The 111,840-nt window shown below is 63.2% G+C and carries 117 protein-coding genes and 1 pseudogene (1 of these 118 only partly in view); 60 read left to right on the top strand and 58 right to left on the bottom strand.

Annotation, left to right across the window (positions count from 1 at the left end):
- Positions 1–478, bottom strand: the 5' portion of a protein-coding gene (locus GH663_RS15640; RefSeq protein WP_153132630.1) for a fumarylacetoacetate hydrolase family protein. 224 nt of this gene lie to the left of the window's left edge; 478 of the gene's 702 nt are visible here — the first part of the coding sequence; it begins with the start codon at positions 476–478; its stop codon lies off the left edge, out of view.
- A gap of 120 nt (positions 479–598) precedes the next feature.
- Between GH663_RS15640 and GH663_RS15635 the strand changes: the two genes are divergently transcribed.
- Positions 599–2,368 (top strand): type IV pilus assembly protein FimV, encoded by a 1,770-nt coding sequence (locus GH663_RS15635; RefSeq protein ID WP_153132629.1) that lies wholly within the window; start codon positions 599–601, stop codon positions 2,366–2,368.
- Here GH663_RS15635 and GH663_RS15630 read toward each other — a convergent pair.
- Positions 2,365–3,111 (bottom strand): Nif3-like dinuclear metal center hexameric protein, encoded by a 747-nt coding sequence (locus GH663_RS15630; protein WP_153132628.1) that lies wholly within the window; start codon positions 3,109–3,111, stop codon positions 2,365–2,367. The genes GH663_RS15635 and GH663_RS15630 overlap by 4 nt on opposite strands.
- A 14-nt stretch (positions 3,112–3,125) precedes the next feature.
- Here GH663_RS15630 and GH663_RS15625 point away from each other — a divergent pair, with 14 nt between their 5' ends.
- Complete coding sequence (locus tag GH663_RS15625) at positions 3,126–4,280, top strand: Do family serine endopeptidase (RefSeq protein ID WP_153132627.1); 1,155 nt, start codon at positions 3,126–3,128, stop codon at positions 4,278–4,280.
- Between the two features lie 61 nt (positions 4,281–4,341).
- Positions 4,342–5,148 (top strand): class II glutamine amidotransferase, encoded by an 807-nt coding sequence (locus tag GH663_RS15620; RefSeq protein WP_153132626.1) that lies wholly within the window; start codon positions 4,342–4,344, stop codon positions 5,146–5,148.
- Here GH663_RS15620 and tatC read toward each other — a convergent pair whose 3' ends face one another.
- Genes tatC through hisB form a run of 10 tightly spaced genes read right to left on the bottom strand, consistent with a single transcriptional unit; the run spans position 5,149 to position 10,461 of the window.
- Positions 5,149–5,961 (bottom strand): twin-arginine translocase subunit TatC, encoded by an 813-nt coding sequence (gene tatC, locus GH663_RS15615; protein WP_153132625.1) that lies wholly within the window; start codon positions 5,959–5,961, stop codon positions 5,149–5,151.
- Entirely contained in the window at positions 5,958–6,326 is a 369-nt protein-coding gene (tatB, locus tag GH663_RS15610) for a Sec-independent protein translocase protein TatB (protein WP_153132624.1), read from the bottom strand. Before tatB ends, tatC begins: the two co-directional genes overlap by 4 nt.
- A 42-nt stretch (positions 6,327–6,368) precedes the next feature.
- Positions 6,369–6,605, bottom strand: a complete 237-nt coding sequence (gene tatA / locus GH663_RS15605) for a Sec-independent protein translocase subunit TatA (protein ID WP_066882083.1) — start codon at positions 6,603–6,605, stop codon at positions 6,369–6,371.
- A gap of 9 nt (positions 6,606–6,614) precedes the next feature.
- The gene (locus GH663_RS15600; RefSeq protein WP_153132623.1) at positions 6,615–6,965 is read right to left on the bottom strand and encodes a histidine triad nucleotide-binding protein; all 351 of its coding nucleotides are present in this window, start codon (positions 6,963–6,965) and stop codon (positions 6,615–6,617) included.
- On the bottom strand, positions 6,962–7,288 hold the full coding sequence (locus tag GH663_RS15595) for a phosphoribosyl-ATP diphosphatase (protein WP_066882078.1): 327 nt from the start codon (positions 7,286–7,288) through the stop codon (positions 6,962–6,964). The genes GH663_RS15600 and GH663_RS15595 overlap by 4 nt, the downstream gene beginning before the upstream one ends.
- Positions 7,285–7,683: a phosphoribosyl-AMP cyclohydrolase gene (gene hisI / locus GH663_RS15590; protein ID WP_153132622.1), complete on the bottom strand. Its 399-nt coding sequence runs from the start codon at positions 7,681–7,683 to the stop codon at positions 7,285–7,287. The genes GH663_RS15595 and hisI overlap by 4 nt, the downstream gene beginning before the upstream one ends.
- Positions 7,680–8,438, bottom strand: a complete 759-nt coding sequence (gene hisF / locus GH663_RS15585; protein WP_153132621.1) for an imidazole glycerol phosphate synthase subunit HisF — start codon at positions 8,436–8,438, stop codon at positions 7,680–7,682. The genes hisI and hisF overlap by 4 nt, the downstream gene beginning before the upstream one ends.
- Complete coding sequence (hisA, locus tag GH663_RS15580) at positions 8,438–9,190, bottom strand: 1-(5-phosphoribosyl)-5-[(5-phosphoribosylamino)methylideneamino]imidazole-4-carboxamide isomerase (RefSeq protein WP_153132620.1); 753 nt, start codon at positions 9,188–9,190, stop codon at positions 8,438–8,440. Before hisA ends, hisF begins: the two co-directional genes overlap by 1 nt.
- Positions 9,191–9,229: 39 nt before the next feature.
- Positions 9,230–9,877 carry an imidazole glycerol phosphate synthase subunit HisH gene (gene hisH, locus GH663_RS15575; RefSeq protein ID WP_153132619.1) on the bottom strand — a complete coding sequence of 216 codons (648 nt, stop codon included), beginning with the start codon at positions 9,875–9,877 and terminating at the stop codon, positions 9,230–9,232.
- Positions 9,874–10,461, bottom strand: a complete 588-nt coding sequence (gene hisB / locus GH663_RS15570; protein ID WP_153132618.1) for an imidazoleglycerol-phosphate dehydratase HisB — start codon at positions 10,459–10,461, stop codon at positions 9,874–9,876. Before hisB ends, hisH begins: the two co-directional genes overlap by 4 nt.
- A gap of 81 nt (positions 10,462–10,542) precedes the next feature.
- Here hisB and hisC point away from each other — a divergent pair, with 81 nt between their 5' ends.
- Both hisC and GH663_RS15560 read left to right on the top strand, forming a co-directional pair.
- Positions 10,543–11,613, top strand: a complete 1,071-nt coding sequence (gene hisC / locus GH663_RS15565; RefSeq protein WP_153132617.1) for a histidinol-phosphate transaminase — start codon at positions 10,543–10,545, stop codon at positions 11,611–11,613.
- An 11-nt stretch (positions 11,614–11,624) separates the two neighbouring features.
- Entirely contained in the window at positions 11,625–11,984 is a 360-nt protein-coding gene (locus tag GH663_RS15560; protein WP_170291438.1) for a CZB domain-containing protein, read from the top strand.
- Between the two features lie 3 nt (positions 11,985–11,987).
- Here GH663_RS15560 and GH663_RS15555 read toward each other — a convergent pair whose 3' ends face one another.
- The 15 genes and pseudogenes from GH663_RS15555 to GH663_RS15485 form a co-directional block, all read right to left on the bottom strand.
- Positions 11,988–12,509 (bottom strand): chromate transporter, encoded by a 522-nt coding sequence (locus GH663_RS15555; protein WP_153132615.1) that lies wholly within the window; start codon positions 12,507–12,509, stop codon positions 11,988–11,990.
- Positions 12,506–13,015: a chromate transporter gene (locus tag GH663_RS15550; RefSeq protein ID WP_246181606.1), complete on the bottom strand. Its 510-nt coding sequence runs from the start codon at positions 13,013–13,015 to the stop codon at positions 12,506–12,508. Before GH663_RS15550 ends, GH663_RS15555 begins: the two co-directional genes overlap by 4 nt.
- A gap of 79 nt (positions 13,016–13,094) precedes the next feature.
- Positions 13,095–14,396: a histidinol dehydrogenase gene (hisD, locus tag GH663_RS15545; RefSeq protein ID WP_153132613.1), complete on the bottom strand. Its 1,302-nt coding sequence runs from the start codon at positions 14,394–14,396 to the stop codon at positions 13,095–13,097.
- Between the two features lie 4 nt (positions 14,397–14,400).
- Entirely contained in the window at positions 14,401–15,045 is a 645-nt protein-coding gene (hisG, locus tag GH663_RS15540) for an ATP phosphoribosyltransferase (protein ID WP_153132612.1), read from the bottom strand.
- 349 nt (positions 15,046–15,394) lie between these two features.
- Complete coding sequence (locus GH663_RS15535) at positions 15,395–15,601, bottom strand: cold-shock protein (protein ID WP_066882050.1); 207 nt, start codon at positions 15,599–15,601, stop codon at positions 15,395–15,397.
- Between the two features lie 325 nt (positions 15,602–15,926).
- Positions 15,927–17,180 (bottom strand): UDP-N-acetylglucosamine 1-carboxyvinyltransferase, encoded by a 1,254-nt coding sequence (gene murA / locus GH663_RS15530; protein WP_066882049.1) that lies wholly within the window; start codon positions 17,178–17,180, stop codon positions 15,927–15,929.
- Complete coding sequence (locus tag GH663_RS15525; RefSeq protein ID WP_205629851.1) at positions 17,173–17,418, bottom strand: BolA family protein; 246 nt, start codon at positions 17,416–17,418, stop codon at positions 17,173–17,175. The genes murA and GH663_RS15525 overlap by 8 nt, the downstream gene beginning before the upstream one ends.
- 2 nt (positions 17,419–17,420) lie before the next feature.
- Positions 17,421–18,173, bottom strand: coding sequence for an ABC transporter permease (locus tag GH663_RS15520; RefSeq protein WP_066882047.1), 753 nt, complete (start codon positions 18,171–18,173; stop codon positions 17,421–17,423).
- Between the two features lie 53 nt (positions 18,174–18,226).
- Positions 18,227–18,889 (bottom strand): annotated as a pseudogene (locus GH663_RS15515) (ABC transporter ATP-binding protein); the annotation flags it as partial.
- A 16-nt stretch (positions 18,890–18,905) separates the two neighbouring features.
- Positions 18,906–19,187, bottom strand: coding sequence for an STAS domain-containing protein (locus GH663_RS15510; protein WP_153132610.1), 282 nt, complete (start codon positions 19,185–19,187; stop codon positions 18,906–18,908).
- Positions 19,184–19,810, bottom strand: a complete 627-nt coding sequence (locus GH663_RS15505; RefSeq protein ID WP_153132656.1) for an MlaC/ttg2D family ABC transporter substrate-binding protein — start codon at positions 19,808–19,810, stop codon at positions 19,184–19,186. Before GH663_RS15505 ends, GH663_RS15510 begins: the two co-directional genes overlap by 4 nt.
- A gap of 14 nt (positions 19,811–19,824) precedes the next feature.
- A complete protein-coding gene (locus GH663_RS15500; RefSeq protein WP_066882043.1) occupies positions 19,825–20,550 on the bottom strand; it encodes an MlaA family lipoprotein in 726 nt (241 codons plus the stop codon).
- Entirely contained in the window at positions 20,547–21,017 is a 471-nt protein-coding gene (gene mlaD, locus GH663_RS15495) for an outer membrane lipid asymmetry maintenance protein MlaD (RefSeq protein WP_066882041.1), read from the bottom strand. Before mlaD ends, GH663_RS15500 begins: the two co-directional genes overlap by 4 nt.
- Complete coding sequence (mlaE, locus tag GH663_RS15490) at positions 21,014–21,808, bottom strand: lipid asymmetry maintenance ABC transporter permease subunit MlaE (protein ID WP_153132609.1); 795 nt, start codon at positions 21,806–21,808, stop codon at positions 21,014–21,016. The genes mlaD and mlaE overlap by 4 nt, the downstream gene beginning before the upstream one ends.
- On the bottom strand, positions 21,801–22,613 hold the full coding sequence (locus tag GH663_RS15485; RefSeq protein ID WP_153132608.1) for an ABC transporter ATP-binding protein: 813 nt from the start codon (positions 22,611–22,613) through the stop codon (positions 21,801–21,803). The genes mlaE and GH663_RS15485 overlap by 8 nt, the downstream gene beginning before the upstream one ends.
- 106 nt (positions 22,614–22,719) lie before the next feature.
- On the opposite strand from GH663_RS15485, the gene GH663_RS15480 reads away from it, so the two are divergent.
- The 12 genes from GH663_RS15480 to GH663_RS15425 all read left to right on the top strand — a co-directional run bounded on the left by GH663_RS15480 (position 22,720) and on the right by GH663_RS15425 (position 38,822).
- On the top strand, positions 22,720–24,147 hold the full coding sequence (locus tag GH663_RS15480) for a sigma-54-dependent transcriptional regulator (RefSeq protein WP_153132607.1): 1,428 nt from the start codon (positions 22,720–22,722) through the stop codon (positions 24,145–24,147).
- Positions 24,144–25,499, top strand: a complete 1,356-nt coding sequence (locus GH663_RS15475; RefSeq protein WP_153132606.1) for an ExeA family protein — start codon at positions 24,144–24,146, stop codon at positions 25,497–25,499. The genes GH663_RS15480 and GH663_RS15475 overlap by 4 nt, the downstream gene beginning before the upstream one ends.
- Positions 25,500–25,604: 105 nt before the next feature.
- On the top strand, positions 25,605–27,440 hold the full coding sequence (gene mshL, locus GH663_RS15470) for a pilus (MSHA type) biogenesis protein MshL (protein WP_153132605.1): 1,836 nt from the start codon (positions 25,605–25,607) through the stop codon (positions 27,438–27,440).
- A 9-nt stretch (positions 27,441–27,449) separates the two neighbouring features.
- On the top strand, positions 27,450–28,676 hold the full coding sequence (locus GH663_RS15465) for a tetratricopeptide repeat protein (RefSeq protein ID WP_153132604.1): 1,227 nt from the start codon (positions 27,450–27,452) through the stop codon (positions 28,674–28,676).
- A gap of 7 nt (positions 28,677–28,683) precedes the next feature.
- Positions 28,684–30,390, top strand: a complete 1,707-nt coding sequence (locus GH663_RS15460; RefSeq protein ID WP_153132603.1) for a GspE/PulE family protein — start codon at positions 28,684–28,686, stop codon at positions 30,388–30,390.
- Between the two features lie 2 nt (positions 30,391–30,392).
- Positions 30,393–31,592 (top strand): type II secretion system F family protein, encoded by a 1,200-nt coding sequence (locus tag GH663_RS15455; protein WP_153132602.1) that lies wholly within the window; start codon positions 30,393–30,395, stop codon positions 31,590–31,592.
- The gene (locus tag GH663_RS15450) at positions 31,589–33,103 is read left to right on the top strand and encodes a hypothetical protein (RefSeq protein WP_153132601.1); all 1,515 of its coding nucleotides are present in this window, start codon (positions 31,589–31,591) and stop codon (positions 33,101–33,103) included. The genes GH663_RS15455 and GH663_RS15450 overlap by 4 nt, the downstream gene beginning before the upstream one ends.
- Entirely contained in the window at positions 33,100–33,711 is a 612-nt protein-coding gene (locus GH663_RS15445; protein WP_153132600.1) for a hypothetical protein, read from the top strand. The genes GH663_RS15450 and GH663_RS15445 overlap by 4 nt, the downstream gene beginning before the upstream one ends.
- On the top strand, positions 33,708–34,088 hold the full coding sequence (locus GH663_RS15440) for a hypothetical protein (protein ID WP_153132599.1): 381 nt from the start codon (positions 33,708–33,710) through the stop codon (positions 34,086–34,088). Before GH663_RS15445 ends, GH663_RS15440 begins: the two co-directional genes overlap by 4 nt.
- On the top strand, positions 34,085–36,724 hold the full coding sequence (locus GH663_RS15435) for a hypothetical protein (RefSeq protein ID WP_153132598.1): 2,640 nt from the start codon (positions 34,085–34,087) through the stop codon (positions 36,722–36,724). The genes GH663_RS15440 and GH663_RS15435 overlap by 4 nt, the downstream gene beginning before the upstream one ends.
- A 10-nt stretch (positions 36,725–36,734) precedes the next feature.
- A complete protein-coding gene (locus GH663_RS15430; RefSeq protein WP_153132597.1) occupies positions 36,735–37,457 on the top strand; it encodes a prepilin-type N-terminal cleavage/methylation domain-containing protein in 723 nt (240 codons plus the stop codon).
- A 93-nt stretch (positions 37,458–37,550) separates the two neighbouring features.
- Positions 37,551–38,822: an adenylate/guanylate cyclase domain-containing protein gene (locus GH663_RS15425; RefSeq protein WP_153132596.1), complete on the top strand. Its 1,272-nt coding sequence runs from the start codon at positions 37,551–37,553 to the stop codon at positions 38,820–38,822.
- 11 nt (positions 38,823–38,833) lie between these two features.
- Here the strand turns inward: GH663_RS15425 and GH663_RS15420 are convergent, their stop codons facing one another.
- Positions 38,834–40,519: a histidine kinase gene (locus tag GH663_RS15420; protein ID WP_153132595.1), complete on the bottom strand. Its 1,686-nt coding sequence runs from the start codon at positions 40,517–40,519 to the stop codon at positions 38,834–38,836.
- Between the two features lie 131 nt (positions 40,520–40,650).
- Here GH663_RS15420 and GH663_RS15415 point away from each other — a divergent pair, with 131 nt between their 5' ends.
- The gene (locus GH663_RS15415; RefSeq protein WP_153132594.1) at positions 40,651–41,301 is read left to right on the top strand and encodes a prepilin-type N-terminal cleavage/methylation domain-containing protein; all 651 of its coding nucleotides are present in this window, start codon (positions 40,651–40,653) and stop codon (positions 41,299–41,301) included.
- A 35-nt stretch (positions 41,302–41,336) separates the two neighbouring features.
- Here the strand turns inward: GH663_RS15415 and GH663_RS15410 are convergent, their stop codons facing one another.
- Positions 41,337–43,295, bottom strand: a complete 1,959-nt coding sequence (locus GH663_RS15410; protein ID WP_153132593.1) for a monovalent cation:proton antiporter family protein — start codon at positions 43,293–43,295, stop codon at positions 41,337–41,339.
- 53 nt (positions 43,296–43,348) lie between these two features.
- On the opposite strand from GH663_RS15410, the gene GH663_RS15405 reads away from it, so the two are divergent.
- From GH663_RS15405 to GH663_RS15380, 6 genes are all read left to right on the top strand, one after another.
- Complete coding sequence (locus GH663_RS15405) at positions 43,349–44,347, top strand: KpsF/GutQ family sugar-phosphate isomerase (protein ID WP_153132592.1); 999 nt, start codon at positions 43,349–43,351, stop codon at positions 44,345–44,347.
- On the top strand, positions 44,347–44,874 hold the full coding sequence (locus GH663_RS15400; RefSeq protein ID WP_153132591.1) for a KdsC family phosphatase: 528 nt from the start codon (positions 44,347–44,349) through the stop codon (positions 44,872–44,874). The genes GH663_RS15405 and GH663_RS15400 overlap by 1 nt, the downstream gene beginning before the upstream one ends.
- Positions 44,871–45,452 (top strand): LPS export ABC transporter periplasmic protein LptC, encoded by a 582-nt coding sequence (gene lptC / locus GH663_RS15395; RefSeq protein WP_153132590.1) that lies wholly within the window; start codon positions 44,871–44,873, stop codon positions 45,450–45,452. The genes GH663_RS15400 and lptC overlap by 4 nt, the downstream gene beginning before the upstream one ends.
- Positions 45,449–46,051 carry a lipopolysaccharide transport periplasmic protein LptA gene (lptA, locus tag GH663_RS15390; RefSeq protein ID WP_153132589.1) on the top strand — a complete coding sequence of 201 codons (603 nt, stop codon included), beginning with the start codon at positions 45,449–45,451 and terminating at the stop codon, positions 46,049–46,051. Before lptC ends, lptA begins: the two co-directional genes overlap by 4 nt.
- 240 nt (positions 46,052–46,291) lie before the next feature.
- The gene (locus tag GH663_RS15385; protein WP_066882818.1) at positions 46,292–46,846 is read left to right on the top strand and encodes a phasin family protein; all 555 of its coding nucleotides are present in this window, start codon (positions 46,292–46,294) and stop codon (positions 46,844–46,846) included.
- A gap of 75 nt (positions 46,847–46,921) precedes the next feature.
- Entirely contained in the window at positions 46,922–47,488 is a 567-nt protein-coding gene (locus tag GH663_RS15380; protein WP_066882819.1) for a phasin family protein, read from the top strand.
- A 71-nt stretch (positions 47,489–47,559) separates the two neighbouring features.
- Here GH663_RS15380 and GH663_RS15375 read toward each other — a convergent pair whose 3' ends face one another.
- The 3 genes from GH663_RS15375 to hrpA are packed head-to-tail and all read right to left on the bottom strand — an operon-like array spanning position 47,560 to position 53,043.
- Positions 47,560–48,324, bottom strand: a complete 765-nt coding sequence (locus GH663_RS15375; protein WP_153132588.1) for a competence/damage-inducible protein A — start codon at positions 48,322–48,324, stop codon at positions 47,560–47,562.
- The gene (locus tag GH663_RS15370) at positions 48,321–49,055 is read right to left on the bottom strand and encodes an EI24 domain-containing protein (protein ID WP_153132587.1); all 735 of its coding nucleotides are present in this window, start codon (positions 49,053–49,055) and stop codon (positions 48,321–48,323) included. The genes GH663_RS15375 and GH663_RS15370 overlap by 4 nt, the downstream gene beginning before the upstream one ends.
- A complete protein-coding gene (hrpA, locus tag GH663_RS15365; protein ID WP_211371170.1) occupies positions 49,048–53,043 on the bottom strand; it encodes an ATP-dependent RNA helicase HrpA in 3,996 nt (1,331 codons plus the stop codon). The genes GH663_RS15370 and hrpA overlap by 8 nt, the downstream gene beginning before the upstream one ends.
- A 212-nt stretch (positions 53,044–53,255) precedes the next feature.
- Here hrpA and GH663_RS15360 point away from each other — a divergent pair, with 212 nt between their 5' ends.
- From GH663_RS15360 to GH663_RS15330, 7 genes are all read left to right on the top strand, one after another.
- On the top strand, positions 53,256–53,702 hold the full coding sequence (locus GH663_RS15360) for a hemerythrin domain-containing protein (RefSeq protein WP_153132586.1): 447 nt from the start codon (positions 53,256–53,258) through the stop codon (positions 53,700–53,702).
- Between the two features lie 164 nt (positions 53,703–53,866).
- Complete coding sequence (locus tag GH663_RS15355; protein ID WP_066882823.1) at positions 53,867–54,232, top strand: hypothetical protein; 366 nt, start codon at positions 53,867–53,869, stop codon at positions 54,230–54,232.
- A gap of 71 nt (positions 54,233–54,303) precedes the next feature.
- Entirely contained in the window at positions 54,304–54,537 is a 234-nt protein-coding gene (locus GH663_RS15350) for a hypothetical protein (protein WP_153132585.1), read from the top strand.
- A 125-nt stretch (positions 54,538–54,662) separates the two neighbouring features.
- A complete protein-coding gene (gene trhA, locus GH663_RS15345; protein ID WP_153132584.1) occupies positions 54,663–55,280 on the top strand; it encodes a PAQR family membrane homeostasis protein TrhA in 618 nt (205 codons plus the stop codon).
- 48 nt (positions 55,281–55,328) lie between these two features.
- A complete protein-coding gene (locus GH663_RS15340; RefSeq protein ID WP_153132583.1) occupies positions 55,329–55,949 on the top strand; it encodes a DUF1294 domain-containing protein in 621 nt (206 codons plus the stop codon).
- A 95-nt stretch (positions 55,950–56,044) separates the two neighbouring features.
- A complete protein-coding gene (locus GH663_RS15335) occupies positions 56,045–56,905 on the top strand; it encodes an alpha/beta hydrolase (protein ID WP_211371169.1) in 861 nt (286 codons plus the stop codon).
- Between the two features lie 100 nt (positions 56,906–57,005).
- Entirely contained in the window at positions 57,006–57,272 is a 267-nt protein-coding gene (locus GH663_RS15330; RefSeq protein WP_066882826.1) for a hypothetical protein, read from the top strand.
- Between the two features lie 49 nt (positions 57,273–57,321).
- Here the strand turns inward: GH663_RS15330 and GH663_RS15325 are convergent, their stop codons facing one another.
- Positions 57,322–57,609, bottom strand: coding sequence for an RSP_7527 family protein (locus tag GH663_RS15325; protein WP_153132581.1), 288 nt, complete (start codon positions 57,607–57,609; stop codon positions 57,322–57,324).
- Between the two features lie 115 nt (positions 57,610–57,724).
- Between GH663_RS15325 and GH663_RS15320 the strand changes: the two genes are divergently transcribed.
- Positions 57,725–58,633 (top strand): LysR family transcriptional regulator, encoded by a 909-nt coding sequence (locus GH663_RS15320; protein WP_066882828.1) that lies wholly within the window; start codon positions 57,725–57,727, stop codon positions 58,631–58,633.
- Between the two features lie 24 nt (positions 58,634–58,657).
- On the opposite strand, the gene GH663_RS15315 is transcribed toward GH663_RS15320, so the two are convergent.
- Positions 58,658–59,419 (bottom strand): dinitrogenase iron-molybdenum cofactor biosynthesis protein, encoded by a 762-nt coding sequence (locus GH663_RS15315; RefSeq protein ID WP_153132580.1) that lies wholly within the window; start codon positions 59,417–59,419, stop codon positions 58,658–58,660.
- 135 nt (positions 59,420–59,554) lie between these two features.
- On the opposite strand from GH663_RS15315, the gene GH663_RS15310 reads away from it, so the two are divergent.
- Positions 59,555–61,276: a nitroreductase family protein gene (locus GH663_RS15310; protein WP_153132579.1), complete on the top strand. Its 1,722-nt coding sequence runs from the start codon at positions 59,555–59,557 to the stop codon at positions 61,274–61,276.
- Positions 61,273–61,713 (top strand): ankyrin repeat domain-containing protein, encoded by a 441-nt coding sequence (locus GH663_RS15305; RefSeq protein ID WP_153132578.1) that lies wholly within the window; start codon positions 61,273–61,275, stop codon positions 61,711–61,713. Before GH663_RS15310 ends, GH663_RS15305 begins: the two co-directional genes overlap by 4 nt.
- A gap of 61 nt (positions 61,714–61,774) precedes the next feature.
- On the opposite strand, the gene GH663_RS15300 is transcribed toward GH663_RS15305, so the two are convergent.
- Both GH663_RS15300 and crcB read right to left on the bottom strand, forming a co-directional pair.
- The gene (locus tag GH663_RS15300; RefSeq protein ID WP_153132577.1) at positions 61,775–62,014 is read right to left on the bottom strand and encodes a hypothetical protein; all 240 of its coding nucleotides are present in this window, start codon (positions 62,012–62,014) and stop codon (positions 61,775–61,777) included.
- A 70-nt stretch (positions 62,015–62,084) separates the two neighbouring features.
- Complete coding sequence (crcB, locus tag GH663_RS15295) at positions 62,085–62,492, bottom strand: fluoride efflux transporter CrcB (RefSeq protein ID WP_066882833.1); 408 nt, start codon at positions 62,490–62,492, stop codon at positions 62,085–62,087.
- A gap of 68 nt (positions 62,493–62,560) precedes the next feature.
- Between crcB and GH663_RS15290 the strand changes: the two genes are divergently transcribed.
- From GH663_RS15290 to GH663_RS15260, 7 genes are all read left to right on the top strand, one after another.
- Positions 62,561–64,360, top strand: a complete 1,800-nt coding sequence (locus tag GH663_RS15290) for a glutamine--tRNA ligase/YqeY domain fusion protein (RefSeq protein WP_153132576.1) — start codon at positions 62,561–62,563, stop codon at positions 64,358–64,360.
- Positions 64,360–64,944 carry a DUF924 family protein gene (locus GH663_RS15285; RefSeq protein WP_153132575.1) on the top strand — a complete coding sequence of 195 codons (585 nt, stop codon included), beginning with the start codon at positions 64,360–64,362 and terminating at the stop codon, positions 64,942–64,944. Before GH663_RS15290 ends, GH663_RS15285 begins: the two co-directional genes overlap by 1 nt.
- A 67-nt stretch (positions 64,945–65,011) precedes the next feature.
- Positions 65,012–66,133 carry an Eco57I restriction-modification methylase domain-containing protein gene (locus tag GH663_RS15280; protein ID WP_211371174.1) on the top strand — a complete coding sequence of 374 codons (1,122 nt, stop codon included), beginning with the start codon at positions 65,012–65,014 and terminating at the stop codon, positions 66,131–66,133.
- Positions 66,130–66,942, top strand: a complete 813-nt coding sequence (gene pyrF, locus GH663_RS15275) for an orotidine-5'-phosphate decarboxylase (protein WP_153132573.1) — start codon at positions 66,130–66,132, stop codon at positions 66,940–66,942. Before GH663_RS15280 ends, pyrF begins: the two co-directional genes overlap by 4 nt.
- Positions 66,943–66,953: 11 nt before the next feature.
- Positions 66,954–67,811, top strand: coding sequence for a KPN_02809 family neutral zinc metallopeptidase (gene ypfJ / locus GH663_RS15270; RefSeq protein WP_066882838.1), 858 nt, complete (start codon positions 66,954–66,956; stop codon positions 67,809–67,811).
- 6 nt (positions 67,812–67,817) lie between these two features.
- A complete protein-coding gene (locus GH663_RS15265) occupies positions 67,818–68,378 on the top strand; it encodes a protein disulfide oxidoreductase (protein WP_153132572.1) in 561 nt (186 codons plus the stop codon).
- A complete protein-coding gene (locus GH663_RS15260; RefSeq protein ID WP_153132571.1) occupies positions 68,375–69,193 on the top strand; it encodes a peptidoglycan DD-metalloendopeptidase family protein in 819 nt (272 codons plus the stop codon). The genes GH663_RS15265 and GH663_RS15260 overlap by 4 nt, the downstream gene beginning before the upstream one ends.
- Positions 69,194–69,240: 47 nt before the next feature.
- Here the strand turns inward: GH663_RS15260 and GH663_RS21385 are convergent, their stop codons facing one another.
- On the bottom strand, positions 69,241–69,366 hold the full coding sequence (locus tag GH663_RS21385; protein WP_276203676.1) for a hypothetical protein: 126 nt from the start codon (positions 69,364–69,366) through the stop codon (positions 69,241–69,243).
- Positions 69,367–69,432: 66 nt separating this feature from the next.
- Here GH663_RS21385 and GH663_RS15255 point away from each other — a divergent pair, with 66 nt between their 5' ends.
- Entirely contained in the window at positions 69,433–69,756 is a 324-nt protein-coding gene (locus GH663_RS15255; protein ID WP_153132570.1) for a hypothetical protein, read from the top strand.
- Here the strand turns inward: GH663_RS15255 and GH663_RS15250 are convergent.
- The 5 genes from GH663_RS15250 to GH663_RS15230 all read right to left on the bottom strand — a co-directional run bounded on the left by GH663_RS15250 (position 69,753) and on the right by GH663_RS15230 (position 76,326).
- Complete coding sequence (locus tag GH663_RS15250) at positions 69,753–70,100, bottom strand: RidA family protein (protein ID WP_153132569.1); 348 nt, start codon at positions 70,098–70,100, stop codon at positions 69,753–69,755. The two genes, GH663_RS15255 and GH663_RS15250, sit on opposite strands and share 4 nt — an antisense overlap.
- A 261-nt stretch (positions 70,101–70,361) precedes the next feature.
- Positions 70,362–70,775, bottom strand: coding sequence for a type 2 periplasmic-binding domain-containing protein (locus GH663_RS15245; RefSeq protein WP_153132568.1), 414 nt, complete (start codon positions 70,773–70,775; stop codon positions 70,362–70,364).
- Between the two features lie 10 nt (positions 70,776–70,785).
- Positions 70,786–72,048 carry a hypothetical protein gene (locus GH663_RS15240; RefSeq protein ID WP_153132567.1) on the bottom strand — a complete coding sequence of 421 codons (1,263 nt, stop codon included), beginning with the start codon at positions 72,046–72,048 and terminating at the stop codon, positions 70,786–70,788.
- Positions 72,049–72,079: 31 nt separating this feature from the next.
- Positions 72,080–73,168 carry an HD-GYP domain-containing protein gene (locus tag GH663_RS15235; protein WP_153132566.1) on the bottom strand — a complete coding sequence of 363 codons (1,089 nt, stop codon included), beginning with the start codon at positions 73,166–73,168 and terminating at the stop codon, positions 72,080–72,082.
- Positions 73,165–76,326: a hybrid sensor histidine kinase/response regulator gene (locus tag GH663_RS15230; protein WP_153132565.1), complete on the bottom strand. Its 3,162-nt coding sequence runs from the start codon at positions 76,324–76,326 to the stop codon at positions 73,165–73,167. Before GH663_RS15230 ends, GH663_RS15235 begins: the two co-directional genes overlap by 4 nt.
- Before the next feature lie 206 nt (positions 76,327–76,532).
- Here GH663_RS15230 and GH663_RS15225 point away from each other — a divergent pair, with 206 nt between their 5' ends.
- The 6 genes from GH663_RS15225 to GH663_RS15200 are packed head-to-tail and all read left to right on the top strand — an operon-like array spanning position 76,533 to position 81,873.
- Positions 76,533–77,120 (top strand): hypothetical protein, encoded by a 588-nt coding sequence (locus GH663_RS15225; protein WP_066882847.1) that lies wholly within the window; start codon positions 76,533–76,535, stop codon positions 77,118–77,120.
- 8 nt (positions 77,121–77,128) lie between these two features.
- Entirely contained in the window at positions 77,129–78,277 is a 1,149-nt protein-coding gene (locus GH663_RS15220; RefSeq protein WP_153132564.1) for an efflux RND transporter periplasmic adaptor subunit, read from the top strand.
- 4 nt (positions 78,278–78,281) lie between these two features.
- Positions 78,282–78,971, top strand: a complete 690-nt coding sequence (locus tag GH663_RS15215) for an ABC transporter ATP-binding protein (protein ID WP_153132563.1) — start codon at positions 78,282–78,284, stop codon at positions 78,969–78,971.
- Between the two features lie 3 nt (positions 78,972–78,974).
- The gene (locus tag GH663_RS15210; RefSeq protein WP_153132562.1) at positions 78,975–80,183 is read left to right on the top strand and encodes an ABC transporter permease; all 1,209 of its coding nucleotides are present in this window, start codon (positions 78,975–78,977) and stop codon (positions 80,181–80,183) included.
- Position 80,184: 1 nt separating this feature from the next.
- Positions 80,185–81,384 carry an ABC transporter permease gene (locus GH663_RS15205; protein WP_153132561.1) on the top strand — a complete coding sequence of 400 codons (1,200 nt, stop codon included), beginning with the start codon at positions 80,185–80,187 and terminating at the stop codon, positions 81,382–81,384.
- 51 nt (positions 81,385–81,435) lie between these two features.
- Positions 81,436–81,873, top strand: a complete 438-nt coding sequence (locus GH663_RS15200; protein WP_153132560.1) for a MaoC family dehydratase — start codon at positions 81,436–81,438, stop codon at positions 81,871–81,873.
- Positions 81,874–81,990: 117 nt separating this feature from the next.
- On the opposite strand, the gene GH663_RS15195 is transcribed toward GH663_RS15200, so the two are convergent.
- Both GH663_RS15195 and GH663_RS15190 read right to left on the bottom strand, forming a co-directional pair.
- Positions 81,991–83,118 carry a pseudouridine synthase gene (locus GH663_RS15195; protein WP_153132559.1) on the bottom strand — a complete coding sequence of 376 codons (1,128 nt, stop codon included), beginning with the start codon at positions 83,116–83,118 and terminating at the stop codon, positions 81,991–81,993.
- The gene (locus GH663_RS15190) at positions 83,115–83,459 is read right to left on the bottom strand and encodes an FKBP-type peptidyl-prolyl cis-trans isomerase (RefSeq protein ID WP_153132558.1); all 345 of its coding nucleotides are present in this window, start codon (positions 83,457–83,459) and stop codon (positions 83,115–83,117) included. The genes GH663_RS15195 and GH663_RS15190 overlap by 4 nt, the downstream gene beginning before the upstream one ends.
- Positions 83,460–83,656: 197 nt before the next feature.
- On the opposite strand from GH663_RS15190, the gene rplU reads away from it, so the two are divergent.
- The 4 genes from rplU to proB all read left to right on the top strand — a co-directional run bounded on the left by rplU (position 83,657) and on the right by proB (position 86,581).
- Complete coding sequence (rplU, locus tag GH663_RS15185) at positions 83,657–83,968, top strand: 50S ribosomal protein L21 (RefSeq protein ID WP_066882854.1); 312 nt, start codon at positions 83,657–83,659, stop codon at positions 83,966–83,968.
- Between the two features lie 22 nt (positions 83,969–83,990).
- Positions 83,991–84,254 (top strand): 50S ribosomal protein L27, encoded by a 264-nt coding sequence (rpmA, locus tag GH663_RS15180; RefSeq protein ID WP_066882855.1) that lies wholly within the window; start codon positions 83,991–83,993, stop codon positions 84,252–84,254.
- Between the two features lie 132 nt (positions 84,255–84,386).
- Complete coding sequence (gene cgtA / locus GH663_RS15175) at positions 84,387–85,463, top strand: Obg family GTPase CgtA (protein WP_153132557.1); 1,077 nt, start codon at positions 84,387–84,389, stop codon at positions 85,461–85,463.
- A complete protein-coding gene (gene proB, locus GH663_RS15170) occupies positions 85,460–86,581 on the top strand; it encodes a glutamate 5-kinase (RefSeq protein ID WP_153132556.1) in 1,122 nt (373 codons plus the stop codon). The genes cgtA and proB overlap by 4 nt, the downstream gene beginning before the upstream one ends.
- Before the next feature lie 127 nt (positions 86,582–86,708).
- Here proB and GH663_RS15165 read toward each other — a convergent pair whose 3' ends face one another.
- From GH663_RS15165 to GH663_RS15150, 4 genes are all read right to left on the bottom strand, one after another.
- Positions 86,709–87,848 (bottom strand): porin, encoded by a 1,140-nt coding sequence (locus GH663_RS15165; RefSeq protein ID WP_153132555.1) that lies wholly within the window; start codon positions 87,846–87,848, stop codon positions 86,709–86,711.
- Between the two features lie 174 nt (positions 87,849–88,022).
- Positions 88,023–88,811 (bottom strand): indole-3-glycerol phosphate synthase TrpC, encoded by a 789-nt coding sequence (trpC, locus tag GH663_RS15160; RefSeq protein ID WP_153132554.1) that lies wholly within the window; start codon positions 88,809–88,811, stop codon positions 88,023–88,025.
- A complete protein-coding gene (gene trpD, locus GH663_RS15155; RefSeq protein ID WP_153132553.1) occupies positions 88,808–89,836 on the bottom strand; it encodes an anthranilate phosphoribosyltransferase in 1,029 nt (342 codons plus the stop codon). The genes trpC and trpD overlap by 4 nt, the downstream gene beginning before the upstream one ends.
- Positions 89,833–90,405, bottom strand: a complete 573-nt coding sequence (locus GH663_RS15150; RefSeq protein WP_153132552.1) for an aminodeoxychorismate/anthranilate synthase component II — start codon at positions 90,403–90,405, stop codon at positions 89,833–89,835. Before GH663_RS15150 ends, trpD begins: the two co-directional genes overlap by 4 nt.
- A gap of 147 nt (positions 90,406–90,552) precedes the next feature.
- On the opposite strand from GH663_RS15150, the gene GH663_RS15145 reads away from it, so the two are divergent.
- The 8 genes from GH663_RS15145 to GH663_RS15110 all read left to right on the top strand — a co-directional run bounded on the left by GH663_RS15145 (position 90,553) and on the right by GH663_RS15110 (position 100,865).
- Positions 90,553–91,563 (top strand): glycosyltransferase family 2 protein, encoded by a 1,011-nt coding sequence (locus tag GH663_RS15145; RefSeq protein ID WP_153132551.1) that lies wholly within the window; start codon positions 90,553–90,555, stop codon positions 91,561–91,563.
- Positions 91,560–93,029, top strand: coding sequence for a glycosyltransferase family 39 protein (locus tag GH663_RS15140; RefSeq protein ID WP_170291437.1), 1,470 nt, complete (start codon positions 91,560–91,562; stop codon positions 93,027–93,029). Before GH663_RS15145 ends, GH663_RS15140 begins: the two co-directional genes overlap by 4 nt.
- Positions 93,010–93,711, top strand: a complete 702-nt coding sequence (locus tag GH663_RS15135) for a phosphatase PAP2 family protein (RefSeq protein ID WP_170291436.1) — start codon at positions 93,010–93,012, stop codon at positions 93,709–93,711. Before GH663_RS15140 ends, GH663_RS15135 begins: the two co-directional genes overlap by 20 nt.
- A gap of 323 nt (positions 93,712–94,034) precedes the next feature.
- Entirely contained in the window at positions 94,035–95,459 is a 1,425-nt protein-coding gene (aspA, locus tag GH663_RS15130) for an aspartate ammonia-lyase (RefSeq protein WP_153132548.1), read from the top strand.
- A 41-nt stretch (positions 95,460–95,500) separates the two neighbouring features.
- Entirely contained in the window at positions 95,501–96,805 is a 1,305-nt protein-coding gene (locus tag GH663_RS15125) for a dicarboxylate/amino acid:cation symporter (RefSeq protein WP_153132547.1), read from the top strand.
- 90 nt (positions 96,806–96,895) lie between these two features.
- Complete coding sequence (locus GH663_RS15120) at positions 96,896–97,651, top strand: sulfite exporter TauE/SafE family protein (protein WP_153132546.1); 756 nt, start codon at positions 96,896–96,898, stop codon at positions 97,649–97,651.
- Between the two features lie 12 nt (positions 97,652–97,663).
- Positions 97,664–99,532 carry a sensor histidine kinase gene (locus tag GH663_RS15115; RefSeq protein ID WP_153132545.1) on the top strand — a complete coding sequence of 623 codons (1,869 nt, stop codon included), beginning with the start codon at positions 97,664–97,666 and terminating at the stop codon, positions 99,530–99,532.
- A complete protein-coding gene (locus tag GH663_RS15110) occupies positions 99,525–100,865 on the top strand; it encodes a sigma-54-dependent transcriptional regulator (RefSeq protein WP_153132544.1) in 1,341 nt (446 codons plus the stop codon). The genes GH663_RS15115 and GH663_RS15110 overlap by 8 nt, the downstream gene beginning before the upstream one ends.
- A gap of 146 nt (positions 100,866–101,011) precedes the next feature.
- Here the strand turns inward: GH663_RS15110 and GH663_RS15105 are convergent, their stop codons facing one another.
- The 10 genes from GH663_RS15105 to GH663_RS15060 form a co-directional block, all read right to left on the bottom strand.
- Positions 101,012–102,334 (bottom strand): sigma-54-dependent transcriptional regulator, encoded by a 1,323-nt coding sequence (locus GH663_RS15105; protein ID WP_153132543.1) that lies wholly within the window; start codon positions 102,332–102,334, stop codon positions 101,012–101,014.
- The gene (locus GH663_RS15100) at positions 102,331–104,265 is read right to left on the bottom strand and encodes a sensor histidine kinase (protein WP_153132542.1); all 1,935 of its coding nucleotides are present in this window, start codon (positions 104,263–104,265) and stop codon (positions 102,331–102,333) included. The genes GH663_RS15105 and GH663_RS15100 overlap by 4 nt, the downstream gene beginning before the upstream one ends.
- A gap of 88 nt (positions 104,266–104,353) precedes the next feature.
- Positions 104,354–104,998: a MarC family NAAT transporter gene (locus GH663_RS15095; RefSeq protein ID WP_153132541.1), complete on the bottom strand. Its 645-nt coding sequence runs from the start codon at positions 104,996–104,998 to the stop codon at positions 104,354–104,356.
- Between the two features lie 13 nt (positions 104,999–105,011).
- Positions 105,012–106,652: a methyl-accepting chemotaxis protein gene (locus GH663_RS15090; protein WP_153132540.1), complete on the bottom strand. Its 1,641-nt coding sequence runs from the start codon at positions 106,650–106,652 to the stop codon at positions 105,012–105,014.
- Positions 106,653–106,804: 152 nt separating this feature from the next.
- Positions 106,805–108,118, bottom strand: coding sequence for a Glu/Leu/Phe/Val family dehydrogenase (locus GH663_RS15085; RefSeq protein WP_153132539.1), 1,314 nt, complete (start codon positions 108,116–108,118; stop codon positions 106,805–106,807).
- A gap of 28 nt (positions 108,119–108,146) precedes the next feature.
- On the bottom strand, positions 108,147–108,875 hold the full coding sequence (locus GH663_RS15080) for an amino acid ABC transporter ATP-binding protein (protein WP_153132538.1): 729 nt from the start codon (positions 108,873–108,875) through the stop codon (positions 108,147–108,149).
- Positions 108,876–108,899: 24 nt separating this feature from the next.
- The gene (gene gltK, locus GH663_RS15075) at positions 108,900–109,580 is read right to left on the bottom strand and encodes a glutamate/aspartate ABC transporter permease GltK (protein ID WP_153132537.1); all 681 of its coding nucleotides are present in this window, start codon (positions 109,578–109,580) and stop codon (positions 108,900–108,902) included.
- Position 109,581: 1 nt separating this feature from the next.
- On the bottom strand, positions 109,582–110,319 hold the full coding sequence (locus GH663_RS15070; RefSeq protein WP_153132536.1) for an amino acid ABC transporter permease: 738 nt from the start codon (positions 110,317–110,319) through the stop codon (positions 109,582–109,584).
- A 65-nt stretch (positions 110,320–110,384) separates the two neighbouring features.
- A complete protein-coding gene (locus GH663_RS15065) occupies positions 110,385–111,449 on the bottom strand; it encodes an asparaginase (protein ID WP_153132535.1) in 1,065 nt (354 codons plus the stop codon).
- 61 nt (positions 111,450–111,510) lie between these two features.
- On the bottom strand, positions 111,511–111,840 hold a 330-nt coding region (locus GH663_RS15060; protein WP_153132534.1), incomplete at its 5' end, for a transporter substrate-binding domain-containing protein.

The following is a 111,840-nucleotide window of genomic DNA, read 5'->3' as shown; positions in this document are numbered from 1 at the left end:
GGCCGTGATCCGGATGGCCGCAAACGGCCACCGGCTGAATGACGCTGACCACTGCCGACTGATCGAAGCCCTTGCCCATATCCCAGGGCTGCCCCTTTTCCTTGGCCCTGCCCTGGATGTCGCGCCGGGTCAGGTCCAGGCCGACCGCGTAGCCGAAAATCAGGCTTTTGGCCGCGTCGACCGCAAGATTCGCCCCGCCCGCCTGGAGAGCGACCACCATCTCGACTTCGTGATGCAGGTTTTTTGTCAGCGGCGGATAAGCAACGCTCAACTCGCCCTCGCCGCTGACCACGGCGTCGCCCGGCTTCATGAAGAAAAACGGCGGCTCCCGCCCATCCGCCTGATCGATCGCCCCCATCTCACGCGCATGATCCGCATAGTTGCGGCCGACGCAAAAAACACGACGCACGGGAAAACGATTCTCGGTACCTGCCACTGGCAAGGCGGCGTTTTGTGGCGGAGGAAATACGAAGCTCATCGGGCACTTTCCAGCAAGATTGATCGAAGGCAAAAGTGTGCAATATTTCCATGCCCGACGGACAGCCCGATGCTAAAGTAAATTCAACATAAATTACTAAATTGAAAAAGTTGAGGGCGTATGAACTCCAACTTGATACGCTTCAGTGCGCTGGGGGCCACGATCTTTTCCGGCTACGCCAGCGCCATAGGGTTTGGCGAAATCACCCTGCACTCCCGGATTGGCGAAGCGGTCCGTGCCGAAGTGCCGGTGCTTGCCGCCAGCGGTGAAGCGCTCGACACCGCCTGCTTCACCCTCGCCGCACTCGGCGGCACCGACCTGCCGGTCATCACCGGGGCGCGCGTTCGTCTGATCCGCAACCAGAACGGCTATCGCCTGCTGATTACCGGTCACAAGCCAGTCACTGAACCCATCTTCATGATCGGCTTACGCGCCCATTGTGGCGTCGACCTGCAGCGCGACTATGTCCTGATGCCGGAAGCACCGCCCTCCCTGAGCGATGTGCCAGTGCCGCCCGCCAGCCTCGCCGCGCCCAGCCAACCGGCCAGAGCGCGCACCTGGCGCGCCAGCGAAGGCGAAACACTGGAAAGCATCGCTGCCGAACTGGCCGGCGGCGACGCCGGCCAGCAACAAAGGACCCTGGCGACCCTTCGCCGCGCCAACCCCGGCCTGAGCGCCGAGGAAGTACTTGCCGAAGGCACCAGCATCCGCCTGACCGCACCCAAACGACGTCCACCACCGCCCGATGCCGAGATTGACGATGCGAGACGGCGCGAAGCGCGTAGTTACGCCCGGGCCGAACTACCCGCCCCACCCCCAAAAAAAGAAGCCCCGCCCATCATCGAGCCGTCCCGGCGCAGCCCTGAAACGGCGCGTGACCGCCTGGTGCTCGGCGCCCCGCCGGCCGACCTCAAGCCGAGCGACAAAGCCGCCCCGCAGCGCCCCAATCTCAGCGAAATGGAAGAGCGGATGCTCAAGCTGGAGACCACGCTGCACAGCCTCAATCAGGAAGTCGACAAGCTCAACCACGCCCTGAGCTTGACGACCGAAGCTCTGGTCGCCCAAAACCAGCTCCAACTGGCCCAGAGCACCCAGCCACCGAGCGTGGCCACTACCGTCGCAACGCCGCCGGTACCGGCCAACACGGCAAAAGGCAACTGGCTTGAACTGCTGCTCAGCGCCCTGGCAGGCGGCAGCGTGGCCGTCGGCCTGGCCGGCTGGCTGGGCCGGCGCCGCGAAGGGAACCGCGACACTGAGATGCCGCTGGCACTATCCGGCTACCGCCCAGAGATACTCGCCAAACCGGCAAAACCGGAAATTCAGACGCCGCTTGCCGCCGCAACGCCGCTCCACACCCCGATACCGGCGGTCGACATCCCGCTCGAGCACATTTCTGCGCTGCCGTCCGACGCTACGGGCACCGACATCGACCTCGACGAATCGGACTCGGCGCTTGAACTAGCCGAGATCATGCTGTCCTTCGGGCGCATCCGTAGCGCCGCCGAAACGCTAGCCCAACATGTCGAGGAAGCCTCACCGGACAACATCCAGTTGTGGAGCATGCTGCTCGACCTCTACCGGCGCGGCGACATGCGCAACGAATACGAAACCCTGCTCCCGAAAATCCGCAAAAAATTCAATGTACACGTCGCCGGCTGGGACGACTCCAGCACGCCGGTTTCCGGACTCAAGGCACTGGAGGACTACGCCCATATCGCCCGGCGCATCGTCAATAGCTGGGGCGAACAGGATTGCATGGACTATCTTTGCGAACTCGCCCATGACAATCGTGCCGGCCAGCGCAGCGGCTTCCCGCTCGAAGTGGTCGAGGAAATCGCCTTGCTGATGCGCGTGCTCGAAACCGGCTACAGCCTGAAACGGCCCAACTAAACCGGATTGTCGATATCGACGAACTCGCAGGCCAGCCCACACTGCTCGGTCAGGTGCCGGGCCAGCGCCTGGACGCCATAGCGCTCGCTGGCATGATGGCCGCAGGCAAGATAGGCGACACCGCTTTCGCGGGCGAGATGCACCGTCTGCTCGGAAATCTCGCCGGAAACATAGGCATCGACGCCCAGGGCGATGGCCTGCTCGAAATACCCCTGAGCCCCGCCGGAACACCAGCCGATGCGCTTTATTGCGCGATTCGGCTCGCCGATCAGCAGCGGAACCCGGCCCAGCGTCCGCTCGATCTGTACGGCCAGCTCCGCCGCACTGCACGGCGCCGCCAGCCGCCCCAGCCAAGCAATGTTCTGCTCGCCGAAATTGCCCTCCGCCAGCCAGCCCAGCCGACTGGCCAACTGGGCGTTGTTGCCGAACTCAGGATGCGCATCGAGCGGCAAATGGTAGGCCAACAAGTTGATGCCATGGGTCAGCAAGGTCCCCAGCCGCTGCCGGCGGATTCCGGTGATGCGGCCATCCTCGCCTTTCCAGAAATAACCGTGGTGCACCAGAATGGCATCGGCCCCGCGTTCGACAGCGGCATCGAGCAGCGCCTGGCTCGCCGTAACGCCGGCGACCAGCCGGCGAACCTCGGCCCGTCCTTCCACTTGCAGGCCATTTGGGCAATAATCCCGAAACTTTCCGGGCTCCAGCAGCCGGTCCAGATATTCCACCAGTTCTTGACGGTTCATTGATACGGTCTTTCATGCAGAGGTTGTGGCTGATTTTTGCACAAACGGTAACCGTTGCGGTTGCGATTCTGTTCGTGCTGACGACGCTGAAACCGGAATGGCTGCCGGCCCGCCCGGCCGTCATCGCCCTCAACGAAGCACCGGCCAATCCCGATGACGACAAGGCCAGCCCGGCTGGCTCCTACCGCGATGCCGCCCGTGCCGCCCTGCCCTCGGTCGTCCATATCTATACGACGCAGGAAATCAAGGCGCAGCGCCACCCGCTGTTCGACGACCCGATTTTCCGCCACTTCTTTGGCGACCGCCCGGAAGGCCAGACGCAACGCAACTCAGGCCTCGGCTCCGGCGTCATCGTCAGTCCGAACGGCTACATCCTGACCAATTTCCACGTCATTGAAGCGGCCGACGACATCCAGGTCTCGCTCAACGACGGCCACACCTATAAAGCCAAGATCATCGGCAGCGACCCGGAATCCGATCTCGCCATCCTGCAGATCAAGGCCGAAAAACTGCCGGCCGTCACTTTCGGCCAGGCCGAAAGCCTGCGCGTCGGCGATGTCGTGCTCGCCATCGGCAACCCCTTCGGCGTCGGCCAGACGGTCACCATGGGCATCGTCTCCGCTCTCGGCCGCTCGCATCTCGGCATTAACACCTTCGAAAACTTCATCCAGACCGACGCCGCGATCAACCCCGGCAATTCCGGCGGCGCGCTGGTCGATATCAACGGCAACCTGGTCGGCATCAACACAGCCATCTATTCGCGGACCGGCGGCTCGCACGGCATCGGCTTCGCGATCCCGGTCTCCAGCGCCCGCAACATCATGGAACAGATCATCCAGAGCGGCGCCGTGACACGCGGCTGGATCGGCGTCGAAGCCCAGGAAATCACCGCCGAACTCGCCGAGTCCTTCGGCCTGCCCGATACCGAAGGCGCCCTGATCGCCGGCGTCGTGCGCGGCAGCCCGGCCGACCTGGCCGGCATTCGCCCCGGCGACGTGCTGCTCGCCGTCAGCGGCAAGGCCGTCAAGGACCCGCAGGTCATGCTCGACCTGATCGCCGCCCTGAAGCCGGATGCCAACGCCGGATTCCGCCTGCGCCGCGACAAGACCATCGTTGAACTGCAGGTCAAGATCGGCAAGCGACCAACGATGCGCGCCGAAAAGGAATAAGCCATGCCCCCGCCGGTCGCCATGACGGCCCCGGCCTTCTGCAGGCCAAGGAGTACGTAAAATGTGCCAACTTCTCGGCATGAACTGCAATGTGCCGACCGACATCTGCTTTTCCTTCACCGGTTTCCAGGCCCGTGGCGGGGCAACCGACGTCCATTCTGATGGCTGGGGCATCGCCTTTTTCGAAGGCAAGGGCACCCGGATCTTTCTTGACCCGCAGCCCTCCTGCTCGTCACCGGTGGCCGAACTGGTCCGTGCCTACCCGATCCGCTCGAAGAACGTCATTGCCCATATTCGCAAGGCGACCCAGGGTGCAATCGGCCTGGAGAACACGCACCCGTTCATGCGCGAGTTGTGGGGGCGTTACTGGATCTTTGCCCATAACGGCAACCTGCTCAACTTCGCCCCGGAACTCGACGGCAGCTTTGTCCCGGTCGGCCTGACCGACAGCGAGCGGGCCTTCTGCTGGCTGCTGCAGCAACTGCGCCAGCGCTTCGGCAGCAACAGCCCGGCCCGCAGTGAACTGTTCGCTGCGCTGCATGCGCTGACGGTGGAAATCGCATCCTACGGCGAGTTCAATTTCCTGCTTTCCAACGGTGATTGCCTGTTCGCTCACGCCTCGACCCAGCTGACCTACATCGTGCGTCAGGCGCCCTTCACCCAGGCTCACCTGAACGATCAGGACGTCACCGTCGACTTCAGTTCGCTGACCAGTCCCGACGACCGGGTGGCGGTGATCGCCACGCAGCCGCTGACCGACAACGAAGCCTGGTTGTCGATGCCACGCGGCACGCTGTGGTGGTTCGAGGAAGGGGAAGTGGTGCAGTCGCTCGCGACCCGGCCCGGGCCCGAGCGCAAAGCCGGCTGATTACTTGCCGGAGAGCTTGCGGAACTCGTCTTCCGCCTGATCCATCGCCGCGTCCATTTTTGCCTCGGCGGCAGCGTCGACCGCTGGGGTTGGCTTCGAAATGAAGCGTGAAGCCAGAATGCCCAACTCGTAGAGCAGACACATCGGAATGGCCAGTGCCAGTTGCGAAACCACATCCGGCGGCGTCACCACTGCAGCCACGACAAAGGCGCCCACAATGAAGTAGGAGCGCCACTCAACCAGTTTTTCAACCGTCACCACGCCGAGCTTGACCAGTACCACCAGCGCCACCGGCACCTCGAAGGCGATACCGAAGGCCAGGAACATGGTCATCACGAAGGACAGGTAAGCTTCGATATCCGGCGCCGGCGTAATGCTCTTCGGCGCAAAGCTGTTTATGAAGTGAAAGACCTGGCCGAACACGAAGAAGTAGCAGAAGGACATGCCCAGCACGAACAGCAGGGTGCTGGAAATGATCAGCGGAATGCCGAGGCGCTTCTCGTGGGCATAGAGCCCCGGCGCAATGAAGGCCCAGGCCTGAAAAAGAATGAAGGGCAAGGCGATGATGAAAGCGACCATCGCCGTCACCTTCAGCGGAACCATGAAGGGCGTAATGACGCCAATCGCCACCATCTTGGTGCCTTCCGGCAGTGCGCTGGTCAGCGGCGCGGCCAGGATGTCGTAAATTACCCCCGGCCCGGGATAGAGACAGAGCCCCCCGAGCACGACGGCCACGGCGATCAGGCTACGCAGCAAACGGTCGCGCAACTCGACCAGGTGCGAAATGAAAGAGTCTTCCTGGGTATCGCTCATGCAGCCGGCTTGTTCAATGTTTCAGTCAACGCGGGCGCACTCTCGGCAACTTGTTTGGTGGCGGCTTCCAGACCAGCGACCGCCTCCTGGGCCGGGGCCTCGACCACGCTGCGCGCCGTTTCGTATTCTTTACGCACGGAATCCTCAAGCGCCCGTGCCGAATCGGTCACCTGCGTTTGCAATTTCTTCAACTCGTCGAGCTGAATTTCGCGATTGATGTCGGATTTGACGTCGTTAACGTAACGCTGCGCCCGGCCGAGCAAATGCCCGAGCGTACGCGCGACCTTCGGCAGTCGCTCCGGCCCGATGACGAGCAGGGCGACGACGCCGATAACCATGAGTTCGGAAAAGCCGATATCAAACATGTTTTAAAGCTTTGGCAACGAACGGGCGAGGCCCGCTCGCCATCAAGACTTGGTCTTTTCCTTGACTTCGACGTCGATGGTTTGTCCACCCACCTGCTGGGTGGGCTGGGTGGGCTGAGCGTCGGCCGGCTTGTCGGCATTCGCTTCCTTCATGCCGTCCTTGAAGCCCTTGACGGCGCCGCCCAGATCCTGACCGACATTGCGCAATTTCTTGGTACCGAAAACCAGCATGACGATGACCAGTACGATCAGCCAGTGCCAAATGGAAAAACTGCCCATGATTGTCTCCTAGATGCGTTTGAGCATGGGGCCGACCGGGTCCGGTCCGCCCACGATATGCGCGTGCAGATGCTGGACTTCCTGCTGCCCCACACGGCCTGTGTTGATGATGACGCGAAAGCCGTCCGGGCTGCCTTGAGCCACCGCAATTTCATTGGCCTTGGCCAGGATTTTGCCAAGCACGACCGTATCGTCGGCGCCAGCCGTCGCCAGCGACGTGATGTGCTTTTTCGGAATGACCAGCACATGGACCGGACGGACCGGGTTGATATCGTTGAAGGCGAGAATATCCTCGTCCTCGAAGACTTTCGTGGCCGGGATCTTGCCTTCGACGATCTTGCAGAAAATGCAGTCGCTCACTTGCTACCCCGCGCCGCCTTTTCGTCGATGCCGGAAATGCCTTCGCGGCGGCGCATTTCCTGCGAAACGTCCTCGATGCTCAAGCCGTAGAAGGCAAGCAGAACCAGCACGTGATAGATCACATCAGTCGATTCCCAGACGATGTTCAGCTTTTTGCCATCCTTGGCGGCCATGATCAGCTCGGCGCACTCCTCGCCGATCTTCTTCAGGATCGAATCCGGACCTTCGGAGAACAGCTTGGCGGTGTAAGACTTTTCCGGATCGGCATTACGACGGGAAGCCAGCGTGTCGGAGAGACGGTGCAGGATGTCATGCGTGCTCATTTATAGATTTCCTTCGGGTCTTTCAAAACCGGATCAGCGGGCAGCCAGCGCTCCCCCTGCAATTCATTGAAAAAACAGCTTTCACGTCCCGTATGACAGGCAATGCCGCCCACCTGTTCAATCGCCAGCAGCAATACGTCGCCGTCGCAATCGGTGCGGATAGCCTTCACTTTCTGGAAGTGGCCCGATTCCTCACCCTTGCGCCACAAGCGCTTTCGCGAACGCGACCAGTATACCGCGTTGCCGGAGGCGACCGTTTCCTGCAGCGATTCGCGATTCATGTAGGCGAACATGACGACCCGCCCGTTTTCGTCCTGGGCGATAGCCGGGATCATGCCTTCGGCGTCCCATTTCAATGCCGCCAGCCAGTCCAGGGAGTTGTCGAGATCGCTCACAAGCGGACTTCGATACCGCGCGACGCCATGTATTCCTTGGCTTGGCGCACGGTGTACTCACCGAAATGGAAAATTGACGCAGCCAGCACCGCATCGGCGCGGCCTTCGGTGACGCCGTCGGCCAGATGCTGCAGATTGCCGACCCCGCCGGAAGCGATCACCGGAATTTTCACCGCGTCGGAGACGGCGCGGGTCAGCGCCAGATCGAAGCCGTTCTTGGTGCCGTCGCGGTCCATGCTGGTCAACAGGATTTCACCGGCACCGAGCATTTCGACCTTTTTTGCCCAGTCGACCGCAGCCAAGCCGGTATCGTTGCGGCCGCCGTGCGTGAACACGTGCCACTGGCCCGGCGCAACCTGCTTGGCGTCGATGGCGACGACAATGCACTGCGAACCAACCTTGCTCGAGGCATCGAAGACCAGATCCGGGTTCTGCACCGCCGCCGTGTTCATCGACACCTTGTCGGCCCCGGCATTGAGCAGCCGGCGAACATCCTCGACCTTGCGCACGCCACCGCCCACCGTCAGGGGAATGAAAACCTGCTCGGCGCAGGCTTCGACGATGTGCAGGATGATGTCGCGCTGATCGCTGGACGCCGTGATGTCGAGGAAAGTGACTTCGTCGGCGCCCTGCTCGTCGTAGCGGCGGGCAATCTCGATCGGGTCGCCGGCATCGCGCAGGTCGACGAAGTTGGTCCCCTTGACGACGCGGCCAGCCGTGACGTCAAGACAAGGGATGATGCGTTTGGCGAGCATCAGGCGCCCGCTTTGACCATGAGTTCGTCGGCCATCTTCTGCGCCGCAGCAAAATCCAGCGAGCCGTCGTAGACGGCACGGCCAGCAATGGTGCCGACGACGCCTTCGCCCTCCACCGCGCACAAGGCCTTGATGTCGTCGAAATTGGAGAGGCCGCCGGAAGCGATGACCGGAATGGTCAGCGCCTGGGCGAGGCGTACCGTCGCATCGATATTGAGGCCGGAAAGCATGCCGTCGCGGCCGATGTCGGTATAAATGATCGACTCGACGCCGTAATCCTCGTATTTCTTGGCCAGATCGACCACGTCGTGGCCAGTCAGTTTGGACCAGCCATCGGTCGCCACCTTGCCGTCCTTGGCATCGAGGCCGACGATGATGTGACCGGGGAAGGCGACGCAGGCATCGTGCAGGAAGCCGGGGTTCTTGACCGCGGCAGTGCCGATGATGACGTAGGACAGACCGCCGTCGAGGCAGGCCTCGATGGTGTCGAGATCGCGGATGCCGCCACCGAGCTGAACCGGGATGTCATCCCCGACAACGTCGAGGATGGCGCGGATTGCCGCGGCATTTTTCGGCTTGCCGGCAAAGGCGCCGTTCAGGTCGACCAGATGCAGGCGACGGGCGCCTTGCGCGACCCAATGGCGGGCCATGTCGGCCGGGCTATCGGAGAAAACGGTGGCCTGTTCCATCAGGCCCTGCTTCAGACGAACGCACTGGCCGTCCTTCAAATCAATGGCGGGAATAATCAGCATGTGGGGGTATCAGAAAAGTAGAAACTCGACGGATGCGTATCAGGGACGCCACTCAACAAAATTCTTCAGGAGTTGCAGACCATCGCGAGCGCTTTTCTCGGGGTGGAATTGAACCGCGAAGATATTATCCCGGCCTACTGCACAGGTAAAGGGGATGCCGTACTCGCAGACGCCGGTGGTCAGCGCCGGATCGGCCGGCTGCACGCAGTAGCTATGCACGAAATAGAAGCGGGCGCCGTCTGCAATGCCGGCCCACATGGCATGCGGTTTCTGCTCCACCTCGTTCCAGCCCATGTGCGGCACTTTCAGGCGCAGGCCGTCGGCGCCCAGCATCTTGTCCTCGGGGAAGCGCTTGACCTCACCCGGAAAGATACCCAGGCCCGGCACGTTGCCTTCGTCGCTATGCGCGAACAGCATTTGCTGGCCGATGCAGATGCCGAGAAAGGGCTTGTCCTTGGCTGCCTGCAGCACGGCGGCGCGCAGGCCGCGGGCATCCAGTTCGCGCATGCAGTCGGGCATCGCGCCCTGACCGGGAAAGACGACGCGCTCTGCCGCCGCGACGACGGCCGGATCGGCGGTGACGATGACCTGCTTGTCGCCGGCCACATGCTCCAGCGCCTTCGACACCGAGCGCAGGTTCCCCATGCCGTAGTCGATGACGGCAATCGTCTTGCCTGCCGCCGTCACAGCGAGCCCTTCGTCGAGGGCATGACGCCGGCCATGCGCGCATCGGGCGTCACCGCCATGCGCAGCGCGCGGCCGAAGGCCTTGAAGATGGTTTCCGCCTGGTGATGGGCGTTCTTGCCGCGCAGGTTGTCGATATGCAGGGTCATGCCGGCGTGGTTGACCAGGCCGTGGAAGAATTCGCTGAACAGATCGACATCGAAGCTGCCGATCGCGGCGCGCGTGAAATCGACATGCATTTCCAGCCCCGGGCGACCGGAGAGGTCGATGACAACGCGCGACAGCGCCTCGTCGAGCGGTACGTAGCTGTGACCGTAGCGGGTCAGGCCCTTCTTGTCGCCCCAGGCCTTGGCCAGCGCCTGACCGAAGGTGATGCCGATGTCCTCGACCGTATGGTGGGCATCGATGTGCAGATCGCCGTTGGCCTGGATATCGAGATCAATCAGGCCGTGCCGGGCAATCTGGTCGAGCATGTGATCGAGAAAGGGCACGCCGGTGGCGAACTTGCCCTGACCGGTACCGTCGAGATCGAGACGCACGGTAATCTGCGTCTCCAGCGTGTTGCGAGTAATTTCGGCTTGCCGCATGGATAAAGGCTGCAAAAGGCGTTTGAACGGAGGGCCATGATACCATTTCGGCCTACTTTTAAGCTTTCCGTGAAAACCCCCATGAGTCGCTTCTGGAGCCAGGTCGTCCGCGACCTAACCCCCTACGTGCCGGGCGAGCAGCCCAAGCTCGCCAACCTGATCAAGCTCAACACCAACGAGAACCCTTTTCCGCCGTCGCCCAAGGTGCTGGCGGCGATTCAGGGCGAGTTGGGCGACGATGCGGCGCGCCTGCGCCTTTACCCCGATCCGAATGCCGACCTGCTGAAGAGTGCCATCGCCAAGACACATGGCGTCACTGCCCAGCAGATTTTCGTCGGCAACGGCTCCGACGAGGTGCTGGCCCATGTTTTCATGGCCCTGCTCAAGCACGATCAACCGATCCTCTTCCCGGACATCACCTACAGTTTTTATCCTGTTTATTGCGGGCTGTATGGCGTCGCTCACGAAAGCGTGCCGCTGGCCGATGATTTCACGATCAATCCGGCCGATTACCGCGGTCGACCGAACGGCGGCATCATTTTCCCCAACCCGAATGCGCCAACCGGCCGCCTGCTGGCGCTCGATGCCATCGAGCAGATCCTCCAGGGCAATCCGGATTCGGTGGTCGTCGTCGATGAGGCCTATGTCGATTTCGGCGGCGACAGCGCCATTTCGCTGGTCGATCGTTACGACAACCTGCTGGTCATCCACACCATGTCCAAGTCCCGCTCGCTGGCCGGGTTGCGCGTCGGTTTCGCGATCGGCCACCCGGCGCTGATCGAGGCACTGGAACGGGTCAAGAACAGCTTCAACTCCTACCCACTGGATCGCCTCGCCATCGTCGGCGCTGTCGCCGCAATGGAAGACGCAGATTATTTCCAGCAATGCAGCCGCGCGGTTATTGCCACTCGCGACACGTTGACCGCCGGACTGCAAGCACTCGGCTTCGAAGTCCTGCCCTCGGCCGCCAACTTCATCTTCGCCCGCCATCCACAGCGCGACGCCGCGCAACTGGCGCAGGCGCTGCGCGAAAAGAGCATCATCGTCCGCCACTTCAAGCTGCCGCGCATCGATCAGTTCATGCGGATCACGGTCGGCACGGACGCCGAATGCCAGGCACTGACCGACGCCCTGACCGGCATCCTGAACTAGGGGAACACGCGATGCAGAATATCAACTTTGACGAAGCCATCCGCCTGCACAACACCTGGCGTAGGCAGTTCATGACTGCCTTCGCGGCGGGCAGCTATGCCGACATGCCGCTTTCGGACCATCGCAGCTGCACCCTCGGCCAGGCCCTCGCCGCGGCGACCGGCGCCGGCGCCGAGCAGCCCGAGTTCCAGCGGCTGATCGCGGTGCATAAGCGCTTCCACGCCATCGCCAACGAAATCCTCGAACTCAGCGTGAACGGCATGGCAGACTCCGCCGACCTGATGCTGCCCGAACTGGCCGATCAGTCGCACCGCCTCGCCAACCTGCTCGACGAACTGCGCTCCCACCAGAGCGCTATCGGCCAGGCCTGAACACTAGACCCAGCCCAACAGTCCGATCAGCGCCCCGGCGCCGATCAGCCACAGCGGGTGCAGTTTCGTTCGCAAATTGACCGCGACGCTGACCGCGACCAGCCCCCACGCGGCAGGGCCAAAGCCGGCAGCCTGCGCGATCAGCGTCGCCCCGGAAAAAACGAGGCCAACCGCCAGCGGTGCCACCCCCAAGCTGATCGCCTTTTGCCAGCGCCGGCCAGCAAAACTCTCCCAGCGGTCGATCAACAAGTAAATCAATACGCTCATCGGCAGACACATGGCCAGCGTCGCGGCCAGCGCACCGAGCAGTCCGGCAATTTCCCAGCCGATCAGCGTCACGACCAGCACGTTCGGCCCCGGTGCCGCCTGGGCAATGGCATAGAGATGGGTAAAGGTGGTGTCATCGAGCCAGTGGTGGTTATCGACCACGACCCGGTGCATTTCCGGCAGCAGCGCCGTGGCGCCGCCGAAAGCAACGAAAGAAAGCAGCGCAAATTCGAGGAAGAGTTCGACGACAAGGGTCATCGCCGCCCCAACTTCCAGTAGGCAACCCCACCGGCCAGCAGCAGGCCGGCGATCATCACGGCTGGCATCGGCCAGCGCAGGCCGGCAATGGCTGCTGCGGTCAACGCTGTAAACGGCAGGAAAACGGGCTTGTCCTTGAGCGCCATGCCCATCCGCCAGGCCATCGCGAACAATAGGCCGCAACCGACGGCGGCAATGCCGCGCAGCATGGATTGGGCAAGCGGCAAGCTACCGTAGCGGTCGTAGAGCATTGCGAGCAGCAAGACAATGGCGAACGGCCCCGCCAGCAGGCCAAGCGGTGCCACGATGGCGCCGGCCACGCCCTGATAGCGCTTGCCGACGACGACGGCCAGGTTGATCACATTCGGCCCCGGCAGGAACTGGCAGAGACCGAGCTGGGCATTGAACTCCTCGGCTGTCATCCAGGCTTTTTGTTCGACCAGCATGCGGCGGGCGAAAGGCAGCACGCCACCGAAGCCAGACAGTCCGACGGCGGAAAAGCCCAAAAAAAGCGCCCGGAGGTCCGGGCGGCTTTGGCTTTCTGTGACCGCTGCGGTCAACGCCGTTTCCCGGCCAATTTCCGACTCAATCTTCCAGCCGGAACTCAGCCGACTTGGCGTGCGCCGGTAAACCTTCACCATGCGCCAGCGTCGAGGCGATCCGGCCTAGAGTCTGGGCGCCGGCTTTCGAAACCTTGATCAGGCTGGTCCGCTTCTGGAAATCGTAAACGCCGAGCGGCGACGAGAAGCGTGCGCTGCCGGAGGTCGGCAGTACGTGGTTCGGGCCGGCACAGTAGTCGCCGAGCGATTCCGAGGTGTAGTGGCCGATGAAGATGGCCCCGGCGTGGTGGATCTTACCCACCCACGGGTCCGGGTCAGCCAGCGCCAGTTCGAGGTGTTCCGGCGCGACGCGGTTGGCGATGGCGACCGCCTCCTCCATGTCACGAACCAAAATGAAGGCACCGCGATTGCGCAGCGAGGTTTCAATCACTTCGCGGCGCGGCATGGTCGGCAGCAGTTTTTCGATGCTGGCCTGAACGCGCTCGATATAGGCGGCATCGGTACAGATCAGGATTGATTGCGCCAGTTCGTCGTGCTCGGCCTGCGAGAAGAGGTCCATCGCCACCCAGTCGGGGTCGCCGGAACCGTCGGTCACGACGAGAATCTCGGAGGGGCCTGCCACCATGTCGATACCGACGATGCCGAAAACCCGGCGCTTGGCGCAGGCGACATAGGCATTGCCGGGGCCGACGATCTTGTCGACCTGCGGCACGGTTTGCGTGCCGTAAGCCAGCGCCCCCACCGCCTGCGCGCCGCCGATAGTGAACACACGGTCAACGCCGGCCAGACAGGCCGCCGCCAGGACCAGCGCGTTGTGCTCGCCGCCCGGGGTCGGAACGACCATGATCAGTTCCTTGACGCCGGCGACCTTGGCCGGAATCGCGTTCATCAGCACCGACGACGGATAGGCCGCCTTGCCGCCCGGCACGTAGAGGCCGACTCGGTCGAGGGGGGTGATCATCTGGCCAAGCATGGTGCCATCGGCCTCGGTGTAAGACCAGCCTTCCAGACGCTGCTTCTCGTGATAGACGCGAACGCGCTGGGCGGCCGCTTCCAGCGCCTGACGCTGTGCCGCCGGCAGACTGTCGAGAGCCTTCTGCATCTCGGCTTTCGACAACTCCAGATCGGCCATGCCGCCGGCCGTCAGACGGTCGAACTTGTTGCTGTATTCGACGACTGCCGCATCGCCGCGCGCCTTGACGTCGGCCAGGATGCCGATCACGGTGCGCTCGATACCTTCGTCCTGCGCCGCCTCGAAAGCGAGCAGCGCGTCCATTTTTGCCGTGAAATCGGCGTCTACCGTAGCAAGGCGTTTGATGGCGACCATGGGCTTACTTCTCCACCGCCTGGGCAAAGGCGTCGATAATCGGTTGCAGGGTTTCGCGCTTGACCTTGAGCGAGGCCTGATTGACGACCAGCCGCGAGGAAATCGGCATGATGTCCTCGACCGCGACCAGCTTGTTGGCCTTCAATGTGCCGCCGGTCGATACCAGGTCGACGATGGCGTCGGCCAGGCCGGCCAGTGGTGCCAGCTCCATCGAACCGTAGAGCTTGATCAAATCGACATGGACGCCCTTGCTGGCGAAATGCTCCCGCGCCGTCTTGATGTACTTGGAAGCCACCTTGAGGCGAGCGCCCTGGCGCACAGCGTTCTGGTAATCGAAACCTTCCGGCACGGCGACCATCATCCGACACTTGGCGATATTCAGGTCGAGCGGCGAATAGAGCCCCTCCCCCCCATGCTCGATCATCACGTCGCGGCCGGCGACGCCGAGGTCGGCCGCACCGTACTGGACGTAAGTCGGCACATCGGTGGCGCGCACGATGACGACGCGGACTTCGGGACGATTGGTCTCGATGATCAGCTTGCGCGATGTTTCCGGATTTTCGGTCGGGACGATCCCCGCCGCTGCGAGCAGCGGCAGGGTTTCGTCAAAAATGCGGCCCTTGGACAGGGCAATGGTGATGGTCGTCACGGGGGCTCTTGCTAAAAGGGCGAAAGCGCCATTTTAGCAGAGCCCTACAGATAGCCGAGGTGACGAGGCGAGCAAAGCGCGAAATCCGAGACAAAGGTGACCAACATCACCCCGGCCCGCCTCTTTCAGACTTAGCCAGAACGGCGGACGCGGCCCGGCAAGCCCGGGCCTGCAAGGCGCTGCCACCAGGACACAGGTGTGCCAAGGCGGCGACGATGAAAGTTCCTCGCTGCACTGCTGCCTCCTGATGAGCCGGCCCCAGCACACTAGGTACAACCTAAAACCGCGCCACGTAAACGCAAAAAAGCCCGGCGAACCGGGCTTCTTTCAGCTTGCGCTATCGCTTGGCTTATTCAACCGGGCGAATGTTGGCAGCTTGCTTGCCCTTCGGGCCGGTGACGATATCGAAGGTCACCTTTTGGTTCTCGGCCAGGGTCTTGAAACCATTGCCTTGAATTGCGGAGAAGTGAGCGAACAGGTCTTCGCCGCCTTCAGACGGGGAGATGAAGCCGAAGCCTTTAGCGTCGTTGAACCACTTAACGGTACCATTTGCCATTTTTAGCATCCTTGGTAAAAAATATACAGGTGGACAATAAATTGTCCGGGAAATACGAGATCAAGACCGAGGAGCTGGCAAACCGAAAAGCTGGCAGCTAGAAGCTACTAGCAGGGTACGGCGTAGGCACAAAACACTGCCTGGAAATCCCGAAGTTCAGAGTATGGACCTCGATTCCGATTAATGCAAAGTATTTTTTGGAATTACCACCACCCCACACCAAAAGGCGACCAAATCAACGAATAAACAACATTTATAAAACAACAACGGGGCCGGTCACCCAGCCCTAAGGCATGCCGCAGAAGCGACATGCCTGCGGCCAGGCTTAGTGCACGCGCTTGACGCTGGCCCCAAGTTTTGCCAATTTTTCCTCGATCCGCTCATAGCCGCGATCGAGATGATAAATGCGGTCTATCAGCGTTTCTCCCTGGGCAACTAGGGCGGCAATGACCAGCGAAGCAGAAGCACGCAGATCGGTCGCCATCACCGTCGCCCCTTCCAGCCGGTCCACACCACGGACGATGGCATTGTTGCCCTCGATCTGGATATTGGCCCCGAGACGCATCAACTCGTTAACATGCATGAAGCGGTTTTCGAAAATGGTTTCCCGGATGGTCGCCACGCCATCGGCCACACAGTTGATCGCCATGAACTGCGCCTGCATGTCGGTCGGAAAAGCAGGATACGGTGCAGTACGAAGACTGACTGCCTTCAGGCGCTGTGGCGCAACCAGACGGATTGCATCGCGTTCGACGGTAATTTCACAACCGGCATCCATCAACTTATCGACCACCGTATCGAGATAGGCGGCGGACGTCTTGACCAGACGAATATCGCCCCCGGTCGCCGCAGCGGCACACAAATAGGTCCCGGTCTCGATCCGGTCAGGCATGATCGAATGTGTCGCACCATGCAGTTTATCGACACCGTGGATACGAATGACATCGGTCCCCGCTCCCGAAATCCGGGCACCCATGCTGACCAGGCAGTTGGCCAGATCGACCACTTCCGGCTCGCGCGCAGCGTTTTCGATGATCGTCTCACCGTCGGCCAGACAAGCCGCCATCATCAGGTTTTCGGTACCGGTAACGGTCACCATGTCGGTACAGATGCGGGCGCCCTTCAGGCGCGCCGCCTTGGCATGAACATAACCCTGCTCGACCTTGACTTCGGCCCCCATCGCCTGCAAGCCCTTGATGTGCTGGTCGACCGGCCGAGCGCCAATCGCGCAACCGCCGGGCAGCGACACCCGTGCCTCGCCACAGCGCGCCAGCAGTGGCCCCAGCACGAGGATCGAGGCGCGCATGGTCTTGACCATCTCGTAAGAGGCGATCGGGTTGTTGAGCCCGCCGCCGTTCAAGACCAGGCCATCAACCCCGTCCATGGTCACGCCCACCCCCATTTCGGCCAACAGGCGGAGCATCGTCGAAATATCGTTGAGATGCGGCACATTGGTCAGATGCAATGGCTCAGTGGTCAGCAAGGAAGCGCAAAGGATCGGCAGCGCCGCATTCTTGGCACCGGAAATTGCCACTTCGCCGGAGAGGGCACTGCCGCCCTGAATCAATAATTTATCCACGCTGGGCGCTCCACTCTTCCGGGGTCAATGTTTTGAACGACAGGGCATGCAATTCACCGGAGTCAAATCTTGCCTTGAGGATTTTATTCACGTGCTGCTGACGCTGGACGCGGTTCTTGCCGACAAACTCCGCACTGACCACAAGGGCCTCGAAGTGCTGCCCGTCGCCATCCAGGGCGAGGTGTTCGCAGGTCATGCCGGCGAGTATGAGTTGCTTGATCTGGTCAGGGTGCATCATGTTTAAGCTCTTAGTTTCCAGCCCCGCTTGAGCAGACTCAGAGTCAGCGCAAAGACGACAGCGAAGCAGGCGACAACAACCGTCAGGCTGATCTCGGGTGCCACATCCGAGACACCGAAAAAGCCATAGCGGAAGCCATCAATCATGTAAAAAACGGGATTGTAATGCGACAGGCGCTGCCAAAATTCGGGCAGCGTGTAAATCGAATAGAAGACGCCAGAGAGCATAGTCAGCGGCATGATCAAAAAGTTCTGGAAAGCTGCCAACTGGTCGAATTTCTCTGACCAGATTCCGGCAATCATGCCCAGCGCCGCAAACAGTCCGCCACCGAACAATGCAAAGGCGAAAATCCAGAGCGGCGCAACAATTTTGAGCTCGGTAAACCAGACTGTCGCCAGCAACACACCAAGCCCCACCATCAAGCCGCGCGCTACTGCCGCCAAAACGTAGGCGGCAAAAAAGGCACTGTAGGGAATCGGCGGCAACAGCACGAAAATGATCGAGCCGGTAATCTTGGCCTGAATCAGGCTCGATGACGAATTGGCAAAGGCATTTTGCAAAACCTGCATCATCACCAGCCCCGGCACCAGAAAGGTCGTATAACGCACGCCGTGCACCTGCACGTGTTCGTCGAGCACGTGACCGAAAATCAGCAGGTAGAGCAGCGCTGTCAGCACCGGCGCGCCGACGGTCTGGAAGGCCACCTTCCAGAAACGCAGCAATTCCTTATAGAAGAGCGTCCAGAAACCGATCATTGGTTCATCGTCCGCACAAAGACATCTTCCAGCGTACCGCCGGGATGGGCGGCCATCAGGTTGGCCGTGGTATCAAGTGCGATGACGCGGCCCTGCTTCATCAGGGCGATCCGACCGCACAAGGCCTCGGCCTCCTCGAGATAATGCGTCGTCAAAATGATGGTATGCCCTTCACCGTTCAGGCGGCGGACAAACTGCCACAAGCCCTGTCGCAATTCGACATCGACGCCGGCCGTCGGCTCATCCAGCACGATCACCGGCGGCTTATGGACCAACGCCTGGGCAACCAGCACCCGTCGCTTCATCCCGCCGGACAGGCGACGCATATTGACCTCGGCCTTGCTGGTCAAGTCGAGGTTTTCGAGAATCTCGTCAATCCAGTCATCATTCTTGCGAATACCGAAATAGCCGGACTGAATGCGTAGCGTCTCCCGCACATTGAAGAAGGGATCAAAGACCAGTTCCTGCGGCACCACGCCGAGCAAACGGCGCGCCTCGCGAAAATCCTTGACGACATCGTGCCCCATGACTTTCAGGGAACCGGAATCCGGGCGCAGCAAGCCGGCCAGCGAGGAAATCAGCGTCGTCTTGCCAGCGCCATTCGGGCCGAGCAACCCGAAAAACCCCCCTTGCTCGATCTCCAGGGAAACACCGGCCAGTGCTTTCAGCGAACCGAAATGCTTGACGACATCAATAATGGAAACGGCAGCGACCATTGCGATGAATGGCACCTCAAGCGAGGGGCAGCAACTCCGAAACGCCGTACAACTCGGCCAGCGAACGCACGCCCGCCGGAATATGGGCAAATTTGACGGTCGACCGCGCGGCTTCGGCCGATCGCAACCAGCCGAGCATCACGGCAATGGCTGAAGAGTCAGCCTCGCTGACTTCGGAAAAATCAAAGACCTGCTCGCCTGCCATTAAAGCAGAACGGCCTGCTTCAAGCAGGCCGCGCGCATTGGCCATGACAAGGGGCACCTTGACAAGAAGGTGCCCGGCCACCTGTTCGATCATTTTTTTTCTGCCTTGGCGAGATTTGCTTCCAGCGACTTGTTCTTGGCGCTGATCGAGGCGATCAAACCATCAACCCCGCCGTTACGCACCTCCTGGCCAAACTGGTCGCGATAATTGGTAACCAAACTAATACCGGCCACCACGACGTCGTAAACCTTCCAGCCGCCATCCAGCTTTTCCAGACTGTAATCCAGTTGCACCGGCTTGCTCCCCGGTTGCAGCACTTCGGTCCGCACCAGCACATCGGTCTCGCCAGCATTCATCTTGAATGGCTTATAGACGATCTTCTGGTTCTTGTAGCCGGTCAAGGCATTGGCATAGGTACGAACCAGCAAGGTCTTGAACTCATGCGTCAAGGCTTGCTGCTGTGGCGGCGTCGCCTTTTTCCAGTCCTTACCCATGGCCAGCGCGGTCATGTGCGGAAAATTGAAATGCGGCAACACCTTCTTGTCGACCAGGTCGATCACCTTCTGCGTGCTGCCGCCCTGGATATCCTTGTCCTTGCGAACAATCTCCAGCACCTCCTCGGTCACCTGCTGCACCAAGGCATCCGGCGCTTCCTGTGCGTGCGCAGAAGCAATCAGCGAACCCGCAAAAACAACGGCAAAGAACTGTTTAATCATCATTTTCCCAACAATCAATCTTCAAGCCGCGGCGGGCGGCCATCAAAAATCTGGTTACGGCGACGCTGCAAGTAAGCATCGCGAATATAGGCATACTTGTCGAGCGCCGCTTCCTCGACCACCTTGTCGGCCGGCAACAGGCTGGCGCGAATATCGACGAAACGCAGAGCAACCATGCTGTTGCGCGTCGAAATTGGGCGCACGCGCCATACCGGATCGACATAGGAATCAATAGCCCAGCCAGCGGTATCGCGCGCGGTACGGGGACCGATTACCGGCCAGAACAGGTAGCCGCCATCACCGACGCCCCACACCGCCATGGTCTGGCCAAAATCCTCTTCATGCTTCTCCAGCCCCAATTCGCTGGCCACATCGAACAATCCGAAAATGCCCACTGTCGAATTGATCAACAAACGTCCGACATCGACTCCCGCATCAGCGAACTTACCCTGCAGTGCGCTATTTGCACCAATCCACAGATCGCCGACATTGCCAAAGAAGTTGCCAAACCCTGCCTTTACCGGCAGCGGAGCAACGTGGTCATAAACCTGGGCAACCGGCTTGGCGGCATATTTATCCACCACTTCGTTGACTGCGAACATGCTGCGATTGAAGCCCTCGTAAGGGTCACGCGGATTGCCCTCGGCCAAAACACTGCCCGCACACGCCAGCAACACGCCTCCTCCAACCAGCCATTTGCTGCATGCCCGCATCACCCAAGCCCCTTGCTTCAACGTCATTTTTTATCCTGTCCGTCCGCTGCCTTGCTGAAAAGAAACTGGCTGATCATTTTCTCGAGAACGACGGCAGATTGCGTCTTGGCAATCGTGTCGCCGGCCTTCAACATTTTTTCGTCGCCCCCAACGTCAAGGCCGACATATTGCTCACCAAGCAAGCCCGCCGTATAAATCGATGCGAAAGTATCTTTCGGGAACTGGTAACGACCGTCGACATTCAGGGTCACCACCGCCTCGTAGCTCACCGGGTCAAACTTGATCTCGGCAATCCGGCCGACCACGACACCAGCGCTCTTCACCGGACCGCGCACTTTTAACCCGCCGATGTTATCAAACTTGGCCTGCAGCACGTAAGTCTCAGACATGTGCGCAGACGAGAGGTTGCCCACCTTGAGTGCCAAAAACAACAAAGCTGCGATACCCAATGCGACAAAAAAGCCGACCCAGAGGTCGAGGACGGTACGGTTCATGAAGCTCCCCGAAACATGAAGGAAGTGAGAACGAAATCAAGTGCCAGTATAGTCAGCGCTGAAGTGACCACGGTGCGAGTAATCGCCCGCGACACACCTTCGGCGGTCGGCACGGAATCGTAACCTTCGAAAACAGCAATCAGCGAAACCGCGATGCCAAAGACAAAACTCTTGATGACGCCATTCCAGACGTCGTAACGCCAGTCGACGCCGGCCTGCATCTGCGACCAGAAGGCACCATCATCGACACCGATGAAGACAACGCCGATCAACCAGCCACCGAGCACTCCCATCGCCGAGAACATTGCGGCAAGCAGCGGCATCGCGACCACGCCGCCCCAGAAGCGCGGCGCCACGACCCGGGCAATCGGATTGACCGCCATCATGTCCATCGCCTTCAGTTGTTCGGTCGCCTTCATCAAACCGATTTCGGCCGTCACCGACGAACCGGCGCGCGAAGCAAAGAGCAGGGCTGCCACCACCGGCCCGAGTTCGCGGGTCAGCGACAGCGCCACCAGGACGCCGAGCGCCTCGGTCGAACCGTAGCGCTGCAGCGTCTCGAAACCTTGCAAGCCCAAGACCAAGCCGACGAACAAGCCGGAGACGAGAATGATCAGTAGCGACAGCACGCCACTGAAATAGATTTCCCGCAGGGTCAGCGGCAACCGACGAAATGAGGTGCCAGAAAGCCTCAGAATGGCAACGAAGAAACGGGCGGCGAAACCCAGTCGCCAGATACGTTCGACCGTTGCATGCCCCAACTTACGGATCAACGAGGCCGGGCTAAACACGCGTCACTCCGGCCAGCAACTCCTGCCGAATGGAGGGCGCGGGATAGTCGAAGTGCACCGGCCCTTCGACCTCGGCATAGACAAATTGATGCACGAAAGGATCTTTCGAGGCGCGAATTTCGTCAGGCGTTCCTTCCGCCACAACGCGGCCGCCATTGAGGAAATAGATGTAATCAACGATCAGCAAGGACTCGTGAATGTCGTGCGTCACCATGATCGAGGTCGCCCCGAGCGCGTCATTCAACTTGCGGATCAACTGGCCGATCACGCCCAGCGCGATCGGATCAAGGCCGGTAAACGGTTCGTCGTACATGACCAGCATCGGGTCAAGCGCCACCGCCCGCGCCAGGGCCACCCGCCGGGCCATGCCGCCGGAAAGTTCGCCCGGCATCAGCTTGCGCGCACCGCGCAGACCGACCGCCTCAAGTTTCATCATGACCAGGTCGCGGATCATTTCTTCCGACATGTCGGTATGTTCGCGCAGCGGGAAAGCGACGTTGTCGAAAACCGACATGTCGGTGAACAAGGCGCCAAACTGGAAGAGCATCCCCATCTTCCGGCGCAGGCGGTACAACTCAGCCTCCGACATTTCACAGACCTGATGCTTTTCCAGACGCACCCGCCCGCCGGTTGGCCTCAATTGCCCCCCGATGCAGCGCAGCAGGGTGGTCTTGCCACAGCCGGAACCACCCATGATGGCGACTACCTTGCCACGCGGAATCTTCATGTTGATTCCCTGCAGCACCGGCCGGCCGTCGTAATTGAATTGAAGGTCCTCGATATCGACCAAAATGTCGTCGGGCAAAGCGTTTCCTCGGAAAAAGTCGGCCGATTTTAACAGAACAGGGGCCCGTCGCCGGGAAGCGACGCGGCTATAATCGAGCAAATTTTTCACATGGAATAAATTGCCTGTGCCTGTTGCCAAGCCGCTGCTGCTGATTGTCGATGACGACTCGCTGATCAGCGAGTCGCTGAGCTTTGCGTTCGCACAGGAATTCGATGTCGTCACCAGCCACTCCAGGTCGCATTGTCGCAGCCTGCTCCGGCAACTCCGCCAGGCACCGCAACTGGCCCTGGTGGATCTCGGCCTGCCGCCGCTGCCGCACCGCCCCGACGAAGGCTTCGCCCTGATCGGCGAGTTGCTGGCCCTGTCGCCGGAAATGAAGATCATTGTCCTCTCCGGCCAAAACGACGACGACAACGCTCGCCATGCCCGCACACTGGGTGCCGTCGAGTTTGTCGGCAAACCGTGCGACCCAGCCAGACTGGCCACGCTGCTGCGCCAGTCGCTGTCCTTCTCGCCCCCCCAAAGCGCGGAGCCGCCCAGCGGCCTGGTCGGCGAAAGCCCGCCCATGCAAAGGCTGCAACTGCAGCTCGGGCAGTATGCCAACCTGGCTTTCCCGGTATTGATCGAGGGTGAATCGGGGAGTGGCAAAGATATCGTGGCCACTCACTACCTGCACCGGATGACCGAACGGCGGGAAAAGCCCTTTCTTGCCCTGAATTGCGCCGCCATCTCGCCAACCCTGCTCGAGCCGACACTGTTCGGCTATGCCCGCGGCGCCTTTACCGGCGCCACGGCAAGCAAGAGCGGCTATTTCGAGGATGCCGACAGCGGCACGCTGTTCCTCGACGAAATCGGCGAGTTGCCGCTCGACCTTCAGCCCAAGTTGCTGCGCGTGCTGGAAAACGGCGAGTATCAACGGGTTGGCGAAACGCAAAGCCGGATTTCGACAGCCCGCATCATCGCCGCCACCAACCGCGATCTCCGCCAGGAGGTCAGGGCCGGACGTTTTCGGGCCGACCTCTATCACCGGCTGTCGGTCTTTACGGTCAACGTGCCGCCATTGCGCGAAATGGGCGAGGATCGCCTCCTGCTACTGTCGCATTTTCGCAACATCTTCGCCCACCAGGCTCAGCGCCCGGCCTTTCAACTCGATCCAGCGGCTGAGGCACTTTGGCTGAATTACGCATTTCCCGGCAATGTCCGCGAGTTGCGCAACATCGTCATTCGCCTGACCGCCCGCCATGCCGGCCAGACCGTCAGCAAGGAGCAACTGCTGGCCGAGTTCGACCTTGGCGAACTGGCCGACGAAGGCAGCCCGGCACCGACCTCCGGAGTGATCGCCAACGATCTTGAGCAGACCCGGCAAGCCGCCCTCGACCACCTGAGCAAAAACGCCAGCCTCAGCCTCGATGCCACGCTCGAACTCTGGGAACGCAGTTACATCGAGGCTGCACTGGAGCTATCCAGTGGCAATATGAGCCAGGCGGCCCGCCGCCTCGGCATCAACCGCACCACACTCTACAACCGCATGCAAAGCTGGAATCGCCGATGAGCCTTTATCTGGAACATTTCGGGCTGCGTGAGCCGCCGTTCCGCATCACGCCGCACACCGACTTTTTCTTCACCGGCGCCAATCGCGGCCCGACGCTGGAAGCCTTGATCTACGCCATTACCCAGGATGAGGGCATCGTCAAGGTGACAGGAGAAGTCGGCAGTGGCAAGACCATGCTGTGCCGGATGTTGCTCGAACGGCTGCCGGAAAACGTCGAAACGCTTTATCTGGCCAACCCCTCGCTATCGCGCAGCGAAATCCTCGGCGCCATCGCCGACGAACTGGGCATCCCGACCGATGGCAAGGCGACGCATTCGCTGACCCGCGCCCTGCAAGACGCCCTGATCGAACGCTACGCCGCCGGGAAACGCGTCGTCATCCTGATCGACGAAGCGCACGCCATGCCGGCCGAGTCGCTGGAAGAAATCCGTCTGCTTTCCAACCTCGAATCGAAGGCCGCCAAGCTGCTGCAGATCGCCCTTTTCGCCCAGCCCGAACTGGATGAACGACTGGCCGCCACCGACATGCGTCAGTTGCGCGAACGCATTACCCAGCACTTCAACCTGGCCCCGCTCAAGGCCGCCGAAGTCGCCGGTTACATCGAATTCCGCCTGCGCACGGCCGGCTACCATGGACCGAACCCATTCACCGGCGCCGCCATCGAGTTGATTGCCAGGCTCTCCGAAGGCCTCTCCCGACGGATCAACATTCTCGCCGACAAGGCACTGCTCGCCGCCTACTCGGCCGGCCGGCATCAGGTCGACACCGGCGAGGTCAGCACGGCTGCGCAGGATGCACGCTTCTCGCCGCTACAGCCAAAGAAGGCGACCAACCTGAAGCCGCTGGCTTGGGGCCTGGCTGGTGCCGGGGCCGCGACTCTGACCGGACTACTGGTCGTCGGCCTGCTGATGCGTACCGAAACGCTGCCCCCAAGCCAGGCACATCCGCCCGTAATCGCACCAGCTGCCACGCCAGCCCCAGCCCTGCGGTCAACTCCTCAAAATGAGCAAAAACCAGCTGAAAACGTTCGCTTCGGCCCACTGACCCGCCAGCACTTTGCCCAATACGAGCGCTGGATTGCCGAAGCTCCGCGCAACCATTACTTCATCCAACTGCTGGCGACTGATGCGCAAAGCACCGGCGAGATCGAAGGCTTCCTCGCCCGGGCCGCCAAAGTCCTGGAGCCGGAGGCAATTCGCGCCTATCGCTCCAACCTCTCCGGACGCGACCGGGTTGGCATTATCTACGGCGATTTTCCGAGCCGCGAAGAAGCCGCGGCAGCGATGCAGGCCCTGCCTGAAAACATCCGGGCGGCCCAGCCATTCCCGCGCCAGGTCAGCAAACTTCACTAGCCATCGCGAGCTGCCACAAACCATGACGAGCTCGTAACTTACGTGCTAGGATCGTTCGAACATATTGAAAACAGTGAATATCTTGTTGAAAAAAGGCGACGTCCGATGAAAGTCGGCTTTATCAAGGCATCGTTTCTCTGCTTGCTGCTGGCAGCTTGCGCCGCCCCTGTCCCTCGCGAACCGCTGAAAGGGCACCTCAGTTCGGAAACGGCCGCTGCTCCTCGGAGCAACAGCGATATTCCAGCCCCCGTCCAGCAGTCGCTGGCCTTCCCCAAACCGCGCGCCACCCCAAAAGCCGAGACTTACAGCGTCGTCGTCAATAACGTTCAGGTCCGCGACCTGCTGTTTGCCCTCTCCCGCGACGCCAAGGTCAATGTCGATATCCATCCCGGCATCAGCGGCACCGTCACGCTGAATGCCATCGACCAGACGCTGCCGCAACTACTGACCCGGATCGCCAAGCAGGTCGATATGCGCTTCGAACTGGACGGCCCGAATCTGGCGGTAATGCCGGACTCCCCGTTCCTCAAGCACTACAAGGTCGACTACGTGAATATGTCGCGCAATGTCACCGGCACCGTGTCGACCAACACCCAGATCGCCACCGGCACCGGCGGTACTGGAACCGGCAGCGGCACCGCCGGTAGCACGACCGGCAGTGGCGCGGCCGGCAACATCTCGAACACCCGGATCGAAAACGCTTCCAAGAACCAGTTCTGGGAGTCGCTGGAAAAGAACATCAAGGACATCCTGCGCGAAACGGACAAGATCCTGCCGGAAGGCTCCAGCGAAACCGTCGTCGAACAAAGCTCGGCGCAAAACGCCACGGGCGCCGCCGCCCTGCCGCAAGGCACTGGCCTGCGGGCTGCCCAGGCCATCGCCAATGCGCTGCAGAGCAACCCGACGCCAGGTTCATCCAGCCAGGCAGTCGGCAACTCGATCGTCCGCCGCAACACTTTCCGCGAAGCGGCCTCGGTGATCATGAACGCCGAGAGCGGCGTCATCACCGTACGCGCCACGCAACGCCAGCACGACAAGATCCAGGAATTCCTCGATCGCGTCGTCCATGCCGCCCGGCGCCAGGTGCTGATCGAAGCGACCATCGTCGAAGTCGAACTCTCTGACGGCTACAAGCAAGGCATCGACTGGAGCCGCCTGAAGTCCGACGGCACCGGTTTTTCCGTTACCCGCCCGGCGAGCGGCAGCGTCATCGACACCGCCAATACCGCCTTCAATCTGGTCTTCCAGCAACTCGACAAACCGCTGAACCTGATTGCCGCGGTCGACGTCCTGCAATCCTTCGGCACCGCAAAAGTACTGTCCAGCCCGCGCCTATCCGTCCTCAACAACCAGACGGCGCTGCTCAAGGTGGTCGAGAACATCGTCTATTTCAACGTCAAGTCGGATACCACGACCTCGGCCAACGTCGGCACCACGACTGCCGTGACGACCACGCCGCAATCGGTATCGGTCGGTCTGGTGATGTCGGTGACCGCCCAGATCAGCGATACGCAAAACGTGATCCTGAATATCCGGCCGACCATTTCCAGCGTTTCCGACTGGAAGGAAGACCCCAACCCTTCCAACAAGGCGGCCGGCGTACAGAACTTCGTGCCGCAGATCCGGACCCGCGAAATCGAATCCGTCATGCGCGTCGCCAGCGGCGACATCGCCGTTCTCGGCGGCCTGATGGAAGACAGCGTCAATTACAACACCGGCCGGATCCCCATCCTCGGGCAAATCCCGCTGGCCGGCGAGTTGGTCACCAAGCGCGACAATGCGGCCAGGAAATCGGAACTGGTCATCTTCCTGCGCCCGGTGGTCATCAAGGACGCCAGCCTTGATGGCGACTACGCCAGCATGCGCGGCCTCTTGCCAAGCGATGGCTTCTTCCGGCAACCGAATGAAGCCCAGCCTTTCAATGTCGCCCCCAGTCGCTGAGCGCCGGCAATGAGTCTGCTGATGGATGCCCTGAAGCGGGCCGAGACAAGCAAGCAGGAAGCGGCACGCAGCCTGAGCGGCAAGGACCCGGCGGCAGCCGACCTGCTCGGCCTGGAACCGCTGGCACCACCGGCGCCCCGCGCCCAGAACAGCCCCTTGCCCGACCTGGCGGCCCACATCGACGCGGTCGATGCCGAACTGGCCAGCAGCGCCATCCGTCCCGGCCAAGCCCAACCCAAACCGGCGACCAGCCAGCAGAAAAGCGCCCAGGCCGACCGCGAAGCCGTGCGCAACGCCTTTGCCGCCAAGCAGGTCGATGCCCCCCCTTCGCGCCAGCCCCTGTGGATTGCCCTCGGCATCCTCGGCGTGGCCGGCCTCGGCATCGGCGGCTACGTGGCCTATCAGGTTCTGAACATCGGCAACAACAGCCTGCGACCAAGCGCCCCCTCCCCGGCCCCGAGCGTAGCGGTAAATCAGGGGGCGACCCCGGCCCCGGCCGTGCCCGTGGTTTTGCCCCCTTCAGTGCCGTCGACCGCAGCCATCGCCCCCGAAACCTCGCTGTTCACCTCACCGCCCCCGGCACCAGCCCGCCCCGCGCGGACGATGCCGACCAGCGAACCGGAGAGTCCGCCGGCCGAGACAATTCGCCTGACCCGCAGCCGCCCCGAGGTCGACAACAACCAGCTCCGCGGCTATGCCAACATTCAGCGCAACGAGCTTGAACTGGCCCGCCGCGATTACGAACAGGCCCTGCAGCGCGACCCGAACAATACCGACGCCCTGCTCGCCCTGGCCGCCATTGCCCAGCGCCAGGGCCGCCCCGGCGATGCCGAACGCCTCTATCAGCGCGCGCTGGTCGCCAATCCGAGCGACCCGGCCGTCCAGGCGGCTACCCTGAACGGCGCCAATGCCGGCGCCGACCCACAGAATACCGAGAGCCGCCTGAAGTCGCTGCTCGCCGCCCAGCCTGAATCTGCCCAGCTCAATTTCGCCCTGGGCAATCTCTACGCCCGCCAGCAACGCTGGGCCGAAGCACAGCAGGTCTATTTCAACGCCGTCGCGGCGGATGGCGACAACCCGGATTACCTGTTCAATCTGGCGATCAGCCTCGATCACATCCGCCAGGGCAAACTGGCCGCCCAGCATTACCGGCTGGCGCTGGAGGCCGCCGACAAGCGCCCGGCCGCCTTCGAGCGCGAGCCGGTGCGAAAACGGCTGAGCGAACTCCAGCCCTGAGCCGACCATGAGTACGTCAGCCATGCAGCACCGGCCGCTCGGCCAGATCCTGATCTCCGAAGGCATCCTCTCGGAAGACCAGTTGCGCATCGCACTGCTCGAGCAGATGAAGCTGAACCAGCCGATCGGCAAGCTGCTCGTCTCGCTCGGCTTCGTCTCGGAAGCGACCTTGCGCCAGGCGCTTTCCGAAAGCCTGGGCAAGCAGAGCATCGATCTGACGCACGCGGTGATCGACCCGCAAGCCCTCAAACTGGTGCCGCGCGACCTGGCCAAGCGCTATCACCTGCTGCCGCTCGACTACGACCGGCCGAGCCAGCGCCTGACCCTGGCCATCTCCGACATCAACGACATCGTCGGCCTCGACCGCGTCCGGACGCTGCTCGAGGAAGGCACCGAGATCGAGACGCTGCTCGCCGGCGAATCCGAGATCGACCGCGCCATCGACCAGTATTACGGTTATGAACTGTCGATCGACGGCATCCTGCACGAGATCGAAACCGGCGAAATCGACTGGAAGAGCCTGTCGGCCACCGATGACGAGTACAGCCAGCCGGTTGTCCGCCTGATCGACTCGATCCTGACCGATGCGGTCAAGCGCGAAGCCTCCGACATCCACTTCGAGCCGGAAGCCAACTTCCTGCGCATCCGCTACCGCATCGACGGCATGCTGCGCCAGATCCGCGCCCTGCATAAATCCTACTGGCCGGCGATGACGGTACGCATCAAGGTGCTGTCCGGCATGAACATCGCCGAGATGCGGGCGCCACAGGACGGCCGCATCGGCCTCAGCGTCTCCGGCCGCGCCATCGATTTCCGCGTCGCCAGCCAGCCGACCATCCACGGCGAGAACATCGTGCTGCGCATTCTCGACCGGCAAAAAGGCATCGTGCCGCTCGAAGGCCTCGGCCTGTCCGACGAACACCTGCAGCAACTGAAGCTGATGATCGCCCGGCCGGAAGGCATCATCCTGGTCACCGGCCCGACCGGCAGCGGCAAGACGACGACGCTGTATTCGGTGCTCAATCACATCAACAACGAGGGCATCCACATCATGACCCTCGAAGACCCGGTCGAATATCCGATGGCGATGGTTCGCCAGACCTCGGTCTCGGAAACGGCCAAGCTCGATTTCGCCAACGGCATCCGCTCAATGATGCGCCAGGACCCGGACGTCATCCTGGTCGGCGAGGTGCGCGATGCCGAAACCGCCGAAATGGCCTTCCGCGCGGCGATGACCGGCCACCAGGTGTACACCACGCTGCACACCAACTCGGCGATCGGCGCCATTCCCCGCCTGCTCGACATCGGCGTGCTGCCCGACATCATGGCCGGCAACATCATCGGCATCGTTGCCCAGCGCCTGATCCGTCGCCTGTGCGAACACTGCAAGTCGCCCTATCTGGCCGAGCCGCATGAAATCCGCCTGCTCGGCACCGGCCCGGACGCACCGCACCCCATCCTGTTCCGGCCAAGCGGCTGCGAGCTTTGCGACTTCCAGGGCTACCGCGGCCGGATCGCGATCATGGAACTGCTCCGCGTCGACAGCGGCATCGACGAGCTGATCGCCCGCCGTGCCACCACCCATGAAATCCGCAGCCGGGCCTTGCTCCAAGGCTTCACGACCCTGGCCGACGACGGCCTGCGCCGCGTCATGAACGGCACGACCTCGCTCGAGGAACTCGGCCGCGTCGTCGACCTGACCGACCGGATGTAGCCATGCTGTTCGACTACAAGGCAGTCAGCGCAGAAGGCCGTATGGTGTTCGGACGGCTCGACGCAATCAATGTCGTCGACCTCGAAATGCGCCTGAAACGGATGGAGCTCGATCTGGTCATCGGCAACCCGGTGCTGCAGCGCAAGCTGTTTGGCGGGCGCAGCATCCCCCGCCCGGAACTGATCAACTTCTGCTTCCATCTCGACCAGCTGACGCGGGCCGGCGTACCCATCCTGGAGAGCCTGACCGACCTGCGCGATTCGCTGGAACACCCGCGCTTCCGCGAAGTGATCGCCGGCCTGATCGAAAGCATCGAAGGCGGCCAGACGCTATCGCAGGCGATGAGCGCGCATCCCGACGTGTTCAGCCAGGTCTTCATCAACCTGATTCGCGCCGGCGAAGCCAGCGGCCAGTTGCCCGAGGTGCTGGCCAGCCTGACCGAATCGATGAAATGGGAAGACGAACTGGCTTCCAACACCAAGAAGCTGCTGATGTACCCGGCCTTCGTCGCCAGCATCGTGCTCGCCGCCACCTTTTTCCTGATGATCTACATGGTGCCGCAGCTCAAGCTGTTCGTCCGCAACATGGGGCAAACCTTGCCGACGCAGACCAAGGTGCTGTTTTTCGTCTCCGACCTGCTGGTCAACTACTGGTTTCTCTTTCTTGTCGCGCCGGTCATCGCCGTCGTCGCCGGACAACTGATCCTGCGCCGCAACCCCTTGGCCCGCCTCCGCATGGATGGCCTCAAGCTGCGCCTGCCGGTCGTTGGCCCGATTCTCAAGAAAATCATCCTGTCGCGCTTTGCCAGCACCTTCGCCATGCTCTACGCCTCCGGCATCCCGATCCTCGAGTCGATCCGGACGACGCAAAGCATCGTCGGCAATCGCGTCGTCCGCCAGGCCCTGCAACGGGTCGAGCAGTCGATCCGCGAAGGACGCAACGTTGCCGCCGCCTTTCATGATGTCGGTCTCTTCCCGCCGCTCGTCGTCCGCATGCTGCGGGTCGGCGAAAGCACCGGCGGCCTGGACAAGGCGCTGCTCAACGTCAGCTACTTCTACAACCGCGACGTCAAGGAATCGGTCGGCAAGGCGCAGGCGATGATCGAACCGATGCTGACGCTGTTTATGGGCGCCATGCTGGGCTGGATTATGCTGTCGGTTCTCGGCCCCATTTACGATGTCATCAGCAAGATCAAAACGTGATCGCCCGCCGCCTCCTCTACCTCAACACGCACCGCCTCTCGGCCTTTGCCTGGCAGCAGGGGCAACTGTTGCCGGAAGGCAGCTTCGAGGCCGACCAGGGCGGGCTGGACCGTTTTGCCGAATACCTGGCCGAGCATGGCCGCAGCCATTTCCACCTGCTCGCCAACGTCGCCGAGGAAGGTCACGTTCTCGAAACGATTCCCTTCCTGCAGGGCAGCGACCGTCAGGCGTTGATCACCCGCAGGATCGGCCAGCATTTCCTCGGCACGCCATTGGCCGCCGCAATCTCGCTCGGTTACGAAAAGCGCAAGCGCAAGAACGAAAAGCTGCTGCTCTCGGCGCTGACCAATCCGGCCCATTTCGAGCCCTGGCTGCAACGCATCAAGGAAGCCGAAGCGCCGCTGGCCGGCGTCTACACCGTTGCCCAGCTCGGCGGTCAACTGCTGAAAAAGCTGGGGTTTGGGCAGGGGCGCTATCTGCTGCTCACCTTGCAGGACCACTCGATCCGCGAAACCTACCTGGTCAATGGCCAGCCGCTTTTTTCCCGGATGGCGCCGCTCGTCGACAGCAGCATTGCCGGCATCGCCAACAGTTTTGCTGCCGAAGCCGGCAAGCTGCAGCAATACCTGATCGGCCAACGCCTGGTCGGCCGTGAGGAAGTCCTGCCCGTTTTCATGATTGCCCATCCGCAGGCCATCCCGGCCATCATGAAGACCTGCCCCGATCACGGCCACCTCAACTTCACGATCATCGACAGCCACGATGCGGCCCGCCAACTGAAACTGAAGACGCTGCCCGGCGACAGCCGCAGCGATCTGCTCTTCCTGCATCTGCTGGCTACCGCCCCCCCCGCCCAGCAGTTCGCCGGCGAAACCTACCGCCATGACTTCCGGCTCTCCCAGATCCGCCAGGGGCTGATCGGCATCGGCGTCATCGCCCTGCTCGGTGGCGCCCTGTTCGCCGCCAAGGAAATCTACCGGACCCATACCCTGCGCCTTGAAACGCAACAATTGATCACCAGCGAGTCCGACCTCAACTGGCGCTATCAGGAAATCTCCGCCACCTTTCCGCAACTGGGCATCGATAACGACACCCTGCGCCGCCTGACCGACCGGCATCGCGACCTGCGCCAGCAGCAGCGCCAGCCCGGCCCGGCTTACCGCGCCCTTGGCCAGGCCTTGAACCGGATGCCGGCCATCGAACTGGAAGGGCTTGAATGGAAAATTGGCACTTCCGGGCCGTCGACCGCAGCAATCATCGCCGGCGACGAAGAAATCACCACGGTGCGCGCCGCCATCCACCTTGAACGAGGCGCCACCACCCGGCAGGTCCTGAACACCCTCGAAGAGTTCGTCGAACTGTTGCGGAGCGACCCGGCCGGCACAGTGACCGTGACGCAACAACCCTTTGAAATCGAATCCGGACGCACGCTGCGCGGCGGCGACAGTGAAGACGACAACGACCAGCCGCGCAAATTCACGCTGCAGATCAGCCGAAAGCTCGGCCCATGAAGTTCGCCGTCCACGACCTCGTCAAGATTCGCCTGCCGCTGCTGGCCGCCGTACTGCTGCTCGCCATCGCCGGCCTGATCGCCTGGTGGAGCATGGGCGAAGCCCAAAAGGCGGAACAGGAACGGAACAGCGCCGCCAACCGCAAGGGGCAGGTCGAACAACGCCTGCGCCAGGTCCGCATCGAGGAACAGGAACTGAAGGACAGGGCACAGACTTTCCAGCAATTGCAGGCTTCCGGTATCAGCGGTGAGGAAAAACGCCTGGAATGGATCGAAATGCTGCGCGCCACCCAGCAAGCCCTGCGCCTCCCCGGCATGAACTACGAATTCGGCGTTCAGGTGCCGCTGGAAAACGTGGACGGCGCCGCCTATGCTTGGTTTGCCAGCCCGATGCGGCTGCAGTTGCGCTTGCTGCACGAGGAGGATTTGTTGAATTTCCTGAGCCAGATCGAGAAGAATGCCAAAGCCCTGGTTCTGGTTCGGAATTGCAAGCTTGGGCGCATCGGCAACGCTGGCAATCCGGGCAGCACGCGCGAGACGCTGGCGCAATTGACTGCCGACTGCGAGATGCAATGGATCACCGTCCGCCGCGCCAGTGGAAAGAAATGAGCATGCCAGTCCGCGCCTTGCTGGCTCTCCTCGCCCTGCTCTCGGCCCTGCCCCCGGCCAGCGCCGAGGAAGCAACGCTCGGCCGCCTGTTCCTGACCCCGGGCCAGCGCAGCGCGCTCGATCGCCAGCGCCTGCTCAACCCCGGCCTGCAAGCCAATCCGCTGGACAGTGAAAGCAGCCTGACCGTCAATGGCGAGATCCGGCGCAGCGACGGCCGACGCACGCGCTGGATCAACGGCGAAGAAAACCAGGCCGCGGGACCGGCCGCGGCCGCCAATGTCCCGGTCGGCGACACCGTTTACCCCGGCACCGGCGAACGCGAAGGCCTGCTGCGTGGCGGCCGGATCATCATCAAGCCGGGCGGCACGGCGCGATGACTCGTCACGCCCCCTTCGCGTCACAACGGGGCGTCGCGCTGTGGATGCTGCTCGTTCTGCTGGCCATGGCCGGCAGCTACACCTGGTACCGGACCGCCAATAGCCAGGCCGGCCGCGCCCAACAAGACAGCCGGCTCGCCGCGACGCTGGCCCGCGCCAAGGAGGCCCTGCTGGCCCGCGCCGTCACCGACGACAACCGCCCGGGCAGCCTGCCCTGCCCGGACCTGATCACCAATAGCCCAGGCCTGAGCAATATTCCCGGCGATGGCAAGGCCGACATGTTTGCCATGACCCAATGCCCGAGCTATGTCGGCTGGCTGCCCTGGGTGACGCTGGACCTGCCCGAGCTGACCGACGATACCGGTACCCGTCTCTGGTATGTGCTGGCCCCGGCCCTGCGCGACGACGACAACGCGCAGCCGATCAACAGCGACACGCCCCCCGGCCTGACGGTCGATGGCAACAGCAGCGAGATCGTCGCCCTGATCATCGCCGCCCGCAGCCCGCTGACCGGCCAGAACCGGCCCTCGAACGCGCCGGGCGACTATCTCGACGGTGAAAACGGCAACGGCGACGACCACACCTACGTCACCCGCCCGGCCAGCGACAGCTTCAACGACAGTGTGCTGGTCATCACTCGCCAGGAACTGATGGCTGCCGTCGAGAAGCGCATCGCGAACGAAGTCAGAAGCTGTCTTGAGCAGCACGCCAGTTCCGCCGCCAATAGCGATCATCACTACCCGTGGCCGGCGCCGTTTTCCGCCAGCAATCGCGAAGGACGCGCCAACAGCCTGTTCGGCCGGGTCCCGACCACCCAGCCCGGCAGCGGCCCGGAAGCCGCCCTGCAGAACAGTATCGCCAAGCTGACGCTGGCCCAGACCACGCTCAGCACGGCGAGCGATGCCAACCAGCAACTGAGCGCTCTGCAAAGCATGGGTGCCGCCCTGCTAGAGGCACGCAACCTGTTCGACGCCATTTTCGGCACGGCCAACCAGCTCAAGCAGGCAGCCGATGCCGCGCACGGCCAACTGCAACTGATCAACGACAGCATCAACGATGCGACCGACGACCTGACCAAGCCACCAAGAATCAGCGTAAGCGATGGCGTCAAAATCCGTGCTAGTACCGACGGCACCGATCCCCTCTTCGACCCGCTCCCCGAACTGCTGGCCAAACTGGGCATCGATGTCATGCCCTGGGCGCTGTCCCGCCAAGCCACTTCGCTCGACAACGCGACCAATGCCAGCGAAAGGCTGCTCGCCAGCGATGCAGTGAAACAGTTACTCACCGCAACCGCCACCGCCCGTACCGACATCACGCCCTTCCTGGCCGCGGCCAGCATGGCGGCCAGCCTCGCCTATGACTATGCCGCCGGGGCGGTCATGTCGCCGAGCGACGCCGGTAAGCAGGCATTGGCACAAAGCGCTGCCGCCGCGCTGTCCTCCGCGCTGAAAGCCCTGCGCGACAGCATCGAGGCGAGCAGGGTCAGCGTCCTGAGCAGTACGGTCAGCCTCTGGATTGGGCCAATCAGCAGCCTGCAGACGACGCTGCAAGGCGAACAGAACACCGGCAACCTGAACGCCCTGAGCGCCCAACTGAGCAGCACCAAAGCGGCGGTTGACGCCATTCTGACCGGTGTGCCCAACGTCACCACCCGCCGCAACAATGCCAGCAGCGCCCTGGCCAGCGCCATCCTGGCCACTCAGGCCACGCCAGCCAACTACGGCCAAATCGACAGCGCCAGCACGACGGCCACCAGTGCACTTACGTCGCTGGCCACCGCCATCGCTGCCAACGAGCAGGTCGACAACAATGTCAGCCACACCAGCCTGAACGCCGTCTTGGTGACCTACGAAACGGCACGGACCAACTTCACGTTGCAGGACACCGCGACGCCACGCCCCCGCCAAGCCGACATCACGCCCTATGCCGACCTCCTGGGCAGTGCTGCGGTCAACGTCGATTTATGGGCAAAAATCATTGCCGACAATGCCGCGCTGATTGCTCCGCAAGCTAAGGCCAACACCGTCGCCGCCGGCACCGACCCAGCCAAGGCCAGCGTCCTCGACAGCTCGGCCTACAAGACGGCCAGTGACGCACTGAGCAGCATCACCGGCAAAAATGAGTCACTCCAGCTGCTGCAGGCCTACATCGACAACCAAACGGCCGCCAACCTGGCCAGCGCGACGACCGCGATCGGCGAAACCAGCGCCTTGATCAACATCCTGCTCGGCCAGGCCAGCCAGCTCGACACCCTGTTCTCCGGCACCACGGCCAGCGCCGCCCCCATCGTCTGGCTGACCAGTCGCTGCGACTTCCTGCTGCCCAATGTCGCCACCTGGTGGAAAGGCAACCAGTGGGCCAACACGCTGTTCTACCAGATCAGCCACCCGCTGCAGGCCATGCCCGGCAAATTGACCGTCAATGGCGCCGGCAGCCATCGTCTGGTTGCCATCGCGGCAGGCCGGGCGCTGCCCGCCGGCGCCCCAACGCAGAACCATGCCATCGCCAGCGTCGTCAATTTCCTCGAAGCCGGCAACGCCCACCTTTCGCGCGATGCCGACGCGACCGCCCCGGCCACCGCCTTTACGTCAGCCCCACCATCGGCTACCTTCAATGACCGACTGGCCTACTGACCCTTTGCAAATGCGACGCTCCCCGCCTACCGAACAAGGGTTTTCCCTCGTCGAACTGGCCGTCGTCCTGGTCATCGTCGCGCTGCTCTCGAGCGGCCTGATGCTCGGCTTGAGCGCCCAGCGCGACAGCGCCGCCAATCAGGAAGTCCAGCGCCAGCTCGACACTGCCCGCGAAGTACTGCTCGGCTTCGCGATGGCCAACGGCCGCCTGCCCTGCCCGGCCATCCCAACCCTGGCCACCGGCGCCGCCAATGCCGGCCTGGAAGACCGGGCCAATACCAACTCGGCCTGCAACCGCAGCCACGGCGTGCTGCCCTGGGCCACCCTCGGCCTGCCGGAAACCGACCCCTGGGGCCAGCGCCTGAGCTACTTCGTCAACAGCCGCTTTTCCGCCCCGCTGACCGCCGGCGCCCAAAGCAGTTTCACGCTGGCCAGCGGCGTCGCCCCCGATAACGCCGGCCTCGCCAACATCACCAACCTGACGGTCCACGGTTCGACCAACGTCGCCATCGAGATTTCTGCGGTGATCGTCAGCCATGGCAGTCGCAGCCAGGGCGCCTACCAGCCGAATGGAGGACAACTGGCCGGCGCCGTCGGCGACGAGGCGGAAAACGCCGATGCCGACCTGACCTTTGTCGCAGACACGCCGAGCACCGACTTCGACGACCTGCTGACCTGGATCAGCCCCAACCTGCTCAAATCGCGCCTGGTCGCTGCCGGCAAACTGCCCTGACCCGGCTGCGCTTGGTCGGCAGTGATTGACCGACCCACGGCAGGCTGCCACACTGAGCCATGCCGAGTCGATAAACCAAGCCACAGACCAGCCGTGAGCGAGCCAACTTTCCTGTTCTCCCTGCGCAATGCCGGCATCCACCCGGATGACGACGCCGAAACGCGGCTGAAGAAATCCCTGCTCATCTTCGCCACCGGCCTGGTCTGCCTCGGCTCGATGCTCTGGCTTTTTCTGTATGGCCAGATGGGCCCGCAATTCTCGGCGACGCCACCCTTCATTTTCCAGTTGCTGCTGGTCAGCAACCTGCTGCTTTACTTCTACAGCGGTAATTTCAGTTTTTTCCGCTATTCACAACTGGCCCTCTTCCTCTTCGCGCCCTTCGCGGTGCAGTGGAGTATCGGCAATTTCATCACCGCCAGCGGCGCCAGCCTCTGGGGCTTGCTGGCCCCGATCGGCGCCGTGCTCTTTTTCGGCGTCCGCGAATCGCTGGCCTGGTTCATCGCCTATATTTTCCTGACTGCGCTGTCCGGCTTCTTCGACTATTTCCTGGCCGACAGCGTGGCCGCGACGACGCCCAAGGTCTCGATCCGGACCAGCGTCTTTTTCTTCGCGCTCAATTTCGCCGCCATTTCCAGCATCGTTTATCTGCTGCTGCGTTACGCCGTGCAGGAAAAAGCCAATGCCCAGGCATCGCTGGAAGAAACCCACCGCCTGCTCCAGATCGAGCAGGACCGCTCCGAGCGCCTGCTGCTCAACATCCTGCCCGGGCCGGTCGCCGAACGCCTCAAGCATGACAACCAGACCATCGCCGATGGCTTTGCCGATGTCACGGTGATGTTCGTCGACATCGTCAATTTCACGAAAATCGCCGAGGGTCTGACCCCGCAGCAGGTCTTTTCGATGCTCAACCGCATCTTTTCCTCGTTTGACGAACTGGCCGAGCAATACGGCATGGAAAAGATCAAGACCATCGGCGACGCCTACATGGTCGCTGGCGGCCTGAACAACGAAGAAACCAATTACACCAAGTCGATCGCCGAACTGGCCATCGCCATGCGCGACCTCCTGCATCGCGACTTCAGCGTCAACGAAATGCATCTCGATGTCCGTATCGGCATCGGCACCGGACCGGTGGTCGCCGGCGTCGTCGGCAAAAAGAAATTCATCTACGACCTGTGGGGCGACACCGTCAACCTGGCGAGCCGGATCACCAGCGAAGGCGTGCCCGGCATGATCCAGGTCGACGAAATGACGCATCGTCGCCTGGCCGAGCATTTCGCCTTTCTCGAACCTCAAACCATCTATTTGAAGGGCAAGGGCAACACCCTCGTCTACCGCCTGCTTGGCGAGCGCGAGCGGCACTGAACCAGTGCCGGCTACTCGGTGGCGGGCGCCAATCTGAAACGCACGCAGCCATCGCGATTTTCCGCCAGCGCCAAGCGATAGCCCAAGCCCTCCGCCTGCCGCGCCGCATGGAACAGGCCGATGCCCAGACCATCCTCCGAAGCGACCGGCTCAGCTAACAGCGCGTTCGCCAGTTCGCCTGGAATGCACGGGCCATCGTCGCTCACCGCAAAGCCCGCATCGACAAAGCCAACACCAATCCGCAACCCCGGACTGCGCTGCCCCTTGGCCAGAACGTTCTGCAGCAGATTCTCCAGCACACTGTCGAACAAAGCGCCCGGCACCATTAAGCCGGCTGCCGGCTCGCCCTGCCAGGCGATCGCCAGATGGGCATAACGCTCTCGCACCGCCTGCCACCAGTCTGCGGCAGGCAATTGATCGACTCGCTCGGTACGCGGTGACTGCAGTTTTTCCAGGGTGACCTTCAAGCGCTCGGTGATCTGCGGCAACTGCCGCCCAAGCAAGGCCGCCACTTCAGCCGGATCGCCGGGCTGGGCGGCGGCATAGCAAAGTAGCTGCATCGACTGCAATAGGTTTTTGACATCGTGCGTCACGCGCGCCCCGGTTTCATAAACCGCCTGCAGATAGCCCATGCGCTGCAAATCATGGGTTTGCCGCTTGACCAGATAAAACTCGGCCGCCAGACGCAGCAGCCATTCAACATGCCAGCGCATCGCCGGCGAGGGCGGGTGGCGAAAAAACACCGACAGCGCCACGCCGTTCAGCCGCAAGCTATGCAGCAAAGCGGTTTCTTCGCCGAAGCGCTCAAGTGGCCCGACGGTTTGCCACGACGCCCCGGTCACCCAGGGCATACCGCGCAGTCGGTGCATTACCGCGCCCAGAAAACGCTCCGGATGCGCCTCCCGCTCGCTCTCTTCCGACAACTGGATCAACCATTGCTCGAGCGGCATGCCGACCGACAGCAGATAACGAGAAACCGCCGAACCGATGCCGGAAAAGCCGGCCCGCGGGTTCCACGCCCAGGCCACCACCAACAGCGCCGCAGCCAGGGTCAGCGAGGTTTTGAACAGCGATTCGACATAACCGATCTCACCGACCAACATGTAGGCCAGAGCGCCGAGGACAAAGACGGCCAGCACCAGGAACACCAGCATGCCGTAGAAAAGATCGAATGCATCCCCGGCCCTGCGCTGCAGGGGCTGGGCCGGGAAAACCAGTAATAGCGGCAACAGCAGTGGCATGAAACGGGCGAAAACGTCACGCGGCAGGGGATCGAGCACCACCGCCGGGGAAATCTCCGGAACCACGCCGAGCACCGTCAAACCAACCAGATAGCCAAACGCCAACAGATAACCTAGGCGCTCCCGCCGCGACTCGGTCCACAGCACTCGGCCACCGATGACCGCCGCCAGGGCGCCGCACCAGATCAGCAACAACCAGGGCCCAAGGAAAAGAACCGTCGCCAAGGCGATAGCGACCAGCAAGGCGCCTTGGCGCGGGCTGATCCGCCGCTCGCCGGCTACAAAGGGTTGCCAGATCAGGAAAAGACCAAGCGCGACCAGCCAGAGCAGGCGAACGGCCAGGATTTTCCAGCCGCCGAAGGCGAGCAGGTGGACGAGCAACAAGTGCGCCGCCAACAGCATGTGGGGCCGTCGCTCCAGCCAGAGGCCCAGGGAAAGACGAGGCCGAGCGTTCATTTCCAGACAACCTGTCGATTTTTGGACAGCGCAGACCGGCCAAACATCATCAAATTTGCCAGAACCGGATACTTTTCCATAGGCACAATATTTGCAGGTACTTTTTCAGAAAATACTAATCGGAGCATGCCATGAAAAAGCAACAAGGGGGCTTCACCCTCGTCGAAATTGCCATCGTGCTGGTCATTATCGGCTTGCTGCTGGGTGGCGTGCTGAAGGGGCAGGAATTGATCACCCAGGCAAAAATAAAGAACGTAGCCAACGACCTGAATGGGATGGCAGCAGCTATTTATGGCTACCAAGATCGCTACAAAGCTTTTCCTGGAGATGATGACAAAGCATCCAGCCGTTGGACCGGTGCAAGCAATGGCGACCACAACGGCAAGTTAAGCGGCGCGTTCAATTCCAAAACAGACACTGACGAAACACGGATGTTCTGGAATCACCTACGACTCGCCGGTTTCATCGGCGGAGACACCGCATCGCTTGCTCAACCTCAAAATGCGGCAGGCGGAATTATTGGCGTACAGACAGATGCAGGACCGAGCAGTTCTGTTGAATTGGCCGGCTTGATCGTTTGTTCCTCGAACCTTCCCGGTAAAATTGCAAATGCAATTGACGCTCAATTCGATGATGGTGTCCCCAACAAAGGTACCGTGCGCGGATATAGCCAATCAAGTAGCGTAGCGGCCGATGGCTTGACCAGCCCTACAGCAACGGCATCTGCAACCGCTTACACGGATGATGGAGTCAAGCTCTTTACTATCTGCAAATCGCTTTAATGCCCCTTTGAAAAAGCCCGCTTCGGCGGGCTTTTTCAATTCTGCAGCAGGCGATCTTCCGCTGCAAAAACAGCTTCGGGATCACCCAGCACGACCAGCACATCTCCCTCCTCCAGCCGTGTTTCCGGCGCCGGCTCGACAGCGCGGATGCCGCGACGGCGGATGGCGCTGACTTCGCAGCCCAACTCCTCAAGATTGACCTCGTCCAGCGTCCGACCGACGGCGGCCGCTCCCGGCACGAGCAGAATGGAATGCAAGCGCGGCTGGTGATCGTCATCCTCGTCGCGGTCGCGGTCGCTGATGCCGCGATAGAAACCACGCAGCAGGCTGTAACGTTGCGAGCGGGTCTGACGGATGCGCTTCAGAACACGGTTGATCGGTATGCCGAGCAGGACCAGCGCATGCGAAGCGAGCATCAGGCTGGCTTCCAGGGCTTCCGGCACTACCTCGGCCGCCCCGGCCCGCGTCAGGCGCTCCATGTCGCGCTCATCAGCCGTACGCACCACCACCGGCAAGTCCTGGCGAACCGACTGAATATGGTGCAGCACCTTTTCGGCGAGCAAGGTATCGCTGAAGGTGACGATCACCACGCTCGCCCGCATCAGGCCAGCGGCGATCAACGCCTCTTTGCGCCCGACATCGCCGAACACGACATTTTCGCCGCCTGACGCCGCCTCCCGGACCCGATCGGGGTCAAGGTCAAGGGCAATGTAATTGACCCCCTCCTGCCCGAGGAAGCGGGCCAGGTACTGGCCACTACGGCCGAAACCGCAAAGAATCGCGTGCTTTTCGGTGCCCATCGACTGGGCGGCAATCTGGGTCAACTGCATCGAGCGGAGCAGCCATTCGCCGGAGGCAAACCGCATCACGATGCGCTCACTGTAATGCACGATAAAGGGCGCAATCAGCATCGACAGAACCAGCGCGGTCAACACCACCTGCTCGACGGCCTTGGGCATCCGGGCAATTTCGCCGAGCAGCACGAAACCGAATTCGCCGCCGGCGCAAAGCCAGAGTGCCGAACGAATGGCGTTGCCCGGCGTTGCCCCCAGGCGCCAGGAGAGCAGACCGACCACCAGGCTCTTGGTGACCAGCAGGCCAGCCAGGACCAGCAGAACTTGCCACCACAGGCCCACCAGAATATGCATGTCCAGCTTGACGCCGATGGTGACGAAGAACAGCCCCATCAGCACATCACGGAAAGGCTTGATGTCTTCTTCCACCTGAATGCGGTATTCGGTTTCCGAGATCAGCATGCCGGCTACGAAGGCACCAAGCGCCAGCGAAAGTCCGGCCAGTTCGGTCAATGTGGCCAGGCTGAGCGTGATCAGCAAAACGTTGAGGACAAACACTTCGGACGACTTGGCCCGGGCGACGAAATGGAACCACTTACGCATCAGCTTCTGGCCAAAAACCAGAATGACGGCGAGGACGACAACCGCCTTCAGCAAGGCGATACCGAGCAGCATGGCAAGCTTTTCCGGCGGCTGGGTCAGCGATGGAATCAGCACCAGCAAGGGCACCACGGCCAGATCCTGGAAGAGCAGCACACCCATTATCTCGCGGCCGTGCGCCGAGTCGAGTTGCATCCGCTCGGCCAGCAGTTTGGTCAGCACGGCCGTCGACGACATCGCCAGCACGCCCCCCAGCGCGATGCCCAGTTGCCAGTTGATGCCGAAGAGCATGACCATGCCGGTAATCAGCACCATGCTGACGAGCACCTGCAACAAGCCGAGCCCGAAGACGATGCGCTTCATCGCATAGAGCTTGGGCAGCGAGAACTCGAGGCCGATTGAGAACATCAGGAAAACGACGCCGAACTCGGCGATGTATTCAGCCCGATGCATGTCGTACATCAAGTTCAGCGCATGCGGCCCGATCAGACTGCCGACGAACAGGTAGCCGAGCACCGGCGGCAGATTGAAGCGGCGGAAAATAACCACCGCCAGAACAGAGGCGCCAAGCAACAGCAGAACGAGGGGAAGTGCGCTCAAGGGGCGTTTTCGCGATTCAGGTATACTTCGGCCATCATAACCGCAGCCTGCCCATGAACCCAAGCCTCACCGCCCTTCGTTTTTCGCCGGAACGCGCTCTGGAACTGGGCCGCCAGACCTTGAGCATCGAGGCTGCTGCGGTCGACGCCCTGAAAAACCGGATAAACGCCGATTTTTCCCGGGCCGTCGAGCTGATTCTCAACTGCCACGGCCGTCTGATCGTCAGCGGCATGGGCAAATCCGGCCATATCGCGCGCAAGATCGCCGCCACCATGGCCAGCACCGGGACCCCCGCCTACTTCGTTCACCCGGCCGAAGCCAGCCATGGCGACCTCGGCATGATCACCCGCGACGATGTGCTGCTCGCCCTCTCCAATTCGGGGGAATCGGAAGAGTTGCTGCGTATCGTGCCGCTGGTCAAACGACAGGGCGCCCGACTGATTTCGATGACCGGCTCGGCTAGTTCGACGCTGGCCCGCGAAGCCGACGTGCACCTCGACGCCGGCGTCAGCCAGGAAGCCTGCCCGCACAATCTGGCGCCAACCGCCAGCACGACCGCTGCGCTGGCGCTGGGCGATGCACTGGCCGTCGCCCTGCTCGATGCCCGCGGCTTCGGCCCGGACGATTTCGCCCGCTCGCACCCCGGCGGCTCGCTCGGCCGCCGCCTGCTGACCCATGTCGCCGATGTCATGCGGGCTGGCGAGCAGGTGCCGGCCGTCCTGCCCGGCACCGACATCAGCGAGGCGATTATCGCGATGTCGCGCGGCGGCCTTGGCCTGGTCGCCATCACCGATTTGACCGGCCGGACGCTCGGCATCTTTACCGACGGCGACCTCCGCCGCGCTTTTGAAAAGCGCATCGACCTGCAGCAGGGCAGCATCGACTCGGTGATGCATCCCGCCCCCCGTACCATCGGCCCGGATCGTCTCGCCGTCGAAGCGGTCGAAATGATGGAGCGCCTGCGCATCAACGCCCTCCTCGTCACCGACGCCGACGGCATTCTGGTCGGCGCCCTCAACATGCACGACCTCTTCACTGCCAAGGTTATCTGATGGACGCCAAAGCCCGCGCCGCCCGCATCAAACTCGTCGCTTTCGACATCGATGGCGTCATGACCGACGGCGGCCTGCATTACACCGATGATGGCGGCGAACTGAAAACCTTCAACGTGCAGGATGGCCTTGGCCTGAAATTCATGCAGCGCGCCGGTATCGAACTGGCCATCGTCACCGGCCGAACCTCCGGCGTCGTTGCCGCCCGCGCCGCCGACCTGGGCATCGAACATGTCTATCAGGGCGTCGCCAACAAGCGTGCCGCCGTCGGAAGCCTGCTCGAAAAGCTGGATCTACAGTGGCACGACTGTGCCTTCATGGGCGATGACGTCATCGATCTGCCGGCCATGACCTTGTGCGGATTCGCCATCGCGCCGGCCAATGCCCGCCCGCTGGTCAAGGAACACGCCCACGCCATCACCGATGCCGCCGGCGGCCAGGGCGCAGTCCGCGAAGCGATCGAGTTCATCCTCGCCGCGCAGGGCAAGCTCGAAGCGGCCTTCGCGCCCTACCTCGACCCGCAATGAAGCACTGGCCCAGCCAACTCTTTCCGGTCATCCTGCTCGCGCTGCTGGCCGGGCTCAGTTTCTGGCTGCAAAAAGCTGTCGATATCGGCGAGCAAAAGCACGACGGCAAGCTGCGCCACGACCCGGATGCCATCGCCGAAAACTTCATAGTTCGCCGGTTCGATGCGAGCGGCCAGGTCAAATACCGCCTGACCGCCCCTCATCTCGTGCACTACCCGGACGACGACACCTCCATCCTCAGATCGCCCACTCTGATCACCTATCGCCACGAAGCCCCGCCCTTCACGCTGACAGCAAAGAACGCCAAGGTCACCGCCAAGGGTGAAACGGTCTATCTGTGGGAAGAGGTCAGCGCCACCCGCGCCGCCACCGCCGACCGTCCGGAAATGGTGGCCCGCATGCCCGACCTGACCGTTCAGCCGGATGCCGGCTTTGCCTTTACCAACAGCCCGGTCGAAATCACCCAGGGACAATCCTGGGTCAAGGGCGTCGGCGCCGAACTCGACGACAAGACCTCCACCCTTGTGCTGCAATCACAGGTGACCGGCCTGTACATCCGACCCAGGACTACGCAATGATCCTCCGTCTCGCCACACTGACACTTTGCCTCTTCGCCGCCCAGCCTGCGCTGGCCGAACGGGCCGACCGCGACAAGCCGATGCAGCTTGAAGCCAATCGCGTCTCGATCGACGACGCCAAGAAAATCCAGATCCTTGAAGGCGATGTCGTCATCACCAAAGGCACCATGGTGCTCAAGGCTGATCGCATCGTCATTACCGAAGACCAGTACGGTTTCCAGAAAGGCACCGCATTCGCCGGTAAAGGCGGCCTCGCCCGCTTCCGCCAGAAGCGCGAAGGCAAGGACGAATACATCGATGGCGAAGCCGAGCGGATCGAATACAACAGCAACAGCGAAATTGCCGAGTTGTTTCACCGGGCCTGGGTGAGAAGCGGCGAAGACGAAGTCAAAGGCGACTACATCTGGTACGACGCAGTCAGCGAAAAGTACCTGGTCACCGCTGGCGAAACGCGCGACCCGAAAGCCGGGCCGCCTCGCGTGCGTGCCGTCATCCAGCCCAAGAACAAGGGCAGCGAACCGGTACAGCCCCCCGTTCGCGGCGAACGCCTGGAACTCAAGGGCGCCCCCGGACTGAGCAGCCAACCGAGCAGGGAATAACCCAAAGGCATTTTGCCGCAACGCAATACCAGAGGCACTACATGGTTTGGGGTAGTCGCGCTAAGCCATTGAGAAAGAAGATTAAAAAATATTTTGGTGCACTGCACAAAAGGCTGTTGACATCGAAGTAATCACCTCTATAATTACAGGCATGGTGCAGTGCAACATTGCTTCAGATAAGTGCGCTGCAACGGTTTTTTTGACTGTCTTGCATGACCTTTTAATCTAGGAGATACCACCATGTTCACCACGCCCGAGCAATTCGCTTCCGCCAACAAAGCCACTGTTGACTCCCTGCTCTCCCTGGCCAACACCGCCCTGGCATCTGCCGAGCGCATCGCTGCCCTGAACCTGAACACCGCCCGTTCGCTGATGGAAGATTCCGTCTCCGGCGCCAAGGCCCTGATGGGTGCCAAGGACGTTCAGGAAGCCCTGTCCATCCAGGCTTCCCTGGCCCAGCCGAACGTCGAGAAGGCCGTTGCCTACTCGCGCAGCGTCTACGAAATCTCTGCCCAGACCCAGGAAGAACTGTCCAAGATGGTTGAAGGCCAGTTCGGCGAATTCCAGAAGACCGTCGCCGGCCTGCTCGACAAGGCTGCCAAGTCCGCCCCGGCTGGCTCCGACGTTGCCGTTGCCGCGGTCAAGAGCGCCATCGCTGCCGCCAACTCCGCTTTCGACAACATGAACAAGGCTGCCAAGCAAGTTGCCGAAATCGCCGAAGCCAATGTTGCTGCTGCGACCAACGCCACCGTCAAGGCCGTCGGTTCCGCTGCTGCCGCCAAGAAGTCCAAGTAATCAGTTGTAAAAGCCCCCGCCTCACGGCGGGGGCTTTGTTTCATCCACACTTACCAAAACAGACTGGAGATGATGATGAGCAACCCGAATATTGACCAACTGGCCGCCGCCCAAAAAGCCAATGCCGAAGTGATGATGGCCCTGCTGCGTACCGCCTTCAACGGCGTCGAGCGCCTGACCGCCCTCAACATGGCTGCCTCCCGCGAATTCTTCAACAACACCGTTGCCAGCACCCAGCAACTGATGTCCGCCAAGGACGCCAGCGAAATGGCCAAGCTCAACAGCAATCTCGCCCAGCCGAACGTCGACAAGTTGATGGATTACTCCCGCAACGTGTATGACCTGGTGGCCCAGATGCAGAAGGAAGTGACTTCGGTCATGGAAGCCCAGTACAGCACCTTCACCAAGACCGCGACCAGCGCCGTTGAGAAGGCCAAGGCTTCCGCACCGGTCGGTGGTGACGTGTTCGCCGCCACCATGCAGTCCATGCTCGGCGCCTCGACCAAGGCGTTCGACACCATGACCTCGATGGCCAAGCAACTGTCCGACATCGCCGAAGCCAACATGTCCGCCGCTGGCAAGGCCACCGGCAAGGCCGTCAGCGCAACGACCGCCGCCGCCAAGAAGACCGCCGCCAAGTAACCTGGCGCTTCCGGCTCAAGAAAAACCCGCGAAATCGCGGGTTTTTTTACGTCTACCGCCGGAGTCCCCGACTAGGTACGCCAGGCCCAATCGATGCCGCGCCTTTCGACTTCGGCACGAATTTCCGCCATCGCCTGCTCGACCAACCCAGGCTCGCCTTCGACGCCGAGTTCCAGATGCTTGCGCTCCTTGCCGACCAGCGAAGGCAGCGAGAACAGGCGCAGTGTCGGGTAATCCTTGACGATGCGCTCCATCAGGTCGAGCAAGGCGCTTTCATAGGCCATCGGCCCAGTCAGCAGGACGGCCTTTTCGACCATGCCGCTCACCGCCTTGAATTCATCCCTATAGAAGGTGTCGAGTGCCCATTCGATCATCGGATGCGCCATCTGCGGAAAGCCGGGCACGAAATAATGCCCGTTGGCCATGAAGCCGGGAATGCGGTTGAACGGGTTGGGGACGATCTGCACGCCCAGGGGGAAAGTCACCAACAACTTGCGCTTGTCGGTGATTTCCTCGCCGGCGAAGCGGACCTTCAATTCCTCGTACCCCTCGGCATGCAGTTCGAGATCGACGCCCAGCGCCAGGGCCACGGCCTGCCGGGTATGGTCGTCCGGCGTGTTGCCGATGCCGCCGCAGGAAAACACCACATCGCCGGTTGCCATCGTCCGCTTGAAAGTTTCAGCCAGACGCTGGCGGTCGTCGCCCAGATACTCCACCCACGACAAACGCAAACCGCGTGCCCCGAGCAGTTCGGCAATCTTGGTGAAGTGCTTGTCCTGGCGCTTGCCGGACAGGATTTCGTCGCCGATGATGATGGCGCCAAAGGTACGGCTCATACACGCTCTCCCTCGATGGTGACAATTGCCCCGCCGCGCGAGCGACGGAGGGCTTCCAGCCCGTAATGGACGAATGATAGCGCCGCCAGCGCCGGGACCAGCAGACCGAGCAGCGGAATGTGGGCGAGCAGCGCCATGCTCAGGCCAAGCATGAACAGGGGCGCCTTGTTTTGTTGGCGAATGGCCTGCCACTCCGCTACCGTGGCATGCATCGATAGAGCATCGTAGGCGAAGGTCCGGCGATTGAGCCAAGCCATCAGCAGGAGCGGCAGAATCAGCGACAGACCGGGAATGATCCACAAAGGCAAACTGAGCAGCCAGCCGGCGATGAACAAAAGTGAGGCCAGCACGCTGTTCACCGCAGCAGCGACGAAACTGTCCTTGCCCATCGGCGCCACGTCGCGGTATTCCGTTTCGGAAAGGTGCTTGAGCAGCAGCGGCATGATCACCACGGCGGCGAGCAGCGAGGCAGTCAGGTAGGCGCCGGCGAAGATCGCCATCCAGCCGCCCATGTAGGCCAGGATATGGGCCAGCCAGGCCAGGCCCCAGCCGATCAGCAGGCTCATCGGCGGGTGGCCGAGCAGCCAGTCGACCAGCACGCCCAGCCCCCAGATCGCCAGCACGATCCACAACACCAGCGAGAAAAGCGCCGGCACCAGCACATAGCCCCACACCTTGCCGCGGCGCAGGCTGGCCAGCGAGCGCATCAGCGCCAGCATCACGTCACCCATGCTTGATGCCCTCCCATTGCTTCTGCAGACGCTTGGTCGATACGGGCACCGGCGTCCGCAGTTCCTGCGCATAGAGCCCGACGCGCAGCTCTTCGAGCAGCCAACGGAACTGCTCGATCTGCGGATCGATGGTACCCAGCTTGGCGAGCTGGATGGCGCGGCGTTCGTAGTTGGTCCACAAGGGGCCATACTCGGCCATCAATTGTGCGTCGCGCGCCGGGTTGGCCTTCAGCTTGTCGAGCCGGACCTGGATCGCCTTGAAATAGCGCGGGTAGTGCTGCAGCCGCTCGAAGGGCGTGTCGGTGACGAAATTCTTGCCCATCAGGCGTTTCACCTGCGCCTCGATGTCCTGCACTACCGCGGCGTGAGCCTTGAAGGCTGGCAATTTCTTGGTCACCGCCTGCCATTCGGTGAGCACGGTACCGACCATGCGGCAGACCTCTTGCATGATCAGGCCGAGGCGCGCCTTGCTGTCGCCACAGCGGCTCTTGAAGGCATTCGGCGTCGTCGGCAGCGGCTCGGTCAAGCAGGCTCGCTCGAAGGTCAGGGCAATGATCTGCCGCTTCAGGTCGTCGTTGCTGCCCAGCGCCATGTACTGCATGCCCATCTGGGTCAGGCCGGGCACGTTCTTGTCGAAATACTTCACCTGGTCGCGGAACTGAAGCATGAACAGGCGGAGCAGGCCGACGCGATGGGCGGCGGCCGCTTCTTCGGCCGAATCGAAGACCTTCAGGCTGACGCTTTCGCCGTCATCGGTCAGCCCCGGATAGCCGAGCACGGTCTGGCCGGCGACCGGCACTTCCATCAACTCCGGCAATTCGCCGAAGGTCCAGTCGGTCAGCTTGGTGTATTCGGACGGCGTTTCGTGCAGTTCGGCGAACTCCTGTTTCGCCTCCTTGCCCCACTCGGCGCGCAGGGCGACCAGGCTACGGTTCATGTCGAGCTGGCGGCCATGCTCGTCGATCAGCTTGTAGTTCATCGAGAAGTGCGGCGGCAGCGCGTCGGGCCGGAAGGCATCGGGCGTCACCGCCCAGCCGCGCGCATTCAGGCCGCGCGCTTCGAGAATGTGGTCGATCAGGGGCTGGATCAGCCCCTGATTCATCTTCTTTTCATTGCTGGCGACGGTCGACATGAATTCTTCGACAAATTCCGGCACCGGCACCAGTTTCGCCCGGATCTTCTGCGGCAGCGTCTTGATCAGCTGCATCAGCTTTTCCTTCAGCAACCCGGGCACCAACCACTCCATGCGCTGTACCGGAATCTGATTGAGCTGTGCCAGCGGCAGGGTCAGCGTCACGCCGTCGCGCGGCGAACCCGGCTCGAAATGGTAGGTCAGCGTGTATTCGACGCCGCCGACCTTCAGATGATGCGGGAAGGCCTCGGTCGTGACGCCGGCCGCCGAATGCCGCATCAGGTCGTCCTTCGACAAATAGAGCAGCTTCGGATTGTCGCGCTCGGCCTCCTTGCGCCAATGGTCGAAGGTGGCGCCGTTGTGAATGCCCTCGGGAATGATCGAGTCGTAGAAAGCGAAGATCAGCTCGTCGTCGACCAGCACGTCCTGCCGGCGCTGCTTGTGTTCGAGGTGCTCGATGTCGCGGATCTGCTTCTGGTTGTGCTGGTAGAACGGCCAGCGCTTGGCGTAGGCGTCGTCGATTTCCTCGCCGACCAGGCCCTGGCGGATGAAGATTTCGCGCGCCTCGGCCGGTGCCAGCGGGCCGTAATGGATGCGCCGCTTCGGGTTGATGACCACGCCGTAGAGCGTCGTCCGCTCCCAGCCGGCAACCTGCATCGCCTTCTTTTCCCAGTGCGCGTCGAAGTAGCTGCGCTTGATGAGGTGAGCGCCCACTTTCTCCAGCCAGTCCGGTTCGATGCGGGCGACACAGCGGCCAAAGAGGCGCGTCGTCTCGGTGATCTCGGCCGCCATGATCCACTTGCCGGCCTTCTTTTGCAGCGGCGACGACGGGTGGATCAGGTAGCGAATACCGCGCGCCCCGAGGTAATAGCCGGATTCGTCGGCCTTGCAGCCGAGGTTACCGAGCAGGCCGGAGAGCAGCGCCTGATGGATGGCCTCGTAGGTGCCGGGAATCTCGCTTTCCTTCCAGCCGCCGTCCTTGGCCGCCAGCTCACCGATCATCGAATGCAGCTGGCTGTGCACCTCGCGCCATTCGCGCAGGCGCAGGTAGGACAGGAAATGCGCGTGACAGGTATCGACCAGCTGCTTGTTCGACTTCTTGTGTTCGACGGCGTTCTGGAACCAATTCCAAAGCTTCCACCAACTGAGGAACTCCGACTTCTCGTCGGCAAACAGCTTGTGTTTCTCGTCCGCCGCCTGCTGGCGTTCCTGCGGCCGCTCGCGCGGGTCCTGCACCGAGAGGCCGGCGGCAATGACCATCACTTCCTTCAGACAGCCGAGGTCGCGCGCCGCAACCAGCATGCGGCCGATGCGCGGATCGAGCGGCAGGCGGGCCAGCGACTCGCCAACCTTGGTCAGGCGGTTTTCCTCGTCGAGCCCGCCCAATTCCTGCAACAGCGCGTAGCCGTCGGCAATCGCCTTGGCCGGCGGCGGTTCGATGAAGGGGAAGCTCTCGACATCGGTCAGCTTCAGAGACTTCATGCGCAGGATGACGCCGGCCAGCGAGGAACGCAGGATTTCCGGGTCGGTGAACGGCGCGCGGGCGTTGAAATCCAACTCGTCGTACAGGCGAATGCAGACGCCGGCCGCCACCCGGCCGCAGCGCCCGGCCCGCTGCCGCGCCGCCGCCTGCGAGATCTTCTCGATCTGCAGTTGCTCGACCTTGTTGCGGTAGGAGTAGCGATTGACGCGGGCCAGCCCGGTGTCGATGACGTAGCGGATGCCGGGCACGGTGAGCGAGGTTTCGGCGACGTTGGTCGCCAGCACGATGCGCCGCTGGTTGCCGGATGGCTTGAAAATTCGGTCCTGCTCGCCGGCCGACAGGCGCGAGAAGAGCGGCAGGATTTCGGGCGCATGTGCCGATGACATGCCCGGCCGGGCCAGCGCATGCTTGCGCAAAGCTTCGGCTGCCTCGCGGATTTCGCGCTCGCCGGGCAGGAAAACGAGGATGTCGCCGCTACCCAGCCGTGACAATTCATCGGCGGCATCGACGATGGCGTCGTACAGATCGCGCTCGTCGTCCTGCTTTTCGAGATCGGAAACCGGACGGTAACGCACGTCGACCGGATAGAGGCGGCCGGACACCTCGATCACCGGCGCGCCATTGAAGTGCTGCGAAAAGCGCTCGGCGTCGATGGTCGCCGAGGTGATGATCACCTTCAGGTCCGGCCGCTTCGGCAGCAACTGCTTCAGGTAGCCGAGCAGGAAGTCGATGTTCAGGCTGCGCTCGTGCGCCTCGTCGATGATGATCGCCTCGTAGGCGTTCAAATACGGGTCGGACTGCGACTCGGCAAGCAGGATGCCGTCGGTCATCAGCTTGACCCAACTGTCGGTGGTCGACTTGTCGTGGAAACGGATTTTGACGCCGACCCCAGCCCCGACCTGCGTCTTCAGCTCCTGCGCCAGACGCGTCGCCACCGAACGGGCGGCCAGCCGGCGCGGCTGTGTGTGGCCGATCAGGCCGCGAGAACCGATGCCGAGATCGAGGCAGATTTTCGGCAACTGCGTCGTCTTGCCCGAACCGGTCTCGCCGCAGACGATGACTACCTGGTTTTTCTCGATCAGGTCGGCAATGTCGGCCCGCCGCTCATTGACCGGCAGGTCGGTCTGGAATTCCGGCTTCGGCAGTTTGCCGCGCCGGGCGACGACCGCCGCCTGCGACTGCGCCAGCAGGGCACCGAGCTCGGCCTGCAGTTTTTGCCGTTTTTCAGCGGTCGCCCCTAGGGCCAGCCCTTGTTTTTGTGGTCGTAGCATTTCGCGCTGCAGGGCCAGTAGCCGGCGCGCGTCGGCGGTCAGTGTTGCGCGGAGGGAGTCGTCACGCCGCGAAGGTGTATTCTTGTGGGAAGCTTGGGCCATGGGGGTGCATTATATTCGCCCCAAAAACAAACGCCGCCCAAACGGGCGGCGCATGCTCCTTGCAGCCCGCCAGGAACTGTTTGCGAAGGTGATGGCCTAATCGCCAGACCCGGTATAAACCGAGAGAAGGGAGGTTGTTGTGCCGCCCTTCTGCCCGGCGCGAATCCTGGCCCCTGCCACATCGGATGATTTCTCAGAAGGGAGATCAAGATATGCCCGCAATAAGGGAACAAGCCGTCGAGAAAATGCGCCGGGATCACGATCAAATGCTGCAGTTGATCGAGCGCATCGAGGCCCAGTGTAACCAGCGTGACCGGCTGGACAATTGCAACGACTGCCATTCCAGCCAGCGCGGCGTCTGCCACGGCAATATCGAGCAGATGATCCGGGCCTTCGTCGAAATAACGCTGAAACACAACCTAGTCGAATCGATCTACATGGATGGGATGGTCCCGACAGCGCACCGCATTGCGCACAATCAGGCACACATGGATATCGCGCAGCAGTTGAAGGAGATTCGCGTAGTTTTTTCCGGCGACGGCAACGGCATCCAGGCCATCGAGGGGATCGACCGCGTCCGGGAAACCTTGTTCGCCCACTTCAAGGAGTACGACCAGCAGCTCGAGGGTTATCTCGCGGCGGCTGTCGCCAGCGCCTAGCCCCTTCATGTGCCCCGGAGAACGCTTCGACGCCTGGAGTTCCGGTGCGAACTGGAGCCGGCGTCTGACGAGTTGCTTGGTGCTTCTTGAAGTTGGAAACCATGGTCTGTTCCCGATTTTCAGAAAAGCCGCACGGGGCCGGTTAGCACCATGCTAGAAGAGCGATGAAAAGGCTTCTCCCCGACTTTGAGCATCGCTCTCAACCCGTAATTTCGCTGCATCAGTTCATTGTTCGGCTGGCGCACAGCGGAATCGTTGCCCTTACACTTATAGCCGTTTCGCTGTTTATCGGCATGGTCGGGTATCACATCATTGAGGGTTTGGGCTGGATTGATGCGTTTCTGAACGCATCGATGCTCCTCGGCGGAATGGGCCCCGTAAACACCCCGGTCACATTCGGTGGCAAGCTCTTTGCCGGCCTGTATGCACTCTACTGCGGCCTGGTGGTGATCATCGTCGCCGGCGTCATTCTCGCGCCGATGGCACACCGTGTCCTTCACAGGTTTCACATGGAGAGCGGCGATCGATGAGCACGGCGAGGGATGTACCTCAACCAGCCACAAGGGTAAGTGGCGTCCGCGCCATACCCAAGGAGGCAACCATGAAATCGAGGGTCGTCATTGCAGCCGTATCAACCCTGTTCGCCATTTCCGCCCTCGCCGCACCTGCCCCCTGGTACAAATGGCGCAGCAAGCTGGATGGGAAGGCGCTGTGCACACAGACTTATCCCGGCCAGGGTTGGGAAAAGGTCAGTGGTCCGTACAAGGATGGACGCTGCGAAACAGCCGGGCTTCCCGGCGAATACCCGCTCAGACCACTGATTCAAAGCAAGTAGCCCCCGCCAATAGACACACGCGGTCACAGCTTCGCCACGAACCTCACACGATTTCGCCGGTCGATACCGGTTAGCATCAAGTGATGGCCCGAACACCGGCGCCGCAGACTCGGGGGAGAGGGAACATGTACCACGGGGAAAAATTCAATGCCTGGACACACTTGCTCGGCGCCCTATTCGCGCTGGGCGGCGCCGCCTGGCTGATCAAACTGGCGGCAGCCAGCGGCGACGGCTGGAAGCTGTTCAGCGTAGCCGTCTATGGCGCGACGCTGGTCGTGCTGTACAGCATTTCCACCCTCTATCACAGCGTACGCGGCCGGGCGAAAAATGTGCTGCGCAAGCTCGACCACCTGTCGATCTACCTGCTGATCGCCGGCAGCTACACGCCATTCTGCCTGATCAGCCTGCGCGGGCCGTGGGGCTGGTCGCTGTTCGGCATCGTCTGGACGCTGGGCCTGATCGGCATGCTGCAGGAGATCAAGCCGCGCTCGGAGGCACGCGTGCTATCACTGGTCATCTACGCGCTGATGGGCTGGATCGTGCTGGTCGCCATCAAGCCCTTGCTGGCCAGCATTGGCCTGGCCGGCTTTCTCTGGCTGGCGGCCGGCGGCCTCTTCTATACGGTGGGCATCGTTTTCTTCGCCTTCGACGAGCGTTTCCGCCACTGGCACGGCATCTGGCATCTGTTCGTGATCGCCGGCAGCCTTTCGCATTTCATTGCGATCTTGTTCTACGTGCTGTGAATCGCCGACAATGACGGCCGCTTATCAATTGCCGACGTCATTGAGACCATGCGTTACCAAGGAAAAATCACCCGCTGGAAGGACGAGCAGGGTTACGGCTTCATCACCCCCAACCAGGGCGGGGCGGAAGTCTTCGTCCATATCAAGTCCTTCGCCAATCGTCAGCGGCGGCCGGAAGTCGGCCAGATCGTCACCTACGAACTGGAGCAGGACCAACGGGGACGCCGGCAGGCCCGGGCGACGGATTTCGTCGGCGCGGCGAAAAATGCCCGAAATTCACGGTCGACCGCAGCAAACCGGCTGCCGCTGCTGATTGCCGGCCTTTTTCTCGCCTTCGTTGCATTTTCGGTGCTGGCCGGCAAGCTGCCACTGGCGCTGCTCGGCCTCTATACCGGGGCGAGCCTGGTCGCCTTCATTGCCTACGCCATCGACAAGTCGGCCGCCCGCCAGCAGCGCTGGCGCACCCAGGAAAGCACGCTGCAGCTACTCGCCCTGATCGGCGGCTGGCCTGGCGCCCTGATCGCCCAGAACCGCCTGCGCCACAAAACGAGCAAGGCCTCGTTTCTCGTCGTTTTCTGGGCCTGCGTGCTGCTCAATTGCGCCGCCCTCGGGCTGTTGCTGACCCCATCCGGCAGTCGGGCGCTGAAGACTGCCCTCGGCGTCGCCTGAAGCGGGTCGGTCCGGCAATCCCGGCACGCCTTCCGGCAGCCGCATGTGATAATGCCTTCGTTCTATTCCGAATGGCTTTTTCCTACCTTCCGCCGATGCTCCGCCCTCTTCTCTGCAATCGCCTGAAGTTCATCGTCCTGCTGCTGAGCGCGCTGCTGGCCGGGACAGCCGGCGCCGAAACGCTACTCAAGCGCAATGTCGCCTACGGCAACGACGAGGAACAGCGCTTCGACGTCTATGCCCCGCCCCAGGCCAAGGGGGCGCCGGTCATCCTGATGGTGCATGGTGGCGGCTGGCAGTTCGGCGACAAGGAGATGCGCCGGGTTGTCGAGAACAAGCTGGCACGCTGGGTGCCCAGGGGTTTCGTGTTCGTTGCGGTGAACTATCGTTTATTGCCCAAAATCGGGCCGCTCGACCAAGCTCGCGATGTCGCCCGGGCGCTGGCCATGGCCCAGGAACTGGCGGCGAGCTGGGGCGCGGAACGCAGCAAATTCATCCTGATGGGCCATTCAGCCGGTGCCCACCTGGTCGCGCTGCTCGCCGCCCGGCCGGAACTGGCGGCCGAACAGGGGGCATCGCCCTGGCTCGGCAGTATCCTGCTCGACAGCGGTGCGCTCGATGTGCCGGCCATCATGGGCAGCCGGCATCTGCCGCTCTACGACCGCGCCTTCGGCAAGGACCCGGCCTACTGGCACGCCGTTTCACCCTTCCAGCAACTCAGCCGACCGAGCAGCGCGCTGCTCGCCGTCTGCTCCAGCCAGCGCCAGCACGCCTGCCCGGAGGCCCGCCGCTTTGTCGACAAGGCCAGCCAGTTGGGCACCCGGGCCGCCGTGCTGACGCAGGATCTGTCGCATGGCGAGATCAACCAGAAACTGGGCGAGGAGTCGGACTACACCGCGGCGGTCGAAGCCTTCATGCGCGGCCTGGACAAGCGGGTTGCCCAGGCGCTGAAATAGCGGCCGGCTGGCACGGCTGTTGCACAAAGCGGATAACTGGCTCCGCTGACGTCGACTATCCGACAAAGCGGCCGGCCCGCACAGTCAACCGGAGTCTTTGATGAACGCACATCCCGCCACCGTCGACCGCCACGGCAACGCAGTCCAGCTGGGCGACCGGGTCCGCATTCTGGCCGTATCCCCCGATCCGGACATGGACGAGGACGATCTCGACATGTTCAACGACATGATCGGCTCGACCTGCGAAGTCGAACGCATCGACGACGAAGGGGCTGCCTGGGTCGCAATCTGGTGGAACGGTTTTGACGGGCCGCTGCTGACCACGGTCGGCCTGGCCCCGGGGCAGATGGAAAAGGCGGCCGCGTAGGCCGCTCTATAACAGCCAGCCCGGAAAGTTTTCCCGGCTGGCCAGGCGCTCAGCAGTGACGCTGGGCCTGCGGATTCCACGCAAACAGGCGACGGGCCAGACGGTTCAGGCGCACGCCGAGGGCCGGTCCGGTCTTGCCGGATGCTTGCTGCGGATTCCAGGAAAAGGCCGGGCGCAACGTTGCCGCCACCAGGCTCAACAGGGAAAGCGTACTGTTGCCGAGCAGCAATGCGTACAGACGCAGACGCTCGGCGAACAAGCCTTGCAAACGCTGAATTTCCTGGGCGCGAAGGGCGCGGGCCTGGCGTTCGATGGTTGGGATGTCGATGGGGGTCATGGCTTACTCCTGCTGCGGTGCAACATTGCACGGATCGAACTGTAATTGCATGAGCAACCAATAACAATTACGCCATCAGGAACAACATTTGTGAATTTTCGTCCATAATCAAGCCATGGATCGCTCTGCCGAAATGACCGCCTTCGTCCGCTCCGTCGATACCGGCGGCTTCTCTGCCGCAGCGCGGGAATTGGACCTGACCCCGTCCGCCCTCTCCAAGCTGGTCACCCGGCTCGAAGACCGGCTGGGCGCCCGCCTGCTGCAGCGGACGACGCGCCGCCTGCACCTGACGCCGGAAGGCGAGGCCTTTTACCTGCGGGCCCGGCGCATCCTGGCCGAGATGGACGAAGCGGAAGCCGAAGTGCTGCAGTCGGCCAGCCACCCACAGGGCCTGCTCCGGCTGCATTGCGGCTCGGCCTTCGGCATGCACCAGCTGGCACCGGCCATTCCGCACTTTCTCGAACGCCACCCCGGCGTCCACCTCGACATCACCATCAATGACCAGCCGCCGGCCGCCGTCGAAGAGGGCATCGATCTCGCCATCCGCATCGGTCAGCTCGACGAGTCGTCGATGGTCGCCCGCCGCATCTGCAACCTGGAGCGCGTCATCTGCGCCGCGCCGTCCTACCTGGCCAGGTACGGCACGCCGCGCACGCCGGACGACCTGCATCAGCACAACTGCCTGTGGATCACCAGCCTGCCGGTACTGCGCCGCTGGCCGTTCGATACCGACGACGGCATCCGCGTCGTGCATATCGACGGCAATGTCGTCGCCAACAATGCCGAGACGGTGCTGCAACTGACCATGGCCGGCGTCGGCATCACCCGGCTGACCGATGTCATCGTCGGCGACGCCATCCAGCGTGGCGACCTGGTGCCGATCCTGACCGACTGGCACCACGTCGAGCCGGTGCCGCTCTTCGCCACCTACCCGAGCGGCCGCCACCTGTCGCCCAAGGTGCGGGCGATGGTCGATTTCCTGGTCGAACGCTTTGCCGGCACGCCCTGGCGCAGCGCCGCCTAGCGTCGGGCCGGGCGTTTTTGCCCTTTATTCGTCGTCGACCACGCCCGGCAGGAAGTCCTCTTGGGGGGCAGCACTGTAGTTTTTCAGGCGATTTTCGGCGGCGACGCCGAGTATTTTCAGCAACCAGGGCGGCGGCGACTCGGCCATCGCTTTCTGGAACTGGGCCAGCACAGCCTCGGCCGGTCCGCCGTCGGGCAGCTTGATCGGGTAGATATCGGCCCGAATGACCTTGGCCGCCGCCGGACCGCCAATCGACACGACGTAGCAGACATGGCAATCGCCGATCAGTCTGGCCCGCCACAGGTTGCGGTCCTCGGCGAACTCGGCGTCCATGGTGTCGCGGATATCGACCAGCCGGATGGCTGCCGGCGAAACCTGATAGACGAGAAAGCGCAGGCAGGAGCCGAAATGGCCGCTCAACAGATCGCCCTTGTCGGAGGCGATGGCGACGCGCACCGAACCCGGCATGTCACCATCGCTATAGGGCTGGATCTTGGGCAGCGTGTCGTCGCCCTGGGTTTCGCCCCACAGGATGCGCACGGCCAGTTTCATCGCTTCGAGACCGATGCCGATATCCTCGCCATCCTCTTCGCCATCGACGCTGGCGAAGCCGGTCTTCAACTGGGTAACGGTGACCTTGCGCAGCGCTTCCTCGTCGATCTCGTCGCCCAACTGGCGGCGCAGCAGGTCGATCAGCGACGGCAAGGTCACATTGGGCATGGCCCGCGCTGCCAGCGCCACACGCAGCGCGGCCTCGCGGGTAATCGGAGGCGTGGATTGTTCCATCGTATTGCTCCTCTGTCGGAAAGGGGTTGGGGTTTGAACCTTCTTGCAGAGATAGTGCCAACCCCGGCAAGACCCTGATTTCTAACGGGCACACGCCTTGCTCAATTACCCCCAAACAGCAGAAAGCCCCCTTCGATGTCGGATACCCCACAAAACCCGCCGCCCGACGCCGCCGTCGTCCGCGCCTACCACGCCCGCACCAAGCACCGCTTCGAAGCCTATGCCGAAGGCCCCGGCCAGCTCGACTGGGACGCCCAGCCGTCCCCCTTCCGCCACTACGCCGGCGCCCCGCAACTTGAACTGCCGCTCAGTGCCGACCAGTTCGAGCGGCCCTACGGTCGACTGCCGGAAAGGCCTGAAAACCCGGTCGCCGCCGACCTGAACAGCCTGGGCGCCGTGCTCGAACTGGCCTTCGGAATCTCGGCCTGGAAAAGCTGGGGACCGAGCCGCTGGGCGCTGCGCTGCAATCCGTCGTCCGGCAACCTGCACCCGGTCGAAGCCTATGTCCTGGCCGCCCATCTGCCCGGCCTGGCCGACGGCGTGCATCACTACGATCCGGAAAATCATGTTCTCGAAGGGCGCGCCCTGCGCCCGGATGATGCCGGCGCCGCCTGGCTGGCCGTCGGCCTGTCCAGCGTCATGTGGCGCGAAGCGTGGAAATATGGCGAACGCGCCTTCCGCTACTGCCAGCTCGATGTCGGCCATGCCGTCGCTGCCCTCTCCTATGCCGCCGCGCTGCTCGGCTGGGAAGTCGAAGTACTGGCCGTGCCGAACGCGACGCTGGCCCATTGCTTCGGCCTCGACCGCCTCGACGACTTCCCGGATTCGCGCTACGCCTTTACCGAAGACGAGGAACCGGAAATCCTGCTCGCCCTGCGCGCCCCCGGCCTCGCCTCGCCGCCGGCCGGCGAACTGCTGTCCGCCTGGCTGGCCGGCGCCACCTGGCACGGCCGGCCGAGCCGCATCGACCCGGCGCCCGGCTACCGCTGGCCGGCCATCGACCAGGTCGCCCAGGCCAGCCGAGTCGTCTCCGTCGAGGGGATTTCCGGTGCGCTGCCGCCCAAGGGGACTTCCTGCGGGGCGCGGTCGACATCCGAAAAAGGCCAATTTCCCGCCCTGCCGCCGCTCGCCCCGCACCCCAGCCCGGCCGGCGCCGCCGAGATCATCCGCCAGCGCCGCAGCGGCCAGCGCTTCGACCCGAAGTACAGCCTGCCCAAAGCCGCCTTCTACCGCATGCTCGACGCCGTGCTGCCCCGGCCGCAGGTGCCATTCACAGCACAGGAAAACCCGCCGCAAATCCACCTGCTGCTTTTCGTGCTGCGCGTCGATGGCCTGCCCGGCGGGCTCTACCTGCTGCCGCGCAGCCCGACGGCTGCCGTCGAACTGCCGGCGGCGCTCGGCCAGGTCGACCAGCGCTTTGCCGAACGCCGCCCGGTCGCCAGCTTCGATGCCGATTGCCCGGCCCACCTCGGCCTAGTCCAACTCTGCCCATTGGGCCTACCGGAATTGCAAGGGCTGGCCCGCGCACTGTCCTGCCATCAGGACATCGCGGCGACCAGCGCCTTCTCGCTCGGCATGCTCGGCGACTTTGAGGCCGCCACGGCGGACGGCTACGGCTACCGCAGCCTGCTGCGCGAAGCCGGCCTGGTCGGCCAGGTGCTCTATCTGGAGGCGGAAGCGGCCGGCGTCCGCGGCACCGGCATCGGCTGCTTTTTCGACGACCCGGTGCACCAGGCTTTCGGTCTGAACGGCAACCGCTGGCAAAGCGTTTATCACTTCACGGTCGGCACGCCGATCACCGACGCCCGTATCGAAACCGGCCCCCCCTACCCCCAACGCCAAAAGGATTCCGCATGAGCCCGCAACTCGCCGCCTTTCTCGCCGACCACGGCTTTGCGCCGGACAATCTCTCCGCCCCGCAAGCCGACGGCCGCTTCACGCCGCTGATGCGCGCCGCCAAGGAAGGCCGCCTCGATATCGTCGAGGAACTGCTGGCGGCCGGCGTCGATATCGCCGTCACCAACGCCGACGGCTGTAACGCGCTGTGGCTGGCCTGCTACAACGGCAGCCACGCGTTGATCGAACGCCTGATCGCCGCCGGCATCGACCTCGATCGGCAAAACGGCAACGGGGCCAGCTGCCTGATGTACGTCGCGTCGAACAGCAAGCCGGATCTGGTCAAGCTGCTGCTGGAAAAAGGCGCCAATCCGCGCCTGAAGAATTTCGACGACTTTTCGGCGCTCGACCTGGCCGCCTCGGTCGCCTGCCTGAAATTGCTGCGCCAGGCAGCCTGACAGCGCCGCCATGAAAAAAGCCACCGCGCGGGTGGCTCTGCATGGCCGGGCGAACAACAGTCTAGTGCTTGGCCTTGGCGCCCATCCATTGGGCGGCCTTGCCATCACTGGTCTTTTCGCAGACGACATCGACGCCGGAAATCGCCGCCTTGGCGCCGACATCGAAGAACTTGCCATGGTCGCCCGAGTAGCACTGCGGGGCCGGCTTGGCCGGGGTAGCGGCGGCCTGCGGCGCCGGGGCCTGGCTGGCACAGGCAGTCAGGGTCAGGGCAGTGGCGGCGGCAAGAATCAGGGAACGCATGGCAATCTCCATCAATGATCAAATTGGAGACGGCATTCTCTTAAGCTTTTATTGCAGTTTGATTGCAGCCTCAGGACCAGATGCGGGTCGCGCCCACCGCCAGCAGGCCGAGATAGGTCGCCGTCAGCGAGCCGAGCAGATGCACGGAGGCGAGGCCGATCGCCAAAGCCGGCTGGCCGGCCAGCAGGCGCTCGACGACCTCGGCCGAAAAGGTCGAGAAAGTGGTCAGGCCGCCGAGAAAGCCGGTAATCGCGAACAGCTTCAAGGCCAGCGGAAAATGCGTATTGAGGTGGAAGATGCCGACGGCGACGCCGATCAGGTAACCGCCGATGACGTTGGCGGCGAGCGTACCGAGCGGCAAGGCGATGAACAGCGGGTTCAGCGCCAGCCCGAGCAGCCAGCGCAACCAGGCGCCGAGAGCGGCGCCGGTGCCGATGGCGAGAAAATTGAGCGCGGTGAGGTTATGCAGGGCGGTCATGGGGGAATTGTAGCGGTTTGCCGGCCGGCCCCGGTTAAAATAGCGTGATTGAAATCAGAGGTTTCACCGTGAGCAGCCCCAACAAACCTGAAGTCGCCCCCGCCGCCAATTTCATCCGCAACATCGTCGAAGCCGACCTCGCCGCCGGCAAGCATGCCCAGCGCCACTGGGCCGGCCAGCCCGGCACCGCCGCCGATCACGCCGCCGCCCCGCTCGACGCCGCCAAGCTGCGCACCCGCTTCCCGCCCGAGCCGAACGGCTACCTGCACTTCGGCCACGCCAAGTCCATCCTGCTCAACTTCGGCCTCGCCCAGCAGTACGGCGGCCGCTGCCACCTGCGTTTCGACGACACCAATCCGGAGAAGGAAGACCAGGAATACGTCGACTCGATCATCGATGCCGTCAAGTGGCTCGGCTGCTCCTGGGAGAAGGACGGCGAAAGCAACCTCTACTACGCCTCCAACTACTTCGACTGGATGCTGCAATGCGCCGAAGCGCTGATCAGCGCCGGCCACGCCTACGTCGATAGCCAGTCGGCCGACGAAATGCGCGCCAACCGCGGCACGCTGACCCAGCCCGGCAAGAACTCTCCCTTCCGCGACCGTTCCGTCGCCGAGAACATCGATCTCTTCAAGCGCATGCAGGCCGGCGAGTTCGCCGACGGTCAACACATCCTGCGCGCCAAAATCGACATGGCGGCCCCCAACATCAACCTGCGCGACCCGGCCATCTACCGCATCCGCCACGCGACGCACCACAACACCGGCGACAAGTACTGCGTGTATCCGATGTACACCTTCGCCCACCCGATCGAAGATGCGCTGGAAAACATCACGCATTCGATCTGCACGCTGGAATTCGAGGATCAGCGGCCGTTCTACGACTGGCTGCTCGAACGCCTGGCCGAAGCCGGCCTACTCCAGCGCCCGCTGCCGCAGCAGATCGAGTTCTCACGCCTCAATCTGACCTACGTGGTTTTGAGCAAACGCAAGCTGATCCAGCTCGTCGATGAGAAGCACGTCGACGGCTGGGACGACCCGCGTATGCCGACCCTGGTCGGCGCCCGCCGGCGTGGCTACTCGGCCGACGGCTTCCGCCTGTTCATGGAGCGCGTTGGCGTTACCAAGAACGACTCGCTGATCGACTACGTGCTGTTCGAAGATGCCATGCGCGAAGTGATGAATGAGTCCGATCTGCGCCGCATCGCCGTGCTCGACCCGGTCAAGCTGATCATCGACAACTACCCGGAAGGCCAGGTCGAGGAGTGCTTCGCCCCCAACCACCCGCTGCACCCGGAACTCGGCCAGCGTTCGATCCCGTTCAGCCGCGAACTGTGGATCGAGGGCGAGGACTTCATGGAAGTGCCGAGCAAGGGCTTCCGCCGCCTGTTCCCGGGCAACATGGCCCGCTTGCGCTACGGCTACGTCGTCGAATGCACCGGCTGCGACAAGGACGCCGACGGGAAGGTTATCGCGGTGCACTGCAATTATTTGCCCGAAACCAAATCCGGCACGCCGGGCGCCGACAGCGTCAAGGTCAAGGGCAACCTGCACTGGGTCTCCGCCGCTCACGCCTACCAGGCAGAGATCCGCCTGTTTGAACGCTTGTTCAAGGTGCCCGCCCCTGGCGCCCGCCGCGAAGGCGATGCGCCGGAACAGGAGCGCGACTTCCTCGACGACCTGAATCCGGAATCAAAGCAGACCATCGTCGCCCAGCTCGAACCCTGCCTGAAGGATGCCAAGCCGGAAGAGCGCTTCCAGTTTGAACGCCACGGCTATTTCATCGCCGACCGGATCGATTCGAAGGACGGCCAGCCGGTCTTCAACCGTGCCGTCACGCTGAAGGACTCCTGGGGCAAGGCCGCCTGATGGCTCTGGCTGCAGCGGCCGACATCCTGGCTTTCTGGTTCGGCCAGCCGGGCGAAGCCGGCCACGGCCAACCGCGCGCCGCCTGGTTTCGCAAGGATGCCGCCTTCGACGCCGAGATTCGCCGCCAATTTCTGGCGACGGTCGAGGCCGCGCTGGCCGGCCAGTTGGCCGACTGGGCGAACTCGCCGCAAGGCCTGCTCGCCTTGCTCATCCTGCTCGACCAGTTTCCGCGCAACCTCTTTCGCGGCGAGGCCCAGGCTTTCGCCGGCGATGCGCAGGCCCGGCAACTGGCCGAACGAGCCCTCGACCAGGGCTGGGACAAGGGCCTGAGCGCCGTCGAAAAGCTGTTCATCTACCTGCCTTTCGAGCACAGCGAAGCGCTCGCCGACCAGCAGCGTTCGCTGGCGCTGTTCACCGCGCTGGCTGCCGAACACGCCGGCTGCGAAGGCTATCTCGACTACGCGCAGCGCCATTACGACGTGATCGCCCGCTTCGGGCGCTTCCCGCACCGCAACGCGGCCCTCGGCCGCCCTTCCACCCCCGAAGAGACGATTTACCTCGCTCAGCCGGGCAGCGGCTTTTAACTCCGTGTCGGCCCGTAACGTCGCACAGCTCGGCCAGGTCTTCACGCCGCCCAAGGTGGTGGATTTCATGCTCGACCTCTGCCAGAACCGGGGCCGGGTGCTGGAACCCTCGGCCGGTGACGGCGCGTTTTTCCGCACCCTGCGCGAACGCCAGGTGAACTGCGTCGGCATCGAGATCGACCGCCGCGTCGCGCCGGAAGGCGCCGAAATCCGCGACTTCTTCGATTACCCGCTCAGCGAGCAGTTCGACAGCATCGTCGGCAACCCGCCCTACGTCCGCTTTCAGGATGTCGCGGTGGACACCCGGAAAAAGCTGAAATCCGACCTCTTCGATGGGCGCAGCAACCTCTTCCTGTTCTTCATCGAGAAGTGCGTCCGCCACCTGAAGCCGGGTGGCGAACTGGTCTTCATCGTACCGCGCGAATTCATCAAGCTGACCGCCGCCAAGAAGCTGAACGCCTGGCTGCACGAACAGGGCAGCATCACGCATTTCTACGAAACCGGCGATACCCGCGTTTTCGACGAACACACGCCGAACTGCGCCATCTTCCGCTTCGAAAAGGGCCGGCTGGACCGCCAGATGGCCGATGGCCGGCGCTTCACCGAGGTCGACGGACAGCTGATGTTCCTGCGCGATGACTACGGCGTCCGCTTTGCCGACGTGTTCACGGTCAAGGTCGGCGCCGTCTCCGGGGCCGACCACATCTTCGCCCACGCCAAGGGCAACATGGAATTCGTCTGCTCGAAAACGGTCGAAACCGGAGCGACGCGGCGCATGCTCTACGGCATCAAGCACCCGCATCTCGACAAGCACAAGGCCGAACTGCTCGGCCGCCGGGTTCGAGCTTTCGACGAAAGCAACTGGTGGCAGTGGGGCAGAGCCTTCCCGATCAACCTGCACCCGCGCATCTACGTCAATGGCCGGACGCGCAAGCCCGAACCGTTCTTCCTGCACGACTGCAACAGTTTCGACGGCGCCATCCTCGCCCTGTTCACCCGCAACCAGCGCATGCAGCGCCGCGAACTGATCGAATGCACGATGATGCTGAACAAGGAAGTCGACTGGCAGGAACTCGGCTTCGTCTGCGACGGCCGTTTCCTGTTCACCCAGCGCAGCCTGCAGACCTGCCTGTTGCCCGACAAGTTTTCCCGCTATTTACCGTCTGATTTGAAAAAGGACGCCGCATGACCTTCACCCAAATGCTCGCCGCTGCCTGGCAGAAAAACAACTCCCTGCTCTGCGTCGGCCTCGACCCCGACCCGGCCAAGTTCCCCGCCCACCTCAAGGGCCGCGACGACGCCATCTTCGAGTTCTGCGCCGCCATCGTCGATGCGACGGCCGATCTCGTCTGTTCCTTCAAGCCGCAGATTGCCTACTTCGCCGCCCGCCGTGCCGAAGACCAGCTCGAAGCGCTGATCGCCCACATCCACGAAAAACACCCGGGCATCCCGGTTATTCTCGACGCCAAGCGCGGCGACATCGGCTCCACCGCCGAACAGTACGCCGTCGAAGCCTTCGGCCGCTTCCAGGCCGATGCCGTCACGGTCAACCCCTACATGGGCCGCGATTCGGTCGATCCCTACCTGGCCTACCCGGACAAGGGCGTCATCCTGCTCTGCCGGACCTCGAACGCCGGCGGCTCCGACCTGCAGTTTCTCGATGTCGGCGGCGAAAAGCTCTACGAGCGCGTCGCCGGCCTGTCGGCCAGAACCTGGAACAGCACCGGCCAGATCAGCCTGGTGGTCGGCGCCACCTTCCCGGCCGAGATTGCCCGCGTGCGCGAAATCGTCGGCGACATGCCGCTGCTCGTCCCCGGCATCGGCGCCCAGGGCGGCGACATCGAGGCCACCGTCAAGGCCGGACGCACCGCCGACGGTACCGGCTTGATGATCAACTCCTCGCGTGCCATCCTGTATGCCGGCCGGGACGAGAACTTTGCCGCGGCTGCCCGCCAGGCAGCACTTGAAACCCGCGACGCGATCAACCGCTATCGCTAAGGAGTACCGCCATGCGCATCGATGACTACCGGGACAGCGACAACGTCGAAGACCGCCGCGGCGGCGGGGGTGGCATCGGGCGCGGCGGGGTCGGCATCGGCGGCATCATCCTGGCGCTGGTCGTCAGCTATTTCACCGGCATCAACCCGCTGACCCTGCTCGGCTTCATCGAACAAACGCCGCTCGCCCAGCACAGCGCGCCAGCCGCCCACAAGCCGCCGGCCAACGACGAAAGCGCCCGTTTCGTTTCCAAGGTGCTGGCCTCGACCGAAGATGTATGGACCGACACCTTCCGTCAGAACGGCCGCCAGTACGAAGTGCCGAAACTGGTGCTGTTCACCGGCGCCACGCCGACCGCCTGCGGCACCGGCCAGACGGCGATGGGCCCCTTCTACTGCCCCGGCGACCGCAAGGTTTATATCGACCTCGCCTTCTACCGCGAGCTTAAGGAGCGTTTCCATGCGCCCGGCGAATTTGCCCAGGCCTACGTCATCGCCCACGAAGTCGGCCACCACGTCCAGAACCTGCTCGGCATCGCCGAAAAAGTGCATACGACGCAGCAACGTGTCGGCAAGGCCGAAGCCAATGCCCTCTCGGTTCGCATGGAACTGCAGGCCGATTGCCTGGCCGGCGTCTGGGGCAAACGCACCGACACGATGAAGCAGGTGCTCGAACCCGGCGACCTCGAAGCGGCCCTCAATGCCGCCTCAGCCATCGGCGACGACCGGCTGCAACAGCAGGCGCAGGGTCGCATCGTGCCGGAGAGCTTCACCCACGGCAGTTCCGCGCAGCGCGTCCGCTGGTTCAAGAAGGGGTTCGAAAGCGGCGACATGGCCCAGTGCAACACCTTCAAGGCGGCGCAGCTGTAAGCACCGTTGGAACCCGACCCCACCAATCCTCCGGCGACGCTCAAACCGCCCCTCTGGCGCCGCTGGCTGGTCGAAGGCCTGCTCCTGCTTGGCATCGCTATCGCCATCAATGTCGCTGTCCAGCTCTGGCAGGGTCGCGCCACGCCGCGTGGCCCAGCACCGCAGTTCGCCGGTCAACGCCTCGACGGCACGCCTTTCGACCTCGCCGCCTGGCGCGCCCAACATCCCGGGCGGGCTGTACTGCTCTATTTCTGGGCCGACTGGTGCGCCATCTGCCAGACGACAGCCGGCAATGTCACGGCCATTGCCGAAGACTGGCCGGTAACCAGCATTGCCATCCAGTCCGGGCCGGCCGGGCAAGTGGCGAGGATCATGGCCGAAGCCGGCTACAACTGGCCGACGCTGCCTGACCCCAAGGCCGCCATCCATCGCCAGTACGGCCTGCCGGGCGTACCGGCCTTCATCGTCATCAACCCGGCCGGCGAGGTCGCTTTCGTCACCCTCGGCTACACCTCGGAACTCGCGCTGCGCCTGCGTTTGTGGTGGGCCAGCCGCGTCGCCCGATGAAACTGCTTAGAGTCCTGTTCTTCCTTGGCATCCTCGGCCACCTGGGAACTGCCGTCGCCCTGCCTAGGCACGCCCCGGTGCCCGGCGGCATCGCCGTCATCGACCTCGGCCCGGCCAGCCAGCCGGCGCCCAGCGCCCGCCTGGGCGAACAGCCGCTGGCCGTAGTCAAAGACCAGGGCCGCTGGTATGCGCTGCTCGGCATCCCGCTCGACACGCTGCCCGGCGAAATGGAAATTGCCGTTTCCGGCGGGTCGACCGCCGGCATCAGAACCGTCAGCATCGGCATCAAGAATTACCCGGAACAGCGCCTGACCATCAAGGACAAGCGCAAGGTCGAGCCCAATCCGGATGACCTCGCCCGCATCGAGCGCGAAAAGGCAGTCACCGAAGCGGTCAAGCGCCACTTCAGCAGCCATGCCCCGGCCACCGATTTTCTGCTGCCGGCGAGCGGCCCGCTCTCCTCACGCTTCGGCCTGCGCCGCATCTTCAACGGCCAGCCGCGCAACCCGCATGCCGGACTTGATGTTGCGGTCGGCACCGGTGCGCCGATCCGGACACCGGCCGATGGCATCGTCGCCAACACCGGCGACTATTTCTTCAATGGCAACACCGTCTTCATCGACCACGGCCAGGGCCTGATCAGCGCCTACATGCACCTCTCGCGCATCGACGTCCGCCCGGGGCAACCGGTGAAAAAGGGCGAACAGCTTGGCGCCGTCGGCGCCACCGGCCGCGTCACCGGCCCGCACCTGCACTGGGCGGTCATCCTCAACAACACGCCGGTCGATCCCGAACTCTTCCTGGCCCGGCCGTAAACGGAGAAAAGGCAGCCGCAGCTGCCTTTTCCCGGCACGCAGCGAATTCAGACCTTCGGCTTCGAAGGCGTACTCATCTGTTTTTCGTCTTTCGCCTTGTCGCCACAGGCAATGGCACTCAGGCTGCCCAAGGCAAAGACGGCAGCAATCACGGCTGACAGCAGTTTCTTCATCACGAATCTCCTTCGGGTTGAACTGGACGTTTGATCTATTGGCGCCAACATGGTTCATTACGGCCCATGTCCGAGCAGATCATATACCTCCACCGCAGCGCCCCGACGAAACCCGCCGCCGGTCAGCCCTGCAACGGCTGCGGCGTCTGCTGTGCGCTGGAAACCTGCCCGGCGGCCCGCCTCCGTTTTTGGCAAAAACGAGGCCCTTGCCCGGCCCTTGAATGGTCGGCCGAGCACGCCCGCTACCACTGCGGCCTGCTCGTCCGGCCCGCTCATTACTTCGGCTGGCTGCCAGCCGCCGGCGAAGCTCTGACCGGCAAACTGATCAAACGCTGGATCGCCGCCGGCGAAGGCTGCGACTGCAGCGCCGAAAGCGCCACTCCCGATTAAGCGAGGGCGGCGGTCAACACCATTTCGACGCGATATTCCGGCTTGGCCAGCCGCGCCTGCAGACAGGCGCGCGCCGGCGCACAACCGGGCGGCAACCAGGCATCCCACACCGCATTCATCGCGTCGTAGTCGGCCATGTCGCTGAGGTAGATGGTCACCATCAGCAAGCGGGATTTGTCGCTGCCGGCCTGGGCCAGCAAGCGCTCGACACTGGCCAGCAAATTGGCCGTCTGGGCGGCGGCATCGCCGTCGAGATTGGCGGCGACTTCGACAAGGTAAACGGTGCCGTTATGGACAACGCTATCGGAAAAACGGCCGGTCGTGCCGTGGCGCTGAATCTGCATCAGGAATCCTCAAAACGTGAAGCCCATGCGTTTCGGGCATGGGCTTCGGTTACTGCACCAAGACACATTAGGCCAAGGTTTTCGGCTTTTCGCCGTTACGGAGTACTACACGGTAATCTCAAGATTTTTTCCATCGACAACTGCCATAGAATCTCCTGCAACGCAGCGGGTACTGCCACTTCTTGCTGGGCTTGCTGCTAACCTCAGCACGGGTTCAGCTTACCACTCTGAAGAAAAAATACTAGCCAAATCATTTGACCATTAACGCTTGAAAACGACGTTCGCCCCCTTCGGCACTTTGGATTGCGGCACGTACGCAACGGCCCCCGGCGTACTCCCGACGAAGCGCAATATTTCCTCGACGCTGGCCATTTCACGCGGCGGCGTTCCCTTGCCGACATAGCGACGAACCAGCCAGTAACCGGTGTATTGCTCCTCGTTCTGCTCCAGGTAAGCCTCTAGAAACTGCTGGCGCAACGGGTTGCCGGGCGGCAGATTGATCGGCACCGCTGGCTGGTCGGCAATCGACAAAATGCGCCCGGTGTACAGGCGCTGCACGGTCGCCAAATCGGTTTTCGGCAAACTGCCATGCGCGATGATGACAAGCGCTTCCTGAGCTTGCCCCGAGAACGGGACAAGCAGCACCAGCAGCAGAAATAGCAGGTTCCTGCGCATGATCACCCTCTCAGAAAGTGAAGTTATAGGAGAGGGAGAAAATATTGAAACGCATGTCGCCGCTGTTGCCGCCGGACGGTGCATCGACGAAATTGGACGCTACTCCAGTCTGGGTATGCGCCCACTCGGCCTTGAAGATGCTGCGCGGCGTAAGGCGGAACGAGGTGCCGAGCGCGCCGGTCCATTGGTCATAGGGCGACACGATATCGGCCTGCATTTTCTGGTAGTTGTACAGCGTACTGCCGCGCCGGTTGCGCTCGGCCGAAGCGTCGATGTCCTGGTACAGATCCAGGGCGCCACCGCTTGATTTGGTCTTGGCGTAATAGACATAAGGCGTCCACGCGCCGATCCGCTTCGAGACGGCCAGGTAGGCGCCCCAGCGGGTCAGGCCCTCGCTGGCGCTATCGACCTTCATGCGCGCATATTCGGCCGTCACCTTGACCTCGGCCGGCAGGCTGATACTGGCCGCCATCGTCTGCACGGGAATGCGCAGGTTATCGACCTTGCTGCCACTCAACATGTCGTAGAAACCGAAACTCGGTGTCACCTGCCGATAGGGAATCTCGCTTTGGGACTGTGCTCCGACGCGCGATGCATTGACCTCGTGGATGCCGACCCGAAAGGTATTGCCGATGTCGCGGGCAGTCAGGACCAGGCCGGAACTGGCGACATCGAGGGGAACGAACCAGCTGCCCGGCGTCGGATTGCCGTCCCGGATCTCCCGGCCGTAATAACGCCAATACGGGTCGGCGCGACCGGTATAGGCCTCGAGATTCCACTCCATCGTTTCCGCCAGCCAGCTCTTGCTGACACTGACGCCCCAAACGTCGGTCATCGGGGATATGGAATAGACCTCCTGCGGCAGGCGGGCCAGATCGAAGGTGGCGCCGACATCGAGATTTTCGGTATTGAGCATCAGCGGCAGACGAATCTTGCCGAGCCGGATCAGCCAGTCATCGCTTGGCCGCCACGAGACAAAGGCCCAGGTCAACGCGGCCTGCCAACGCGACTCGTAATGATCGGACGGCGCCAGACGGGCCTGGACCGTCGCCCCCCAATGCTGATCGAACTTGACGTCCATCTGCCCGCCGAGAACGCTGTCGCGCTTGATGGTGCCGCTATCGTTGATGAAGCGCTGGTAGTTCCGCGACTCGTCCGATTCGACGTAACCAAGGGTGCCAAAGCCAGACCAGTTGAAATCGACTGCCTGCACCGGCTGTGCGAAAGCCACCAGAAACGGCAGCACGCCGGTCAGCAATGATCGATGATTCATATCGAAAATACCCCAGAAGGATATGACAAATTTATTCGTCCGCCAGTTTAATGGCAATACTGGCGAATTCATCCTGTAAGGCCAAAAAAGCATCCATCAGCAAAGGGTCGAAGTGTTTGCCGCGCCCATCGAGCATGATGGCCGCCGCTTCCTCGTGACTGAATGCCGCCTTGTAGGGACGACGCGAACGCAAGGCATCATAGACATCGGCCACCGCCATCAGCCGGGCCGGTAGCGGAATTGCCTCGCCGACCAGGCCATCCGGATAGCCGCCGCCATCCCAGCGTTCATGATGGCTGCGGGCAATCTGGCTGGCGTAGAGCAGCATCAGGTTGTCGTCGCCAAGCTCCTGACGCGTCCGCTGCAACATGCCTTCGCCTTTGATGGCATGCGTCTTCATGATCTCGAACTCTTCCGGTGTGTGCTTGCCCGGCTTGAGCAAAATATTGTCGGGAATGGCGATCTTGCCGATATCGTGCAGCGGCGAGGCCTTGGCGATGCTGTCGATGGTCTCCGGATTCAGGAAAGCCCGGTCGCGCGCCTGCCGCGACAGGTGCTCGGCCAAGCGGCGAACGTAAGTCTGGGTGCGCCGGATGTGATTGCCGGTACATTCGTCGCGGAACTCGGCCAGCGACACCATGACCCGGATCGCCCCGGCCTGTAGCTTGAGTACCTCATTGACCCGCCGTTCCACCTCGCTTTGCAGCCAGGCGCTCTTGTCCTCGAGAAAGGTCTGCCAAGCATGCACCTGCAGATGCGCTCCGATCCGGGCAAGCATGATCGATGGCGAAAACGGCTTGTGGATGAAGTCCACCGCACCCAACTGAAAACCCAGTTCCTCATCGGCGGCCTCGATCTTCGCGGTGAGAAAAATCACCGGCATATGGGTAGTCAGCGGGTTGGCCTTCAATTGCTGAATCACTTCGTAGCCGTCCATCTCCGGCATCATGATGTCGAGCAGCACCAGATCGGGCGGACGGTCGAAGGCCAGTTCCAGCCCTCGGGCGCCGCTGTTGGCCAGTTTCACCCGATATTGATCACGCAGCAGGTGATTGATCAGACTAAGATTCGATGGTGTGTCGTCAATGACCAGGATGGTCTTGCGCTGATCGTCGTTCACTGAATTTCCCCTCCGACCCCTGCCGTCTCCAGCACGCGCAGGGCGTCATCAAAATCCCAGGCGCTGATCGCCCGGCCAAGGCGTTTGCAAACCACCGGCGAGAAATAGCTGGCAAAGTTTTCCTGATGGCCCAGCCACAGGGCCTCCGCCTCGCCATCGCCCTCCATCAGGCAACGCCGCAGGCGCCGGACAACGCGGGCGATATCGCTTGGCTGCGGGCTCGCCACGCTCGGCGCCGGCGCTTCGGGCAAATCAGCCAGACCGCTCAGCAAGGGTGCGATGGCCGCATCAAGCGCCTGCAGGCCGGGCGCGATATCAGCCGCGCCGGCCTTGATTTGTCCTTCCAGTTGGGCGGCCCGTTCCTGGATCTCGCTCATCGCCAGATTGCCGGCCAGGCCCTTGACGGAATGCGCCAGGCGCTGCGCCGTTGCCCGGTCGCCGGCGGCGAGCAAGGACTCGATCTCGGCGACAACCTTGCCCTGCTCGCTGGCAAAACGCCGCAGCATGCGGCAGATGAAGCCGACCCGCCCGGGAAAGCGCTGGTAAAGCAGCCCGGCATCAAGCCCGGGCAAGCGCGCCAGATGATTAAGAACGCGCTGATCCTCACTGCTCTCAGCCAGCAGCGGCTTGTCGGCCAGCGGCGGCAAACCTTCATCAGCGAGCGCCCGACGATGGCGCGACAACACGTCGAACAAGTCATCCGGCTCGAAGGGCTTGGAAATATGGCCATTCATGCCGGCCGCCAGCGCTGCCTGCAATTCTCCCCCCACTGCATGCGCCGTCATGGCGACTACCGGCACCCCGCCATAACGTACATTGGCGCGGAGCAGGCGGGTTGCTTCGCAGCCGTTCAGCACCGGCATTTCCAGATCCATCAGGACCAGGTCGTAATGCGCCGGCGGCTGCTTGAACAACAAATCCAGTGCCTGCTGGCCATCCCTGGCCAGATCGACGATGACGCCCCAGGCATGGAGGATCTCGACCGCCACCTGCTGGTTGATCTCGTTGTCCTCGACCACCAGCACCCGCATGCCATCGAGGTTCTTTTGCGGCGTCCCGGCTGCCGACGGCAGGAGCAAGCCCTCGCCCAGGGCACTGTTGGCCACTTCACACAGGATTTTCGGCGGGGCCGGCTTTTGCAGCACGTCGCCGACCCCGAGCTGGGCGGCCTGGTCACGCAGCAAAGCGACATCCAGTGCCGAGACGACGATGGTCTTTTCCGGTAGCGCCAACTGCCGGTCACGCATGGCTTCGAGCACGGCGGCGCCCCCCATGCCGGGCATCATCCAGTCGAGCAATAACAGGTCATATGGCTGGTTCCGGGCCAGCGCGCTTTCCAGCAAGGCGAGAGCCACCGCACCGTCGGCGGCGCTATCGACCAACGGGCAGCCAAGCAGACGCAGCAATTCGACCATGCTGTCGCGGGCCGGCGCATAGTCATCGACGACCAGGGCACGCCGGCGCCGGATCTTGCCGCCGTCATGGGCGACGTAGGCCGCTACCGGCAGGCGAATCGCAAAATCGAACAGACTCCCGCGGTCGACCTCGCTTTTGGCCCGAATATTCCCGCCCATGGCCTCGACCAGACGCTTCGAGATACTCAGGCCGAGTCCGGTGCCGCCGTATTTGCGGGTCGTCGAACCGTCGGCCTGGCTGAACTCCTGGAACAGTCGCGCCTGTTGCTCGACGCTCATGCCGATCCCGGTGTCCTCGACGGCAAAATGCAGCACGGCGCTGCCATCTTCATTGTCCCAGTCGCTGACGATGAGACGGACGTGGCCGTGCTCGGTGAACTTGACCGCATTCGACAGCAGGTTGATCAACACCTGGCCGAGACGCAGCGAATCGCCGACGAAGGCACTGCCGTGGGAAATCCGGTAATCGAGGATCAGTTCCAGTTGCTTGTCCTGGGCGCGCTGCTGCACCATGAAAACGGCATTCTGGACCACCGACTGCAGGTCGAAGGACTCGCTTTCGAGAACGACCTTGCCGGCCTCGATCTTCGAATAGTCGAGAATGTCATTGAGGATGCCGAGCAGGGACTTGGCGGCATCGTGGATCTTCGCGACATAGTTGCGCTGTGTCGGCTGCAAGTCGGAGCGCAAGGCCAGGTAGGCCATGCCGAGGATGGCGTTCATCGGCGTCCGGATTTCATGGCTCATGTTGGCGAGAAAGATCGACTTGGCCTCCGCCGCCACTTCGGCCCGCGCCCGGGCCAGCGCCAGTTCCTCCTGCACCACCTGGCGCTGTTCGATATCGGCCTCGATCGCCGCCGCCATGCCATCCATCGTGGTCGCCAGCGTTTGCACTTCGACGAAGCCGTTCACATTGCCAACCCGCTCGCCGTAGGACTTGTGGGCCAGGGCGCTGGCCGCCTGGTGCAAGGCGAACAGCGGCACCAGCAGATGCCGCGTCAAATAGCGGTAACTGAGCAGCAGCAACAGGGCGGCCGCCAGCAAGAGCGCCAGCGCCGTCACGATCAGGCTCTCCAGCTTTTCCGTTGCGTTATCGACATTGCGCTGGGTGCGCCCATCGACCAGTTGCGCCAGCCCTTCCACCGCCTCGACCAGATCGGCCCGCAAGCGCAGGTAATCCGGCTCATGCAGCAACTTGGCGGCAAACTCGCGTTGCGGCTCGCTTTCCGAAACGAATTCCTTGCTGACCGGGTCGTAAAGCCCCTGTGTCGCGGCAAAGGCAATTTGCTCGACCTGCTTCATCTGCTCGGCCAAACCGAGAATACGGCTGACCGCTCCCTGTTCCCGGGCATCGAAACCGAGCTGGCCGGCCAGTTTGATCAGCGGCAGCACATCGCCGCCGGACGGCGGCTGATAAGGGCGCAGGCCGGCCAGCACCTGATCCCAGTAAGCCCCCGGCTGGTCGGGGGGGCGCGGCTTGGCCCCCTCCCGAATGCCGAGAATGTCATAGTAATAGATCAGGTAGCGCGGATTGGCCGTACTGACATAGGAGCTGACCAGGCGGCTGAGCAATTCAACCTCCAGGCGCACGTCGTTCATCAGGGTCAGCGAGGTCTGGCGCTGGTCGGCGACGACGTTGGCCTCCTTGAAGGCAGACAGGGCTGCCAGCGTGACGCCGCCGATCAGCAGCAGCATGCCGATCAGCAGCAGCGACAAGAGCAGGAAAGCCTGACGCAACTTCACGACAGCCACCCCGAATATTGCCGACTACCCGCTGTTTTGCCCAGACATGCGACGCTTGACGACACCAAGCCCCCTATTCAATGCATTCGTCGTGAAATTTATGATATGTCATATTCGGGGACGGAGCACGTCAAATTACCGGATTGGTTGGTCAACTGCGCCGGATGGGCGAGAATGACGAATCGTTGCCGTCCGCCCCTGGAACCATGGATAACCTGATCAAGGATACCGTTACGCTGGAGCTCTTCTGCTGGCTGGAGCCGGACTCGGAGTTGCCGGGCTGGGACATTCTCAAGGGCAGCCCTTTCGGCGCCACGCTGGCCTCGCCTGAAGGCGGCGGGCCGACGCCGGGCGACCAGCTGATTTCGGTGCAGAACTACTTTGCCGAGTACCACCTCGAATATTTCCGGCAGCGCCGCTACAACCATTTCCCCAGCCGCCTGCACGCCCTGCTGCTGTTTGCGACGCGCACCGATGCGATGACTTTCCGCAGCAAGCACCCGCAAAAAATCTTTGGCAAGAACCTCGCCTGCGCCAAGACCAAGGCCGCCTACATCTGCTCCTTCCACGATGCCAGCTGGCTGGACTACCTGCGCCTGCCGCACAACCTGTCACTGTCGGCGCTCGACGAAGTTGCCGAATACTACTGGTCGGGCAAGACCGTCGAAGAAGTCGGCCTGACCTTCATGAACGAGCCGTGGCAGGAGCCGCCGGTGATCGAGGCGCTCTACCAGGGCGCCCTCGAGCCGGTCGCCGGCCACGCCCAGTCCGGCTGGCTCCCCGGCTTTCGTTAGGAATCAGCATGCGCCGCATCGCCCTCATCGCTGTCGTCATCACCCTTATCGGTCTCGCTCTGTTCTGGTTCAACCGGCCGCAGCCGATCCCGGTCATCCTCAAGGAAGTCGCCGCCGGCAAGGTCGAAGCGACCTTGGCCAACACCCGGGCCGGCACCGTCGAAGCCTGCCAGCGCACCAAGCTGTCCACGATCATCGGCGGCCGCATCGAATATCTCGGCGTCAAGGAAGGCGACCGCGTCAAGAAAGGCCAGTTGCTGCTCAAACTGTGGAACGATGACCAGCAGGCCCAGGCCGCGCTATCGCAGGCGCAGGTCGTGCTGGCCGGCAAGCGGGTCGAGGAAGTCTGCATTGCTGCGGTCAACGCAGAAAAAGAGGCAAAAAGGCAAAGCGAGTTGCGGGAAAAGGGTTTCATCTCGAGCAGTCGCGAGGAAGCCGCCCGCACCGATGCCGAAGTCCGCCGGGCCAGTTGCAACACGGCCAAGGCCGACGTCGCCCAGGCCGAGGCCAAGTTCCGGGCGACCCGCGTCGAACAGGGCCGCGTCGCACTCTACGCACCGTTCGACGGCACGGTCGCCAAGATCGTCGGCGAACTGGGCGAATACTCGACCCCGTCGCCTCCCGGCGTCCCGACGCCGCCGGCAATCGATCTGATCGACGATTCCTGCCTCTACGTCAAGGCGCCGATGGATGAGGTCGATGCACCGAAGATCAAGGCCGGCCAGACCGTGCGCATCACGCTCGACGCACTGCCCGGCAAGCAGATTCCCGGCAAGGTGCGGCGCGTCGCCCCTTACGTCTCGGCTGTCGAAAAGCAGGCGCGCACGGTCGATATCGAAGTCGATTTCGATCAGCCGGAAGCGACCGGCAAGCTGCTGGTCGGCTACAGCGCCGACGTCGAAATCATTCTCGCCGGCCGCGACCAAGTGCTGCGCATTCCGACCGCAGCCATCCAGGAAGGCGGCCGCGTGCTGGTCTTCAATGCCGACAGCGGCAAGCTGGAAGAGCGCCAGATCAAGGCCGGGCTGGCCAACTGGGAATACACCGAAGTGCTGGACGGACTGAGTGCCGGCGACCGCATCGTCACCTCGCTGGAGAAGGAAGGCGTCAAGGCCGGGGCGAAGGTGACGCCTGACGACAAAGCCAAGGCGAAGTAGGCGCATGGCGCTGATCGAACTCTCCGGCATCGAGCGCGTTTTCCAGCTCGGCGACACCGAAGTCCACGCCCTGAGCGGCCTCGACCTCACCATCGAGGCCGGCGAATATGTCGCCGTGATGGGCCCGTCGGGCTCCGGCAAATCGACGCTGCTCAATCTGCTCGGCCTGCTCGACCGGCCCAATACCGGCACCTACCGGCTGGAAGGGCGCGACGTGACGACGCTGTCGCCCGACGAGCAGGCGCGGGTACGCAGCGAGCGGATCGGCTTCGTCTTCCAGAGCTTTCATCTGGTACCCCGGCTGACCGCTGCCGAAAACATTGCGTTGCCGATGACGCTGGCCGGCATTGCGGCCGCCGAGCGGAACAAGCGGGTCACCCAGGCACTGCAAGATTTCGGCCTCGAACACCGTGCCGACCACCGGCCCGACCAGCTTTCCGGTGGCCAGCGCCAGCGCGTTGCCATCGCCCGTGCCACCATCATGCAGCCGGCCTTGATCCTGGCCGACGAACCGACCGGCAACCTCGACCGGCAGACCGGCGAAGAGGTCATGCATCTGCTCGAAGCGCTCAACGGCAAGGGCGTCACGCTGGTCGTCGTCACCCACGACCAGGTGCTCGGCGCCCGTTCGCGACGCCAGCTGGCCATGGAAGACGGCCGACTGAAGGTCGACAGCGCCCGCCCCCCCGGCTAGCCCATGCGCTTCGCCGACACCCTGCGTTTCGCCCGCGATGCCGCCACCGGCTACCCGATGCGGACGACCTTGTCGGTGCTGGCGATGTCGATCGGCGTCGCCGCCGTCGTCGTCCTCACTGCGCTCGGCGACGGGGCGCGACGCTACGTCGTCGGCCAGTTTTCGTCGATCGGCACCAACCTCGTCATCGTCTTGCCCGGCCGTTCCGGGACTGGCGGCTTCAACCCGGCCAACGCCATCACGACGACGCCGCGCGACTTGAGCGTCGATGACGCAGCCTCGCTGCAGCGCGTTCCGGCCGTCAAACGGGTTGCGCCGCTCGCCGTCGGCACCTCGGAAATCAGTTTCGGCGGCCGTTTACGCGAAGTGATGGTGGCCGGCTCGACCAGCGACTTCATCCCGATCCGCAACTTCGAGCTGGCCCAGGGTCAGGGCTTGCCGGAAGAGGACTGGAATCGAGGATCCTCGGTCGCCGTCATCGGTTCCAAGATTCGCGAGGAAATGTTCGGCAGCGAACCGGCAGTCGGCCAGTTGATCCGCGTCGGCGACCGCCGCCTGCGCGTCGTCGGCGTCCTCAAGTCGGTCGGTCAGGGGCTGGGCATGAATACCGACGAACTGGTCATCGTGCCGGTTTCGCTGGCCCAGGCCATGTTCAACTCCAACACCCTGTTCCGCATCCTGGTCGAGGCCAAGAGCCGCGAAGCGATTCCCGACGCCAAGGAGCAGGTGATGAACCTAATCAAGCAGCGCCATCGCGGCGAGGAGGACGTCACCGTCATCACCCAGGATGCCGTGCTGGCCACCTTCGACAAGCTGCTCGGCGCGCTGACCCTCGGCGTCGCCGGCATCGCCGCAATCAGCCTGGCCGTCGCCGGCATTTTGGTGATGAACGTCATGCTCGTCGCCGTCACCCAGCGCACCGGCGAAATCGGCCTGCTCAAGGCGCTCGGCGCCACGGCGCGGACCATCCGGCTGGCCTTCCTGGCCGAGGCGGCGATGCTCTCCGCGGTCGGCGCACTGGTCGGCTACCTGCTCGGCCAGCTGGGCGCCTTCGCGCTGCGCCAGGCCTTTCCGGTCTTTCCCGCCTACCCGCCGGACTGGGCCGTGATTGCCGGACTCGGCACCGCGCTCGGCACCGGCCTGCTGTTCGGCGTCATGCCGGCCCGCCGCGCCGCCCGGCTCGACCCAGTGCAAGCCTTGATGAAGCACTGAAATGCGCTTCGCCGATTCGCTCCAACTCGCCACCCGCGCCATCGCCGCCCAGCGCCTGCGCAGCTTCCTGACCCTGCTCGGCATCGCCGTCGGTATTGCGGCAGTGATCCTGCTCACTTCGATCGGCGAAGGGATTCACCGCTTCGTGCTCGGCGAATTCACGCAGTTTGGCACCAACGTCATTGCTGTGGCCCCCGGCAAGACCAAGACCGGCGGTTCGACCTCCGGCCTGCCGTCGAGCGCCCGGCCGCTGTCGCTGGAAGACGCCAAATCCCTCGAACGCCTGCCACACGTCGTCGCCGTCACCCCCAACGTGCGCGGTAACGCCGAAGTCGAGGGCAACGGCCGCACGCGCCGGACGCTGGTCTACGGCGTCAATGCCAAATTGCCGGTGATCTTCCGGTCGACCATCCAGAGCGGGCAATTTCTGCCGGCCGACGATGAAGGCAGTGCTCGCGCCTTCGTCGTCCTCGGCTCCAAGGTCAAGAATGAACTGTTCGGCAGCGACAACCCGCTCGGCCAGCGCCTGCGCATCGGCGGCCTGCATTTCCGGGTGATCGGCGTGATGGCGCCGAAAGGCCAGTTTCTTGGCATCGATCTCGACGACACCGCCTTCATCCCGGCCGCCCGCGCCCAGGAGCTGTTCAACCGCGAAGGTGTCGATGAAATCAACATCGCCGCCGAAGAAGGGGTGCCTTCGGCCAGCATCGCCGCCGCCATCAAGGAACGCCTGATCGCCCGCCATGGCCGCGAGGACTTCACCATCGTCACCCAGGAGGAGATGCTGAAGACGCTGTCCAACATCCTCAACGTGCTGACCATGGCGGTCGGCGCCCTCGGCGGCATTTCGCTGCTGGTTGGCGGGGTTGGCATCGTCACCATCATGACCATCGCAGTCAGTGAGCGAACCGGCGAAATCGGCCTGCTGGTCGCCCTCGGCGCCCCGCGGCGCACCATTCTCGCCCTCTTTCTCGGCGAGGCGGTTGCCCTCTCTGCACTCGGCGGCGTTCTCGGCCTGCTGCTCGGCGTCGGACTGGCCCAGTTGATCCACCTCGCCGTCCCCGCTCTGCCGGTACATACCCCGCTCAGTTTCGTCCTCCTCGCCGAGTTGGTTGCCATCTCGATCGGCCTCGCCGCCGGCGTCCTGCCCGCCCGCCGAGCCGCCAAACTCGACCCTGTTGAGGCATTGCGGACGGAATGACGTGCTAAAGTTCTACTTCCAATTTAAATAAACTCAGCAAGGAGTCCAGCAATGGCGTATCACATCGACCAACTGCAACCCGGCATGTCCGCCAGCATTGCCAAGACCGTCACTGAAGCCGACATCATCCTGTTCGCCGGCATCTCGACCGACGTCAATCCGGCCCACCTCGATGAGGAATACGCCAAGACCACCATGTTCGGTGGCCGCATCGCCCACGGCATGCTGTCGGCCGGTTTCATCTCCGCCGTACTGGCCAACCACCTGCCCGGTCCCGGCACCATCTACCTGTCGCAAACGCTGAAGTTCAAGGCGCCGGTTCGCCCGGGCGACACCGTGCGCGCCACCGTCACCGTCAAGGAAGTCAATGTCGCCAAGAATCGCGTGGTGCTGGATACCGTGTGCACCGTTGCCGGCAAGGTCGTCATCGAAGGCGAATGCCAGATGATGCCGCCCGTCCGCGCCGCCGCACCGAGCGGCACTGCCTGATTTTCAGCTGGCTCAAAAAAAACGCCGGCCCGGTGATTCACCGGCCGGCGTTTTTGTTTTTCCACGGCCATGGCTTCGAAAGCCGGCCCCCGAGCTAACCGGGCAAAGTCGCCAAAATCAGAAGGCCTCGTCAGCCCGCAGGAACCGCCACTGACCTATTTCCAGGTCCCCCAGCTTGACGCGACCAATGCGCACTCGCTTCAATCCGATGACGCGCAAGCCGACCAGTTCACACATCCGGCGAATCTGGCGCTTCTTGCCTTCCTTCAGGATGAAGTGCAACTGGTCTTCGTTCAACTGCTTGACCCGCGCCGGCTTCAGCGCCTGACCATCGAGTTCGAGGCCGTGGTTAAGCAATTCGAGGCCGCCCTTGATCATCTCGCCGGCAACGCGAACCAGATATTCCTTCTCGACCTGGCTGTCGTCACCGATCAGCTTCTTGGCCACCCGGCCATCCTGGGTCAGGACCAGCAAACCGGTCGAATCGATATCGAGCCGGCCGGACGGCGCCAGGCTGCGCAGCATCCACGGCTTGAACTCGGGATCGCCCGACTGCTTGAGCTGGTTATCGGCGGTGATCAGCGTGATCGCCGGCGTAAAGCCGGGCTCCGGCTGACCGGAAACGTAGCCGACCGGCTTGTTGAGCAAGACCGTGACCTGCTTGGCCTGATCGTGCTTGGCTTCTTTCGAGATCGAAATCTCGGCATCCGCCTTGATCCGCGTCCCCAGCTCGCTGACCCGCTCGCCATCGACGAAGACCCAGCCGCGCTCGATCCACAAATCGGCCTCGCGCCGCGAACACATGCCGCGTTCGGACATCACCTTGGACAAACGCACACCTTCCGGCGGCGGCGCATTCGGATCGCGCTCCGGCCGCGGAGCCGGTGCCGGCTTGGCAAGCGGCGCGGGCTTGGCGGCCGGCACCTTCTTGCTGCCCGTTGCATCGTACTTGGCCGATGCCGTCTGGCGCGGCGGCGGACCACCGCGCAGCGGCTTCCGGTTCGGCGCGCGTGGCGACGGGGCGACGTCCTTATTGACGCCCAGCGTGCCGACCGGCTTTTCGCGCTTGACGGCCGGCTCGGCTGCGGCGGTCACCACCGGCTCGGCGGCCGGCCTGGTTTTTGCCGGTTTTGCCACGTCGACCGCAGGCGTCTCCGTCGGCTTGCGCCATTTGGCCCACGGGTCGTCTGCAGCCGCTTCGCTGGGCGGCTGCCCGGGTTTCTTCTCTTTGTCGAAACCGCTCATTGCACGGCTAGCAGTTCAACCTCGAAAACCAGCGTCGCGTTCGGCGGAATGACGCCACCGGCACCGCGAGCGCCGTAGCCGAGTTCAGCCGGAATGGTCAGCTTGCGCGTGCCACCGACCTTCATGCCCTGGACGCCTTCGTCCCAACCGGCGATGACGTGACGCTGGCCGAGCGGGAAATCAAACGGGTCGTTGCGATCCTTGCTCGAATCGAACTTGCTGCCGTTGGTCAGCCAGCCGGTGTAATGGACAACAACGTGGTCGCCGGCCTTGGCTTCAACGCCTTCGCCAACAACGGTATCTTCGTAGACAAGGCCGGAGGCCGTAGTGATTTCAGCCATGAAAAGCTCCAGATTTACGGAGTCGAAACGACTCACGATTCTGCCGTCGCCCTCTGCGAGAGGAAAGCGGCAAAAGGGTGGATGGAAAGGCGAAAAGTCTACCACAACGCCAAGACAAGGCTTTGACTTCTCAGAGATTTTCCGTATAATGCGCGGTTCTTTGTAGCACCCTTTGTATTATTTTCGGAGTCCAACCCATGTATGCGGTCATAAAAACCGGCGGTAAGCAGTATCGCGTTACCAATGGTCTAAAACTTAAAGTAGAACAGATACCGGCAGACGTTGGCGCAGAAGTTACCCTTGACCAGGTCCTCATGGCAGGCGAAGGCGAGTCGGTAAAGATCGGCGCTCCCTTCCTTGCTGGCGCCACCGTCAAAGCCACCGTGATTTCCCACGGCCGCCACGACAAGGTCAAGATCTTCAAGATGCGTCGTCGTAAGCATTACCAAAAGCATCAAGGCCATCGTCAGAACTACACCGAACTGCGCATCGATTCGATCGCCGCTTAAGTTCAGACAAGGAGCTAACTAAATGGCACACAAAAAAGCAGGCGGTAGTTCACGTAACGGCCGCGACTCACAAGCCCAACGACTGGGCGTCAAGCGCTACGGCGGTCAATTTGTTCTCGCCGGCAACATCATCGTTCGCCAGCGTGGCACCGAATTTCACCCGGGCGAAAACGTCGGCTGCGGCAAGGATCACACCCTGTTCGCACTAAAGGACGGCGTTGTGAAGTTCCTCATCAAAGGCGAGAAGAAGCGCCGCACGGTGACCATCGTTCCGGCCGCCGAATAATTCGGCCAGGCGGAATCTGAAAGCCCTATCCGCCGGATAGGGCTTTTTTGTTTATTGACTTGCGCATTCACGGCGAGTGCTCAAACCAATGAAAACCGGCCAGCCAAGGCAGGCCCCACGGGAAAGCCCAACATGAAATTCATCGACGAAGCCAAGATTTACGTAAAGGCCGGCGACGGCGGCAACGGCGCCGCGACCTTCCGTCGCGAAAAGTACATCCCGATGGGCGGCCCGAATGGCGGCGATGGCGGCAAGGGCGGCAGCATCTACGTCGTCGCCGACCGCAACATCAACACCCTGGTCGACTACCGCTACACCCGCAAATTCATCGGCAAGCGCGGTGAAAACGGTGGCGGCGCCGACTGCTACGGCGCCGGCGGCGAAGACATCATCCTCCGCATGCCGGTCGGCACGGTTGTCTCCGACCTCAACACCGGCGAAATCCTGGCCGACCTCGACACCCACGACAAGAAGGTGCTGCTCGCCAAAGGCGGCAAGGGCGGCCTCGGCAACATCCACTTCAAGTCCTCGACCAACCGCGCCCCGCGCCAGAAAACCAATGGCGAGCAAGGCGAGGAGTTCGAAGTAAGCCTAGAGTTGCGCGTCCTCGCCGACGTCGGCCTGCTTGGGCTGCCCAATGCCGGCAAAAGTACACTGATTCGCGCCGTTTCCTCGGCCCGCCCAAAAGTCGCCGACTACCCCTTCACGACGCTGCACCCGAATCTCGGCGTCGTCCGCGTCGGCGCCGAAAAGAGCTTCGTGATGGCCGACGTCCCCGGCCTGATCGAAGGCGCCGCCGACGGCGCCGGCCTCGGCATCCGCTTCCTGAAGCACCTGCAACGCACCCGCATCCTGCTTCATCTCGTCGACATCGCGCCGATCGATCCCGATGCCGACCCGGTGCGTGACGCCAAGGCAATCGTCGGCGAACTGATCAAGCACGACCCGGAACTGGCCCACAAGCCGCGCTGGCTGGTCCTCAACAAGCTCGACCTGATTCCCGAGGAAGAGCGCGAAACAGCCATTAAAAACTTCCTGAAGGCCTACAAGAAAGCCACCAAGTACGACGGCCCGGTTTTCCCGATTGCCGCCATCAACGGCGAAGGCACCAAGCCGCTGATCTACGCCATCCAGGAAGCCCTCGAGCAGATGGCTCGCCCCGAAATCGAAGACGACGACGCCGAAACCGCTGATCACGAAGAAGCATGAACACAACCCGCCTCGCCTCCGCCAAACGACTGGTCGTCAAAGTCGGCTCCGCCCTCGTCACCAACAACGGCACCGGCCTCGACCTTGCCGCAATCGAGGACTGGGCGCGCCAGATCAGCGTTTTGCATCAGCAAGGCAAGGAAGTCGTCCTCGTCTCCTCCGGCGCTATCGCCTGTGGCATGCAGCGCCTGGGCTGGGCGAAGCGCCCCAAGTCGGTCCATGAACTGCAGGCTGCCGCCGCCGTCGGCCAGATGGGCCTGGTTCAGGTCTATGAAGGTGCTTTTTCCAAGCATGGCCTGCAAACCGCCCAGATCCTCCTCACCCACGACGACCTGGCCGACCGCAAACGCTATCTGAACGCCCGCTCGACGCTGACCACACTGCTTGGCCTGGGCGTCGTACCGATCATCAACGAAAACGACACCGTGGTCACCGACGAGATCAAGTTCGGCGACAACGACACCCTGGGCGCCCTGGTCGCCAACCTGATCGAAGCCGATGCGCTGATCATCCTGACCGATCAGAAGGGCTTGTACACAGCCGATCCGCGCAAGGACCCGAACGCCACCCTGATCCAGGAAGCCACCGCCGGTGACGAATCGCTGGAAGGCATGGCCGGTGGCGCTGGTACCCGCGTCGGCACCGGCGGAATGATCACCAAGGTCATCGCCGCCAAACGCGCCGCCCGCAGCGGCGCCCACACCGCCATCGCCAGCGGCCACGAAACCGACCCGATCATCCGCCTGGCCAACGGCGAACCGGTCGGCACCCTGCTCGTCTCGCAAACCCCGGCCCTCGCCGCGCGCAAGCAGTGGCTGGCCGATCACCTGCAACTAGCCGGCCGCCTGCTGCTCGACACCGGCGCGGTCAACGCCCTCAAATCGGGCAAAAGCCTGCTACCGATCGGTGTGATCGCCGCCGAAGGCGAATTCGAACGCGGCGCCGCCGTCGCCTGCATCGACCCGCAAGGCCAGGAAATCGCCCGCGGCCTGAGCAACTACGGCAGCGGCGAAGCCCGCCTGATCGCCCGCAAATCAACACCGGAAATCGAAGACATACTCGGCTACGTAGACGAACCGGAAATCATTCATCGCGACAATCTGATTCTGGTTGACTGACCACAACAGCCAATAAAAAGCCCCGGAGCTTTCCGGGGCTTTTTTTCGTCCATTTGCCGCAGCAAAAGCACCACAACAAAAAGGGCGCCGAAGCGCCCTTTTCTGGTACTAACTGACTGGAGTCAGATTAGAACTGGTGACGAACACCAACTTGGATACCCTGCTGGAACGGGTTGCCGGTTGCAGCAACACCACCGTTACCCTGAGCATCGTTCATGCCCATGATCGTGGCGGCACGAGCAGAGCTGGAGTCGATCAGGGAATATGCGCTGTACAGGTTGGTACGCTTGGACAGGGCATAGTCAGCACCAAAAGCGTACTGGGTAGCCGTACCCTTGAGGGAGCTGTTAGCATCGCCGTTGAAATCGGAGTAGGTCACCGAGGTCTTCAGTGCAAACTTGCCGAGCGGAACGGTTGCGCCGAGCATGTAGTTGCTACCGGTGAAGTCACCCTGAACAGCAGAGCTATCAACGACATTGTACTGAGCCATGGCGTGCAGCTTGACAACCTTGGCATCGAACGTACCGGCCAAGGTGTAGTTGTCAACCGACTTGGCGGTCGTATTGGCAATCGTGGAACCAACAGCGATACGATGGACGTTGAAACCAGCCATCACCGGACCAGCCGAGTACTTGGCCAACAAGGCATAAACCGTGTTGTTCTTGGAGTTGTCGCCAGCATTTTCCTGATTGGCAGCATCAGACAGGGAGACAGCATTTGCGTAAGCAACGGTCACATCAAAGCCACCGAAGCTCGGCGAGACGTAAGCCACTGCGTTGTCAACACGGGCCGGGTCCAGAAGACCGTCAAGACCAGCACCAGAGCTGAAAACGTTACGCATCTGGCCGACAGTACCAGCAGCGAACGGGTCGGTACCGGAGGTCAGGGTCCAGTACGGGGTGTAGAGACGACCAGCAATGGCGGTACCGAAACCACCGGTCAGGCCGACGTAAGCTTGACGACCGTAGGTACGGCCACCTTGAGCATTACCGGAATTGCCACCGTCAAAAGAGAAGCCTTGCTCGAGCAGGAAGACAGCCTTCAGGCCATTGCCCAGATCTTCGACGCCCTTGAAGCCCAGACGGTTACCAGCGGAAGCGCCGGTGTCGAGGGAAGAACGGCTGTGTTGGCCGGTGGTCTTGTTTTCAGCATCCCAACGGTAGGCGTAGCCAGCATCGACGGAACCGTAGATGGTGACGTTGGATTGGGCGAAAGCAGCGGTAGAAGCCAGGCCAGCAACAGCCAGAGCGATAATCTTCTTTTGCATCAGAAAATCTCCTTAGTGGTTAGTTTTTAATCGGCCCTTGCGAACCGATTAAGCTTTACCTCTCGGATTGAGAAGTTGGGCTTGATTGTCGCAAAGAGCGGAAGACAGTAGCAACGGCTGTTTGGACTATGACTATGCTTCTGTAAAGTTTTGTTGTTTCGACGCAACAACTAGTCAGGCAAACAGGCGAGCCAGTTCGACGCCGGGCTCCGGGGCGCGCATGAAGGCTTCACCAACCAGGAAGGCTTCGACCTTGCTGGCACGCATACGGGCGACGTCTTGCGGAGCGAGGATGCCGCTTTCGGTGACGACGATGCGCTCGCCGCCAATCTTCGGCAGCAGGCCAAGTGTTGTATCCAGCGTCACTTCGAAAGTGCGCAGGTTGCGATTGTTGATGCCGAGCAGTGGAGTTTTCAGTTGCAGCGCGGCATCGAGTTCTTCGCCGTTATGCACTTCGACCAGCACCGCCATGCCGTAGCCATGGGCCTGAGCTTCCAGCGCCTGCATTTCGGAAAGACTCAGGGCGGCCGCGATAAGCAGGATGCAGTCTGCACCCATCGCGCGGGCTTCGGCGACCTGGTAGGCATCGACCATGAAATCCTTGCGCAGGACCGGCAAGGCGCAGGCGGCACGGGCGGCCAGCAGGTACTCGGGGCAACCCTGAAAATACTGGCGATCGGTCAGCACCGACAGGCAGGCGGCGCCATGTTGTTCATAGCTCTGCGCAATGTCGGCCGGCTGGAAGTCGGGGCGAATGACGCCTTTCGACGGGCTGGCCTTCTTGATTTCGGCGATGACCGCCGGTTGACCGCCGGTGATCTTGCGGCGGATGGCACCGACGAAATCACGGGGCGCCGACTGGGCGGCCGCTTCTGCCTCGACCACGGCCAGCGGCTTGACGGCCACCGCCGCAGCAACCTCTTCGCGCTTGGTGACGATGATCTTGTTGAGAATATCGCTCATTTGCCGCCCAATCGCCGGGTGCATTGAACGAACTGATCGAGCTTGGCGCGCGCCGCGCCGCTGGCGATCGCCTCGCGCGCCTTGGCGATGCCGTCGCCGATACTGTCCGCCGCGTTCGCCACATAGAGGGCGGCACCGGCATTCAGACAGACGATCTCGCGGGCAGCCCCTGGCTGGTTGTCCAGCGCGCCAAGCAGCATGGCCCGCGATTCGTCTGCACTGGCGACGCGCAGGTTGCGCAGCGACAACATCTGCAGACCGAAATCTTCCGGATGCACTTCGTATTCGCGGATCTGGCCGTCCTTCAACTCGCCGATCAGGGTCGCCGCGCCGAGCGAAATTTCGTCGAGCCCATCGCGGCCATGCACGACCAGCACCCGTTCGGCGCCCAGGCGCTGCATGACACGAACCTGGATGCCGACCAGATCGGGATGGAAAACGCCCATCAAGGTATTCGGGGCAGCGGCCGGATTAGTCAGCGGGCCGAGAATATTAAAGATGGTACGGACGCCCATTTCGCGGCGCACCGGCGCGACGTGCTTCATCGCGCCGTGGTGGTTGGGAGCGAACATGAAGCCGATGCCGGTTTCCTCGATGCAGGCGGCCACCTGCTCGGGGGCCAGCATGATGTCGGCGCCCAGCGCCTCCAGCACATCGGCACTGCCTGAACTGGACGAGACGCTGCGCCCGCCGTGCTTGGCCACCTTGGCGCCGGCCGCGGCACAAACGAAGATAGAGGTCGTCGAAATGTTGAAGCTGTGTGCGGCATCGCCGCCGGTACCAACGATATCGACGAAACGGCGGTCGTAAGGCACCTTGACCGGCGTCGCCAGCTCGCGCATGACGCTGGCGGCAGCGGCGATCTCGCCAATGGTTTCCTTCTTGACGCGCAGGCCGGTGATGATGGCGGCGATCATGACCGGCGTCACTTCGCCGCCCATGATCTGGCGCATCAGCGAGACCATTTCATCGTGGAAAATTTCGCGGTGTTCGATCACGCGCTGGAGGGCGGCTTGCGGGGTCATTTCTTGTGTTCGTCCAGGAAGTTCTTGAGCAGGTCGTGACCGCGTTCGGTCAGGATCGATTCGGGGTGGAACTGCACGCCCTCGACGGCCAGCGTCTTGTGGCGAACGCCCATGATTTCGCCGTCGTCGGTCCAGGCGGTGATTTCCAGGCAGTCTGGCAGGCTGTCGCGCTCGATGGCCAGCGAGTGGTAGCGGGTGCAGGTCAGCGGATTGGGCAAACCTTTGAAAACGCCGACATCCTTGTGGTGCACCGGCGACACCTTGCCGTGCATCAACTGCTTGGCATGCACAATCTTGCCGCCGAAGGCTTCGCCGATCGACTGGTGGCCAAGGCAGACGCCGAGCAGCGGAATCTTGCCGGAAAATTCGCGGATCGCCGCCAGCGAAATGCCGGCCTGGGCCGGGGCGCAGGGGCCGGGCGAGATGACCAGATAATCCGGCTTCAGGCGGGCAATATCGGCCACTGAAATGGCGTCGTTACGAAAAACCTGCACATCCTGGCCCAGCTCACCAAAGTACTGGACGATGTTGTAGGTGAAGCTGTCGTAATTGTCGATCATCAGCAGCATGCTGTTGATTCCTTGCTCGATACGGTAAACGACAAATTCTACAACAAGCCCCCGCCCCTCGCCGCCCCGAGAAGCCGCAGCCGGGCAGAATCGGCGTTGGCCCGCCGGTTTCAAGTTAAAATGCCGCCTTTCCCGCCGGATCCACTTATGAGCGCCGCCATTTCCATCCCACCGCACAGCCTTTCCATCGTCGTCCCGTTCTACAACGAGGAAGACAACATCGCACCGCTGGTCAAGCGCGTGCATGAGGCGCTGGTCGGCTATGAGCATCCTTGGGAACTGGTCCTGGTCGATGACGGCAGCAGCGACGCCACCGTCGAGCGCGCCCTGCAGTCGGCGCGCGAATACGGCCCGCACGTCCGCATCGTCGAACTGACCCGCAACTTCAAGCAGACCGCCGCCATGCAGGCCGGTATCGACGCGGCGCGCGGCGACGTCATCGTCACCATGGACGGCGACTTGCAGAACGACCCGATCGACATCCCGCGCATGGTTGCCCGCCTGTTGAACGAAGACCTCGACCTGGTCGCCGGCTGGCGCCAGAACCGCCAGGACGGCCTGGTCCTGCGCAAGATTCCATCGAAGATTGCCAACAAGCTGATCGCCCGGATGACCGGCGTCAAGCTGCGCGACTACGGCTGCAGCCTCAAGGCTTTCCGCGGCAGCGTCATCAAGAGCGTGCGCCTGTACGGCGAAATGCACCGCTTCATCCCGGCCTGGCTGGCCACCGTGACGACGCCGCGCCGCATCGCGCAGGAACCGACGACGCACCACGCGCGCACCGCCGGGGTTTCCAAGTACGGCATTTCGCGCACTTTCCGCGTCATCCTCGACCTGATCGCCGTCTATTTCTTCATGCGCTTCCGCGCCCGCCCCGGCCACTTCTTCGGCGGCATCGGCCTGGTCCTGACCGGCCTGGCCGGCCTGGTGCTGACCTGGCTGGCCTGGGTCAAGTTCGGCCTTGGCGAACCGATCGGCGGCCGGCCGTTGCTGATTGTCGCCATCGGCGGCCTGATCGCCGGCGTGCACTTCATTACCACCGGCGTGCTGGCTGAACTGCTGGCCCGCATCTACTTCGAATCCGGCACCATCCGCTCCTATTCGGCCCGCCCGGAACGCGTACTGGCGGCCGACGAAGGCTGGCACAAATCGGCGTGACTGCTGCGGTAGACGCCCGAATTTACGCAAAATTCGGCGGCAAGATCCTGTTCGGCCTGACGGCCGTGCTGCTCGCCTGGCGCTTCTGGGTGGTGCCGCAGCTCGGCATCACGCTTTACATCGACGAAGCGCAATACTGGACCTGGGCACAACACCTGGCCTGGGGCTACTTCTCGAAGCCGCCCGGCGTCGCGGCACTGATCGCCGCCTCCACGGCGCTGTTCGGCGACGGCATTCTCGGCGTCAAGGCGCTGGCCATGCTCTGCTATCCGCTGGCCGCCGCCGCCTGCTGGGCCATCGCCCGCCGCCTGTACGATGCACGCGTCGCCTTCTGGTCGGCCGTCGCCGTGCTGACCCTACCGATGTTTTCCTGGCTCGGCCTGTTCGTGTCGACCGATGCCCTGCTCACCCTGTTCTGGGCGCTGGCGCTGTGGGCCTACCTGCGCGCGCTGGCCAGCGATGCCTGGGCCGACTGGCTGCTGCTCGGCGTCGTCTGTGGCCTCGGACTGCTCTCCAAATACACGATGGCGGCCTGGCTCGGCGCCGCCTTCCTGCACCTGCTCGCCTTCCATCGCACCCGACTGGCCTCGCTCAAACCTTGGCTGGCGGCCGGGCTGGCGCTGGCCATCCTGGCGCCGAACATCTACTGGAATGTTGCCAACGATTTCCCGACCCTGAAGCACACCGCCGACATCACACTGAACAAGAAGGCCGGCGGTGGCCTCAAGGCGCTCGGCGAATTCTGGGCGGCACAATGGATTTCCTTCGGCCCGGTGCTCGGCAGCGTCTTTTTCATCCTGCTCGCCCAGGTCCGGCAGAGCTGGCGCGACGACCGGACGCGGCTCCTGCTCTGGTTCGCGCTGCCGCTGTGGGCCGTCGTTTCGGCGCAGGCGATGAAGAGCAGCGCCAATGCCAACTGGGCCGCCCCCGCCTTCGCCCCGGCCGCGATTGCCGCCGTTGCCTGGCTGCTGCAGCGCGAGAAGAAACGCCTACTTGTCATCGGCCTGGCCCTCAATATCGCGCTGGTCGGCCTCGTCTATCACTGGCCCAGCCTGATTGCTGCGGTCAACGTGCAAAATCCGGCAAAAAAGAGCCCCTTCACCCGCGCCCGGGGCTGGGATGAACTGGGCCGCCAGCTGACGCCGATCATGCAGGCCCATCCCGGCGCCGTGCTGGTCGCCGACAACCGTACCCTGCTCGCCCACATGCTCTACGAACTGCGCGAGCTGAAGCCGGCCGCCGCCAGCTGGAACCCGAGCGGCGTGGCGAGCGACCATTACAAGCTGACCACCGATCTGCGGCCGTGGCTGGGCAAGGACGCGATCCTGATCACCCAGGACCCGGCCGACCAGTTCGCCAGCCGCTTTGCCGCCGTCGAAAAGCTGGCGACGCTGAAAGCGCCGCTCGACGCGCAGACGACGCGCGACATGGATGTTTACCTGCTGCGTGAATTCAAGGGCTACTGAACTTCGCATCGCGCTGATCGCCTGCGGCCTACTGGCCGGGCTGTTCATCGCCTTTCCGCAACTCGACCTGCTGGCCAGCGGCCTGTTCTATCGCGGCGACGGCCACTGGGCGCTGAACCGCGAAGACCTCTGGCTGGCCATTCCCTACCGTGGCCTGCCGCGCCTCGGCCAGGGCCTGCTGGTCACCCTGCTACTGCTCTGGCTACTCAGCTTCTCGTCGCGCCTGCCACGGCTGCGCGCCCGCCGCGTCAGCTTCGGCTTTCTGCTGGTCGCCGCGCTGGCCGGCCCGATCCTGCTGGTCGACGCGACGCTGAAGGAACATTCCGGCCGGACACGACCGGTCAACACGACGCATTTCGGCGGCAGCAAGCAATTCACGCCGGCCTTCATGCCAGCCGACCAGTGCCAGGCCAATTGCTCCTTCGTCAGCGGTCATGTCGCCACCGCCGCCTTCATCATGGCTTTCGGCTGGCTCGGCGCCCCCGCCGTGCGCCGCCGCTGGCTGCTCGCCAGCCTCGCCTTCGGCAGCCTGTTCGCGCTGGTCCGCATGGTACCGGGCGGGCATTTCCTGTCCGACACCATCTTCGCCTGGTTCGCCACCTATTTCAGCCTGTGGGCGACTGAATGGCTGTTCCGCAAGCTCGGCTGGCTGCCCGAAAGCGGCAACAAACCGGCGATTTAGCAGCCTCAGGCTCCAGAGATAGTCATTCCCGCGCAGGCGGGAATCCAGGACTCCCGCACCCCAAGGGCACTTCCTTCCGGGCGCCAGCGCGGGAGTGACACATCCAGGCCTTGCAAAGGATGCATTGGCGCCCCTGCCGTTCGGAAAACCGAACCCCCCGGACCGCCCATCCTTCGGAAACCCGTCCGGCCCACCGCCCCGGCCCAGGAAAAACCTTTGCAAATCAATGCCCCAGCCGAGCAACACGGCTGGCACGGTGCGTGCGATAGATATAGGACCGGACGGTGTGCCCACACCAGACCGGCTACAACACTGGAGACACCATGAACACACAGCCATCCCACCGCATTGAACACGACCTGCTCGGCGACCGTGAAATCCCGGCCGCGGCCTATTACGGCGTCCACACCCTGCGCGCGCTGGAAAACTTCGACATCACCGGCATTTCGATCGCCGTCTATCCGGATCTGATCCGCGCCCTGGCCCAGATCAAGAAGGCCGCCGCCCAGGCCAACCAGCAGCTCGGCCTGCTCGATGCCGTGCGCGCCGACGCCATCGTCGCCGCCTGTAACGAAGTGATCGACAACCGCCTGCACCAGGAGTTTGTCGTCGACGTCATCCAGGGCGGCGCCGGCACCTCGACCAACATGAACGCCAACGAGGTGATCGCCAACCGGGCGCTGGAAATCCTCGGTCACGCCAAGGGTGAGTTCAAGCACCTGCACCCAAACGAACACGTCAACATGAGCCAGTCGACCAATGACGTCTATCCGACGGCATTGAAGCTGGCCACCTATGTCGGCATCTTCCGCCTGGTCGACGCCATGGCCTACCTGCGCCGCGCCTTCGAGCGCAAAGCCGAGGAGTTCGCCGACGTGCTGAAGATGGGTCGCACCCAGTTGCAGGACGCCGTGCCGATGACCCTCGGCCAGGAGTTCTCGACCTACGCCGTGATGCTCGGTGAAGACGAGGAACGCCTCAAGGAAGCCGCGCTGCTGATCCGCGAAATCAACCTCGGCGCCACCGCCATCGGCACCGGCATCAATGCGCACCCGGACTACGCCGCCATCGTCTGCCGCAAGCTGGTCGAGATCAGCGGCGTGCCGGTCGTCACCGCCCCCAACCTGATCGAGGCAACGCAGGACTGCGGCAGCTTCGTGCAACTGTCCGGCGTCCTCAAGCGCGTCGCCGTCAAGCTGTCCAAGGTCTGCAACGACCTGCGCCTGCTTTCCTCCGGTCCACGTGCCGGTTTCGGCGAAATCAACCTGCCGCCGCGCCAGGCCGGCTCGTCGATCATGCCGGGCAAGGTCAATCCGGTGATCCCGGAAGTGGTTAACCAGATCGCCTTCGAAGTGATCGGCAACGACACCACCGTCACCTTCGCCGCCGAAGCCGGCCAGCTCCAGCTCAACGCCTTCGAGCCGATCATCGCCCACAGCCTGTTCAAGAGCGTGCTGCACCTCGGCAAAGGCTGCAAGACGCTGGCCGACTACTGCGTCGACGGCATCACCGCCAACCGCGAGACGTTGCGCGCCAGCGTCGAACGCTCGATCGGCATCGTCACCGCGCTCAACCCCTACATCGGCTACGCCAACGCCACCGAAATCGCCGCCGAAGCCCACCTCAGCGGCCGTGGCGTCGCCGAGATCGTGCTTGAACGCAAGCTGATGAGCCCCGAGCAACTGGCCGAGGTATTGCGCCCGGAAGTGCTGACCCGGCCGCAGATGATCCCGACCCAGGCCGCCTGAGCGGCAGCACCACATTCAATGCACACAACAAGGAAAAAATCATGAAAATGAACCGTCTGACGACGATGATCGGGATCGCCATGGTGCTCGGCGTCATTGTCGGCTATGCGTGCAACACGCTGGCCGGCAGCCCCGCCGCAGCCAAGGAAATCGCCGGCTACTTCGGCATCCTGACCGACATCTTCCTGCGCCTGATCAAGATGATCATCGCGCCCCTGGTCTTCGCGACGCTGGTCGCCGGTCTGGCCGGCATGGGCGACTCGAAGACGGTTGGCCGGATCGGCGCCAAGGCCCTCGGCTGGTTCGTCGGCGCCTCGTTCTGCTCGCTGCTGCTCGGCCTGGTCTTCGCCAACCTGCTGCAGCCGGGCACCGGCCTCAACGTGCCGCTGCCGGAGGTCGGCAGCGCGGTTAACCTGAAGACCAGCGCACTGAATCTCAAGGACTTCATCACCCACGTCTTCCCGAAGAACATCTTCGAGGCGATGGCGACCAATGAGATCCTGCAGATCCTGGTCTTCGCCGTCTTCTTCGGCCTGGCCCTCGGCCACCTGCACAACCAGACGGCACGCAGCCTGGTCTGCACGATGGAGGAAGTCGTCCATGTCATGCTCAAGGTCACCGACTACGTCATGCGCTTCGCCCCGGTCGGCGTCTTCGGCGCCGTCGCCGGCGCCATCACGACCAACGGCCTGGGCATGCTGTTCGTCTTCGGCAAGCTGCTGCTCAGCTTCTATGCCGCGCTCGCCGCGCTGTGGGTCGTGCTGATCGCCGCCGGCTACTTCGTACTCGGCAAGGACGTCTTCCGCCTCTTGAAGCTGGTCCGTGGCCCGATGCTGGTCGGCTTCTCGACGGCGAGCAGCGAGTCGGTCTATCCGAAACTGATGGAACAGCTGGAGAAGTTCGGCATCAAGAACCGCGTCGCCAGTTTCGTGCTGCCGCTCGGCTACTCCTTCAACCTCGACGGCTCGATGATCTACACCACCTTCGCCGCCCTGTTCGTCGCCCAGGCCTACGGCATCGAACTCAGCCTGGGAACGCAGATCACCATGCTGTTGGTGCTGATGGTCTCCAGCAAGGGCATTGCCGGCGTGCCGCGCGCCTCGCTGGTCGTCGTCGCCGCCGTGCTGCCCATGTTCAACCTGCCGGAAGCCGGCCTGCTGCTGGTGCTCGGCATCGACCACTTCCTCGACATGGGGCGCACCGTCACCAACGTACTGGGTAATGCCATCGCCACCAGCGTCGTCGCCAAGTGGGAAAACGCCATCGACCCGGTGGACGATGCCCTGGCCGATGCCGACGAAGCACTGCCGGTACCCGACGACGGGATCGTGCCGGTCGCTGCCTGACGCAAGTTTCCTCTGGTATTCGGCATAGCCCTCTTGCCGAATCTTTAACGACCCGGTACCAATGGTACCGGGTCCTTTTTTTCTCAGAATATGACTATCGACTGGCTCATCCTCGCTCCCGCCGCCTTTTTTGCCGGCATGGTAGACGCAGCGGTCGGCGGCGGCGGCCTGATCCAGATCCCGGCCCTGCTCTCCACCTTCCCGCAAACCGCCATCCCGACGCTGTTCGGCACCAACAAGCTGTCGAGCATCGCCGGCACCGGCGCCTCGCTGTGGCGCTATGCCCGCGCCGTGCGGATTCCCTGGCGCCTGGTGCTGCCCGCCACTGCCGCCGCGCTGGTTGGCGCCTGGCTGGGTGCCGCCGTGGTCGCCTGGATACCGCGCGAAGCGATGCGACCGCTGGTCGTCGTCATGATGCTGGCCGTCGCCATCTACACCTTCCTGCGCAAGAACCTCGGCCAGGAAGAAACGCACGAACCGCGCCCCGGCGATCTCTGGCGCGGCGCCCTGTTCGGCCTGGTGATCGGCTTCTACGACGGCTTCTTCGGCCCAGGCACCGGCAGTTTCCTGATCTTCGGCTTCGTCCGCGTCTTCGGCATGGACTTCGTCCGCGCCTCGGCCAGCGCCAAGGTGATCAATTTCGCCACCAACCTGTCGGCCATCGCCTTTTTCGCCAGCCACGGCCCGATCCTGTGGGCCATCGGCCTGACCATGGCGGCCTGTAATCTGGCCGGAGCCTACCTCGGCACCCATCTTGCGCTGAAACACGGCGCCGGCTTCATCCGCCAGGCCTTCCTGGGCGTCGTCACCATCCTGATCGTCAAACAACTGGTCGAAATCCTCTAACATAGGCCGACCATGCCCAGCCGTTTCCTGCGCCACCTGCCGATGCTCCTGCTCCTCGTCGTCCTGATGGGCCTGAGCGGCTTCGGCGCCCACCGCGTCGCCCAGCAACTCGGCTTGGCCGACCTGCAGGCGACCGGTCTGCACCGCCTCGACCTGTACACCGCGAGCCTGGAGCGGGAAATCGGCAAATATGCCTTCCTGCCCGGCACGCTCGGCCTCGAACGCGACGTCCTCGACCTGCTCCGGCGGCCGGGAGACGACAAGCTGGCGCCCTCGGTCAACGCCTACCTCGAACAGCTCAACGACCGCGCCGGCACCCTGTCGATCTACGTCATCGACACCGCCGGCCATGTCGTCGCTTCCAGCAACTGGCGCCGGGCCGACAGTTTCATCGGCGAGGACCTCTCCTTCCGTCCCTATTTCCGCGAGGCGATGGCCAGCGGCAACGGCCGTTTCTTCGGCATCGGCACGACCCGCGGCGAACCCGGCTACTACCTCGCCTCGACGCTGGCCGACGACAGCCGGACGCTCGGCGTCGCCGTCATCAAGGTCAGCCTGGAGCAGCTGGAAAAGTCGTGGAGCACGGTCGAGGCGCCGGCCATGGTCAGCGACGAGAACGGCGTCGTCATCCTCGGCTCGGTCGCCGACTGGAAATTCACCACGCTGCGCCCGCTCGACGAAACGACGCGGCGCGCCTTCGACCAGACCCAGCAATACAACCGGCGCGCCCTGACGCCGCTCGAACTGAAGGAAATCGCCGAACTCGACCATGGCGCCCGGCTGGTCAGCATCGCCAAGAAGGGACCGGAAATGGTCTCGGTCTACCCGGTGGCCGGCCGTTTCCTGGCCCAATCCCGGCCACTGCCCGGCACCCCGTGGACGCTGACCGTCCTCTCCCACCTCGAACAGGTCGATGAAATCGCCCAGAGCCGGGCGATGGTCGCCGTGGTCGGCGCCGCCTTCCTGTTCATGCTCGGCCTGACCCTCGACGAGCGGCGCCGCCACCTGAAGGACCGGCTGGCCGCCCGCGAGGCGCTGCAGAAGGCGCACGACCAACTGGAGCGCAAGGTCGATGAGCGGACCGCCGACCTCTCGGCCGCCAACCACCTGCTGCAGGACGAAATCGCCGAGCGCATCCGCGCCGAACGGACGCTGCGCGCTGCCCAGGACGAACTGGTCCAGGCCGGCAAGCTGGCGGTAATCGGCCAACTGTCGACCGGCATCGCCCACGAACTGAACCAGCCGCTGGCCGCGCTGCGCACGCTGTCCGGCAACGGCGTTCGCTTTCTCGAACGGGGCGATGTCGCCACCACCCGGGCCAATCTCGAACGCATCGCCCAGCTGGTCGACCGCATGGGTCTGATCACCGGCCAGTTGCGCGCCTTCGCCCGCAAGTCGAGCGGCCAGTTGCAGCCGGTCGCCCTCTGCCATGCCCTCGACGCCGCCCTCGCCCTGCTCGAGCCGCGACTGAGCCAGGCCGGCGCCGAAGTCGTCCGCCACTGCCCGCTGCCGGAACCGCGCGCCCGCTGCGACGCCAACCGGCTGGAACAGGTGCTGATCAACCTGATCGGCAACGCACTCGATGCGATGGACGGCCAGCCGGCGCCGCGCATCGAACTCGACTGCGCCGGCCTCGACGGCCAGGCCCGATTGAGCGTGCGCGACCACGGCCCGGGGCTGGACGAGGCGGCCTTGAGCCATCTTTTCGAACCCTTCTTCACGACCAAGGCGGCCGGCGTCGGCCTCGGTCTCGGGCTGACCATCTCGGCCGGCATCGTCCGCGATTTCGGCGGCACGCTGAGCGGCGCCAACCATCCGGACGGCGGCGCCGTTTTCACGCTGGAACTCCCTTTGCTCGACGAGACCGAACGCCATGACTGAAGCACTGAAAGTACTGATCATCGAGGACGACCCGGACGTCGCCCTCGGTTGCGAGCAGGCCCTGCAGCTCGAAGGCATCGCCACCGAATGCGTCGGCAGCGCCGAGCAGGCCCGCCGCCGGCTCGGCCACGACTACCGCGGCATCATCGTCAGCGACATCCGGTTGCCGAAAATGGACGGCATGGCCTTCCTGCGCGAGACGCTGGCCGTCGACCCGGAACTGCCGGTGGTGCTGATCACCGGCCACGGCGACGTGACGATGGCGGTGCAGGCGATGAAGGACGGCGCCTACGACTTCATCCAGAAGCCCTTTCCGCCGGAATACCTGGTCGAAGTGGTCCGTCGGGCGCTGGAAAAGCGCCGGCTGGTGCTGGAGGTGCGCGATCTGCGCCGCCAGCTCGAACAGCGCGACCAGCTCGAAGGCAAGCTGATCGGCCGCGCCCCGGGCATGCAGAAGCTGCGCCAGATGCTGGTCGGCCTCGCCGGCAGCGCCGCCGACGTGCTCATTCACGGCGAAACCGGCACCGGCAAGGAACTGGTCGCCCGCTGCCTGCACGAAGCCAGTGCACGCCGCGATGCCAATTTCGTCGCCATCAACTGCGGCGGCATGGCCGAGAGCCTGCTCGACAGCGAACTGTTCGGCCATGAAGCGGGCGCTTTCACCGGCGCCGCCAAGCGGCGGATCGGCAAGATCGAGCATGCCAGCGGCGGCACGCTGTTTCTCGACGAAATCGAGAGCATGCCGATGAGCATGCAGATCAAACTGCTGCGCGTGCTGCAAGAGCGCACGCTGGAACGGCTCGGCTCCAACACGCTGCTCAACATCGACTGCCGCGTCATTGCCGCGACCAAGACCGACCTGCTCGAACTGGCCGGCCGCGGCGGCTTCCGCAACGATCTTTATTACCGGCTGAGCGTCGCGACACTGGCCCTGCCGCCGCTACGCGAGCGGCGCGAGGACATCCCGCTGCTTTTCGAGCACTTCCTGCTTCAGGCCGCCGCCCGCCACCAGCGACCGGTGCCGGAAACGACGGCCGGCCGCGTCCGCCAACTGGTCGGCTACGCCTGGCCGGGCAACGTGCGCGAACTGCGGAACGTCGCCGACCGCTGCGTGCTCGGCATAGAAAGCGGCTCACCGCCCTTCGGCCAGCCGGCGGCAGACGGCCCGACGCCGCTGGCCGAGACTGTCGAAGCTTTCGAGCGCGCCCTGATCGCCGATGCGCTGCGCCGCCACGGCAGCCTGGGCCGCACCGCCGAAGCGCTGGTCGTCGCCAAGACCACGCTGCACGACAAGATTCGCAAGTACGGGCTGGGCGACGACAGCGTTTCCTGAGCGTTCAGCCCGCGCCAGGGAGACGCTGGAATATTCGTCATCCCCGCGCAGGCGGGGATCCAGTTCATTGATTTTTCTGGATTCCCGCCTTCGCGGGAATGACATATTTGAATAACTCAGCGCTAACCTAGAGCGGTCGGCGGCCCTCAGATCAGACCGTATTTCTTCAGCTTGTCGTGCAAGGTGGTGCGGGCGACTTTCAGCGCCTCGCTGGTCCGCGCGATGTTACCGTCGTGCTTGGCCAGTTCGTTGGCGATCAGCACCCGCTCGTAGTTGTCGACCGCCTCGGTCAGCGACTGCGGCGTGTTGCCGACGCCGGGCGTCGCCGCATCGCGGCCGATGCCGAGGGCGTGGCAATCGGCGGCATTCCTGAGTTCGCGGATATTGCCCGGCCAGTCCTGCGCCATCAGCCGGCGCAGGTAATCCGAGGTTAGCGCCGGCGGCGGCCGGTTGTAGCGCTTGGCAGCCTGCAGCAGGAATTCGTCGTAGAGGGCCGGGATGTCCTCGCGCCGCTCGCGCAGTGGCGGCAGTTCGATGCGCACGACATTCAGGCGGTAATAGAGGTCGGCCCGGAATTTTCCCTGGTCGGAGAGCAGTTTGAGGTCTTCCTTGCTCGCCGCGACGACCCGGCACGACACCGGCACCAACTGGTTGGAGCCGAGCCGTTCGATGACGCGTTCCTGCAGCACGCGCAGCAGCTTGATCTGCATGTTCATCGGCATCGACTCGACCTCGTCGAGGAAGAGCGTGCCGCCGCTGGCGTATTCGATCTTGCCGATGCGCCGTTTCTGCGCCCCGGTAAAGGCGCCCGGCTCGTGGCCGAACAGTTCGCTGTCGAGCAGGTTGTCGGCCATGCCGCCGCAGTTCAGCGCGACGTAGTTTTCCTGGCGCGCCCCCGACAGGTCGTGCAGGCAGCGGGCGACCATTTCCTTGCCGGTGCCGGTTTCGCCGAAAATCAGCACGTCCACCGCAGCACTCGCGACATCGAGGATCAACTGGCGGACCCGCGCCATCTGCGGCGAGCGGCCGATCAGCCGGGCCTCCAGATCGTCGCGATGGTCGAGCCGGCGGCGCAGGGCTTCGACTTCGAGGACCAGTTCGCGCTTGTCCAGCGCCCGGCGGACGACTTCGACCAGGTCGCCGGTCGAGAACGGCTTCTGCATGAAGTCGTAGGCGCCGCAGCGCATCGCCTCGACGGCCAGGGTCACGTCGCCGTGGCCGGTGATGATGATCACCGGCAGGTTGGGGTCGAGCTGGTTGACCCAGCGCAGCAGCCCCATGCCGTTCAGGCCGGGCAGCCGCATGTCGGTGACGACGACGCCCGGGTAGTCGGCCTTGAGCAGCCGTTGCGCCTCTTCGGCGGTGCTCACCGCCTCGACCGGGATGCCGGCCAGCTGCATCGCCTGTTCGCAACCGAGGCGGACATTCGGATCATCTTCGATCAACAGCACGGACAGGGTGGGCTTCATGGCGAACTCGGCTCAGGGGAGAAAGTAGGGGCGACGCTGACCGGCGGCAGCAGCACGACGAAGCGCGCCCCGCCGCCCGGCGCCGGGCCGGCCAGCAGATCGCCGCCGAAATCGCGCAGGATATCGCGCGAAATGGCCAGCCCGAGGCCGAGGCCTTCGCCCGGCTGCTTGGTCGTAAAAAAGGGCTCGAACAGGTGTTCCAGCGCCTTTTCGGAGAAACCGACGCCGCTGTCGCTGACCGCCAGCGCCAGTTGGCCGGAGCTGGCCCGGTCGACCGAAAAGCTGAGCCGCCGTTCCGGCTCGTCGGCCATGGCGTCGATGGCATTGCCGATCAGATTGACCAGCACCTGCTGCAGGCGGTTCTGGTCGCACCAGGCGATCCAGGAATTCGGCGCGATCTGCCGGTCGACCGTAACCCCCTGCTTGCGCAGGCGTTGGTCGAACAGGAAGAGCGCCGCATCGACCGCCTGCGCCACATCGACCGCCGCCGGCACGGCCGGCGACTTGCGAGCAAAAGTCTTGAGCGGCTTGATGATGCCGCCCATCTGCTCCGACAATTGGCCGACGATGCCGAGATTCTTCTCGGCGGTGGCCAGATCGCCACGATGCATGAACTCGACCGCATTGGCCGACAGCGTCCGGATGGCGCCGAGCGGCTGGCTCAACTCGTGCGTGATGCCGGTCGCCATCTGGCCGAGCACGGCCAGCTTGCCGGCCTGGACCAGTTCGTCCTGGGCGGCGCGCAGCGTCTGTTCGGCCCGCTGCCGGTCGACCACTTCGCGCTGCAGGCGCTCGACGGCATTCGACAGATCGACGGTGCGTGCCGCGACATTGCGTTCGAGTTCCTGATTGGCTTTTTCCAGCATCGCCTGCGCCTCGCGCCGGCCGCGCGCTACCCGGCGCCGCTGGCCGAGGTAGAGCGCCCACAGCAGCAGGCAGCCGACCGCCGCCGTCGCCAGCGCGGCGTGGGTCGAAGCCTGGACGGCGACCGAACGCAGGTCGGAGAAGACGATGATTCGCCAGGCGGTGCCCGGCAGATGACGGCTCAGCGCCAGGTAGGTTTTCTTGCCCTGCAGCGCGCTCAGCGCGGTACCCGCCGGCGACTGCCGGGCGAGGCGGACGACGGCGCCTTCCTGCGCCTCGTCCACCGAAATATCCAGCGATTCGGCGCCGACCCGCTGCCCGGCGAACTGCTCGCGGCTGATCCGGGCCAGGGTTTCCGGCGTTTGCGGTTGCAAGGTGGCATAGCGCCACTCGGGCGGCGAGGCGAGCAGCACGATGCCGTTGTTATCGACGATCAGGGCCGGCGCCTCCTGCCCCAGCCAGCGCCGTTCCAGCTCGCGGATGCCGGACTTGACGACGGCGACGCCGATCACCTTCCAGTCCTGCGTTTCGTCGCGGATCGGCAGCGCAAAGAAGTAGCCCGGTTCGTGGCGCACCGCATCGACCGCGTAATGGCGTTCCGGCGTGCCGCTGACGGCGCCGCGAAAAAACGGCATGTAGGAGAGGTCGGCACCGAGCAGGTTGTCGGAGAAGATCCAGTCGCTGGAAGCGACCACCCGCCCCCGGGTGTCAAGCACGAAGATGGCTGGCCCGCCGAGATGGTCATTGAGTTTTTGCAGGAAATGGTTGGCCGCCACCTGCAGCACGTCCTGCCCTTCCGGCGCCGCCCGCAGCAGGGCGCGGACATCGGGACTCAGCTCGACGGCGCTGGGGATCGAGGCGTGCCGCGTCACTTCGCTGTCGATGGCGGCGGCGAGGATGTCGAGTTGGTGACTGGCCTCGTCGCGCAACTGGTTGAAGCCCTGCTTTTCGGAAATCTTGAAAGTCAGCAGGCCGGCCAGCAGAAAGAGGGCCAGCAGGATCGCCACGCCGAGGGCGCGGTGCGGTTTGGGCAGGCTGACCGGAGGGCTGGTGTGGGATTCAGGCATGAGCGGGACGGCGACAGGAAGGGCCTATTGTACGGCCGAAAATTGCCCCGCTTGGACCGTCGACCGCAGGCATCGCCGATCCCGGTGCTCAGGCACCGGCCATGAAGCTGCGAATGCCCGAGCCGACGAACTGGACACCGATACAAATGAGCAGGAAACCGGTCAGCCGGGCGACGACGTTGATCCCCTCGCTGCCCAGCCGGCGCGACACCCAGCGCGCCGAACGCAGCACCAGCCAGATGATCAGGCAGGTCGCGGCGATCGCCGCCACGGTCGCGACATAGGCCAGCAGGCGACGCATGCCGCCGGCCAGTTCGGCGATTTCCGAGGAAATGCCGATTACCGTCGCCAGCGCCCCCGGCCCGGCGATGCCCGGCATGGCCAGCGGAAAGAAGGCGAAACTGCCGCTGCCGCCGACCAGCGCGGTATCGGTGGTGCCGAACAGCATGCGGTAGCCGATCAGCGCCACGGTCAGGCCGCCGGCGATACGCAGTGCACCGAAGGAAATGCCGAAGGCTTCGAGAATGAATACGCCGGCGAACAGTCCGCCGGTCAACAGCAGAAAACCGTAAAAACACGCCCGCCGCGCTTCCTGCGACGCGGTGCCGGCCTCGAGATCGGCGGCCAGGGTCAGGAAGACCGGAATCTTCGACAGCGGGTTGGTGATCGTCGCCAGACTGATCAGGCCGCCGAGAAAAAAGCTGACCAGCAGCCGGTTGAAACTTTCATCCATCATCGTCTCCCGCTCAAGCCGTCCGGAAACGGGCGATGCCCGATTCGAGACTGGTCGCCAGACCGTCCAGCTGGCGTGCCGTGGTCGCCATGCTGGCGGTGGCCCGGTTGTTTTCGTGGATCATCTGGACGATACGCTCGACGCGGGCGGCGACATCCTCGCCGCCGGACGACTGCTGGCGCAGGCTGGACGACACTTCGTCAATGACGCGGGCGACATGGCGGTTGCTGTTTTCGATGGCGCTCATCGACTCGCCGGCGGCGCAGGCCATGCGCAGCCCTTCGTCGACGCGGCTGACCGAACGCTGCATGTGCTCGGCCATCGAGCGCGCCCCGCTCTGGATGGCGCTGACCATGGCGGCGATCTGGCTGGCCGAGGTGGTGGTCTTTTCGGCCAGCTTCCTGACCTCGTCGGCGACCACGGCGAAACCGCGGCCGCTGTCGCCGGCCCGCGCCGCTTCGATGGCGGCATTGAGCGCCAGCAGGTTGGTCTGGTCGGCCAGGTCGTGGATCACCGCGGTAATCGCCGAAATACGTTCCGACTCGCGTCCCAGCGTGCTCGCCGTATCGGCCGAATCGGTGACCAGGCCGGCGATCTGGCGAATTTCATCGACCATGGTCTGGATCGTCTGGCAGCCGCCGGCCGCCTGTTGCCCGGCCTTGCCGGACAGGCTTTGCGCCTCCTGGCCCAGGGTCGCGATATGGCTGATGCAGGTCGACATGGTCTGCAGGGTTTCGGCCATCGCGGCGCTGGCCACTGCCTGCTCTTCCGAACCGCCGCGCATTTCATCGGCCGAGCCGGAAAGCGCGGTGACGGCGTTTTTCAGTTGCCCGGCTTCCTGGCGGATGGCGCCGAGAATGCCGGCCAGCGACTGCGTGGTTTTCATCGCCGCCGCCTGCAGGCGGCGGATTTCGGCGCAGCCGTTCGGCTCGATGCGCTGCGTCAGGTCGCCGGCAGCGACGCTTTCCATCAGTTGGGCGGCGGCTTCGAGCGGCCGGCGGACACCGCCGGTCAACAGGAAGCCGAGAACGCCTGCGACCAGCGCCGCGGCCACCGCCAGCAGCAGCGTCAGGCGGCTGGTGCGGGCCGATTCGGCGACGATGTCGGCGGCCCGTTCGCGGCTCTGCGTCTGCATCAGATGGCGCGCCTGGTCGATACTCGCTTCGAGCGCCTGCATGCGCGGCAAGGCCTCCTGCTGCAGGATGCCCATGGCGACGGCGGAGAGGAATTGCATGGCCTCGCCCATCGCCTTGTCCTGGGCCACGAAGGCCACCGTCGCCTGCTCTCGGATGCGTTGCAGCAGCTCGCTTTCGCCGTCCGCAGCATGGTCGACCGCCAGCTTTTCGAGGGCGCCTAGGGCGGCGAAGAAGCGTGTCTTTTCCCGCTCGTAGCGTTCGGCTTCGGTCTTCATCACTTCGCCATCGGTGAAGATGATGTTGTTGCGGACGCTTTCGCGCATGCCGGCATTGGCATAGGCCAGTTCGGCGATCTGCCCGTCCTTGGCGAGCGAGACATTGGCGATGCGCTCGGCCGCTGCCTCGACCCGGTTCAGGCTGAAGGTTGTCCAGCCGGCGACGATGACGAACAGGCCGACAATGACGGCAAACGCCATCGCCAGTTGCTGGCCGATGCCGAGACGGAATAGCGCTTTCATAGGGAAAAACTCCAAGTGTTCATGAGGCCGGTTTGCCCTCGGCAAAACCGGGCATTGCCCCGCTCAGGCTGGCGCCGGGGGCAATCGGCAGCGCCCGCAGGCGCTGCGGCCAGGATCGAGCACGGGCAAGCCGGGTCGATCCTGGCTTCCGATCAGGGATACAGGCCGCGTTGCTCCCGAGCCGCCAGCACCCGCTGGCAGGCAATGATGAAGGTCGCCGTGCGCAACGAGACATTGCGTTCGTCGGCCATCTCCCAGATCGCATCAAAGGCGCCGACCATGATGCGTTCGAGGCGGCTGTTTATCTCTTCCTCGCTCCAGAAGAAGCTGGAGAAGTCCTGCACCCACTCGAAATACGACACCGTGACACCGCCGGCATTGGCCAGCACATCCGGCACGACGAGGATGCCGCGGTCGCGCAGGATGTCGTCGGCAGCCGGCGTGGTCGGGCCATTGGCACCTTCGACGACGATGCGCGTCTTGATCGTGGCCGCCCGCTCGGGAAGGATCTGCCCTTCGAGCGCGGCAGGCACCAGGAAGTCGGAGGGCAGCAGCCAGAAGTCGTCCACCGACAGCGGACTCGCCCCCGGGAACCCCTTCAGCCCGCCGGTACTGGCGGCGTAGGCGAGGGCGGCATGGATGTCGATGCCGGCTTCGTTGGCAATGGTCGCCGAATGATCCTGCAGGGCAATGACCGTCGCGCCGGCTTCATGGAACATGCGGGCGGCGATGCCGCCGACGTTGCCGAAGCCCTGGACGACGACGCGGGCGCCCTTGATCGGCACGTGGCTACGGCGGCCGGCTTCGCGGGCGGCGATGAAGACGCCGCGGCCGGTCGCTTCGTGGCGGCCGAGCGAGCCGCCCAGTGAAATCGGCTTGCCGGTGACGACGCCGGTCGCCGTCGAGCCGACATTCATCGAGTAGGTGTCCATCATCCAGGCCATGGTCTGCTCGTTGGTGCCGATATCGGGCGCCGGGATGTCCTTGCCCGGCCCGATGATGACGCCGATTTCCGACGTGTAGCGGCGGGTGATGCGCTCCAGCTCGTCGCGCGAATGCGCCCGCGGATCGAGCCGGATGCCGCCCTTGGCGCCGCCGTAGGGCAGATTGACCGCAGCGTTCTTGATCGTCATCCAGCCCGACAGCGCCATCACTTCATTGAGCGTCACCGCCGGGTGAAAGCGCACGCCGCCCTTGCCCGGTCCGCGCGACAGGTTGTGCTGGACGCGGTAGCCCTCGTAGTGGGCAACCGTGCCGTCGTCGCGATGAATCGGCACATCAACGACCAGGATCCGCTTCGGATGCTTCAGGGTGTCGACCCATTTCGACAGCGCGCCCATGTGCGGGGCGACGCGGTCGATCTGCTCGATGAAGCTGGCCCAGGGTTCGGGCGCTGCCGGGTTGAGAAAGGAAAGACCGCTCTGTTCTGGATGCTTGGCGGTATCGGTTTTCTTGGTGTGGCTCATGGTGTCTCCTCGTCTGCTCTAGTCGTTATCAGTGGTGCAGGATCTTGGCCAGGAACTGCTGCGCCCGTTCCGAACGCGGGTTGGCGAAGAACTCTTCCTTGCTGTCGTCTTCGACGATGCGGCCCTGGTCCATGAAGATGACGCGATTGGCGACGCGCTTGGCGAAACCCATTTCGTGCGTCACGCACATCATGGTCATGCCTTCCTTGGCCAGCTCGGTCATCACGTCGAGTACTTCATTGACCATTTCCGGGTCGAGCGCCGAAGTTGGCTCGTCGAACAGCATGCAGATCGGGTCCATGGCCAGCGCCCGGGCGATCGCGACGCGTTGCTGCTGGCCGCCGGATAGCTGGCCAGGGAACTTGTGGGCCTGGGCCTTGAGACCGACGCGATCGAGCAGCTTGAGGCCTTTGTCGATGGCCTCGTCCTGCTTGCGGCCGAGCACCTTGACCTGGGCGATGGCCAGGTTTTCGGTAATGCTCATGTGCGGGAACAGTTCGAAGTTCTGGAAGACCATGCCGACGCGGGCGCGCAGCTTGGAGAGGTTGGTCTTCGGATCGCCAACCGAGGTGCCATCGACGGTGATTTCGCCGGACTGGAAAGGCTCCAGGCCATTGACGCACTTGATCAGCGTCGACTTGCCGGAACCGGACGGGCCGCAGACGACGATCACTTCACCTTTGCTGACGCTGGTACTGCAATCGGTGAGAACCTGGAAGCTGCCGTAATGTTTGCTGACGTTTGCAATCTTGATCATGGAATTTCTCCTTGAGACTGGCGCTCAGGCCGTGGAATATTTTTTCTGGAGGCGCTTCACCAGTTGCGAGGCGGAGAAGCAGATGACGAAATAGACGACGCCGGCAAAAAGCAGCATTTCAACCAGTCGACCGTCGCGGTCGCCGACCTTGTAGGCGGCACCGAAGAAGTCGGCGAGCGCCGAGACGTAGACCAGCGAGGTATCCTGGAACAGGATGATCCCTTGCGTCAGCAGCAGCGGCACCATGTTGCGGAAGGCCTGCGGCAGCACGACGAGGCGCATGGCCTGGCCGTAGTTCATGCCCAGTGCCGATGCCGCAGAAATCTGCCCCTTCGGCACGCTCTGGATGCCGGCGCGGATGATTTCCGAGTAGTAGGCTGATTCGAACAGCGCAAAACCGGCCATGGCCGAAGACAGACGCATGTCCGTCCCGCGTGGAATGTTGAACAGTTGCCCGACAAACTCCGGCACGATCAGGAAGAACCAGAGCAGCACCATGACCAGCGGCACGGCGCGGAACAGGTTGACATAGCCGGCGGCGAACCAGGACAGCGCCTTGATCGGCGACAGTCGCATCATGGCCAGCAGGGTGCCCCAGACGATGCCGATCAGCACCGCCTGGAAGGTGATGACCAGGGTGACCTTCATGCCGTCCCAGAGGAAGGGCAAGGCGCCGGGAATCGAAGACCAGTCGAATTCGTACATGTTATTTGCCTCCGATATAGCCGGGCACCGAAATGCGCCGCTCGAACTTGTGCATAAGGGTCATCACGGTGACGTTGATGATGATGTAGGACAGCGTCACGGCAATGAAGGACTCGAAGGGCTGCGCCGTGTAATCGACCAGCTGGCGGCCCTGGGCGGCCAGTTCGAGGAGGCCGATGGTGGAGCAGACGGCGGAGTTCTTGAAGATGTTGAGGAACTCGGAAGTCAGCGGCGGCACAACCAGGCGGAAAGCCATCGGCAGCATCACGAAGCGGTAGGTCTGTGGCAGCGTGAAGCCGAGCGCCAGGCCGGCATTCTTCTGGCCGCGGGGCAGCGAATTGATGCCGGCCCGCACCTGCTCGGCGACCCGCGCACTGGTAAACAGCCCCAGGCAGACCATCGAGGCGAGGAATTGCTGCATCACCGGATTGGTCTGCTTGTAGGCGTCACCGATACTGGTCGGCAGCAGTTCCGGCAGCACGAAGTACCAGATGAAGAGCTGCACGAGCAGCGGCACGTTGCGAAACATTTCGACATAGGCGGTGGCGAAGCCGGCCAGCACCTTGTTCGGTACGGTCCGCAGGACACCGACCAGCGCCCCGAGCAACAGGGCAATCACCCAGGCGCTCAAGGACAGTCCGATGGTCATCTTGAAGCCGGCAAACATCCAGCCCAGGTAGGTGTCGTCGCCGCTTGCACTTGGCTGCAGGAAGACACCCCAGTTCCATTGGTAATTCATAGTTCAACCCCTCCTTTTAACTCGTTTGGCCAAGTCATTCCCATTCCCCTTCGCCCTGCCCTTGCTCAGTATTCCCAGAAAATACGCTGCAGTTCCTTGCTGTCGTTTGTTTTGGTCAGTGCCACAGCCGCCAGAATGCGCGCTTTTTGCGGATTCAGGTCATGAGCGACGAGCCAGTCGTACTGGTCGTCCGGCTGTTCGGCATTGCGCAGCACGAAGCCGCCGGCATTGACGTGCGAGGAACGGATGATGTGCACACCCTTGTTGCGCAGTTCGCGCAAGGCCGGCACGACGCGATTGCTGACCGAACCGTTGCCGGTACCGGCATGGATGATGGCCTTGGCGCCCTTGTCGGCCAGCGCGCGGTAAGCGGTGTCGCCGACGTTGCCGTAGCCATAGGCGATTTCGACCGGCGCCAGGGTTTCGATCTTCTCGATGTCGAATTCGGAATTCATCGTGTGGCGCTTGGCCGGCAGGCGGAACCAGTAGTTCTTGCCCTCGACGACCATGCCGAGCGGGCCCCACGGGCTCTTGAAGGCTTCGGTCTTGATATTGACCATCTTGGAGACATCACGACCGCTGTTCAGCTCATCGTTCATCGTCACCAGCACGCCCTTGCCGCGCGCATCCTGGCTGGCTGCGACATTGACCGCATTGAACAGGTTGAGCATGCCGTCGGCCGACATCGCGGTACCCGGCCGCATCGAACCGACGACGACGACCGGCTTTTCGGTATGGACGACGAGGTTGAGGAAATAGGCGGTTTCTTCCAGCGTATCGGTACCGTGGGTGACGACGATGCCATCGACGTCACGCTGTTTGGCCAGCGCCGCGACGCGCTTGCCGAGGGTAACCAGATGTTCGTTGGTGAAGCTTTCGGAAGCGATCTGGAAAACCTGCTCACCGCGCACCTGGGCGACATCGCCCAGTGTCGGAATACCGGCGATCAGCTTGTCGACCGGCACCTTGGCGGCCTGGTAGGTGGCGCTCTTGGCGACATCGGCGCCGGCGCCGGCGATGGTGCCACCGGTGGCGAGGATGACAACGTTCGGCTTGTCGGCGAAAGCCGGCACGGTGGCGAGAATGCCGGCTGCAACCAGCAGACAGCGGGAAAGAAGGCGGTTCAACATGACTGATCTCCTTGGGGAAGGCAGTCGCCAGCCCGGCGGGCCGGCGACCGGGTGCCGGTGCTTATTCGAAGGCCTTGTCGTTCGGGGCCTTGAACAGCGCCTTCATGTCATCCGACAGCGGCATCGCCAGATTCAGACCCTTCGGCGGAATCGGCGCCATGAACCACTTGGCGTAGATCTTTTCGGCATCGCCCGAGGTCATCGCCTTGGTCAGCGCTGCATCGACCACCTTCTTGAACGCCGGGTCGTCCTTGCGCAGCATGCAGCCGTAGGCTTCCTTCGATTGGGCGGTGCCGACCACGACCCAGTCGGCCGGCTTCTTGGCCTTGGCCATTTCACCATAGAGCAGCGCGTCGTCCATCATGAAGGCGACGGCGCGGCCGGTTTCCAG

Source organism: Dechloromonas hortensis, assembly GCF_009469765.1.
In the GTDB taxonomy this organism is placed as follows: Bacteria; Pseudomonadota; Gammaproteobacteria; order Burkholderiales; family Rhodocyclaceae; genus Azonexus; species Azonexus hortensis.
This window is presented reverse-complemented; position numbering and strand designations above follow the sequence as displayed.

Excerpts from the sequence above, each read along its gene's own strand:
- GH663_RS15635 (WP_153132629.1), top strand. The coding sequence starts at position 599 with ATGAACTCCAACTTGATACGCTTCAGTGCGCTGGGGGCCACGATCTTT.
- GH663_RS15630 (WP_153132628.1), bottom strand. The coding sequence starts at position 3,111 with ATGAACCGTCAAGAACTGGTGGAATATCTGGACCGGCTGCTGGAGCCC.
- GH663_RS15625 (WP_153132627.1), top strand. The coding sequence starts at position 3,126 with ATGCAGAGGTTGTGGCTGATTTTTGCACAAACGGTAACCGTTGCGGTT.
- GH663_RS15620 (WP_153132626.1), top strand. The coding sequence starts at position 4,342 with ATGTGCCAACTTCTCGGCATGAACTGCAATGTGCCGACCGACATCTGC.
- tatC (WP_153132625.1), bottom strand. The coding sequence starts at position 5,961 with ATGAGCGATACCCAGGAAGACTCTTTCATTTCGCACCTGGTCGAGTTG.
- tatB (WP_153132624.1), bottom strand. The coding sequence starts at position 6,326 with ATGTTTGATATCGGCTTTTCCGAACTCATGGTTATCGGCGTCGTCGCC.
- tatA (WP_066882083.1), bottom strand. The coding sequence starts at position 6,605 with ATGGGCAGTTTTTCCATTTGGCACTGGCTGATCGTACTGGTCATCGTC.
- GH663_RS15595 (WP_066882078.1), bottom strand. The coding sequence starts at position 7,288 with ATGAGCACGCATGACATCCTGCACCGTCTCTCCGACACGCTGGCTTCC.
- hisF (WP_153132621.1), bottom strand. The coding sequence starts at position 8,438 with ATGCTCGCCAAACGCATCATCCCTTGTCTTGACGTCACGGCTGGCCGC.
- hisA (WP_153132620.1), bottom strand. The coding sequence starts at position 9,190 with ATGCTGATTATTCCCGCCATTGATTTGAAGGACGGCCAGTGCGTTCGT.
- hisB (WP_153132618.1), bottom strand. The coding sequence starts at position 10,461 with ATGCGGCAAGCCGAAATTACTCGCAACACGCTGGAGACGCAGATTACC.
- hisC (WP_153132617.1), top strand. The coding sequence starts at position 10,543 with ATGAGTCGCTTCTGGAGCCAGGTCGTCCGCGACCTAACCCCCTACGTG.
- GH663_RS15560 (WP_170291438.1), top strand. The coding sequence starts at position 11,625 with ATGCAGAATATCAACTTTGACGAAGCCATCCGCCTGCACAACACCTGG.
- GH663_RS15555 (WP_153132615.1), bottom strand. The coding sequence starts at position 12,509 with ATGACCCTTGTCGTCGAACTCTTCCTCGAATTTGCGCTGCTTTCTTTC.
- hisD (WP_153132613.1), bottom strand. The coding sequence starts at position 14,396 with ATGGTCGCCATCAAACGCCTTGCTACGGTAGACGCCGATTTCACGGCA.
- GH663_RS15535 (WP_066882050.1), bottom strand. The coding sequence starts at position 15,601 with ATGGCAAATGGTACCGTTAAGTGGTTCAACGACGCTAAAGGCTTCGGC.
- GH663_RS15525 (WP_205629851.1), bottom strand. The coding sequence starts at position 17,418 with ATGATGCACCCTGACCAGATCAAGCAACTCATACTCGCCGGCATGACC.
- GH663_RS15520 (WP_066882047.1), bottom strand. The coding sequence starts at position 18,173 with ATGATCGGTTTCTGGACGCTCTTCTATAAGGAATTGCTGCGTTTCTGG.
- GH663_RS15510 (WP_153132610.1), bottom strand. The coding sequence starts at position 19,187 with ATGATCGAACAGGTGGCCGGGCACCTTCTTGTCAAGGTGCCCCTTGTC.
- GH663_RS15505 (WP_153132656.1), bottom strand. The coding sequence starts at position 19,810 with ATGATTAAACAGTTCTTTGCCGTTGTTTTTGCGGGTTCGCTGATTGCT.
- GH663_RS15500 (WP_066882043.1), bottom strand. The coding sequence starts at position 20,550 with ATGACGTTGAAGCAAGGGGCTTGGGTGATGCGGGCATGCAGCAAATGG.
- mlaD (WP_066882041.1), bottom strand. The coding sequence starts at position 21,017 with ATGAACCGTACCGTCCTCGACCTCTGGGTCGGCTTTTTTGTCGCATTG.
- GH663_RS15475 (WP_153132606.1), top strand. The coding sequence starts at position 24,144 with ATGAGCCTTTATCTGGAACATTTCGGGCTGCGTGAGCCGCCGTTCCGC.
- mshL (WP_153132605.1), top strand. The coding sequence starts at position 25,605 with ATGAAAGTCGGCTTTATCAAGGCATCGTTTCTCTGCTTGCTGCTGGCA.
- GH663_RS15465 (WP_153132604.1), top strand. The coding sequence starts at position 27,450 with ATGAGTCTGCTGATGGATGCCCTGAAGCGGGCCGAGACAAGCAAGCAG.
- GH663_RS15460 (WP_153132603.1), top strand. The coding sequence starts at position 28,684 with ATGAGTACGTCAGCCATGCAGCACCGGCCGCTCGGCCAGATCCTGATC.
- GH663_RS15455 (WP_153132602.1), top strand. The coding sequence starts at position 30,393 with ATGCTGTTCGACTACAAGGCAGTCAGCGCAGAAGGCCGTATGGTGTTC.
- GH663_RS15445 (WP_153132600.1), top strand. The coding sequence starts at position 33,100 with ATGAAGTTCGCCGTCCACGACCTCGTCAAGATTCGCCTGCCGCTGCTG.
- GH663_RS15440 (WP_153132599.1), top strand. The coding sequence starts at position 33,708 with ATGAGCATGCCAGTCCGCGCCTTGCTGGCTCTCCTCGCCCTGCTCTCG.
- GH663_RS15435 (WP_153132598.1), top strand. The coding sequence starts at position 34,085 with ATGACTCGTCACGCCCCCTTCGCGTCACAACGGGGCGTCGCGCTGTGG.
- GH663_RS15430 (WP_153132597.1), top strand. The coding sequence starts at position 36,735 with ATGCGACGCTCCCCGCCTACCGAACAAGGGTTTTCCCTCGTCGAACTG.
- GH663_RS15420 (WP_153132595.1), bottom strand. The coding sequence starts at position 40,519 with ATGAACGCTCGGCCTCGTCTTTCCCTGGGCCTCTGGCTGGAGCGACGG.
- GH663_RS15415 (WP_153132594.1), top strand. The coding sequence starts at position 40,651 with ATGAAAAAGCAACAAGGGGGCTTCACCCTCGTCGAAATTGCCATCGTG.
- GH663_RS15405 (WP_153132592.1), top strand. The coding sequence starts at position 43,349 with ATGAACCCAAGCCTCACCGCCCTTCGTTTTTCGCCGGAACGCGCTCTG.
- GH663_RS15400 (WP_153132591.1), top strand. The coding sequence starts at position 44,347 with ATGGACGCCAAAGCCCGCGCCGCCCGCATCAAACTCGTCGCTTTCGAC.
- lptC (WP_153132590.1), top strand. The coding sequence starts at position 44,871 with ATGAAGCACTGGCCCAGCCAACTCTTTCCGGTCATCCTGCTCGCGCTG.
- lptA (WP_153132589.1), top strand. The coding sequence starts at position 45,449 with ATGATCCTCCGTCTCGCCACACTGACACTTTGCCTCTTCGCCGCCCAG.
- GH663_RS15385 (WP_066882818.1), top strand. The coding sequence starts at position 46,292 with ATGTTCACCACGCCCGAGCAATTCGCTTCCGCCAACAAAGCCACTGTT.
- GH663_RS15380 (WP_066882819.1), top strand. The coding sequence starts at position 46,922 with ATGAGCAACCCGAATATTGACCAACTGGCCGCCGCCCAAAAAGCCAAT.
- GH663_RS15375 (WP_153132588.1), bottom strand. The coding sequence starts at position 48,324 with ATGAGCCGTACCTTTGGCGCCATCATCATCGGCGACGAAATCCTGTCC.
- GH663_RS15370 (WP_153132587.1), bottom strand. The coding sequence starts at position 49,055 with ATGGGTGACGTGATGCTGGCGCTGATGCGCTCGCTGGCCAGCCTGCGC.
- hrpA (WP_211371170.1), bottom strand. The coding sequence starts at position 53,043 with ATGGCCCAAGCTTCCCACAAGAATACACCTTCGCGGCGTGACGACTCC.
- GH663_RS15360 (WP_153132586.1), top strand. The coding sequence starts at position 53,256 with ATGCCCGCAATAAGGGAACAAGCCGTCGAGAAAATGCGCCGGGATCAC.
- GH663_RS15355 (WP_066882823.1), top strand. The coding sequence starts at position 53,867 with ATGAAAAGGCTTCTCCCCGACTTTGAGCATCGCTCTCAACCCGTAATT.
- GH663_RS15350 (WP_153132585.1), top strand. The coding sequence starts at position 54,304 with ATGAAATCGAGGGTCGTCATTGCAGCCGTATCAACCCTGTTCGCCATT.
- trhA (WP_153132584.1), top strand. The coding sequence starts at position 54,663 with ATGTACCACGGGGAAAAATTCAATGCCTGGACACACTTGCTCGGCGCC.
- GH663_RS15340 (WP_153132583.1), top strand. The coding sequence starts at position 55,329 with ATGCGTTACCAAGGAAAAATCACCCGCTGGAAGGACGAGCAGGGTTAC.
- GH663_RS15335 (WP_211371169.1), top strand. The coding sequence starts at position 56,045 with ATGCTCCGCCCTCTTCTCTGCAATCGCCTGAAGTTCATCGTCCTGCTG.
- GH663_RS15330 (WP_066882826.1), top strand. The coding sequence starts at position 57,006 with ATGAACGCACATCCCGCCACCGTCGACCGCCACGGCAACGCAGTCCAG.
- GH663_RS15325 (WP_153132581.1), bottom strand. The coding sequence starts at position 57,609 with ATGACCCCCATCGACATCCCAACCATCGAACGCCAGGCCCGCGCCCTT.
- GH663_RS15320 (WP_066882828.1), top strand. The coding sequence starts at position 57,725 with ATGGATCGCTCTGCCGAAATGACCGCCTTCGTCCGCTCCGTCGATACC.
- GH663_RS15315 (WP_153132580.1), bottom strand. The coding sequence starts at position 59,419 with ATGGAACAATCCACGCCTCCGATTACCCGCGAGGCCGCGCTGCGTGTG.
- GH663_RS15310 (WP_153132579.1), top strand. The coding sequence starts at position 59,555 with ATGTCGGATACCCCACAAAACCCGCCGCCCGACGCCGCCGTCGTCCGC.
- GH663_RS15305 (WP_153132578.1), top strand. The coding sequence starts at position 61,273 with ATGAGCCCGCAACTCGCCGCCTTTCTCGCCGACCACGGCTTTGCGCCG.
- GH663_RS15300 (WP_153132577.1), bottom strand. The coding sequence starts at position 62,014 with ATGCGTTCCCTGATTCTTGCCGCCGCCACTGCCCTGACCCTGACTGCC.
- crcB (WP_066882833.1), bottom strand. The coding sequence starts at position 62,492 with ATGACCGCCCTGCATAACCTCACCGCGCTCAATTTTCTCGCCATCGGC.
- GH663_RS15285 (WP_153132575.1), top strand. The coding sequence starts at position 64,360 with ATGGCTCTGGCTGCAGCGGCCGACATCCTGGCTTTCTGGTTCGGCCAG.
- GH663_RS15280 (WP_211371174.1), top strand. The coding sequence starts at position 65,012 with ATGCTCGACCTCTGCCAGAACCGGGGCCGGGTGCTGGAACCCTCGGCC.
- pyrF (WP_153132573.1), top strand. The coding sequence starts at position 66,130 with ATGACCTTCACCCAAATGCTCGCCGCTGCCTGGCAGAAAAACAACTCC.
- ypfJ (WP_066882838.1), top strand. The coding sequence starts at position 66,954 with ATGCGCATCGATGACTACCGGGACAGCGACAACGTCGAAGACCGCCGC.
- GH663_RS15260 (WP_153132571.1), top strand. The coding sequence starts at position 68,375 with ATGAAACTGCTTAGAGTCCTGTTCTTCCTTGGCATCCTCGGCCACCTG.
- GH663_RS21385 (WP_276203676.1), bottom strand. The coding sequence starts at position 69,366 with ATGAAGAAACTGCTGTCAGCCGTGATTGCTGCCGTCTTTGCCTTGGGC.
- GH663_RS15255 (WP_153132570.1), top strand. The coding sequence starts at position 69,433 with ATGTCCGAGCAGATCATATACCTCCACCGCAGCGCCCCGACGAAACCC.
- GH663_RS15250 (WP_153132569.1), bottom strand. The coding sequence starts at position 70,100 with ATGCAGATTCAGCGCCACGGCACGACCGGCCGTTTTTCCGATAGCGTT.
- GH663_RS15245 (WP_153132568.1), bottom strand. The coding sequence starts at position 70,775 with ATGCGCAGGAACCTGCTATTTCTGCTGCTGGTGCTGCTTGTCCCGTTC.
- GH663_RS15240 (WP_153132567.1), bottom strand. The coding sequence starts at position 72,048 with ATGAATCATCGATCATTGCTGACCGGCGTGCTGCCGTTTCTGGTGGCT.
- GH663_RS15225 (WP_066882847.1), top strand. The coding sequence starts at position 76,533 with ATGGATAACCTGATCAAGGATACCGTTACGCTGGAGCTCTTCTGCTGG.
- GH663_RS15220 (WP_153132564.1), top strand. The coding sequence starts at position 77,129 with ATGCGCCGCATCGCCCTCATCGCTGTCGTCATCACCCTTATCGGTCTC.
- GH663_RS15215 (WP_153132563.1), top strand. The coding sequence starts at position 78,282 with ATGGCGCTGATCGAACTCTCCGGCATCGAGCGCGTTTTCCAGCTCGGC.
- GH663_RS15210 (WP_153132562.1), top strand. The coding sequence starts at position 78,975 with ATGCGCTTCGCCGACACCCTGCGTTTCGCCCGCGATGCCGCCACCGGC.
- GH663_RS15205 (WP_153132561.1), top strand. The coding sequence starts at position 80,185 with ATGCGCTTCGCCGATTCGCTCCAACTCGCCACCCGCGCCATCGCCGCC.
- GH663_RS15200 (WP_153132560.1), top strand. The coding sequence starts at position 81,436 with ATGGCGTATCACATCGACCAACTGCAACCCGGCATGTCCGCCAGCATT.
- GH663_RS15195 (WP_153132559.1), bottom strand. The coding sequence starts at position 83,118 with ATGAGCGGTTTCGACAAAGAGAAGAAACCCGGGCAGCCGCCCAGCGAA.
- GH663_RS15190 (WP_153132558.1), bottom strand. The coding sequence starts at position 83,459 with ATGGCTGAAATCACTACGGCCTCCGGCCTTGTCTACGAAGATACCGTT.
- rplU (WP_066882854.1), top strand. The coding sequence starts at position 83,657 with ATGTATGCGGTCATAAAAACCGGCGGTAAGCAGTATCGCGTTACCAAT.
- rpmA (WP_066882855.1), top strand. The coding sequence starts at position 83,991 with ATGGCACACAAAAAAGCAGGCGGTAGTTCACGTAACGGCCGCGACTCA.
- cgtA (WP_153132557.1), top strand. The coding sequence starts at position 84,387 with ATGAAATTCATCGACGAAGCCAAGATTTACGTAAAGGCCGGCGACGGC.
- proB (WP_153132556.1), top strand. The coding sequence starts at position 85,460 with ATGAACACAACCCGCCTCGCCTCCGCCAAACGACTGGTCGTCAAAGTC.
- GH663_RS15165 (WP_153132555.1), bottom strand. The coding sequence starts at position 87,848 with ATGCAAAAGAAGATTATCGCTCTGGCTGTTGCTGGCCTGGCTTCTACC.
- trpC (WP_153132554.1), bottom strand. The coding sequence starts at position 88,811 with ATGAGCGATATTCTCAACAAGATCATCGTCACCAAGCGCGAAGAGGTT.
- trpD (WP_153132553.1), bottom strand. The coding sequence starts at position 89,836 with ATGACCCCGCAAGCCGCCCTCCAGCGCGTGATCGAACACCGCGAAATT.
- GH663_RS15150 (WP_153132552.1), bottom strand. The coding sequence starts at position 90,405 with ATGCTGCTGATGATCGACAATTACGACAGCTTCACCTACAACATCGTC.
- GH663_RS15145 (WP_153132551.1), top strand. The coding sequence starts at position 90,553 with ATGAGCGCCGCCATTTCCATCCCACCGCACAGCCTTTCCATCGTCGTC.
- aspA (WP_153132548.1), top strand. The coding sequence starts at position 94,035 with ATGAACACACAGCCATCCCACCGCATTGAACACGACCTGCTCGGCGAC.
- GH663_RS15125 (WP_153132547.1), top strand. The coding sequence starts at position 95,501 with ATGAAAATGAACCGTCTGACGACGATGATCGGGATCGCCATGGTGCTC.
- GH663_RS15120 (WP_153132546.1), top strand. The coding sequence starts at position 96,896 with ATGACTATCGACTGGCTCATCCTCGCTCCCGCCGCCTTTTTTGCCGGC.
- GH663_RS15115 (WP_153132545.1), top strand. The coding sequence starts at position 97,664 with ATGCCCAGCCGTTTCCTGCGCCACCTGCCGATGCTCCTGCTCCTCGTC.
- GH663_RS15110 (WP_153132544.1), top strand. The coding sequence starts at position 99,525 with ATGACTGAAGCACTGAAAGTACTGATCATCGAGGACGACCCGGACGTC.
- GH663_RS15105 (WP_153132543.1), bottom strand. The coding sequence starts at position 102,334 with ATGAAGCCCACCCTGTCCGTGCTGTTGATCGAAGATGATCCGAATGTC.
- GH663_RS15100 (WP_153132542.1), bottom strand. The coding sequence starts at position 104,265 with ATGCCTGAATCCCACACCAGCCCTCCGGTCAGCCTGCCCAAACCGCAC.
- GH663_RS15095 (WP_153132541.1), bottom strand. The coding sequence starts at position 104,998 with ATGGATGAAAGTTTCAACCGGCTGCTGGTCAGCTTTTTTCTCGGCGGC.
- GH663_RS15090 (WP_153132540.1), bottom strand. The coding sequence starts at position 106,652 with ATGAAAGCGCTATTCCGTCTCGGCATCGGCCAGCAACTGGCGATGGCG.
- GH663_RS15085 (WP_153132539.1), bottom strand. The coding sequence starts at position 108,118 with ATGAGCCACACCAAGAAAACCGATACCGCCAAGCATCCAGAACAGAGC.
- GH663_RS15080 (WP_153132538.1), bottom strand. The coding sequence starts at position 108,875 with ATGATCAAGATTGCAAACGTCAGCAAACATTACGGCAGCTTCCAGGTT.
- gltK (WP_153132537.1), bottom strand. The coding sequence starts at position 109,580 with ATGTACGAATTCGACTGGTCTTCGATTCCCGGCGCCTTGCCCTTCCTC.
- GH663_RS15070 (WP_153132536.1), bottom strand. The coding sequence starts at position 110,319 with ATGAATTACCAATGGAACTGGGGTGTCTTCCTGCAGCCAAGTGCAAGC.
- GH663_RS15065 (WP_153132535.1), bottom strand. The coding sequence starts at position 111,449 with ATGTTGAACCGCCTTCTTTCCCGCTGTCTGCTGGTTGCAGCCGGCATT.